Annotated in this window: 107 protein-coding genes and 1 pseudogene (2 of these 108 only partly in view); 56 read left to right on the top strand and 52 right to left on the bottom strand. The window is 48.5% G+C overall.

Annotated elements, in window-relative coordinates:
* Together XMG59_RS05185 and XMG59_RS05180 are read right to left on the bottom strand one after the other, a co-directional pair.
* Positions 1 to 340, bottom strand: the beginning of a protein-coding gene (locus tag XMG59_RS05185; RefSeq protein ID WP_173498317.1) for a DMT family transporter. The gene continues 539 nt to the left of window position 1, outside the view; the window shows 340 of its 879 coding nt (coding positions 1–340); the start codon lies at positions 338 to 340; the stop codon falls past the left edge of the window.
* Entirely contained in the window at positions 327 to 722 is a 396-nt protein-coding gene (locus tag XMG59_RS05180) for a nucleoside-diphosphate sugar epimerase/dehydratase (RefSeq protein WP_173495341.1), read from the bottom strand. The genes XMG59_RS05185 and XMG59_RS05180 overlap by 14 nt, the downstream gene beginning before the upstream one ends.
* A 102-nt stretch (positions 723 to 824) precedes the next feature.
* Here XMG59_RS05180 and XMG59_RS05175 point away from each other — a divergent pair, with 102 nt between their 5' ends.
* Positions 825 to 1,553, top strand: coding sequence for an AzlC family ABC transporter permease (locus XMG59_RS05175; protein ID WP_217363693.1), 729 nt, complete (start codon positions 825 to 827; stop codon positions 1,551 to 1,553).
* Positions 1,550 to 1,870, top strand: a complete 321-nt coding sequence (locus XMG59_RS05170; RefSeq protein ID WP_173482611.1) for an AzlD domain-containing protein — start codon at positions 1,550 to 1,552, stop codon at positions 1,868 to 1,870. Before XMG59_RS05175 ends, XMG59_RS05170 begins: the two co-directional genes overlap by 4 nt.
* Here XMG59_RS05170 and XMG59_RS05165 read toward each other — a convergent pair.
* Positions 1,839 to 3,575 carry a diguanylate cyclase gene (locus tag XMG59_RS05165; RefSeq protein ID WP_173495340.1) on the bottom strand — a complete coding sequence of 579 codons (1,737 nt, stop codon included), beginning with the start codon at positions 3,573 to 3,575 and terminating at the stop codon, positions 1,839 to 1,841. The two genes, XMG59_RS05170 and XMG59_RS05165, sit on opposite strands and share 32 nt — an antisense overlap.
* Positions 3,576 to 3,584: 9 nt before the next feature.
* Positions 3,585 to 4,844: a PotD/PotF family extracellular solute-binding protein gene (locus XMG59_RS05160; RefSeq protein ID WP_254443637.1), complete on the bottom strand. Its 1,260-nt coding sequence runs from the start codon at positions 4,842 to 4,844 to the stop codon at positions 3,585 to 3,587.
* Positions 4,845 to 5,021: 177 nt separating this feature from the next.
* Here XMG59_RS05160 and XMG59_RS12035 point away from each other — a divergent pair.
* The 4 genes and pseudogenes from XMG59_RS12035 to XMG59_RS05145 form a co-directional block, all read left to right on the top strand.
* Positions 5,022 to 5,438: pseudogene (locus XMG59_RS12035) on the top strand (ATP-dependent zinc protease); the annotation flags it as partial.
* A 75-nt stretch (positions 5,439 to 5,513) separates the two neighbouring features.
* Entirely contained in the window at positions 5,514 to 6,407 is an 894-nt protein-coding gene (gene rimK, locus XMG59_RS12030; protein WP_217362114.1) for a 30S ribosomal protein S6--L-glutamate ligase, read from the top strand.
* Between the two features lie 25 nt (positions 6,408 to 6,432).
* Positions 6,433 to 8,892, top strand: coding sequence for a glycoside hydrolase family 3 protein (locus tag XMG59_RS05150; protein WP_173495339.1), 2,460 nt, complete (start codon positions 6,433 to 6,435; stop codon positions 8,890 to 8,892).
* Between the two features lie 117 nt (positions 8,893 to 9,009).
* The gene (locus XMG59_RS05145) at positions 9,010 to 9,435 is read left to right on the top strand and encodes a rhodanese-like domain-containing protein (protein WP_173488778.1); all 426 of its coding nucleotides are present in this window, start codon (positions 9,010 to 9,012) and stop codon (positions 9,433 to 9,435) included.
* Between the two features lie 69 nt (positions 9,436 to 9,504).
* On the opposite strand, the gene XMG59_RS05140 is transcribed toward XMG59_RS05145, so the two are convergent.
* The 7 genes from XMG59_RS05140 to XMG59_RS05110 are packed head-to-tail and all read right to left on the bottom strand — an operon-like array spanning position 9,505 to position 15,532.
* The gene (locus XMG59_RS05140; protein WP_173481928.1) at positions 9,505 to 9,885 is read right to left on the bottom strand and encodes a rhodanese-like domain-containing protein; all 381 of its coding nucleotides are present in this window, start codon (positions 9,883 to 9,885) and stop codon (positions 9,505 to 9,507) included.
* 10 nt (positions 9,886 to 9,895) lie between these two features.
* Positions 9,896 to 10,588 (bottom strand): Crp/Fnr family transcriptional regulator, encoded by a 693-nt coding sequence (locus XMG59_RS05135; protein ID WP_173481929.1) that lies wholly within the window; start codon positions 10,586 to 10,588, stop codon positions 9,896 to 9,898.
* A gap of 17 nt (positions 10,589 to 10,605) precedes the next feature.
* A complete protein-coding gene (locus tag XMG59_RS05130; RefSeq protein WP_173481930.1) occupies positions 10,606 to 11,271 on the bottom strand; it encodes a cytochrome c in 666 nt (221 codons plus the stop codon).
* Positions 11,268 to 12,593, bottom strand: a complete 1,326-nt coding sequence (locus XMG59_RS05125) for an NAD(P)/FAD-dependent oxidoreductase (RefSeq protein WP_217363692.1) — start codon at positions 12,591 to 12,593, stop codon at positions 11,268 to 11,270. Before XMG59_RS05125 ends, XMG59_RS05130 begins: the two co-directional genes overlap by 4 nt.
* Positions 12,590 to 12,892: a cytochrome C gene (locus XMG59_RS05120; protein WP_173481931.1), complete on the bottom strand. Its 303-nt coding sequence runs from the start codon at positions 12,890 to 12,892 to the stop codon at positions 12,590 to 12,592. Before XMG59_RS05120 ends, XMG59_RS05125 begins: the two co-directional genes overlap by 4 nt.
* Positions 12,893 to 12,902: 10 nt before the next feature.
* Entirely contained in the window at positions 12,903 to 14,126 is a 1,224-nt protein-coding gene (locus XMG59_RS05115; protein WP_173481932.1) for a hypothetical protein, read from the bottom strand.
* Between the two features lie 11 nt (positions 14,127 to 14,137).
* Entirely contained in the window at positions 14,138 to 15,532 is a 1,395-nt protein-coding gene (locus tag XMG59_RS05110; RefSeq protein WP_173481933.1) for a cytochrome ubiquinol oxidase subunit I, read from the bottom strand.
* Between the two features lie 258 nt (positions 15,533 to 15,790).
* Here XMG59_RS05110 and XMG59_RS05105 point away from each other — a divergent pair, with 258 nt between their 5' ends.
* On the top strand, positions 15,791 to 17,002 hold the full coding sequence (locus XMG59_RS05105) for a hypothetical protein (RefSeq protein WP_173482606.1): 1,212 nt from the start codon (positions 15,791 to 15,793) through the stop codon (positions 17,000 to 17,002).
* A 78-nt stretch (positions 17,003 to 17,080) separates the two neighbouring features.
* Here the strand turns inward: XMG59_RS05105 and XMG59_RS05100 are convergent, their stop codons facing one another.
* The 10 genes from XMG59_RS05100 to pyrE form a co-directional block, all read right to left on the bottom strand.
* Positions 17,081 to 18,133, bottom strand: a complete 1,053-nt coding sequence (locus XMG59_RS05100; protein ID WP_173481935.1) for a GTP-binding protein — start codon at positions 18,131 to 18,133, stop codon at positions 17,081 to 17,083.
* A gap of 12 nt (positions 18,134 to 18,145) precedes the next feature.
* Complete coding sequence (locus XMG59_RS05095) at positions 18,146 to 19,756, bottom strand: amino acid ABC transporter ATP-binding/permease protein (protein WP_173494617.1); 1,611 nt, start codon at positions 19,754 to 19,756, stop codon at positions 18,146 to 18,148.
* Positions 19,753 to 21,438, bottom strand: coding sequence for a thiol reductant ABC exporter subunit CydD (gene cydD, locus XMG59_RS05090; RefSeq protein WP_173495337.1), 1,686 nt, complete (start codon positions 21,436 to 21,438; stop codon positions 19,753 to 19,755). The genes XMG59_RS05095 and cydD overlap by 4 nt, the downstream gene beginning before the upstream one ends.
* Before the next feature lie 73 nt (positions 21,439 to 21,511).
* The gene (gene cydX / locus XMG59_RS05085; RefSeq protein ID WP_173481938.1) at positions 21,512 to 21,616 is read right to left on the bottom strand and encodes a cytochrome bd-I oxidase subunit CydX; all 105 of its coding nucleotides are present in this window, start codon (positions 21,614 to 21,616) and stop codon (positions 21,512 to 21,514) included.
* Positions 21,617 to 21,628: 12 nt separating this feature from the next.
* Complete coding sequence (gene cydB / locus XMG59_RS05080) at positions 21,629 to 22,765, bottom strand: cytochrome d ubiquinol oxidase subunit II (protein WP_173481939.1); 1,137 nt, start codon at positions 22,763 to 22,765, stop codon at positions 21,629 to 21,631.
* 2 nt (positions 22,766 to 22,767) lie between these two features.
* The gene (locus XMG59_RS05075; RefSeq protein WP_173481940.1) at positions 22,768 to 24,336 is read right to left on the bottom strand and encodes a cytochrome ubiquinol oxidase subunit I; all 1,569 of its coding nucleotides are present in this window, start codon (positions 24,334 to 24,336) and stop codon (positions 22,768 to 22,770) included.
* A gap of 145 nt (positions 24,337 to 24,481) precedes the next feature.
* Positions 24,482 to 25,564 (bottom strand): molybdenum ABC transporter ATP-binding protein, encoded by a 1,083-nt coding sequence (gene modC / locus XMG59_RS05070; RefSeq protein ID WP_173481941.1) that lies wholly within the window; start codon positions 25,562 to 25,564, stop codon positions 24,482 to 24,484.
* Positions 25,561 to 26,253, bottom strand: coding sequence for a molybdate ABC transporter permease subunit (modB, locus tag XMG59_RS05065; RefSeq protein ID WP_173481942.1), 693 nt, complete (start codon positions 26,251 to 26,253; stop codon positions 25,561 to 25,563). Before modB ends, modC begins: the two co-directional genes overlap by 4 nt.
* Positions 26,246 to 27,025, bottom strand: coding sequence for a molybdate ABC transporter substrate-binding protein (gene modA, locus XMG59_RS05060; protein ID WP_173481943.1), 780 nt, complete (start codon positions 27,023 to 27,025; stop codon positions 26,246 to 26,248). The genes modB and modA overlap by 8 nt, the downstream gene beginning before the upstream one ends.
* Before the next feature lie 3 nt (positions 27,026 to 27,028).
* Positions 27,029 to 27,676, bottom strand: a complete 648-nt coding sequence (gene pyrE / locus XMG59_RS05055) for an orotate phosphoribosyltransferase (protein WP_173481944.1) — start codon at positions 27,674 to 27,676, stop codon at positions 27,029 to 27,031.
* A gap of 167 nt (positions 27,677 to 27,843) precedes the next feature.
* On the opposite strand from pyrE, the gene XMG59_RS05050 reads away from it, so the two are divergent.
* The gene (locus tag XMG59_RS05050; protein ID WP_173484124.1) at positions 27,844 to 28,617 is read left to right on the top strand and encodes an exodeoxyribonuclease III; all 774 of its coding nucleotides are present in this window, start codon (positions 27,844 to 27,846) and stop codon (positions 28,615 to 28,617) included.
* A 46-nt stretch (positions 28,618 to 28,663) separates the two neighbouring features.
* On the opposite strand, the gene XMG59_RS05045 is transcribed toward XMG59_RS05050, so the two are convergent.
* Genes XMG59_RS05045 through rph form a run of 3 tightly spaced genes read right to left on the bottom strand, consistent with a single transcriptional unit; the run spans position 28,664 to position 30,659 of the window.
* Positions 28,664 to 29,272, bottom strand: coding sequence for a hypothetical protein (locus XMG59_RS05045; RefSeq protein WP_173481946.1), 609 nt, complete (start codon positions 29,270 to 29,272; stop codon positions 28,664 to 28,666).
* Between the two features lie 3 nt (positions 29,273 to 29,275).
* Entirely contained in the window at positions 29,276 to 29,860 is a 585-nt protein-coding gene (locus tag XMG59_RS05040; protein ID WP_173481947.1) for a HupE/UreJ family protein, read from the bottom strand.
* A 31-nt stretch (positions 29,861 to 29,891) separates the two neighbouring features.
* Positions 29,892 to 30,659 carry a ribonuclease PH gene (gene rph / locus XMG59_RS05035; protein WP_305792080.1) on the bottom strand — a complete coding sequence of 256 codons (768 nt, stop codon included), beginning with the start codon at positions 30,657 to 30,659 and terminating at the stop codon, positions 29,892 to 29,894.
* Positions 30,660 to 30,744: 85 nt separating this feature from the next.
* Here rph and XMG59_RS05030 point away from each other — a divergent pair, with 85 nt between their 5' ends.
* Together XMG59_RS05030 and XMG59_RS05025 are read left to right on the top strand one after the other, a co-directional pair.
* Positions 30,745 to 31,596 carry a YicC/YloC family endoribonuclease gene (locus tag XMG59_RS05030; RefSeq protein WP_254443079.1) on the top strand — a complete coding sequence of 284 codons (852 nt, stop codon included), beginning with the start codon at positions 30,745 to 30,747 and terminating at the stop codon, positions 31,594 to 31,596.
* A gap of 54 nt (positions 31,597 to 31,650) precedes the next feature.
* The gene (locus XMG59_RS05025; RefSeq protein ID WP_173481664.1) at positions 31,651 to 32,046 is read left to right on the top strand and encodes a DUF3429 domain-containing protein; all 396 of its coding nucleotides are present in this window, start codon (positions 31,651 to 31,653) and stop codon (positions 32,044 to 32,046) included.
* A gap of 4 nt (positions 32,047 to 32,050) precedes the next feature.
* On the opposite strand, the gene XMG59_RS05020 is transcribed toward XMG59_RS05025, so the two are convergent.
* The 9 genes from XMG59_RS05020 to bktB all read right to left on the bottom strand — a co-directional run bounded on the left by XMG59_RS05020 (position 32,051) and on the right by bktB (position 42,629).
* The gene (locus tag XMG59_RS05020) at positions 32,051 to 32,518 is read right to left on the bottom strand and encodes a MaoC family dehydratase (RefSeq protein ID WP_173482597.1); all 468 of its coding nucleotides are present in this window, start codon (positions 32,516 to 32,518) and stop codon (positions 32,051 to 32,053) included.
* Between the two features lie 72 nt (positions 32,519 to 32,590).
* Complete coding sequence (locus tag XMG59_RS05015; RefSeq protein WP_173482596.1) at positions 32,591 to 33,517, bottom strand: branched-chain amino acid ABC transporter permease; 927 nt, start codon at positions 33,515 to 33,517, stop codon at positions 32,591 to 32,593.
* Between the two features lie 3 nt (positions 33,518 to 33,520).
* On the bottom strand, positions 33,521 to 34,399 hold the full coding sequence (locus tag XMG59_RS05010; protein ID WP_173482595.1) for a branched-chain amino acid ABC transporter permease: 879 nt from the start codon (positions 34,397 to 34,399) through the stop codon (positions 33,521 to 33,523).
* A 64-nt stretch (positions 34,400 to 34,463) separates the two neighbouring features.
* Positions 34,464 to 35,669 (bottom strand): ABC transporter substrate-binding protein, encoded by a 1,206-nt coding sequence (locus XMG59_RS05005; protein ID WP_217362099.1) that lies wholly within the window; start codon positions 35,667 to 35,669, stop codon positions 34,464 to 34,466.
* 51 nt (positions 35,670 to 35,720) lie between these two features.
* Positions 35,721 to 36,434 (bottom strand): ABC transporter ATP-binding protein, encoded by a 714-nt coding sequence (locus tag XMG59_RS05000; RefSeq protein ID WP_173482594.1) that lies wholly within the window; start codon positions 36,432 to 36,434, stop codon positions 35,721 to 35,723.
* Entirely contained in the window at positions 36,434 to 37,213 is a 780-nt protein-coding gene (locus XMG59_RS04995; RefSeq protein WP_173482593.1) for an ABC transporter ATP-binding protein, read from the bottom strand. Before XMG59_RS04995 ends, XMG59_RS05000 begins: the two co-directional genes overlap by 1 nt.
* Before the next feature lie 257 nt (positions 37,214 to 37,470).
* Complete coding sequence (locus tag XMG59_RS04990; RefSeq protein WP_173482592.1) at positions 37,471 to 39,228, bottom strand: acyl-CoA dehydrogenase; 1,758 nt, start codon at positions 39,226 to 39,228, stop codon at positions 37,471 to 37,473.
* A gap of 14 nt (positions 39,229 to 39,242) precedes the next feature.
* On the bottom strand, positions 39,243 to 41,366 hold the full coding sequence (gene fadB, locus XMG59_RS04985) for a fatty acid oxidation complex subunit alpha FadB (RefSeq protein WP_173482591.1): 2,124 nt from the start codon (positions 41,364 to 41,366) through the stop codon (positions 39,243 to 39,245).
* 84 nt (positions 41,367 to 41,450) lie between these two features.
* Positions 41,451 to 42,629 (bottom strand): beta-ketothiolase BktB, encoded by a 1,179-nt coding sequence (bktB, locus tag XMG59_RS04980; RefSeq protein ID WP_173482590.1) that lies wholly within the window; start codon positions 42,627 to 42,629, stop codon positions 41,451 to 41,453.
* 144 nt (positions 42,630 to 42,773) lie between these two features.
* On the opposite strand from bktB, the gene XMG59_RS04975 reads away from it, so the two are divergent.
* The gene (locus XMG59_RS04975) at positions 42,774 to 43,778 is read left to right on the top strand and encodes an AraC family transcriptional regulator (protein ID WP_173482589.1); all 1,005 of its coding nucleotides are present in this window, start codon (positions 42,774 to 42,776) and stop codon (positions 43,776 to 43,778) included.
* Here the strand turns inward: XMG59_RS04975 and XMG59_RS04970 are convergent.
* Positions 43,775 to 44,800, bottom strand: a complete 1,026-nt coding sequence (locus XMG59_RS04970; RefSeq protein WP_173482588.1) for an MBL fold metallo-hydrolase — start codon at positions 44,798 to 44,800, stop codon at positions 43,775 to 43,777. The genes XMG59_RS04975 and XMG59_RS04970 overlap by 4 nt on opposite strands.
* Positions 44,801 to 44,820: 20 nt before the next feature.
* Positions 44,821 to 46,461, bottom strand: a complete 1,641-nt coding sequence (locus tag XMG59_RS04965; protein ID WP_173498316.1) for a fatty acid--CoA ligase — start codon at positions 46,459 to 46,461, stop codon at positions 44,821 to 44,823.
* Positions 46,462 to 46,673: 212 nt separating this feature from the next.
* On the opposite strand from XMG59_RS04965, the gene XMG59_RS04960 reads away from it, so the two are divergent.
* From XMG59_RS04960 to XMG59_RS04950, 3 genes are read left to right on the top strand one after another with little or no spacing between them, the layout of a single operon-like run.
* Positions 46,674 to 49,424: a cache domain-containing protein gene (locus XMG59_RS04960; RefSeq protein ID WP_173498315.1), complete on the top strand. Its 2,751-nt coding sequence runs from the start codon at positions 46,674 to 46,676 to the stop codon at positions 49,422 to 49,424.
* Positions 49,425 to 49,430: 6 nt separating this feature from the next.
* Positions 49,431 to 50,129 (top strand): response regulator transcription factor, encoded by a 699-nt coding sequence (locus XMG59_RS04955; protein ID WP_173482585.1) that lies wholly within the window; start codon positions 49,431 to 49,433, stop codon positions 50,127 to 50,129.
* Positions 50,130 to 50,167: 38 nt separating this feature from the next.
* Positions 50,168 to 50,629: a DMT family transporter gene (locus XMG59_RS04950; RefSeq protein ID WP_173482584.1), complete on the top strand. Its 462-nt coding sequence runs from the start codon at positions 50,168 to 50,170 to the stop codon at positions 50,627 to 50,629.
* Positions 50,630 to 50,633: 4 nt separating this feature from the next.
* On the opposite strand, the gene XMG59_RS04945 is transcribed toward XMG59_RS04950, so the two are convergent.
* Positions 50,634 to 51,644, bottom strand: a complete 1,011-nt coding sequence (locus XMG59_RS04945) for an AraC family transcriptional regulator (RefSeq protein ID WP_173482583.1) — start codon at positions 51,642 to 51,644, stop codon at positions 50,634 to 50,636.
* 165 nt (positions 51,645 to 51,809) lie between these two features.
* On the opposite strand from XMG59_RS04945, the gene XMG59_RS04940 reads away from it, so the two are divergent.
* The 11 genes from XMG59_RS04940 (at position 51,810) to XMG59_RS04890 (ending at position 66,504) form a co-directional block, all read left to right on the top strand.
* Complete coding sequence (locus XMG59_RS04940; RefSeq protein WP_217362098.1) at positions 51,810 to 52,649, top strand: 3-hydroxyacyl-CoA dehydrogenase family protein; 840 nt, start codon at positions 51,810 to 51,812, stop codon at positions 52,647 to 52,649.
* A 107-nt stretch (positions 52,650 to 52,756) separates the two neighbouring features.
* Positions 52,757 to 54,385 carry an acyl-CoA synthetase gene (locus tag XMG59_RS04935; RefSeq protein WP_217362097.1) on the top strand — a complete coding sequence of 543 codons (1,629 nt, stop codon included), beginning with the start codon at positions 52,757 to 52,759 and terminating at the stop codon, positions 54,383 to 54,385.
* A gap of 48 nt (positions 54,386 to 54,433) precedes the next feature.
* Entirely contained in the window at positions 54,434 to 55,183 is a 750-nt protein-coding gene (locus tag XMG59_RS04930; protein ID WP_173494624.1) for an electron transfer flavoprotein subunit beta/FixA family protein, read from the top strand.
* Between the two features lie 13 nt (positions 55,184 to 55,196).
* Positions 55,197 to 56,123: an electron transfer flavoprotein subunit alpha/FixB family protein gene (locus XMG59_RS04925; RefSeq protein WP_173498314.1), complete on the top strand. Its 927-nt coding sequence runs from the start codon at positions 55,197 to 55,199 to the stop codon at positions 56,121 to 56,123.
* A 59-nt stretch (positions 56,124 to 56,182) separates the two neighbouring features.
* Positions 56,183 to 57,952, top strand: a complete 1,770-nt coding sequence (locus tag XMG59_RS04920; RefSeq protein ID WP_173498313.1) for an acyl-CoA dehydrogenase — start codon at positions 56,183 to 56,185, stop codon at positions 57,950 to 57,952.
* 38 nt (positions 57,953 to 57,990) lie between these two features.
* Positions 57,991 to 59,619 (top strand): electron transfer flavoprotein-ubiquinone oxidoreductase, encoded by a 1,629-nt coding sequence (locus XMG59_RS04915; protein WP_173498312.1) that lies wholly within the window; start codon positions 57,991 to 57,993, stop codon positions 59,617 to 59,619.
* Between the two features lie 250 nt (positions 59,620 to 59,869).
* A complete protein-coding gene (locus XMG59_RS04910) occupies positions 59,870 to 60,301 on the top strand; it encodes a rubrerythrin family protein (protein WP_173481720.1) in 432 nt (143 codons plus the stop codon).
* 59 nt (positions 60,302 to 60,360) lie between these two features.
* Positions 60,361 to 61,701: a heterodisulfide reductase-related iron-sulfur binding cluster gene (locus XMG59_RS04905; protein WP_173482578.1), complete on the top strand. Its 1,341-nt coding sequence runs from the start codon at positions 60,361 to 60,363 to the stop codon at positions 61,699 to 61,701.
* A gap of 10 nt (positions 61,702 to 61,711) precedes the next feature.
* Positions 61,712 to 62,296 carry a DUF3501 family protein gene (locus XMG59_RS04900; protein WP_173482577.1) on the top strand — a complete coding sequence of 195 codons (585 nt, stop codon included), beginning with the start codon at positions 61,712 to 61,714 and terminating at the stop codon, positions 62,294 to 62,296.
* A gap of 127 nt (positions 62,297 to 62,423) precedes the next feature.
* Entirely contained in the window at positions 62,424 to 63,422 is a 999-nt protein-coding gene (locus tag XMG59_RS04895; RefSeq protein WP_173481723.1) for an efflux RND transporter periplasmic adaptor subunit, read from the top strand.
* Between the two features lies 1 nt (position 63,423).
* Entirely contained in the window at positions 63,424 to 66,504 is a 3,081-nt protein-coding gene (locus XMG59_RS04890; protein ID WP_173482576.1) for an efflux RND transporter permease subunit, read from the top strand.
* An 80-nt stretch (positions 66,505 to 66,584) separates the two neighbouring features.
* Here XMG59_RS04890 and XMG59_RS04885 read toward each other — a convergent pair whose 3' ends face one another.
* The 3 genes from XMG59_RS04885 to xylB form a co-directional block, all read right to left on the bottom strand.
* Complete coding sequence (locus XMG59_RS04885; protein ID WP_173482575.1) at positions 66,585 to 67,313, bottom strand: SDR family oxidoreductase; 729 nt, start codon at positions 67,311 to 67,313, stop codon at positions 66,585 to 66,587.
* 42 nt (positions 67,314 to 67,355) lie between these two features.
* Entirely contained in the window at positions 67,356 to 68,408 is a 1,053-nt protein-coding gene (locus tag XMG59_RS04880) for an aldo/keto reductase (protein ID WP_173482574.1), read from the bottom strand.
* A 66-nt stretch (positions 68,409 to 68,474) separates the two neighbouring features.
* On the bottom strand, positions 68,475 to 69,929 hold the full coding sequence (xylB, locus tag XMG59_RS04875) for a xylulokinase (protein WP_173498311.1): 1,455 nt from the start codon (positions 69,927 to 69,929) through the stop codon (positions 68,475 to 68,477).
* Positions 69,930 to 70,201: 272 nt separating this feature from the next.
* Between xylB and XMG59_RS04870 the strand changes: the two genes are divergently transcribed.
* The 9 genes from XMG59_RS04870 to spoT all read left to right on the top strand — a co-directional run bounded on the left by XMG59_RS04870 (position 70,202) and on the right by spoT (position 79,875).
* Positions 70,202 to 71,518 (top strand): sugar ABC transporter substrate-binding protein, encoded by a 1,317-nt coding sequence (locus XMG59_RS04870; protein WP_173498310.1) that lies wholly within the window; start codon positions 70,202 to 70,204, stop codon positions 71,516 to 71,518.
* 101 nt (positions 71,519 to 71,619) lie between these two features.
* A complete protein-coding gene (locus XMG59_RS04865) occupies positions 71,620 to 72,498 on the top strand; it encodes a carbohydrate ABC transporter permease (RefSeq protein WP_173498309.1) in 879 nt (292 codons plus the stop codon).
* A 1-nt stretch (position 72,499) separates the two neighbouring features.
* A complete protein-coding gene (locus XMG59_RS04860) occupies positions 72,500 to 73,333 on the top strand; it encodes a carbohydrate ABC transporter permease (RefSeq protein ID WP_173482570.1) in 834 nt (277 codons plus the stop codon).
* A gap of 19 nt (positions 73,334 to 73,352) precedes the next feature.
* Positions 73,353 to 74,366: an ABC transporter ATP-binding protein gene (locus XMG59_RS04855; RefSeq protein ID WP_173482569.1), complete on the top strand. Its 1,014-nt coding sequence runs from the start codon at positions 73,353 to 73,355 to the stop codon at positions 74,364 to 74,366.
* Positions 74,367 to 74,375: 9 nt separating this feature from the next.
* A complete protein-coding gene (gene dalD / locus XMG59_RS04850; protein ID WP_173482568.1) occupies positions 74,376 to 75,767 on the top strand; it encodes a D-arabinitol 4-dehydrogenase in 1,392 nt (463 codons plus the stop codon).
* Between the two features lie 33 nt (positions 75,768 to 75,800).
* Positions 75,801 to 76,724, top strand: a complete 924-nt coding sequence (locus XMG59_RS04845) for an AraC family transcriptional regulator (protein ID WP_173482567.1) — start codon at positions 75,801 to 75,803, stop codon at positions 76,722 to 76,724.
* Positions 76,725 to 76,789: 65 nt separating this feature from the next.
* On the top strand, positions 76,790 to 77,407 hold the full coding sequence (gene gmk, locus XMG59_RS04840; protein WP_173498308.1) for a guanylate kinase: 618 nt from the start codon (positions 76,790 to 76,792) through the stop codon (positions 77,405 to 77,407).
* Between the two features lie 65 nt (positions 77,408 to 77,472).
* Positions 77,473 to 77,685 (top strand): DNA-directed RNA polymerase subunit omega, encoded by a 213-nt coding sequence (gene rpoZ, locus XMG59_RS04835; RefSeq protein ID WP_173481728.1) that lies wholly within the window; start codon positions 77,473 to 77,475, stop codon positions 77,683 to 77,685.
* Positions 77,686 to 77,748: 63 nt separating this feature from the next.
* On the top strand, positions 77,749 to 79,875 hold the full coding sequence (gene spoT / locus XMG59_RS04830) for a bifunctional GTP diphosphokinase/guanosine-3',5'-bis pyrophosphate 3'-pyrophosphohydrolase (protein ID WP_173481729.1): 2,127 nt from the start codon (positions 77,749 to 77,751) through the stop codon (positions 79,873 to 79,875).
* 1 nt (position 79,876) lies between these two features.
* Here spoT and XMG59_RS04825 read toward each other — a convergent pair whose 3' ends face one another.
* On the bottom strand, positions 79,877 to 81,784 hold the full coding sequence (locus XMG59_RS04825) for an ATP-binding cassette domain-containing protein (protein WP_173481730.1): 1,908 nt from the start codon (positions 81,782 to 81,784) through the stop codon (positions 79,877 to 79,879).
* A 67-nt stretch (positions 81,785 to 81,851) separates the two neighbouring features.
* On the opposite strand from XMG59_RS04825, the gene XMG59_RS04820 reads away from it, so the two are divergent.
* Both XMG59_RS04820 and XMG59_RS04815 read left to right on the top strand, forming a co-directional pair.
* Positions 81,852 to 82,319 carry a TIGR02444 family protein gene (locus XMG59_RS04820; RefSeq protein ID WP_173481731.1) on the top strand — a complete coding sequence of 156 codons (468 nt, stop codon included), beginning with the start codon at positions 81,852 to 81,854 and terminating at the stop codon, positions 82,317 to 82,319.
* A gap of 93 nt (positions 82,320 to 82,412) precedes the next feature.
* On the top strand, positions 82,413 to 83,105 hold the full coding sequence (locus XMG59_RS04815) for an FKBP-type peptidyl-prolyl cis-trans isomerase (RefSeq protein WP_173482565.1): 693 nt from the start codon (positions 82,413 to 82,415) through the stop codon (positions 83,103 to 83,105).
* 63 nt (positions 83,106 to 83,168) lie between these two features.
* Here XMG59_RS04815 and rsd read toward each other — a convergent pair whose 3' ends face one another.
* A complete protein-coding gene (gene rsd, locus XMG59_RS04810) occupies positions 83,169 to 83,636 on the bottom strand; it encodes a sigma D regulator (RefSeq protein WP_173481733.1) in 468 nt (155 codons plus the stop codon).
* Between the two features lie 72 nt (positions 83,637 to 83,708).
* Positions 83,709 to 85,274, bottom strand: a complete 1,566-nt coding sequence (gshA, locus tag XMG59_RS04805) for a glutamate--cysteine ligase (protein WP_173498307.1) — start codon at positions 85,272 to 85,274, stop codon at positions 83,709 to 83,711.
* A 165-nt stretch (positions 85,275 to 85,439) separates the two neighbouring features.
* Here gshA and XMG59_RS04800 point away from each other — a divergent pair, with 165 nt between their 5' ends.
* The 3 genes from XMG59_RS04800 (at position 85,440) to XMG59_RS04790 (ending at position 89,647) form a co-directional block, all read left to right on the top strand.
* On the top strand, positions 85,440 to 87,710 hold the full coding sequence (locus XMG59_RS04800) for an ATP-binding protein (RefSeq protein WP_173488787.1): 2,271 nt from the start codon (positions 85,440 to 85,442) through the stop codon (positions 87,708 to 87,710).
* Complete coding sequence (locus tag XMG59_RS04795) at positions 87,707 to 89,068, top strand: sigma-54 dependent transcriptional regulator (RefSeq protein ID WP_173488788.1); 1,362 nt, start codon at positions 87,707 to 87,709, stop codon at positions 89,066 to 89,068. The genes XMG59_RS04800 and XMG59_RS04795 overlap by 4 nt, the downstream gene beginning before the upstream one ends.
* Positions 89,069 to 89,137: 69 nt before the next feature.
* Positions 89,138 to 89,647 (top strand): hypothetical protein, encoded by a 510-nt coding sequence (locus XMG59_RS04790; protein ID WP_173481737.1) that lies wholly within the window; start codon positions 89,138 to 89,140, stop codon positions 89,645 to 89,647.
* A gap of 10 nt (positions 89,648 to 89,657) precedes the next feature.
* Here the strand turns inward: XMG59_RS04790 and ilvA are convergent, their stop codons facing one another.
* On the bottom strand, positions 89,658 to 91,172 hold the full coding sequence (gene ilvA, locus XMG59_RS04785; protein ID WP_173481738.1) for a threonine ammonia-lyase, biosynthetic: 1,515 nt from the start codon (positions 91,170 to 91,172) through the stop codon (positions 89,658 to 89,660).
* A 127-nt stretch (positions 91,173 to 91,299) separates the two neighbouring features.
* Here ilvA and rpiA point away from each other — a divergent pair, with 127 nt between their 5' ends.
* Complete coding sequence (gene rpiA, locus XMG59_RS04780) at positions 91,300 to 91,971, top strand: ribose-5-phosphate isomerase RpiA (RefSeq protein WP_173488789.1); 672 nt, start codon at positions 91,300 to 91,302, stop codon at positions 91,969 to 91,971.
* Between the two features lie 61 nt (positions 91,972 to 92,032).
* On the opposite strand, the gene XMG59_RS12170 is transcribed toward rpiA, so the two are convergent.
* The 3 genes from XMG59_RS12170 to XMG59_RS04770 form a co-directional block, all read right to left on the bottom strand.
* Positions 92,033 to 92,155, bottom strand: coding sequence for a hypothetical protein (locus tag XMG59_RS12170; RefSeq protein WP_256368476.1), 123 nt, complete (start codon positions 92,153 to 92,155; stop codon positions 92,033 to 92,035).
* Between the two features lie 104 nt (positions 92,156 to 92,259).
* A complete protein-coding gene (locus XMG59_RS04775; protein ID WP_173498306.1) occupies positions 92,260 to 94,737 on the bottom strand; it encodes an ABC transporter permease in 2,478 nt (825 codons plus the stop codon).
* Positions 94,734 to 95,417 (bottom strand): ABC transporter ATP-binding protein, encoded by a 684-nt coding sequence (locus XMG59_RS04770; protein ID WP_173482562.1) that lies wholly within the window; start codon positions 95,415 to 95,417, stop codon positions 94,734 to 94,736. The genes XMG59_RS04775 and XMG59_RS04770 overlap by 4 nt, the downstream gene beginning before the upstream one ends.
* A 94-nt stretch (positions 95,418 to 95,511) precedes the next feature.
* Here XMG59_RS04770 and XMG59_RS04765 point away from each other — a divergent pair, with 94 nt between their 5' ends.
* Complete coding sequence (locus XMG59_RS04765; RefSeq protein ID WP_254443080.1) at positions 95,512 to 96,120, top strand: arylesterase; 609 nt, start codon at positions 95,512 to 95,514, stop codon at positions 96,118 to 96,120.
* Positions 96,121 to 96,168: 48 nt separating this feature from the next.
* Here the strand turns inward: XMG59_RS04765 and XMG59_RS04760 are convergent, their stop codons facing one another.
* Positions 96,169 to 96,753: a superoxide dismutase gene (locus XMG59_RS04760; RefSeq protein ID WP_173481742.1), complete on the bottom strand. Its 585-nt coding sequence runs from the start codon at positions 96,751 to 96,753 to the stop codon at positions 96,169 to 96,171.
* A 214-nt stretch (positions 96,754 to 96,967) separates the two neighbouring features.
* Between XMG59_RS04760 and XMG59_RS04755 the strand changes: the two genes are divergently transcribed.
* Positions 96,968 to 97,252, top strand: coding sequence for a hypothetical protein (locus tag XMG59_RS04755; RefSeq protein WP_173481743.1), 285 nt, complete (start codon positions 96,968 to 96,970; stop codon positions 97,250 to 97,252).
* On the opposite strand, the gene nudE is transcribed toward XMG59_RS04755, so the two are convergent.
* Positions 97,253 to 97,798 carry an ADP compounds hydrolase NudE gene (gene nudE / locus XMG59_RS04750; RefSeq protein ID WP_173481744.1) on the bottom strand — a complete coding sequence of 182 codons (546 nt, stop codon included), beginning with the start codon at positions 97,796 to 97,798 and terminating at the stop codon, positions 97,253 to 97,255.
* Positions 97,799 to 97,838: 40 nt separating this feature from the next.
* On the opposite strand from nudE, the gene yrfG reads away from it, so the two are divergent.
* The 7 genes from yrfG to zapE all read left to right on the top strand — a co-directional run bounded on the left by yrfG (position 97,839) and on the right by zapE (position 104,130).
* Positions 97,839 to 98,501 carry a GMP/IMP nucleotidase gene (gene yrfG, locus XMG59_RS04745; protein ID WP_173481745.1) on the top strand — a complete coding sequence of 221 codons (663 nt, stop codon included), beginning with the start codon at positions 97,839 to 97,841 and terminating at the stop codon, positions 98,499 to 98,501.
* A complete protein-coding gene (hslR, locus tag XMG59_RS04740) occupies positions 98,498 to 98,878 on the top strand; it encodes a ribosome-associated heat shock protein Hsp15 (protein ID WP_173481746.1) in 381 nt (126 codons plus the stop codon). The genes yrfG and hslR overlap by 4 nt, the downstream gene beginning before the upstream one ends.
* A 67-nt stretch (positions 98,879 to 98,945) precedes the next feature.
* On the top strand, positions 98,946 to 99,824 hold the full coding sequence (gene hslO, locus XMG59_RS04735) for an Hsp33 family molecular chaperone HslO (RefSeq protein ID WP_173488793.1): 879 nt from the start codon (positions 98,946 to 98,948) through the stop codon (positions 99,822 to 99,824).
* Between the two features lie 186 nt (positions 99,825 to 100,010).
* Positions 100,011 to 101,558, top strand: coding sequence for a phosphoenolpyruvate carboxykinase (locus XMG59_RS04730; RefSeq protein ID WP_173481748.1), 1,548 nt, complete (start codon positions 100,011 to 100,013; stop codon positions 101,556 to 101,558).
* A 175-nt stretch (positions 101,559 to 101,733) separates the two neighbouring features.
* Positions 101,734 to 102,015, top strand: coding sequence for a hypothetical protein (locus tag XMG59_RS04725; RefSeq protein WP_173481749.1), 282 nt, complete (start codon positions 101,734 to 101,736; stop codon positions 102,013 to 102,015).
* Positions 102,016 to 102,049: 34 nt separating this feature from the next.
* Positions 102,050 to 102,532, top strand: a complete 483-nt coding sequence (locus XMG59_RS04720; RefSeq protein ID WP_173498305.1) for an Ivy family c-type lysozyme inhibitor — start codon at positions 102,050 to 102,052, stop codon at positions 102,530 to 102,532.
* Between the two features lie 200 nt (positions 102,533 to 102,732).
* Positions 102,733 to 104,130, top strand: a complete 1,398-nt coding sequence (gene zapE / locus XMG59_RS04715) for a cell division protein ZapE (protein WP_217363691.1) — start codon at positions 102,733 to 102,735, stop codon at positions 104,128 to 104,130.
* A 36-nt stretch (positions 104,131 to 104,166) separates the two neighbouring features.
* Here zapE and XMG59_RS04710 read toward each other — a convergent pair whose 3' ends face one another.
* The gene (locus tag XMG59_RS04710) at positions 104,167 to 105,123 is read right to left on the bottom strand and encodes a hypothetical protein (protein WP_254442854.1); all 957 of its coding nucleotides are present in this window, start codon (positions 105,121 to 105,123) and stop codon (positions 104,167 to 104,169) included.
* A 137-nt stretch (positions 105,124 to 105,260) separates the two neighbouring features.
* On the opposite strand from XMG59_RS04710, the gene trxA reads away from it, so the two are divergent.
* The 5 genes from trxA (at position 105,261) to ybaK (ending at position 109,896) form a co-directional block, all read left to right on the top strand.
* Positions 105,261 to 105,587 carry a thioredoxin TrxA gene (gene trxA, locus XMG59_RS04705; RefSeq protein WP_173481753.1) on the top strand — a complete coding sequence of 109 codons (327 nt, stop codon included), beginning with the start codon at positions 105,261 to 105,263 and terminating at the stop codon, positions 105,585 to 105,587.
* A 180-nt stretch (positions 105,588 to 105,767) separates the two neighbouring features.
* A complete protein-coding gene (rho, locus tag XMG59_RS04700; RefSeq protein WP_173481811.1) occupies positions 105,768 to 107,027 on the top strand; it encodes a transcription termination factor Rho in 1,260 nt (419 codons plus the stop codon).
* An 83-nt stretch (positions 107,028 to 107,110) separates the two neighbouring features.
* Positions 107,111 to 108,589, top strand: coding sequence for a 4-hydroxy-3-polyprenylbenzoate decarboxylase (gene ubiD, locus XMG59_RS04695; protein ID WP_173488796.1), 1,479 nt, complete (start codon positions 107,111 to 107,113; stop codon positions 108,587 to 108,589).
* A gap of 77 nt (positions 108,590 to 108,666) precedes the next feature.
* Positions 108,667 to 109,401 carry an NAD(P)H-flavin reductase gene (locus XMG59_RS04690; RefSeq protein ID WP_371739863.1) on the top strand — a complete coding sequence of 245 codons (735 nt, stop codon included), beginning with the start codon at positions 108,667 to 108,669 and terminating at the stop codon, positions 109,399 to 109,401.
* Between the two features lie 15 nt (positions 109,402 to 109,416).
* A complete protein-coding gene (gene ybaK, locus XMG59_RS04685; protein ID WP_173481756.1) occupies positions 109,417 to 109,896 on the top strand; it encodes a Cys-tRNA(Pro) deacylase in 480 nt (159 codons plus the stop codon).
* Between the two features lie 22 nt (positions 109,897 to 109,918).
* Here the strand turns inward: ybaK and XMG59_RS04680 are convergent, their stop codons facing one another.
* Together XMG59_RS04680 and XMG59_RS04675 are read right to left on the bottom strand one after the other, a co-directional pair.
* Positions 109,919 to 111,859, bottom strand: a complete 1,941-nt coding sequence (locus XMG59_RS04680; RefSeq protein WP_173482555.1) for an acetoacetate--CoA ligase — start codon at positions 111,857 to 111,859, stop codon at positions 109,919 to 109,921.
* A gap of 149 nt (positions 111,860 to 112,008) precedes the next feature.
* A complete protein-coding gene (locus XMG59_RS04675; RefSeq protein ID WP_173498303.1) occupies positions 112,009 to 113,928 on the bottom strand; it encodes an FAD-dependent monooxygenase in 1,920 nt (639 codons plus the stop codon).
* Between the two features lie 180 nt (positions 113,929 to 114,108).
* Here XMG59_RS04675 and XMG59_RS04670 point away from each other — a divergent pair, with 180 nt between their 5' ends.
* On the top strand, positions 114,109 to 114,525 hold the full coding sequence (locus XMG59_RS04670; RefSeq protein ID WP_217363689.1) for a MarR family winged helix-turn-helix transcriptional regulator: 417 nt from the start codon (positions 114,109 to 114,111) through the stop codon (positions 114,523 to 114,525).
* Positions 114,526 to 114,593: 68 nt separating this feature from the next.
* On the opposite strand, the gene XMG59_RS04665 is transcribed toward XMG59_RS04670, so the two are convergent.
* A complete protein-coding gene (locus XMG59_RS04665; RefSeq protein ID WP_173498302.1) occupies positions 114,594 to 115,178 on the bottom strand; it encodes a TetR/AcrR family transcriptional regulator in 585 nt (194 codons plus the stop codon).
* A gap of 89 nt (positions 115,179 to 115,267) precedes the next feature.
* On the opposite strand from XMG59_RS04665, the gene XMG59_RS04660 reads away from it, so the two are divergent.
* Positions 115,268 to 115,343 carry the 5' end (the start) of a cytochrome b gene (locus tag XMG59_RS04660; protein ID WP_173498301.1) on the top strand. The gene runs 407 nt beyond the window's last position, so the window shows 76 of its 483 coding nt (coding positions 1–76); its start codon is at positions 115,268 to 115,270; its stop codon lies beyond the right edge, outside the window.

Here is a 115,343-nt window from a genome sequence, read left to right as displayed (position 1 = left end):
GTAGGGTAGAGAATAGAACAATCAGTAGGGGCCAAAGGTAGGCTAATAGACTGACCTGCACAGCCGGTGCTTTCGACATCGCTAAAAAATAGCAGAAGTGGTAACCAAAATAGCCACTCACGCCTAGCAGCCAAACACGTTTTTTCTGCTTAGCATAGCGGACACCCCAGTGACCCTCTTTACGCCATTTGGTTAGCATCAGTAGAAATGCAATGGCGAAGGTCATCGACATTAATTGAAAGGGTGGGACCTGGTTGTCCGTTAATCGAGTTAACAGAGCCAAGGCACCCCAGAGCGCTATGGCTGAAAAACCAATCAGTGTCGCATTACTTTTGTTCATATGAGGCCAGCGTTGAAGAGATCGTATTAAGTTGTTCTTCCAAACTCAGGTTTGGGTCCATTTGGACAGTGGGTATGTTCATTGAACTAAGTTGCTGAATGCATTCATCAGGCAGCAGCTCAGCTCTTTGGTTGAATGTAACCACAGCTTGAACATCATGTCGTTGAGCCAGTGCTTCTATTTCGCTTGGGTATCGAAGAGGAGCTCCAAGCATCTCGGTTTTATGGCTCCATGGCTCATCATCGATAAAGGCTATTATTTTTCCACCTCTCTCAAGCAGTGCTTGGGCGAGTTGGTGTTCTACAAAATCGATACCCACGATAATGAAGCTTGAGCCTCGCCATTTTGAATTGCGAAATGCATTCAGGATTTTGTCGAGCACTTAGCTCCTCTTTTTACTTGTTGTCGCGTTGGCTAAAGATCACAATAGTGGACCTAACTGAAACGCTATTCTCACTTTTTCCGTCCCATAAGGAAACCTCTGTTGTTTGGTCGTAATAAGCTCTTTTGGCAAGGCGTTAGGCGTGGTTTTATCTCGTCGCTCCCTTTTTATATGGTCATGGTTCCATTTGGCACACTGTTTGGGCTTTTAGCCACAGAAGCAGGTTTAAATGTGCTTCAAGTGATGGGGTTTAGCTTTGCGGTATTAGCAGGCGCTGCGCAAATTACAGCCGTGACACTTATGGAGGAGAATGCCCCTACCGTCATTATTCTAGCCACCTCGCTTGCGGTGAACCTGAGGATGGGGATGTACTCAGCTGCCCTAGTGCCACTGATTGGGAAAGCGAAACTCTGGCAGAGAGTACTAGCAAGCTATTGGATTTTTGATCAGTCCTACGCCGTGACGGCTCTAGAGCACAATAAAAACCCCAAGCTTTCGTTGGATGAGCGGTTAGGTGTCTTTTTTGGGGTTGCGATTCCGGTCTCCTCTCTATGGTATCTCGGTACTTACCTTGGCGCGGTGGTGGGCAATCAAATTCCGTCCGAATTAGGGCTAGAATTTGCGGTCCCCGTCACATTTTTAGCCTTGGTTGCACCACTTTTAAGAAGTATTCCACACCTACTTGCAGCATTTACCTCAGTCCTGTTTACCTTGTTATTTGCAGATTTCCCATTCAGTTCGGGACTTTTGGTGGCCGGAGTCATGGCATTGGCGGTGGGCTATCTAACGGAAGTTTGGCTTGAAAAGCGCCGCTCTAAGGAGGCTGTATGATTCACTCTGATCTGTATGTTTGGATGATCATTGCGGGCTTAAGTCTAGGTAGCTTTGCGATTCGTTTCTCTTTCTTAGGGCTAATTGGTGATCGTCAACTTCCCAAACCGGTTGAGCGAGCTTTGGGTTATACATCGGTGGCTATTTTGCCGGGTATAGCTATGCCTATGGTGTTAAGTAGCAGCAGCGGGGAGTTAGAGCCGACTCGACTGATCGCAGCGTTTTTAACCCTGTTGGTTGGCGCTTGGACGCGAAGCCTGCTCTACTCATTGTTAGCAGGAATACTCAGCTACTCTCTTCTGATGGCGGTTTTGTAGAACAGATGCCTAATTGGTTTCGCCCGCTCTCTTTAGATCGATACAGCGCTTTGTCTGCCTGATTTAAGAGCTCTTCGCCACTCATTAATTCTGTATCAGGTGTCCAGGTGCAACAGCCCAAACTCACCGTGACACAGCCAATGGGTGATGCACGATGCGGAATGTTTTTCGATTCAATCTCTTTACGCAGCTTTTCAGCAAGCGCTTGCGCCGCTGGTGCAGGCGTGTCGAATAGAAGTGCAACAAACTCTTCGCCACCGTAACGAGCGACGGTATCAGTAGAGCGATGAAATACATGGCTCATGGCTTGGGTGACATGTTGAATACAGGTATCGCCCGCCTGATGGCCGTAGGTATCGTTGTACGCTTTGAAATAATCGATATCTAGGATAATAACCGATAGTGGAAGAGCGCTGCGTCGGGCACGATTAAAGTTTTCGACCAAGCTTGCATCGAGGAAGCGTCGGTTATAGATCTGTGTAAGCCCATCTTTTACCGATAGATCCTTTAATCGGTGATTCGCTTTCTCGAGCTCTTTGGTTCGTTGTTTGACCTTCTCATCGAGTTGCGAACTGAGCTCTTGGTATTTATCGAGCAGCTTCTGTGTGTTTTCGTTGGCTTCCCTAAATGCCTCTGCTGAAACAGCCAGGGCCGCTATCTCATCTTTAGAGTGGTAAGTTGGGATGGGTACTTTTCGCTCGCCATTGGATAGTCGATCAAAAATCTCCCTCAGTCTGGCAATGGGTCTCTCTATGCTTCTGCCGACGACCATGCCGATAATGATCGTCATCAAGATAAAGAGAATGCAGAGTGCAATTAGCTGCTGTGATAAAGAACTGACTATGCTTGAAGATTGTTCTTGTGTGCTGCTTAGGGCCTGCCTGAACTCTTGAGTTAATTTCTCAGAAAGATATTTAATTTCATAACTCTCGGCCGCCATGACAACATTAATTAAAAAGAGATAGTTTCGGGTGGTTTGAACACCCTCATTGAATGTTGAGTAACCGCGAGCCAATGAGTCACGGATGATATCTAAACGGGTGATTTGTGGGGGGTAGCTCTCTAGAATGTAGAGATCTTCAATCAACCCCATTACGTGTTGATAGTACTCATCCACCAGTTCCAGCTCGGCTGGGTTGAGTGACTCAAAATATTGCCCCATGTGTTTTTCGATGATTAATAGGTCTCGCCAAATATTGTTGCTAATCGCTAAAGAGCCGGCCGATATGGTCTGCTTTTGATAGGCTTCGATTAGAGCGCCCCAACTATTCGTGACACTGGGAAGTGTTGTCTTTACAAGCTGTTTTCGGCGCGATCGCTGAGTTTTAGCTGCCTTAAACGCCTTTTGAAAAGTATGAAGATGTGCATCCACTCGTTTTATGATCGGTTTGGCTGTTTCGCTCTCTAATGACGAGAGCGTTGATAGCTCGTACAGTGCAGATCGGTAGGCAATGTCGACAGAGTCGGCTGCTTGTGTCTGACCAACTCTTAAAAAGGTTTCAGCGCGGCTCTGCATCTCGGCTGCATGAAAACCTAATTGCGTTGCATGTTTTAAATTGCTCGATAGATCGTTTTGTTGATCAAACTGTTTGTTAAGGGTTGTGAGCCCGATAAAAGCAATAATCCCCAGCGCAAGGGTAATCAGCCCCATTAAAAAATAACCGGTGTAAATTCGAGTGGTAAAAGGAACTCTTTGAGCAGGCATTCAACTCCCCTAACTCAGCACAAATTCTTTCCATTTGGGCAGTGTATAGTCATAGGTGTCCATGACACTGTTCCAAACGGCAACATTGCTGAAGCGTTGTTCGTAGGATCCGCCCGTTCTTATGGAACCTTCCGCTACTGAAATCGAGCCATCTGTCCCTTTTAGCGATGTAGCGGCGGGTTTGCCCGCGTACCAATAGTCCCACTCCTCTGGGCTCATAAACTGTTTAGAGCGTTCTGGGTTGGAGATGTAATACCCCTGCCTTGCAATAAAGGCTCCTGGGTAACCCGATAACCACCAATTCATAAATTGGTAAGCTGCGTCCTCTTGCTCGCCCCGCGTTTGGCTGGAGAGACACATGACCCCATGCCATGCTCGATAGCCCTCTTTCGGCGCAGCGTAAATGCACGGGATCCCTTGCCCTTGGAGTGCAGAAGCACCGGGACTGAACATGCTCTCAATGATGACTTCGTTGTTCGCCATCAACTCAACGGAGTGGGGGACGGATGACCATACCCCCCTGAAATGGCCGCGTTTTTTGTAATCAATTGCGATCTCAAACAGCTGATCGATCTCACTGATACTCATGTTACCTATGTCATTAAAGGTCATAAGTCCTTTTGCTTGAGCGGCTAAGGCTAAATCAAATATGCCGATCGTGGGTTCGTTCACAATGGCGACCTTACCGGAATAGTTATCGTTTAAGAGCCAGCCCCAGCTCTCTGTGATGTAGGGTTCGCCAACATCAATGTAGCGTGAGTCATAGCCAAAGGAGTCGGTGTTGTGCACATAGGGTAGGAAACTAACGTTTTGGCTAGGCTCACGGCCTAAAGTTTTATCCTTCTGTACATAGAGAATACGGTGTGGTGCATCGCCGCGGCCGATCTTGGCGCCCTCCGAAATCTGACCGTTTTTCGAGAGGTTATTGATCTCATTCCAGTACTGAATTCGTTGTGTATCGATTGATTGAATCGCACCGGCATTCCATAGAACTCTTATGGAGTTTGACCACTGCTCATACAGATCAAATGAGGAGGGGTTGGTTGTTGCGCGCATGAGTACTTCAGCACTACCGCCTGGGTAGAACTGAATATTAATCCCGAGCTCTTTTTCGGCACGCAGACGTAGCTCTTCCTGCAGGGTAACGTGAGTTCCCATGACACGAATAGTCGGGCGAGCATTCTCTGCTTTTAAAATCGCAGGGAAGCCCCCAATTGCTGCAGGCAGTGCAATACCCGCAGCGTTTTTAATAAATTGCCTACGTCGCAATTTACAACTCCTGAATTCAGTAACTTAACTCTATCTCCTTCAATATAGACCTATTTTTTGAAAGTGGTATTAAATATGGCTAAAAAATATACAGATAAAGGCTGAGTATTTTTCACCAATCGTTGCTATAAAAAGCTACGTGATTGGGGATTTATGAGCTATGGTTCGCCCCATTAAATGGAGAACATTATGGACAAACTGATCGTTGGTTCTGAGGAGTGGTGTGGCCTTCCTCTATTGGGCCTGCCCGCTGTTAAAGCTCGTGTCGATTCGGGGGCAAAAACCTCATCACTGCATGCGTTTAACATTCGTAAATTCACTCGTAATCGAGACACTTGGGTCTCTTTCGAGATCCACCCTCTGCAAAAAAATGATGAGCTAGTTGTTCGTTGTGAAGCTCAGGTAGTTGATCGCCGTACTGTAAAGTCATCAAGCGGAACAGCCGAGAGACGTTACGTTGTAAAAACCAACATTACCTTGGCAGATCAAACGTTTGAGGCTGAGTTAACACTCACTAACCGTGATTCTATGGGTTATAGAATGTTGCTGGGTCGTGAAGCGATGTCAGGTCGCATGATCGTTGATCCTGAAGGTAGTTGTCTGCAGGGTGAGCGCACCATTACTGAGTGTAATCAGATGTACGGTGTGAACCCAACAGCTCGCACTGCTCTGAAAATTGGTGTGTTGGCTAGCAATCCGGATCTCTACTCAAACCGTCGTTTGATTGAGGCGGGTGAGGCGCGCGGACATGAGATGGTCTTCTTGAACATCAAACAGTGTTACATGAAGATGGATGCTGATAATCCAGAGGTTCACTACCGTGGTGGCGCTATCCTGAACGATTTTGATGCCATCATTCCTAGAATTAGACCTTCAATGACGTTTTATGGCTGTGCACTGGCTCGTCACTTTGAGAGTCTTGGCGTCTATGTTCAGAATACGGCAGAGGCGATCACAAGTTCGCGTGACAAACTCTTCTCGCTGCAACTGCTGCAGAAGTCGGGTTTGGATATTCCTACAACAGGCTTTGCCAATTCACCGATGGATACCAATGACCTCATTGAGATGGTCGGCGGTGCACCTTTGATCGTAAAGCTACTCGAAGGCTCGCAAGGTCGTGGAGTTGTGTTGGCCGAAACGGGTAAAGCAGCTGAGTCGGTAATCAACGCGTTTAAAGCGCTTCGAGCTAACTTGTTGGTACAAGAGTTTGTCAAAGAGGCGGATGGCAAAGATCTACGCTGTTTTGTCATTGACGGCAAAGTAGTCGCTTCGATTATGCGTACTGCGGCACCAGGCGAGTTCCGTGCAAACATACACCAAGGCGGTTCGGCCTCTTCGGTTCGCATTTCAGCAGAAGAGCGCAAGCTAGCGATTAAAGCGGCTAAAACCCTAGGTCTGAAGGTGGCGGGTGTTGATATCATCCGTTCTCGCAAAGGCCCTCTTCTATTGGAGGTTAACTCATCCCCAGGTTTAGAGGGTATTGAGGGGGCTTCCGGTAAGGATGTTGCGGGCGCTATGATCACCGCTATTGAGAAACGTTTTGCACGACGTTTAAAAGGGTAAAACCAATAAATAAAAGGGAGAGGTGATGGCTGACCGACAGACGGCTGAGGTACTGATTGATTCGATGAGTTTGAGAGAGCAAATCTCTCTACTGTCCGGTGAAGATGTTTGGTCAGTTAATGCTATCCCTAGACTAGGAATCCATAAGCTGCGTGTCACTGATGGACCTAATGGTGCACGTGGTGGTGGTTCTCTATTTGGCGGTGTGACGGCAGCCTGCTTCCCCGTTGGTATTGCCTTAGGCGCAACCTGGAACCGAGCCCTGCTTGCGAAGGTGGGTGGCGCTATTGCTGATGAAGTTAAATCTAAATCGGCACACGTGCTGCTTGGTCCGACCATCAATATTCAACGATCTGTGACTAATGGCCGTAACTTTGAGTGCTATTCAGAAGATCCTGAGCTAACCGCTGCACTGGCGGTCTCATACATCCGAGGGCTTCAAAGCGCAGGGGTTGCTGCCACACCCAAGCATTTCATCGGAAATGAATCTGAAATTGAGCGCACAACGGTCAGTTCCGATATTGATGAGCGCACACTGCGCGAGATCTACCTTCGCCCCTTTGAAGCTGCCATTAAAGAGGCGGGTACTTGGGCTATTATGGGCTCATACAACAAGATTAATGGTACCTATGCCGCCGAAAATCACTGGTTATTGACAGAAATTCTTCGCAACGAGTGGGGCTATGACGGCATTGTGATGTCCGATTGGTTTGGTTCTAGAACAACGGCACCAACCATTAATGCGGGTTTAGATTTAGAGATGCCAGGGCCAACCCGAGACCGCGGTGACACATTGCTCAACGCCGTGGATCGCGGTGAAGTGCCTGTTGAACAGGTTCGTCAGCTGGCCGTTAACATGGTTCAGTTGATGGAGCGTTGCGGTGCTATTAATGATGCTTCGCCGTTCAAAGAGATTGCCGATAATCGCCCTGAACACCAGCAGCTGATCAGACGTGCCGGTGTTGAGGCTAGTGTGCTGCTTAAGAACACTGGCTTGCTACCCCTGTCTACTGACCTAAAGAGCGTTGCGGTAATTGGGCCTAATGCCATCGAGGCTCAGATCATGGGCGGTGGCTCCTCGATGCTTAATCCCCACTATTCAGTTTCACCTATGCAGGGATTAACAAACCTTCTGGGTGGCGATGCTATTCATTATGCACAGGGGTGTACTAATCATCGCTGGGAGCCCCTGGTCAACCAAAAGATACGAGTCGATTACTTCGCTAATCGAGATCTTTCGGGTGAGGTGGTTTTCACTGAAGAGGTTGATGAGAGCCAGAGTTTCATTCTGCCCCCTGTTGCGAATGGACTGGTCGATCAACACGCATTTTCTCTGCGAGCGAGTGTTGATTATATAGCAACGGTGACGGGCGATTTTAATATTGGCCTTCACAGTGCAGGCCTTGCCAAGTTCTATGTGAATGGCGAGTTGGTGATCAATGTGTGGGATCACTGGCAGAAAGGTCGAACCTTCTTCGAGGAGGGATGTGATGAGGTCGTTGCCAGTTATCGATTCGAGGAAGGTAAAACCTATACCCTTGAGATGGAGTTTGCTACCAAGGATACGGACAATCTCGACCTTGCCGCTTGGCGCTTTGGTCTATCAAAACCCTTAGGGGATGAGGCAATACAAGCTGCGGTAGAACTAGCAAAAAGTGCCGAAGTAGCCATCCTGTTTGTTGGTCGATCCGGTCAATGGGATACGGAAGGAAGTGACCTTGAAGGCATTAAACTCCCTAGACGTCAGGATGAGTTGGTCGCAGCCGTGGCCAGTGCTAACCCTAACACCCTAGTGGTATTGCAAACGGGTGGACCGGTTGAAATGCCTTGGGTAGATCAAGTATCTGGCATATTGCAGGCTTGGTACCCAGGACAGGAGTGTGGCAATGCGATTGCCGATGTTTTATTCGGCAAACAAGATCCCTCCGGCCGTTTGCCTCAGACCTTCCCAGTCAAGTTGGAAGATAATCCTACCTACACCGATGACCCACTGGTCTACCCTGGACGAGACGGCCATGTGCTTTATCGTGAAGGCGTGTTTATCGGCTATCGTCACTATCAGGCCAACAAGATTGAGCCGCTATTCCCCTTCGGATTTGGCCTCAGTTACAGTGATTACCAACTCGAAAATCTAAGTTGTCGAAAGGTGGCTAATGATTATGTCGAACTGAAGGTGAGTGTTAACAATATTGGTCAGCGACAGGGTCAGACCGTTGTTCAGATTTACTGTGGTGAAGTTAACTCTGACATTGAACGTCCAGAACTCGAGTTGGCCGACTTTGAGAAGCTGGAACTGAAAGCTGGAGAGAGTGCTGATCTAACATTTCATCTACCTCTTCGTCGTTTTGCATACTTTGATATCAAAACAGGTATGTGGACGGTTGCGGAAGGTGACTATCGAGTGCGGGCTAGTTTCCATGCCAAGGACCCAGGTTGTGAAGCGGTGATTAATTTGTCAGCCAAGACGCTCTGTCCATCAGCCTGATGCACTAACGTTATAGAGAGACTTTTATTTGTGGCAAAAGAGTCTAAATGAATCACTGAGTTTTACAGGTTGTGTCGTTACAATGCAGCCAATTGATAATTTTAAGAGTAGGGTTTAATGATGCGTGCCTTAATGACCTCGTTGGTTACGATTTTATTCACATTTAATATGTCTGCTGCGGTTGCCAACGAAGAGGCGATTGAAGCGATGAACGACTACATGGCTTTTCAAGAGTATGAGTCGGGTATTATGGTCCCTCAGCAGATTGATCAAGTCGTATTTGAAGCATCAACCTTTATCGATACTCGTGATGCAGAGCAGTTCGCAGAAGCGACTATTCCGGGTGCGATCAACATTGAGTGGCGCCAGGTATTGGATCGCATCGACGAGATTCCAGAGACTGGCAAGGTGATTCTGTTCTGTAATACAGGTTCTCTCTCAGCACAGGCTACTTTTGCACTGCGTGTCGCGGGACGAGAAAATGTTGTGGTTCTGCAGTCTGGTTTTATTGGCTGGCAACAAAACGCCGCCTATAAACCCTAGTCAGTAAATCAAAAATAAAAACGGCGCTTTTGAACGCCGTTTTTGATTCTTAGGGTGTGGCTCTTGTGATTAACCGAACTCAGGCAAGTTCTGGGTCACAACCGGCTTACCTGCCTCTACCCATCCGTCGTAACCGCCGGCAATGGATGTGACATTCAGGTAGCCCATCTCGGCAAGAGATGCAGCGGCAAGAGCAGCACGACCACTGGTCTTACAGTAGATCACGATGTTGGTGTCACGCGACTCTAGAGCCGGCATGCCACCGATTTTAAACTCGAGAAGACCACGCGGAATATTGATAGCACCACTTAGATGGCCCTGTTCATATTCGGCCGGTTCACGCACATCAATAACGATCTCAGCGTCGTGAATGGCACCATCGGCATCTGCAACGCTGACCTCTTTAATGGTCGCCTTTGCGGCCATGACTAGATCTTGTGCTGTCTTCATTGGAACTCCTTTAGCTGTTCGCTATTTCCTGCAGAGCATCTCTGTCAGATATCGTTAACAAGTTCTTTGATTCGCTAATAATGCCTTGGCGTTTCCACTCCGCGGTATGGCGTGAAATGGTCTCGATGGTTAAGCCGAGATACTGAGCGAGATCTCTTCGACTGATCGGGAAGCTGACCGCTTCTGCAGTCTCACCCACCCATTGAAGCAGGAACCAAGCCAAACGAGGTTTGGATTTGAGTAGACCTACCTGGGTTAGGTGATCTTCTGTTTTCATCACCTGCTGCAGTGCACGTTCAATAATGGCTTGGTTGATGGCGCCACTCTGATCACGCAGGTGGTTCAACTTCTCAACCGAAAGCTGGCAGAGCTCGATCGGTTCCAGCGCCTCGGCTGTGTGCATATAGGTGCCACTGCTGATCAGCTTTTCATAGCCAAAGAGATCGCCAGGACGAACTAAGCGAACAATCTGAGCATTGCCCTCATTGTTGAATTTAGTCAGTTTGATATGGCCGGCTCGAAGAGTGTAGATCAGTCCGAGACTCTCGCCCTCATTGTAGATAATGTCGCCCGTCTCAAATTTAATGACACGCGTCTGAAAATCTTCAATCAGCGAAAGCTCGGACTCTTTTAGACATCCAAACAGACTCGACGGCCTAATCGGGCAGGTTAAACAGTGCCCTTGACCAACCAGTGTTCCCATACTCAACGCTCTTATAGTTAATTAGTTCCACTATAATAGTTGGCTAATGAGTCAATTTCACTACTTGTGAGTCTTTGACTTGCTTGTCGCATGACAGAATAGAGATCAGAGTCACGATCACCACTGCGATACATCTCTAACGCACGCTTCAAAGTCTCGGCAGTTTGGCCCGCAATAGCAGGGGTTCCCTTAATACCACCTTGGCCACTTAGACCATGACAAGAGGCACAGGCAGTAATCAGTCGATCTTTATCACCCTCGGTTACCAGTGCCGGTGCTGACTGTTGCGCTAGGGTCGGTGCTGGTAGCGATGCGTAGTAGGCTGCAACATCTGACATATCCTGTTCTGACATTAGGTCAGCGACGGCCGTCATGATGTTAGCTCGGTTATCCTCGCTTCGCGCGCCGGACTGATAGTCCAACAGCATCTTGTAAGTGTAGCTCTCCAGCTGTCCTGCAACGGCTGGCCAACGGTTAGTCGGTGGTAGCCCCTCTTTACCGTGACAGGAGCTGCACATCATAGAGTCATTCAGCGCCTTACCACGAGATATATCACCAGTAGGTCTTGAGCTTGTTGCCAAGCGAAGCGAATGAGAAGTCCACTCAGTTGCTTGTGTGACCTGATCTGATGCATAACTTGTTGTGGCTGCTAAAAGAAGGCCTGAAAGTATTAACTTTTTCATGCGAAAGAGTCCTCCGTGAAGGATTTCATCCATGCTTGCTGGTAAACAGCAGCAAGACGATGTTTTGTCTCACTGACATCCAGTGTTTGGAAACCAGGTCTCGGCAGGTTAGCTATCTTTCCATCACGCATTCCGTAGACGCCGATTACCATGAATCCATAATCTTTACCGGCTAGTGCGTAACAGGTGTTTTCCCAAGAGGGCTCCTCAACTGGACGCCCTGCAAATAGATTGATGATGGCATACGCTGCGACTTTGGCCTCATTGTTGGCTGCAAAGCCAGATTTAGGGAGAGGGCTAGCGGATGCTGAATCCCCTAGCACGTGGATATTGGCCACTAGCTTAGATTCAAAAGTATAAGGGTCTACGGGGCACCATCCTGATTGATCGGTTAGTCCGAAAGTTGTGGCAATCTTGCCCGCTTTCATCGGCGGCACAACATTGATGACATCAGCTTTAATGAAGCCTTGCTCTGTTTCAACTTGCATCTTTGCTGCGTCAATCGACAGTGGTCGACCACCGTCAACTTCACGAATCCAATCGATCATGCCAGCTTCACTGTGCTGTTTGAGTGTTGGCATACCCGCTTGAAGATCTTCAGGGACGTTGTAACCATACATTCGGTTCCAGCCCAGACGCATGTCAGGGCCCGTTACGAAATCATTTTTTGGATCGGTAATGATTACTTTTCCGGTTGGATTGTATTTCTGCATCCACTCTGCAACCAGCGCGCCTCGCTCATATGGCCCAGGTGGACAACGATAAGGGTTAGGCGGAGCTACGATCAGAAAGGTGCCACCCTGACGCATGTTTTTGATCTGGTCACGTAACAGAGCAGTCTGTGATCCCGGAATCCAGCCAGAAGGTGCTTTAGTCTCTGCTATCTCCCGAGAATAGCCGTCTAGGCGCTCGTACAGCAGCTCTATACCAGGTGAGACAACTAAACGATCATATGGGAAGTTTGCTCCCGAAGCGGTTGTGACAATGCGTTTATCGGCATCCAGTCCAACTGCTTTATCGATCACAACGTTGACGCCGTATTTGATTCTTAAAGCATCATAGCTGACCTCGAGATCAGACATATCAATGTGTCCATTGAGCACTTCAGAGGATCCGTACGGGCGAATGTAAATTGGATTTTGCTCAATTATGGTGACCTCAATTTGAGGTGCCTTCATCTTCATATATTTAGCGAAGGTTGCACCGCCGACACCGCCACCAATAACGACAACTTTACCGGTTGCAGCGTGCGCATTTAGTGGCAGCAGACCTGCTGCACCAGCAGTCAAAGCCATGCCAAGGAAGTCTCTACGTGAAATCATTGTTCACCTCCAACTTCAAGTGATTCAAAGTATTTACCCATTGCTGCGATCTCATCGTCACTGTATGCAAGAGCAAGACCTCTCATCAGAGTAGAGTCGCGTTCACCTGTCCGGAAATCCAACATGGTTTTAACAAAGGTCTCGGCACTCATTCCTGCTAACGGCATGAACGCTGAATTTTCAACCTGTCCATTGGTGCCGTGGCACACAGCGCAGGGGTTCGCCATAATTTCCGCTCGCTCATCGGCAAAAGCTGAAGTGGATAGGAGTAGGGCGCTTAAAATCATTACTTTTTTCATCGTCATCTCCTTACTGTGCCCATACCCAGAATCCGACGGCAAAGTAGTGCACGATCCAGATTAAGATGATGTAAATGGTCCAGTTACCCAGGCGAGAGATAGCCACAGATGGTGTGTAGGTGCCTTCTGTTTGTCCCGCCTGCCATGCAACCGTGATTAGGTAGGTGCAGGCCATGCCACCGACAACTGCGAAAGTCGCGAAGAACAGAATGGTGCTGTACCAATCCATGTTAATTGGGTAGTCCATTGGGTTGTAGCCAGACTCAACGACTAGGGCAACCCAGCGAATGATTTCACGATCAACCGCGACCAGTGCGATCACTACAAAGGCGACCGCTACTAACCAGTAGGCGGTGTAGCCGTTGTTAATTTTGCTGCCAAACAGAGTCGGCACCATCGCTAAAGCGATCAATGCTAGGGCTGTGATGTAGAGCATCGGGTTGGTTAAAAACTCAATTTGGTTCTCTGGCAGGCTAACCATCCAGATTGCACCAATAAGAATCGATACCACAGAGCCTTGAGCAAGCAGTTTACGCGCCAGATTATGAACAAACTCAAGGTAACCCGAGTCGCTACCAGGACGAACGCTGATGTAGTGGCGGTAGCCGTAAAGCCATGCGCCGGTTACCGGTGCTGCTAGAGCAATCATAAAGATGAAACGCGCCCAGTTGATTGAGTGAAGCTGAGTACCGCTGGCATCGATCTGCCCCTGCGGTGCATACCACTCCATCCACTGATCAGGGGAGAGCATCTGGTTGGTTAGGGTGTGCATAATCAGACCCACAACAATGAACAGTGCGAGCGATAGAATCATGCTGCCAGGACATTTCGTCTTATTCTGCGTCAGATCTTCATTTTTAAAGTAGAAGAGGTAGATCAACAGATAAGCGACTGACAGTATGATAATGAATCCAATAACCCACCAAGCGGACAGCACATTAGAGGTGTACCAGAAAGGATCATAGATCACCTGCACAAACAGTAGTGGCGCAACGCCGATAACCACAGCAACCGACACCGCAATTTTTGCGGTCGATAGCATGGCATTAGCAAGCTGACGCCAGTAACTGTCTTGGCTTAATGCACCACGAATAGTCAGCGCTGCACCGCCCAACATAACGTGAACCGCAAACATATGAAGTGCAAAGGTGACGACACCTAACACTAAAAATAGAATCGGATGTGAGGGAACCCCGGCCACATCACGAAGTGCGTATAAAGAGTCTACATTCATCGTGATACTCCTTAGTGAGACTGAGACACAGTGATCGGATTACCCTGATCAGCCGCGACAGCAATAGATTGATCTTTCAACTGACGAATAAAGCTAGCCAAGGCCACTGCTTCATCTTGTTGAAGTGGAATTTGTGGCATGTAGAGCGTTGTACCACTCGACAGTGCAGCTCTTAGGTAGGCCGCAATATCCGACTCGCTTGAGTCGTCACCAAAGTAATTTGCCAGTGGGCGAATCCCTGTATCGGTCAGTGAGTGACAGTTTGAACAGGTGTTCAACGCCAGAGCTTGACCAACCGCCTCTTTATTAGAATCAGTCACCGTGCGAAGCTCTTCGGGAAGGAAGATTAGAGCGTTAGTGAAGCCATGCTCTTCAATGGTCGGGATCTCACTGTGAATACCAAGCCCCGGAACATCACGACCAATAACCTGGTTAGAGTAGACGTATCCACCTGCAACATAAGGCTTACGAATCGACTCACGCGCAACCTCTTCTGGCCAAAGTCCGAACACCAAAATGACGACCGTCATGACGCCCGCAATGGCTGGTTTTAGCAGCTTTGGTGCGGCCAGAGTGGCTGCGAAGTAGGCCATGATGCCGCCCATTACAGAGATTAGAGCGGGTGTGAAGTACTCCGGTAGACGATTCTCCATCACCAATTCAGCGGTCGCTGGAATCGTTGATAGGTACCATTTGAATAGACCAAGACCGGCTGCAGTCGCAACCAAACCTAGAATCGCCAGACGACGAACCATCTCTTTGCGGAAATCGATATCTTTAATTGAAGAGGCAACAATGCCTCCGACTACCGCTGTCATGGTGAACATAAACGCCGTTCGCATAGCCAATTGCGCAAAGGTGTTGGCGCCATAGAAACCGTTCAAGTAACCGCCTTCGGTGTACCAGTTTTCATTACCAGGCATCAGCATGAACGACAGAATACCGATAATGATTAGCATGGTGGTGTAAGAGGCTAGGCCAAAGATGATACTGATGCGCAGGTGTGTTTTCTGATCCACCTTATTCACCAAGTAGACGATCATGTAGACACCGATGACCTCGATGACAAAGAAGACCCACTCGGTTGCCCACTTCCAGACAAAGCTATGAATCAGTGCAGAGATACCACGCGGACTGCCGACCGTAGTTGAGAACCAGATGCCTGGTCCGGTAATCGAACCTAAGACATAAGAGAAGACCAAAAGAAACAGGCCGTAACGACGAATGTAGTCGAGAAGCTCTGGGCGGTTCTTACGGTAAGCGACCACCGCAAGGTAAGAGAAGACCAGTGCTGCACCCACAGATGTGTGTGAAAACAGAACGTGTATGGTCGCAATGATACCGATGATCCAACCTGAACCGAGTGTCGGCTCAAACCAGACTGGATAGAGTCCTAGCATCTCCATTGAATAATTCCCCTTGAAGACGATACGTTTTGGGGAGTACCTCCCCGCTCAATGGTCGAGTCATCTCGACCAGCTTGGCGAGCAGTATCTATTCATGCAGTGATCGTCGCATTGAGAATCCGCAACCGGATTTATAGGCTTTTGCGATAAATCAAAAGGGGATAATTAATATTCATATTAGACGTTTCTAATATATTTGAATTCTATTATATTAGAAAAATCTAATACATTATGGTTTAACTAATTAGGAGATCTCCCATGTTTAGAAGAGACTCAACTCAGCCTTGGCATCCTAGCTTTTTCTTAGCTGCACTTGGCGCTGGCGGTATGTCAGTGGCATTTTTTATGTACCTAATGTGGATGGTTCCGCATAAGGGTTACCCTATGCCAACTTGGGACCACTGGACGAGTGCCTGGAGTGCTGACATTGCCAGTGGTATTCCAATGCCATTGATTATCGGTTTTGCTATTGCCGGTGTCGTTATTTTTGGCTTGTTGCACATTGCGCTGTTGGTTTGGAATATTCGCGAATACAACGCAGTTAAAGGCACTGACGCCCACGAGAGGATTTTGAACTCACCAGCTGAAGTTCAAATGATGGCCTTGCCTCTGACCTTCTCCATGACAGTGAACGTGATGTTTGTATCGGGTGCGCTATTTGTTCCGGGTCTATGGACGATTATTGAGTGGATGTTCCCCGGCGCGCTGATCGCCTTTTTGATCATCGGTTACTACGCGCTAAAAATGTACGGACGTTACTTGGGTCGCATGTTGACGCAGGGGGGTTACCGCAGTGAAGAGCACAACCACCTTTCACCTTTGATGGCGGCCTTTACCTTTTCGATGCTATCGGTCGGCTTTGCGGCGCCTGCAGCGATGTCACACATTCCCGCTGTTATTACAATTGCCGCGGTGTTCTCTTACCTGTTCTTAATCGCCGCAGTGTTGGTTGTTCTGGTCGTTTTGGTGTCGGGCGTCAATGCGATGATGCAGCATGGTCTACAAGAGCAAGCGACGCCAAGTCTTTGGATGTTGGTACCGATTGTGACACTGCTCGGTATTGAGTGGTTACGTATGGAACATGGCATTGCTCACCTAACCGGTGGTGCATTGGATGCTGGCGATAACTTCCAAATGATGACGTTGATGGTTGCCCTGCAAGCCGTGATCTTGATGGTTGGGTACCGTGTCATGAAGTTGAATGGTTACCTAGACAAGTATCTGCACGGAGGTGAGCACAGCCCAGTTGCCTTTGGTCTGGTCTGCCCAGGTGTTGCCTTCTTTGTGCTGAACCTTTTCTGGTGGCACGTTGCGATTGTCGGCAACGGCATTGTCGCTAAGTTTGGCTTAGTCTACTGGTTGGGTATCGGGGTTATGTTCTTGATTCAGGCCGCGACGATTTATGCGATTGTCCGCCTTACAAACAACATGCTTCGCCACCCAGAGTTAGTGGTAGAACCTGCAGTATAAACAGTAGGAGCGATCTCGAAGAGGTCGCGATTAACTGAAAAACCCCATGAAATGTCGTTATTTCATGGGGTTTTTACTTTACGGCTCCGCAATATCAATCAGCTCCTTAAACGTGTTCTCGATAAACTCTTTGCTGACGTTTTGCGTGATAAACACTAATCGTGTTCGCTGATCATCGTTTGGCCAGGCTGGTAGAGGAACGGGTGGGTGAAACAGTTGCTGTACCCCATGAATGACTAGGGGTTCTGCAACGCCTTCAATATTTAGTAGGCCTTTGATACGTAGGATGTTGCTGCCGACTAGACTCATTAATAACTGCATCCAATCTTGAAGCGCTTCTTTGCTAATCGGCTTTTCAACGGTCAGGCAGAAGGATTCGATGTTGTCACCATGACGTTTGGCATGATCATGATCGCAGCCATGCTGATGGCAATCATGGTCATGGTGGTGATCATGTTGTTCAGAATAAGCCTCCTCTTTTAACCAGGCCTCTACATCGGTTAGTTTGCCCTCAGTAGTGAACAATCCTAGGTTGAGCAGCTGATTAGGGTCTGCTTTACCGCTGGCCACCTCAAGCTTACGCGCACTGGGATTGATTTGGGTAAGTCGGCTGATTAACGCCTCTTTTGCCACTTTATCGGTCATATCCCCTTTGGTGAGTAGCAGCAGGTCTGCCAAAGCAGCCTGTTTTACGGACTCTTTATGCTGATCTAAGGTGTGTGACCCCGTAGCCAGATCGACCGTCGTGACAACACCATCTAATTGATAGGCTTCAGCAATCCAGCGATCGGTCATCAGAGTGTGAATGATGGGAGCAGGGTCTGCCAACCCAGTTGTCTCAATGATGATGCGCTTGAATTGTCGACCCTCAGGCTCTGAAATTTGTGCGGTTACTTCGTGAAGCGTGTTGACCAGATCACCCCGCACGGTGCAACACATGCACCCGCTGTCCATCTCCATCAAGACATTCTCGTTGCTCTCAGCCACCAACAGATGATCCAAGGCGATTTCACCAAACTCATTAATGATAACCAGAGTATCTGATAGTTCAGGCTGATTAATTAAGTAATTCAGTAGTGTGGTTTTTCCACTGCCTAAAAAGCCTGTGAGGAGTGTAATAGGGGTTTTCATAACAATGTCTCTCTACAGCTGGTGTAAGGCGTCCTGCGAAGCTCGTTGCTCAAGATCATGTGACACCAGAATAACCAGCTTATGTTGCCAAAGATCTCGTAGCGAATTGACGATGGTGGATTGAAGCTCAGCATCCATTCCAGCGAAGGGCTCATCTAACAGCAGGATGTCAGCCTGTTTCAGAAGCAGACGCGCCAAACCAATGCGTTTTAACTCACCGCCAGATGGCTCCCATTCACCAGGACCAATCCAAGTGTCGAGTTGCTTGGGTAGTGATTCGACCCATTCGCCTAGCTCTACTGTTTGCAGTGCACTGATAATCTCTTCGTCGCTTCGTTGGCCAGTGAAGTCTAGGTTGTGACGCAGTGTAGAGCGAACAATCTGTACTCGTTGAGGTAGATAAGCGATTTGAGATAAGGCGGTACCTTCAACGATCAGGCTGCCCTGCTGTAGCTCAAGTTCGCCAGCAATTAATCGAAGTAGTGTGGTTTTACCGCGGCCACTCTGTCCGGCAATCCAGTTTAAACCTAGCTGATTAAACTCAACAGATCGCGCTTCGAAGACGCTCTGTGCACTCCCCTCATAAGCGTATGAGAGCTCTTTGATTGAGATACCAAAATAGGGCTTTTCTATGCATATAGTGCGTTTTTCTTCGAAGTTTTGCTGATTTTTACTACTTTTGCCTAAGCGACTTAAAGCGCGTTGGCCTAACAGAAGGTGCGAGATGGCTCCATTTGCAGCGGCAAAGACCTCAATGGTTCCGAGAGATAACAGCAGCAACATAAAGATTAATGCGCCGGCCAGTTCACCCGTGAGATAGGCCTGCAGAGCCATGAGCAGTGTTAAGCCGACCAAAGATAAATTAATCAATTGCGATAGAAGGTTGATGAGTTGCTGGCGCTTTAGGGCTTGGAGTTCGAATAGATCCGACTGTCGGCTCTGCTGGCGCAACCTATTGCCCTCATGTTCAAGCTGCTGCGACAGGGTGAGCAGGCGCAAGCTTGAGAAGATACCGCTGGCGCGTGACCAGAGTGCATTTCGACTCAGATGCAGCTCAGACTCGGGCTCCAGAACCGCTTTAGCATAGAGCCAAGGAATTCCGATCAAAGCTAATAGGATTAATGGCAGGCTTGCTATCGCAAGATCGGGTAGAAACAGAGCCGTAACCAGAATAAACCCAAGCGCTGAAAAGAGAGCGGTAATGGCAGGCACGAGCGAATGCAGATGGATCCCCTCAATGTTTTGAATATCCTGCAGCATCTGACTCGCACTGTCGTGTCGATTCATCCGTGCACTGATGTTTTGGCTGTTGGCCAGTCGAGAGAAAATATCTCGTCTTAGTGTCGATATGAGCCTAAAGGTTGCTTCGTGGTTGGCCAATCGCTCTCCGTAGCGACCAGCCGTACGCGCAATGGAGAGGCCACGAACAATGGCACCGGGAGTAAAAAAGTTAAATGCATGAGCGGCGGCTGCCGTAACGCCCGCTATGGCTGCAGCACTGATAAACCAACCAGAGACTGCCAATAGAGCAATACCGGCAAAGGCTGTCACAATGGAAAGGGTTAAGCCGAGTAGAAAGACGCCTCGCTCTGCTAGCAGTAGAGACCAGTAGTGTCGTTTCATGCCTCTACCTCCGCCTTAGTTAAAGTAAGCTGTTGGGTGAAGGTAAACTGATTGGTACGATGGCTGGCCATGATGATCATGCCACCCTGTTCAACATACTGTTGTAACGCACTCATAAACAACTCGGCTGTATCGACATCTAAGTTCGCTATAGGTTCATCAAGAAGCAGTAGTTTAGGTCGATGCAGAAGCGCTCGCGCAATCGAAAGACGTTGTGTCTGACCTCCCGATAGAAAGTGTCCAGAGTCGGTTATGAAGTAGTCCAAACCCTGTGGAAGTTGCTTAACGACGGTTTCTAATTGAGCCGATCGTAGGGCAGCCCAAATGTCATCATCAGAGTAACTCTTACCTAAGCAGAGGTTCTCCCTTAACGAACCATAGATCAGTTCTGGGTGCTGGGTTATGTATCCAATGGTCTGCTGCCAGTGAGGGTTGTTGTAGGGTTCGATTGTTATTTCGTCAGCAGATACGGCCCCAGATAGTGGGGGACGAAGCCCTGCTAGGGTATCGAGTAAGCTCGTTTTTCCTGTGCCTGAAGGTGCTTCAATCAGAAGTGATTCACCGGCTTTAAGCTCCACAGAGACTGGTTTATGAATGGCTTGATCACTACCTGATACTAAGCCTTCGATTTTTATCGATGCTTTAAAAGAGCCTGCTTGTGAAGCTTCACTACCTACACTTGACGGTTCAGCGGCCTGTTTGAGTTGCTCAATTTGCTCGGCGACAGCCCGTGCGTTCGATTTTGCGTGGTATAGCGCGCCCATCTTACGCAGAGGTAAGTAGTATTCGGGCGCTAGCATCAATAGAAAGGCACCCTCAGCAAAACTGATGTCGGTTCCCCAAGCACCGAGAGAGTATTTATCTAAAAAGAAGAGTCCTAAATAGACTGCGACCAGTGCCACGCTGATTGCAGCAAAAAACTCCAACAGCGTACCGGACAGAAACGCCAAACGCAGAACTTTCATCGTGCTAATACGGAACTGATCCGACTGATGGTGCAACGCCTCGGTCTCTTTACCGACGGCTCTCTCTTGCTGAAGCAGATCAACGTTGCGAAGGCGATCTTCAAGTAGATGGCCCAACCGATTGAGCTGCTCTAAGTTGTTGCGTGACGCTTCCCCCGCTTTATTACCGACAATGATCATAAAGATCGGAATCAAAGGCGTGGTCAGCAACAAAATCAGCGGCACTAACCAGTTCACAAAGCTAGCGGCAATTAGAATCAAAACGGGAGTCCATACAGCCATCTGCTTTTGAATCTTAAACTCTGCGTAATACTCTTTGAGCTTGTCGACTTCACTGGTCAGCAGGTTGGCCAGTTGTGCCGGCTTGAAAGCAGGGAAGAGCGAAATCCCAGTTTTAAAACTGAGGCTAAGAATCTGCTCTCGCAAGCGATCGCGGATGGTGACTGAGTTGCGCAGATTGATAGTCGATTGCCAGAGTGATGCAGCCGCTTTAACGGCAAGAATGAGGAAGGCCGCAGCGACCAAAAGAAGCGGGCTGTGATCTAAGCTGCCCTGAGTTAATACCTGATCGATCAACAGAGCGACCCAGTAGGCGAATCCAATAGTACAAAGCGTTTGAATCACGCCCAATAGCAGCGACAGGCGCATGGAACCCTTCAGATCAAACTGGTGCTGATCGAGGATTGCGGTCGGGTTGGATTTTCGTTGTCTGGCCAACTTAACACTCACTAAGGTTTACAAAAAAAGGGGCTCGAAAGCCCCTTGATTACGTACAGCTAGAGCGTACAGATTAATCGTCTGCGCGCTGCTCCTCTTCAGCATCCAACCACATCGCGTTGATGATGCCGAAGCTGCAGGCTAGGAGTACGCCAAGGATCCAAGCAAAATACCACATCTTCTTAATCTCCTAGTAGTTTGAAACGCTGTTTTGTTCGATGAACTCAGGTTCAATTCGACGCCACATTTTGTAGTAGCCCCAGAAGGTGTAACCCAAAATGATCGGTACAAAGAACAGAGCCACCCAGAACATGATCTCAAGTGTCAGTTCACTCGACGTCGCATCCCACAGCGTTAGAGCGCTGGCTAGATCAGTCGATGAAGGCATCACGAATGGGAATAGGGTGAAACCGGTCATAAGAATGATCGCTGCGATCGCCAGTGAGCTCAACGTAAAGGCAAAACCACTTTTACCCGCTTTAGCCATTAAGCTTGTTAGCAGAGGGAGTGCCACAGATGCCGCTACCAATGTCCAAAGGATTGGGTAATCGGTGTAGTTACCGAACCAGTTGTCAGTGGTCGTTACGGTTTTGCTCAACGGGTTAGAAGGAGCATCACCCACGACAGTAGAGCTGATTTCGTAACCAGGAATACCGTAGTACAACCATGCACCCGCAACCGCTAAGAGTACCGTTAGAACCGGACCTAGCAGAGTTGCCATAGTTTGAGCGCGGCCTTGAACCTCACCGCCGGCACGCATCTGCAACCAAGTTGCACCCTGCAGAGCAAGCATTACCACGCTGGCTAGGCCACAGACAATGGCGAATGGGTTCAACAGAGCCCAGAAAGAACCGGTGTAGATTGGGCGGGTAAACTCGTCAAAGTAGAAGGGCACGCCTAAGAATAGGTTGCCGAATGCCACACCAAAGACCAGTGATGGAACAAACGAGCCCACTGCCAGTGCATAGTCCCAGTTGCGACGCCAAGCGACAGAGTCCTTCTTAGAGCGGTACTCAAATCCGACAGGACGGAAGAATAGTGCGAACAGTACCAGTAGCATGGCCCAGTAGAAGCCAGAGAATGCTGTTGCGTAAACCAGTGGCCAAGCGGCAAAGATGGCACCACCGGCAGTGATTAACCACACCTGGTTACCGTCCCAGTGAGGCCCGATGGTATTGATGATGACGCGGCGCTCAGTGTCCGTTTTACCCAATACAGGGATCATCATAGCAGTACCCAAATCCATGCCGTCTGCAATGGCAAAACCAATCAGCAGTACACCAACCAGCAGCCACCAAACAAGTCGAAGCGTTTCGTAATCAAACATCATTAAGCTCCTTGAGTCGCTGTGTTCTGTTCAAAGTGGTAACGGCCAGTCTGCAAGGCGCTTGGGCCTTTGCGGATGTATTTCACCATCAGGTAGATCTCGATGACCAAGAACAGAGTGTAGAGTCCAATAAAGCCCGCCAAGCTCATCCACAGATCCGTCTCAGTTAGGTGAGAGGTTGCGACATAGGTCGGAAGAATTTCACCGATCGCCCAAGGTTGACGGCCAAATTCAGCAACGAACCAACCCATCTCACTGGCAATCCAAGGAAGCGGTAGAGAGAGCAGTGCGAACCACTGCAACCAACGTGTCTGGTAAGCCTTACGCTTAGCGGTGTAGTAGAAGGCTAGGACAAATAGAAGCAGCATCGTAAAGCCTGCACCGACCATGACACGGAAGGTCCAGAACATCGGAGCCACCTGTGGAATGGTGTCCCGAGCCGCCAGTTTGATCTGCTCTTCGGTCGCGTCAACAACCGCCTGCGTGTAACGCTTCAACAGCAGACCGTAGCCCAGATCAACGCTGACTTTAGAGAACGCAGCACGATTTTCAGGAGTGTCTTCACCGTTACGCAGTTTCTCTAGAAGGCCATAAGCGACAATGCCGTTGCGAATGCGATCTTCAGCATGAGCCACTAGATCTTTAATACCGGTAACCTCCTCATCCAAGGAGCGGGTTGCAATTAGACCCAAGGCGCCCGGAATTTTCAGAGCGTAGTCAGTTGTCATGGTCTCTTCATTGGGAAGGCCGACAACGGTAAAGGCTGCAGGTGCTGGGTGTGTATCCCACTCCGCCTCGATCGCTGCCAATTTAACCTTCTGCACTTCGCCCACTTCGTAGCCAGATTCGTCACCTAACACGATGACAGAGATCGCAGAGGCTAAACCGAAGGCTGAAGCGATCGCGAATGAACGACGTGCAAATGGAATGTCACGGTTACGCAGCATGAAGTAGCTGCTGACGGCTAGAACGAAGATAGCGCCCGTTACATAACCTGCAGAGACAGTGTGAACAAACTTAACCTGCGCCACTGGGTTTAGCAGGACTTCCGCGAAGCTGTCCATCTCCATGCGCATGGTTTCAAAGTTGAAGTAGGCCCCAACAGGGTTCTGCATCCAACCGTTGGCGATCAAAATCCACAACGCAGAGAAGTTAGAGCCCAGTGCGACCAACCAGGTCACAGCAAGGTGCTGTACCTTGCTCAGGCGATCCCAACCGAAGAAGAACAGGCCGATCATAGTGGATTCAAGGAAGAAGGCTACCAGACCTTCAATCGCCAGCGGTGCACCAAAGACGTCGCCCACGTAGTGCGAGTAGTAGGCCCAGTTGGTTCCAAATTGGAACTCCATGGTCAAACCGGTGGTCACACCTAGCGCGAAGTTAATACCGAACAACTTACCCCAGAATTTGGTCATATCGCGGTAGATCTGCTTGCCGGTCATGACATAGACAGATTCCATGATGGCCAGCAGGAAGGATAGACCGAGGGTCAGTGGTACAAATAGAAAGTGATACATCGCGGTAATAGCAAACTGCCAACGCGATAGTTCCACAACCGATTCTGAAATCATCGGGGATGCCTCCAGTAGACAAATTAAGCACAAAAATTATGTGCACTGCACAAAGTTTCAGAATTGTAATCGGTTATATAGTCAAAAGTAATTGATATATATCTAAAGTCTTAACGATAAATGCTCACGACTAGTTGAGAAAATCTCAACCTTGGCAGCGGTTAGAGGGGCAGATGTTGACCGATTTTATGATCAGAACGCAGGGATCGCCGATCTTGAGGTTTAGATTGTTAAGGGAGCGTTTGGTGATGTGTGTTGAGACGATATCTGTTGCAATGCACACGTTAATAAGTACATCACTCGATGAAGTCGTTTCAATGGATTCAACCCTTCCGGAAACCTGATTCAAGGCAGAGATGCCTGCCACTTTTGCGGTCGATAGGATTAGATCGTTCGCGACCAGTTCAAGGCAGACCGCTGAACCTATGGGTGCATCAAGGGTCGGCACATAGAGTGTTTCGCTGGCCACTTGAAGCTCGGACAGTCCATCGGGGTGTTGTGCCACTAACTGGGTTGTCAGTGTCGACTTGATCGCACGATTGGCGGTTCGCGCGACCTTGCTGTTGGCCATCACCTCTCGCGCAGGCCCTTGAGTCACAATGCGGCCCTGCTCCAGTGCGATGACATGGTCAGCCAGCTCTAATACCTCTTCGGGTGAGTGGGTTACGTAGAGCATAGGAATACCCAATTCCCGGTTTAATTTTTTGAAGTAGGGGAGTAGCTCCGCTTTTCGGGCGCCATCGAGTGCTGCAAGGGGTTCATCGGCCAGAATAAGATCTGGTGCGCTTAATAACGCACGACCAATCGCAACACGCTGTTTTTCACCACCAGAGAGTGAATTTGGCGTTCGCCTAAGTAGGGGTTTTATACCTAAAAGTTCGACGATCTGGTAAAAATCGACGCTTTTGTCGACCTTATTGAAGCGTTTCGCGTAATTTAGATTCTGCTCTACTGTCAGATGTGGAAAGAGTCGGCTCTCTTGAAAAATGTAGCCAATGTTGCGTTGATAGGGCTTTAAGCTCGTGTTTGAAGCGCTATCAAATAACACCCGATCGGACAGAGTGACGCGGCCTTGGCTGTTGCTTTGCAAGCCGGCTATCGCATTGATTGTGGTGGTTTTCCCTGAACCTGACTCGCCAAATAGAACCGTGATGCCACTGGGGGCTTCAAAGGCTATATCAAGCGAGAAGTTTGGCATCGACTGCTGCAAAGTGACTGACAGTGTCATGACTGCAACCTCCGGCTCATACGACGTGACAGCCATTCAGAGGCAAGAAGTGCACTCATCGCAATGATAATAGAGATGATCACCAGTTTGGTCGCAGAGCTTTCACCACCGGGTACCTGAAGAAACGCATAGATAGCCGAAGGGAGTGTCTGAGTCTGACCTGGAATATTCGATACAAAGGTGATGGTGGCTCCAAACTCACCCATCGCTTTGGCAAAGCCCAGAACGGAGCCGGCGATCACACCAGGAAGCATTAAAGGTAGGGTGATGGTGATAAACACCCAGCGCCTTGAGGCACCCAGGGTTGCGGCCGCTTCCTCTAATTTAGGATCAATGGCTTCAATGGAGAGACGAATAGCGCGAACCAGTAATGGAAAAGCCATGATGGCTGCTGCTAATGCGGCACCGCTCCAGCGGAAAGCAAACTCAATTCCCCACTCAGCAAGGAATGATCCGACAGGCGTGCGTTTTCCGAAGGTCATTAACAGCAGATAACCCGTTACAACGGGCGGTAAGATCAAGGGTAGATGGACAATTCCGTTGAGAAGCTGTTTCCCTGCAAACTCCTTTTTCGCCAGAAGATAGGCAACGCCAATGGCCACAGGCAGGCTAAGCAGTGTTGCCCAAAAAGCTACCTTAATTGATAGGAGAACTGCCGCCCACTCGTTGGGGCCTAGCCAATCAGTCACGTTGTTGCGAATCCATTAAAAAGCCGTTGCGCTCTAGTATCGCCCTAGACTGCTCTGAGCGCAAAAACTCTAAAAATGCCGCGGTTGATTTATCACTCTCTGTAACAGCCGCAACCGGATATAGAATTCTGTCATGGGACTCTGTAGGGAAGGTGGCAGCTATTGAGACCTTGGGTTCAGCCACCGCATCCGAGTGATAGACGATCCCTAAAGGTGCTTCACCTGAAGCAACTAATGCAAGTGCAGACCGCACATTGTCTGATTGAGCGACTTGCTGCTTAAGGGGGTCCCAAAGATCAAAATAAGTAAGTGCTTGCTTACCGTAAATGCCAGCAGGTACAGATTCCACAAGACCCATGGCCAGGTATTCATTGTCCAGCCAATCGAGCAGTTCTTGCGACCTGGTGAGGGTGAGTTTTGCGTCTGGAGTATGACTTATCAGTACCAACTGATTACTGGCAAGGTTGAAGCGAGTCGGTTCATTAATTAGCGCCCTATCAGATAGGTAATCCATCCAGGCAGTGTTGGCAGAGATGAAAATATCGGCTGGTGCGCCCATCTCTATTTGACGTGCTAAGGTGGCAGACCCCGCATAAGAGACAACAATCGAGTCTGAATGGTCTGCCTCGTAATGTTCTGTGATCTCATCGATCGCATTTTTTAAGCTCGCTGCTGCAAACACAGTAAGTGTGTTTGCAACGGCTTGTGAGGATGCAAAAGCAGCCAGACTCAGCGTGAGTATTGATCTAAGTAGGACTGCTTTAAACTGCATAAGTTATGCGCTGATTCCGTATTCGTCACGGTAGGCTCGAATGGCCGTTAACTCAGCATCACGACCACCTTGCTCTTCAAGGTACTCAACGAGATCATCTAAGGAAATGATGCTAGCAACTTGCATGTTGTAGTCACGCTCAACTTCCTGAATGGCGGAAAGCTCACCTGTACCGCGTTCCATACGGTTCAGTGCGATCACCGTGGCGGCTGGTGTTGCACCATTTTCGTCGATCAGCGTCATCACCTCACGGATAGCGGTACCCGCGGTAATGACATCGTCGATGATCAGAACACGGCCAGCGAGTGGTGCGCCCACTAGGTTGCCACCTTCACCGTGATCCTTAACCTCTTTGCGGTTAAAAACATAAGGAACGTCTTTACCGAAATCATTTGCCAGTGCAACGACGGTCGTTGTTGCAAGGGGAATGCCTTTGTAAGCAGGCCCAAGCATGACGTCGTAATCGATCTTCGCGTCTTCAATTGCCGCTGCATAGAAACGACCCAGTTTTGCTATGGCATCACCGGTATTGAAAAGGCCTGCGTTAAAAAAGTAAGGGCTAGTTCTACCCGATTTTAGGGTGAACTCACCAAATTTAAGAACGCCTTTTTCGATTGCGAATTCGATGAACTCACGCTGGTAGCTTTGCATAATAGTGAAATCCTTAGAACTGGGTTTAATCCGCGTAGGATACCTGAACAGAGTTCAACTCCCAAACCAACTTCTTTCAGCTTTAAAAAATTCCGTTTTTATGAATCTATCGCTACAATTGCAATCTTTAGTCTAACAACAATAGTTATACGGAGCGCTTCGAACTCATGCGCGTAATTACTTTTAATACTCAAGGCATTGTTCAAGCCGCTGATCGGGGCTTTTTCGATTGGATGGTTAAGCAGGATGCGGATGTTGTCTGCTTGCAAAACATTCGTGCACGTGAGTATCAATTAGATGATTCTCGCTACCACCCTGAGGGTTACGAAGCCTACTTCTTTGAAGCCTTTGATGATGACTACAGCGGTGTAGCGATCTACACCCGCCATCTACCTAAAGCGATTATGACCGGCTTAGGTTTTGAACAGTGCGATTTCCAAGGCCGTTATATTCAGGCTGACTTCGAACGATTCAGCGTCGGTTCTTTTAATGTGCCATCGGGTCTCAAAGGACCAGACGCTCAAGCAGAGAAAGAGAAGTTCATTGAGCAATTTGAAAGTCACTTTGAGAAGACTCTTCGCAAGCGTCGTCAATTCATCTTCGCCGGTAGCATGAAAATTGCGCACAAACCGGTCGACTTGAGTAACTGGTATGCCAATCAGACCGTATCTGGATTCCTTCCAGAAGAGCGTGAGTTCATGGAGGAGCTATTCGGTGAAATGGGCTACGTCGACACAATGCGTGAGTGTACAAAAGCGGATCGCGAATACACTTGGTGGCCAGACTACAACCGTGCCCGTGAGCTAAATGAAGGTGCGCGCTTGGATTACCAGATTACGACTCAAGGTCTGCGTAAAACCATTCAGCACTGCAGTATCTACAAAGGTCAGCAGTTCTCTGAGCATGCACCCTACATCGTGGATTACGATCTCGATTTTTAATTGAGAATTGGATTTTAGAAACCCTCTTTACGAGGGTATTTTATTGTTAGTGCGAGAAGAAAGCTAACATCATGATCTGAATCGCTGCGAGCCAAGAGCAGGCTACCCTGACGGCAATTCGTGAAAAGGTTGCGGGCAGCTTTTCCAGTAGTAACTCACCGGTTGCGGCGCCAAGCATCACTGGCAATATCGCCCCAAGTGTCACACCGACATAGATGGAGACGCTTAACTCCATCCAGACATGCCCCTCCAAAGAGACCATCTGGACAAGCAGGCCAGTAAACAGTGCAAGGATCAGTGTTAGCGGTTTGAACTGCTGGTTCAAGCTAGCACCCAGGGTTGCAGTGATAGCGCCGACAACCGTAGCCCCCATCATCACCCAGGTGGTTACTGAAGGCGCCAGTAAAAAGCCCAAGACTAACCCCACAACAAAGAGGGGAAGGGCTTGAACCACACCGCGATTCTTCCACAGTGCAATCATTAGGCCTAAAGAGAGGGTGGCAAATAGAGTGACTTGATCAAAGATCACCACGCTGGCCCCTTCAACAAAACTAGCAAATTGATCGGTGCCAGCCCCAAAACTATGCGCTACTGCCAGGTTAGGCAGTAACACTGAGGTCAAAAGAAGCAGTATTGAGCGTGATGGATAGACCATAGGTTAAAGCACACCAAATAGGTAGCCAGCACCGACTAATGCAATGATCGCCCCACCTAGACGAACCAAACTCGCACCAAAATCGAGTTTGGTTAGGAAGCCGAACGCGATACCGATAAGGTGCAGTAGACCAGTCGCAATTACAAATCCAACGGCATAACCGTAAGCGTTAAACTCTGTTGGGAACTCTGTGCCGTGAGCGTGACCATGGAAGATCGCAAAGATGCCCACGATCACAGCGGCTATCCATAGCGGTGCCTTAACAGCAAAGACAATCAGCAGACCAAGAACCACACCCGAAAGCGCAATACCCGTCTCCACTGCAGGAAGCGGCATACCGGCAATGCCTAAAGCACCGCCAATTGCCATGACCAGTGGGAAAACGACCGGAAGTATCCAGATGGCGGGTGCGCCTAAAAAAGCACCCCAAAGGCCGACTGCAACCATTGCAACGACATGATCCCAACCCATGATGGGGTGCCAGAAGCCAGATGCAAAACCTGTGTTGATACCTTCACCAGTATGGGCAAACGCCATGCTGCTGAAAATCATCAAAGATAGAGCTGTAGCGAGTTGTTTGATAGTCATTCTTAGTTCCAGGAAATTAAATTTTAGTTGCTTACGCCAGTGAGGCTTTTTGGATTGCTGTGAGCTCTTCAATGCCTTTCTTAGCTAAGGTTAGCATCTGATTCAGTTCATCTTGAGTGTAAGGAGCACCTTCTGCTGTGCCTTGGACTTCAACAAAACCGCCGGTTTCAGTCATGACGACGTTCATATCAGTTTCGGCTGTTGAATCTTCTGCATAATCCAAATCCAATACCGCTTGGCCTTTATAGATGCCCACCGAAATAGCTGCGACTTGGTTTTTAATCGGGTTGCCTTTTAGTGCGCCGTTTTTGTCTTTTTTCAGTTCGTTGATCGCATCAATCAGCGCAATGTACGAACCGGTAATTGAGGCGGTACGAGTACCACCATCTGCTTGCAGAACATCACAGTCGATGGTGATGGTGTTCTCGCCTAGCTTATCTAGATCAATCGCAGCACGCAGTGAACGGCCGATCAGGCGCTGAATCTCAAGCGTGCGTCCTGACTGCTTACCGCGCGATGCCTCACGATCGGTGCGGCTATTGGTTGCACGAGGCAGCATGCCATACTCAGCGGTTACCCAACCTGAGCCTGATCCGCGCAACCAGCGAGGTACACCTCGAGTAACTGACGCATTACAAAGGACTTTTGTATTGCCAAACTCGATCAAAACCGAACCTTCTGCATGCATTGTAAAATTACGAGTGACTTTAACGTCGCGCATTTGGTCTGGTTGACGCCCACTTGGGCGCATTGCATCTAAACCTAGGTTTTTCAATTGATCAGAGAGTGGAGAGCTCATGTAGGTACCTTAAAAGTGCCGGCATCGGCTGTTATAGTGACAATCAATCTATGGTAATCGAGTTTGACAGTATATGACACAGAGTATGACTGCTTTTGCCCGTTCAGAAGCTGAATTTTCATGGGGTACCTTGGTTTGGGAAATTCGTTCGGTTAATCAGCGTTTCTTAGAGCCTCATTTCAAACTTCCAGACTTTATGCGTCAGCACGAGATAGCCATTCGCGACAAGCTGCGCAAACGCCTGGCCCGCGGCAAAGTTGAATGTTCGCTTCGGTTCCATGAATCGGTGGGTCAGCAGAGTGTTCAAGTGGATCAAGTGCGGTTGCAGCAGATTAATGAAGCGCTACAGCAGATTAAACTCAGTGGTGCTTCAGAGGGAAGGGTTGATCCTTTGGCTCTGCTTCAATTCCCGGGCGTGATGAACAGCACTTCAGCTGATCCTGGTGAGGTAGGTCAGGCCGCGCTAGCGCTATTTGATGACGCATTGGCTCAACTTATTGAGGGCCGTCATCGCGAAGGGATTGAGTTGGCGGGTTTGATAGAGGATAGGTTGCAGTCAATTGCGGCGATCGTCGGCAAAATAAGATCAAAAATGCCGCAAATTATCGAAAATCAAAAAGCGAATCTAGTCGAAAGAGTGTCGCAATTAGGAGTCGACCTTGATGCCGAACGTCTTGAGCAAGAGGTAGTGCTGTTGGCACAACGTGCCGACGTTGCAGAAGAGCTGGACCGTCTAGATACCCATGTGACTGAAGTAAGACGCATCTTAATAGAGAAGGGGCCAATTGGTCGTAAGCTGGATTTTCTAATGCAAGAGTTGAACCGTGAAGCTAACACACTGGGCTCCAAATCCGTTGTCGTCGCAACGACTCAAAGCGCGGTAGAGCTTAAGGTTTTGATTGAACAGATGCGCGAGCAGATACAGAATATCGAATAAGATCCTGAATACCGACAGCTGCGTAACTCATAGAAACAGTTAAGAGTATTTCGCGTGATTAAGTTAGCACACCGTCTGGGTTATGCCGGGTTGATCCCTTTCGTCGGATTGGCTTTTCAGTTTGAAGATGCAGCGTCTGTCTCGGCTTTTATGAGTTATTCCGCTGTGATCCTCTCGTTTTTAGGAGGGATTCACTGGGGAGTTGCTATGCGGGATAGCAACTTTGCTTCTGATGCTCGTTTGGCCATTTGCATGCTCCCTTCACTTTTAGCCTGGTTGGCACTTTTACTCCCCCTCTATTTAGGTTTGTGGGTTGGGTTAATTGCCTTTTTGGTTTGGTGGGCCTGGGATCATACTCAGATTGAAGATGGCGATTATCGGAGATTGAGAACTCATCTAACGGTGGTCGTTTCGCTATGCCACATCTGGTTGATTGCTCATTTAAATTAGTTGACTATTTTGGAGCGAAAATTCCGCCTTTCACTCCCGCGCTGGTGCGAAATACCAATAGCGAGCTATCAAATGTTTGGCGTGTTTCCCCATGCTGATTGATGGTTTTAGCATGAATCTTCACCACACCACGGTCGGGTTTCGACTTAGACGGTATCACCTCTAATATCTCGGTCTCTACGTGAAGCACATCGCCAGGACGAGTGGGTGTTAACCAGCGTAGGCTAACGCCGCCGCCAATAACGCCAGAGGCAATCGGAAGTGATTTTGCGATCAGGCGCATTGTAATTGAGCCTACCTGCCAACCACTCGCTGCAAGGCTTTCAAAGAAGGAGTCCTGGGCTGATTCATTAGATAAATGGAAAGGTTGAGGGTCGTAGTGTTCTGCAAAGGCTACGATATTCTCATTGGTTATCTCATAGCTTTCACTCTCAAATCGATCTCCAGCCTTCAGGTCTTCCAAGTAAAGCATCGGTACATCCTAGTCCTACTAGATAAAAAAGGCCGACACAACAGTCAGCCCTTGTGAGAGTAACTTAAATTATTAGAAGTTACGCTCTTTGAATTTTTTAAACTGCCCAACAATACCTGCGCGGAATGCCAGTACACAGATTACAAACACTGCACCCATGATGATATGAATGTAGTTACCTAGGTCGCCTGTAGAGAGGTAGTTCTGCATGGTCACGATTACACCAGCACCAACCACTGGTCCCATTAGGGTACCTACACCGCCTACTAGAGTCATCAGGATTACTTCACCTGACATGTGCCAATGAGCATCCGTTAGTGACGCAAGATTGAAGACGATTGTCTTGGTTGAACCAGCTAATGCAGCGAGTGCAGATGAGATGATAAATGCCAGCCACTTGTAGTTGTTAACGTTATATCCCAGAGAGATTGCACGAGGCTCGTTCTCACGGATCGCTTTTAGAACCTGGCCAAATGGCGAGTGGACAGTGCGTTGAATGATCGCAAACCCAATTAGGAAGATGACCGCGACCGTGTAGTACATCGCGACATTATCCGTAAGGTCGATCAGGCCAAACAGGTTCCCGCGAGGAATACCCTGCATGCCATTCTCACCACCTGTGAAATCTGATTGCAGGTATACGAAGAAAGTTAGCTGAGCGAGTGCAAGGGTAACCATTGCAAAGTAGATCCCTTCGCGTTTGATCGCCAATTTGCCATAAATTGCTCCAAGTAGAGCGCCAGCTACAGTGCCCATTAGAATACCAATCTCAGTTGATACTCCAAGATTCATCATCGCCCAACCAGTAATGTAGCCGCCGGTACTTAGGAAGGCTGCATGTCCAAAGGAGAGGATGCCAGCGTAACCAAGTAGTAGGTTGAATGCGGCTGCGAATAGCGCAAAGCAGAGTAGCTTAGCCAAAAAAACTGGGTAGAGTAAGTAAGGTGCAACAGCAAGAACAACTACGGCAATAATAAGATTTCGAATATTCGTATTCATCTGTTATGCCTCTTTTCCAAATAAGCCAGCAGGTTTAAACATCAGTACTAGCATCATCACCACGAAAATGACTGTTGTGGATGCTTCTGGGTAGAAGTATTTAGTTAGACCTTCAACAACGCCCATACCTAAACCGGTAGCTATGGCGCCGCCAATAGAGCCCATGCCGCCAATAACTACGATGGCAAAGACAACAATCAAAATGCTAGAGCCCATGTCTGGTGATACAGAGTAGACAGGTGCTGCAAGAACACCGGCTAAACCAGCTAGAGCCACTCCAAAACCAAAGGTTAGTGTGACCATCAACGGTACGTTTATGCCAAAGGCCTGAAGAAGTTTTGGGTTCTCAGTACCTGCGCGAAGGTAAGCACCAAGTTTGGTCTTTTCAATCATGAACCAGGTACCTAGGCAGACCACAACTGATGCAACAATGATCCAAGCGCGGTAAGTAGGTAGGTACATGAACGGTAATTTAATACCGCCTTTAAGTTCAGCAGGCACAGGGTAGCCCTGGCCAGATGAACCGAATATGTGGGTAAACGTACCCTGCAGCATAAGAGCGATACCGAAGGTTAAAAGTAGACTGTATAGATGGTCTAAATTAGCAATCGGACGGATTAAGAAACGTTCGATTAGGATGCCCAATACACCGACAGTTACTGGCACGACAACAAGTGCTGCCCAGTAATTCAAACCGGTCCATTTGTATGCTAATAGCGCCGCAAAAGCACCAAGCATATACATTGCGCCCTGGGCGAAGTTGATGATTCGCAACAGACCAAAAATGATGGCAAGACCTAAACTAAGAAGGGCGTAAAAAGAACCGTTTATCAGTCCTACCAGCAGTTGCCCGCTTAACGCCATAATATTGATATCGAACATGCTATTACCGATCTCAAACTGAAAGATGGGGAGTGCTAAGCACTCCCCCTTTATTTAACCGCATTTACTTAGCAGAGAAATCACACTCTGGGTTCATTGGGTTGTAAGCTTCGTTACCTGGGATAACTTTTACGATGTCGTAGATGTCATCTTCAGATTTACGATTTGCAGGATCTTTGATCTCTACAAGTAGCATGTCGTGAACCATACGACCGTCTCCACGTAGCGACGCGTTACGAGCGAAGAAGTCATTTGGGTTAGCAGACTTCATCTGAGCCATTACAGCATCTGCATCATCAGTACCTGCTGCTTCAACAGCTTTCAGGTAGTTCATAGTTGCTGAATAAGCACCTGCGTGGACCATTGTTGGGATTGAGCCGTGGATCGCTTTGAAGCGGTTGCTCCATTCACGAGTCTGCTCGTCCATGTCCCAGTAAAAACCAGTTGTAAGACGCATGCCTTTAGCAACATCACCGTCCATCGCTTGGGTATCTGTTGCGAATACAAGAAGACCTGCGATATCAGACTGTTCAGTTAGACCGAACTCGATAGCCGCTTTTAGAGCGTTAGTTGTGTCGTTACCTGCGTTAGCAAGTGCCACAACATCAGCACCTGAAGCCTGAGCCTGAAGAACGTAAGAAGAGAAGTCAGTTGTACCTAGTGGAGCACGAACTGCACCTACTACTTCACCGCCGTTAGCTTTGATTACGCCGCTTGAAACGCCTTCTAGCGCGTGGCCGAAAGAGTAGTCAGCAGTGATGAAGAACCACTTCTTCTTGCCTGAAGCAACCATGTTCTTGACGGTACCGTTTGCAAGAGCTGCTACGTTGTATGTCCAGTGCGCGATGTATGGAGAACAAACGCCTGGCTTAGCTGTGAAAGAGTGTGAAGCTGAACCAGTGATAAGTGCGATGTTTTTGTTCGCTGAAGTAACCTGAGTTACAGCACCTGTTACTGCAGAAGAAACAAGACCACCGATGGTGTCTACGCCTTCATTTTCTACCCATTTGCGAACGATAGAAGAGGCAACGTCTGGTTTAAGCTGTGAATCAGCTGAAACAAGTTCGATAGGCTGACCAAGTACTTTGCCGCCGAAATCATCGATAGCCATCTGAGTAGCTTCGGTCATGCCTTTGCCGCCAACGTCAGCGTATACGCCGCCCATGTCGCCTATTACACCGATTTTAACTTTGCCGTCTACAGTTGCTGCAGTCGCTGTTGCTGCCATACTAGCTGCGATCATTGAAGCGAGTAGTGTTTTACGCATCATCTTTTCTCCATATTGGATTTTTTTGTTATCTGACTATCTTTGGCTGTTTAATTAGACGCCTAGGTAGCTGTTTAGAAGCTCAGTTTTTGCTTCCAATTCATCTGCTTGAATCTCTTCAACAATGTGTCCGTGCTCCATCACGTAGTGACGGTCAGCTATCGGAGCTGCAAAGCGGAAGTTTTGTTCAACAAGCAAAATTGTTAAGCCGCGCTCTTTGAGCTGTACAAGAACATCAGCAAGTTTGTCGTTAATAACCGGTGCAAGCCCTTCTGTGATCTCATCCAACAGCAGGATGTTGGCACCTGTTCTTAGAATGCGAGCAAGCGCAAGCATCTGCTGCTCACCACCTGATAAGCGCGTGCCCTGACTCATGCGGCGCTCATATAGGTTAGGGAACATCTCAAAAATTTCATCGACGCTCATCCCGCCAGAGCGAACATTTGGAGGAAGCATCAAGTTTTCCTCTACGTTCAAGCTTGCGAAGATGCCACGCTCTTCTGGGCAGTAGCCAAGTCCCAAATGGGCAACACGGTGTGAAGCCATGTTGATGGTTTCATTGCCATTAATGACGATCTGACCGCTACGTTTGCCTACGAGGTTCATGATCGCTTTTAAGGTTGTAGAGCGGCCTGAACCATTTCGTCCTAACAGAGTGACAAGCTCTCCTTCCATGACGTGAAGATCGATGCCATGAAGGATGTGGCTTTCACCGTAGTAGGCGTGGAGGTTGCTAATACGAATCTTTTCGCGATGACTTTGGCTCATTAGTGTGCTCCCGCTGCATCCGCTTCGCGGCCCATGTAGGCTTCACGAACTTGTGGGTCTGCAGATACAGTTTCGTAATTACCCTCTGTAAGGATTTGACCGCGTTGCAGAACGGTAATTTGATCAGCGAGGGTCGAAACTACCTTTAGGTTATGTTCAACCATAAGGATTGTGCGATTCTTGCTGACTTGTTTGATAAGGTCTGTTGTACGGCCTACATCCTCATGTCCCATGCCCTGAGTTGGCTCATCAAGAAGCATCAGCTCAGGTTCCAGTGCGAGTGTAGTGGCAATTTCTAGTGCGCGTTTACGACCGTATGCCAGGTCAGTGGTGACTGTATTTGCAAACTCTTTTAGACCTACCGATTCGAGTAGTTCCATGCAGCGATCATTAAGGCCGTTAAGAATTTTTTCTGAGCGCCAGAAGTGCATGCTGTGCCCCTCTTTGCGCTGTAACGCAACACGGACATTCTCAAGAACCGTTAGGTGTGGGAAGACTGCAGAAATCTGGAATGAGCGGATGATACCCATACGGGCAATTTCAGCAGGCTCTTTTCGAGTAATGTCATGCCCATTAAAGGTAATGACGCCCGAAGTCGGCTGAAGAAACTTAGTCAGCAGGTTAAATACTGTGGTTTTACCTGCTCCGTTTGGACCAATAAGCGCGTGGATATTGCCGCGCTTAACATTCAAGTTAACATCAGAGACGGCCGAAAAACCTTTAAACTCTTTCGTCAAATTTTTGGTCTGGAGAATGAATTCTGACTGATTTGAAGCCATTACTTTTATTATCCCTTGGTTACCACATCATTCAGTGGTTCTAGCTTTTCATCCAAGGTTAAGTAGTAAGCTTGTCGTAACTATTAAGAGAATACGACGAATTGTGTTTTGTGGGGTCGTCTTTGTAATATTTGTGACACAATTGCAATTAATCGTTATTTTTCAATTGCTTATTGTTTATTATCCATTGGTATTAGAGGGCTTTTTAGACAAAAAAATGCCCTGCTGTGGCAGGGCAAAAGATCTAAGTCTGAAAATTAAAATTGACTGATTTCAAACTTAAATAGGGAACTAAGACCTTTTTGTGCAAGACCTAGGTGAGTTTGGGCACGAGGCAGTAGATATTCTGTGTAGAATTGAGTGGTTGCTAACTTAGCTGCAATAAAGTCGTCAGAGAAGTTTCCGTCTGAGCTAGTTTTTGCTGCTATAGCTGAACGCGCTAGCATCCAGCCTCCACACAGGTAACCCATGCCCATGAGGTAATCGAAGCTAACAGCCGCACCCTGATTTAGATCTGACGAGGTGATTGCGTGTACTGCTGCTTGGGCCTCTTTCACTGAGTTGGCAAGCGCTTCCCCGATTACAGATAAACCCTCAACTTGAGCAGTTTCTTTCGCAGTATTTAACACTTCTGCTAGGAAATTGTTTACCGCAGCGCCCTGATCTAGAAGTGTTTTGCGTCCCACTAAATCAAGTGCCTGGATTCCAGTTGTGCCTTCGTATATCGGAAGAATTCGAGCATCTCTAAAGTGTTGCGCGGCACCTGTCTCTTCAATGAAGCCCATGCCGCCATGAATTTGCACATTTAAAGAACAGACCTCTTGGGCAAGCTCTGTCATCCAGCCTTTAACAATGGGAGTGTATAGTTCAACACGCTTTTGCGCGTCACTGTTTGGTTCGGAGTGATGTGCGCGGTCTATCTCTGCAGCAGCTTCAAGGACAAATGCTCTCATCGCCTCGGTAGCTGCTCGCTGTGTGAGAAGCATGCGGCGTACATCTGGGAATTCGATGATGGCAAGTTTTTCGCCGCTTTTAGAGCGACCTTGGATGCGATCACGCGCATAGCTAACTGATTGTTGGCGGGCGCGCTCAGCGATTGAAAGGCCTTGTAATCCCACAGACTGGCGAGCGTGGTTCATCATTGTGAACATGTACGCCAAGCCTTTGTTTGCTTCGCCAATAAGGTAGCCAACTGCACCGCCCTGATCTCCAAAACTCATGACACAGGTTGGGCTAGAGTGGATGCCCAGTTTGTGCTCAAGTGCGATAGCATGTGCATCATTTCGTTGAGTGTAATTACCCGCTTCGTCTTTTAGGAATTTAGGTACTAAGAATAGTGAAATTCCTTTAACGCCCGCTGGTGCATCAGGTAGGCGAGCTAGTACCAGGTGGACGATGTTATCGGTCATCTGGTGATCGCCCCAGGTGATGAAGATTTTTTGACCTTTGACTAGGTAATGATCGCCCATTGGAGTTGCAGTTGATCGAATTGCGGCTAGATCTGAGCCTGCATCAGGTTCTGTAAGGTTCATGGTGCCTGTCCACTCACCTGATACCATTTTTTCTAGAAACTCTGCTTTCAGTTCATTAGAAGCGTGTTCTGTTACCGCTGCAACTGCACCCTGGTTTAGAAGGGGGCAAAGGGCAAACGCGAGGTTGGCGCTCTGCCAAATTTCATTCACTGCCGTACCTAATACATTAGGTAGGTTTTGACCCATGTACTCCTCTTGAGAGGTGAGGCCGTTCCAGCCACCCTCTACAAATTGTGCATACGCCTCTTTATAACCCGCAGTCTCTTGAACTCCATTAGAATCCAGTTTTGGTGGATTTTTATCTCCAATAGAGTTGAGGGGTGCTAATAGTTGGCTGCCAAGTTTCCCGGCTTCGTTTAAAACTATCTCCGCTAATTCGGAGTTGCATTCATCTGCGCCAATCGTATTGCAAAGTTGATCAAGTCCAATCACTTCGTTAAGTACGAAAAGTGCATCATCTTGAGGGTGTTGGTAGTCACTCATAGATAAAACTCCGATTAGTAAAATGTTCTGTTTTCATTCGCGCGAGCGATGAAGTTTTCGGTGGTTTGGTATAGCGCACCAAGAGAAGCATATTGTTCAACCTTGGCTTGGAACTCTTTAAGACCTATCAGGTCAATATAGCGTAGTGCTCCGCCTCGGAATTTCGGAAAGCCAAGTCCGAGTATTAAGCCCATATCCGCTTCGGCTGCCGAGGAGACGATGCCATCCTCTAAACAGCGCACAGTCTCCATGCATAGTGGAATCATTAGACGATCAATGATCTCCTGATCACTGAAACTGCGCTGATCCGCTGCATGCTCTGAAATGAGCGCAAGCGTGCTTTCTGCTGGGCGTTTAAAACGGTTGCCGTTTTCGTCTTTGCCGTAGGCATAGAAGCCCGAACCGCTCTTCTGGCCCAGCTCACCTTTTGCAAGCAATGACTCAGCAATTACAGTGCCGTCATGGCCCATGCGTTCAGGGAATCCTTGTTGTATAACCTGATCAGCGTGGACAAGGACATCAATCCCCACTACATCGGCAAGATAGGCCGGGCCCATTGGCCAGCCGAACGATTCCATGACGCGGTCGATCTGCTCGAAATCTGCGCCATCGAGTAGCAAACGGTTAAACGCATTGAAGTAAGGGAAGAGAATTCTGTTAACTAAAAAGCCTGGGCAATCATTCACAACAATCGGTTTTTTACCCATGGCAAGTGCGTAATTTACAGCACGAGCGACTGTTTCATCGCTGGTTTTTTCTCCGCGGATAACTTCAACTAACGGCATAGCATGGACAGGATTGAAAAAGTGCATGCCGCAGAATTGCTCTGGACGCTGCAGCGATTCTGCCAAGCTAGTAATTGAGATGGTTGATGTGTTCGAAGAGAGTACAGCGTCATCCCTTAACACACTCTCTACATCACTCAATACCATCGCTTTAACTTTTGGATTTTCGACCACAGCTTCAACAACCATATCGACATCACCAAAGCCTTCGTAATTAAGGGTTGGATTGATTTTAGTGAGTGTTTCAATCTTCTGCTCTTCGGATAACTTACCCTTCTTAATTTGGCGATCGAGTAGTACGGATGCAGTTGAAACCCCAAGGTCTAACGCTGGTTCGTTGATATCTTTCATCTCAACAGGAATGCCGCTGATTGCTGACTGGTAAGCAATACCACCGCCCATGACTCCGGCGCCAATAACTGCACCCTTGCTTACAGATCCACCTGCTTTTGCAAAACGTTTAGCTTGAGTTTTAATGAATTGATCACTCGCAAAGAGGCCGCTTAATGCCTTGCCGGCATCGGATTGCATCAAAGTTGCAAAGCATTGAGCCTCAGCATCGAGTGCTGAAGTGAAGTCTAATTGAGCTGTGTTACTGATTAGTTCGATGATCTCAGTTGCAGCGGGTGTATTTGCATTCAACTGCGATCCAAATTTATTTAGAGCTGCAGCTTTAATTGCTTCGCTACTCTGCTTTGATGCAAGCTGTTTACGTAAGCGTTGGCTCTCAGTTGCCTGTTTCTGACTGTTTAAGAGAAGGGAAACAGCACTTTCAACGCCTGTGTCATCAGCAATCGCATCTACTAATCCTATCTCACGGGCTTTATCTGCCTTTAATGGTCTGCCTGATAGGATCATCTCAAAAGCCTTGTCTGCTCCAGCTAATCGAGCAACTCGAATATTTCCACCCCAGCCTGGGCAGAGACCTAGAGTAATTTCGGGTAGGCCAATAAGTGCGTCCTGAGTAGCTACACGAAAATCTGTAGTTAAAGCGATCTCTAAACCACCGCCCAGCGCCATGCCGTTAATGATACTGACTGTTGGGAATGGCAGGTTTTCAATTGAATTAAAAAGGGCATGGGTTTCGTCAAGCATCTCGAGTATTGCAGCCTTATGCTGTTTCTGTAGCTCGATTAGCTCAAGTATATTTGCACCTACAACAAACGAAGATTTGCTGCTGCGAATAATTAAGCCTAGTGCACTGCTTTCAGATTTGATCGTTTGAACCGCAGTTTTCAGTTCAGATAAAACAGCGGCGCTTAATGTGTTTACACTTGCATTATTCGAGTTGATGACAAGCTCAATAATAGAGTCTTTGCGTTGAATAACTTGGATATGTTCGCCTGTATACATCGTTCTTTTACCTTATAAAAAATGGCGGGTGAAATTCACCCACCTAAAGACACTTCAAGGGTGATAGTGTCGAGCGAAAATTGATCAAGTTCGTTCTATTAGTGCAGCTATTCCTTGGCCGCCGCCGATACATAGGCTAATGATTGCAAAGCGGCCTTGGGTGCGCTCAAGTTCGTAAAGTGCTTTTGTCGTGATGATGGCGCCCGTCGCACCAATTGGGTGTCCTAGAGATATCCCGCTTCCGTTTGGATTTAGACGATCCATAGGTAGTTTTAGCTCTTTAGCAACAGCCAGAGCCTGTGCTGCAAAGGCTTCATTGACTTCATATAGATCGATGTCATCTACAGAAAGGTTTTGACGCGCAAGGATCTGTTGAATCGCAGGCACTGGACCAATTCCCATGTAGGCTGGGTCTACACCTGCGACGCTGTAATCGACCAACCTGGCCATGGGCTTTAGGTTGCGACGTTGAGCCTCTTCAGCAGACATCATGACTACAGCAGCTGCCGCATCATTCAGCCCCGATGCATTACCTGCAGTTACCGTACCCTCACGTTTAAATACAGGTTTTAGATTGCTCATGTCAGTTAATGCGCAGTTGTGACGAACATGCTCATCGGTATCGACAAGTTGTTCACCTTTACGTGTTTTCAATGTTACCGGTACGATCTGCTCTTTGAAGAAGCCATTTTCTATCGCCATCTGAGCTCGATTATGGCTGGTGACTGCCAGTTGATCCTGCTCTTCACGTGAAATGTTGTATTTTTCTGCAAGATTCTCTGCTGTTACACCCATGTGAACTTGGTTGATTGGGCAGGTTAGCGCTCCGACCATCGCATCAACCATTTTTCCATCGCCCATGCGCTGACCAAACCGAGCTGATGGAATGTGGTAAGGAACACGGCTCATCGATTCTGCGCCGCCCGCAACCACTGTTTTACAAATACCCAATTGAATTTGCTGGGCAGCAGTAAGAATTGCTTGTAAACCACTTCCGCAGAGGCGGTTTACTGTTAGGGCAGGCGTCCTTTCTGGGATGCCTGCCCCCAGGGCTGCCACACGTGAAATATAAATATCTGCAGCTTCGCTATGCGTCACATTACCGATAACGGCCTGTTCGATATCAGAGTTTTCTATCCCCGCGCGTCTGATAGCTTCGTTAATCACAAGTGCCCCAAGTTGTGTTGGTGCTTGATCCTTAAAAGAGCCGCCAAAGGTTCCGATGGCTGTGCGAGCGGCGCTTAAAAAAACTACTTCTTGCATGAAAAACTCCTGTTTTAAATTGTTATAGGGGCAATATTTTACGGATGAAATTAGGGGTTAGAATTGCAAAAACAGATCGATAATTAGCAAAAACGGACATGCTTAGATAGAATCACTCCTCGCTTACAACTTAATAGAAAGAACATGAAATCTGTCCAGCAAACTATCTCCATTCACTTCGTTCATGAATTGATAAGTGCTATAGATGATCAGAGTGTTGATGTTCAATTGATGCTTAGTAAAGCGGGTATAAATCCCCGTCTTCTAACCAGTCGTTTATCACGTGTTACGCCAACGCAATTTTCGCGTTTCATTTTGTCGATTTGGCGTTCTATGGATGATGAATTCATGGGGATGGCTAATAAAAACGCTAGGTTTGGCATGTTTATGTTGATGGCAAAGCATGCTGTCTGCTTGCCTGATCTTGGCTCTTTCTTCCGTTATTTAAGTGATTTTTATGCGCTTACGGGTAGTGCTATGAAATTGGGGCTAGAGGAGGATGAGGAGTGGGTGCGTTTAACACTTAAAACTGATGCGAATACACACTACTCAGGCTATACGCTGGATGAATTTTATCTGATGGTTTGGCATCGATTTGGTAGTTGGTTAGTCGGGAAAACAATAAACCTTAATTCTGTTGAATTTGCATTTTCGGAACCTATGCATTTTTCAGAATATCAACTCATGTACCCATCCCCTGTCATCTTTAATAAATCCGCAAATGCTTTGGTCTTTAAACGCAGTCAAATGTCACTTCCTATCGTTCAAGATGAAGGCAGTTTGGATCAATATATAAGGCGCTTACCTTACGCCTGGTTCACAAAACAGGCGTATCAGCAGACCTTCACTAAGAAAACCTATGACTATTTGGTTAGGGTGGGTTTTGCTAATGCCTCGATAGAGCATCTAGCGAATGAGCTCTACATAACTTCCCGCACATTAAGACGCAAACTTGCGGATGAAAAGGGCAGTTTTCAATCCATTAAAGATCGTGTCAGATTGGATCAGGCAATTACATTACTTGGTCAGAAAAAGCTCTCAATCCATAACATCTCTATTGAGTTAGGTTTTTCTGATGCTCCCTCTTTCTCTCGTGCATTCAAGAACTGGACTGGAGTTTCGCCGCATACGTTTAGAGCGAAAAGTTAAACAGCAATGTAGAGAGGAATGTCACTCTCATCACCAACTACTTCAATTTTCTGTTGTGCAATTTGATAGTTGATATAGGACCTCGTTTCCCCGAATGCAAGGTGGTGTTCGAACGGTGAAAGATCGCGAGGAAACAGTGCTCTTAATAGCTCTTCAGCTGTACTAGGTGTTTTGCAAAAACGAGTGATTTTGTGTGCGTTTTCAAGATAACCCTCAACTAACTCATCGATTCGAGCTGAAAGATTAGTCATCGATTTTTCATGTGAAGGTAACACCAGTGTCTCAGATGGCAGTGATTTAAGCTGAAGTAACCCATCGATCCAAGTTTTTAACGGATTGGCGTCAGCATCACCAAATCGAACGCTTACATTAGAGCTTATTCTTGCCAGTACTTGGTCGCCTGCGATCAGAATATTTCTATCTCGATTGAACAGTGATACGTGGGCTACAGTGTGGCCATCATTTACAAAAATGTCCCAGGTCTCGTTTTTAATAGTGAGTGTGCCTGGTTCAAGTGCGACGTATGTGCTTGGTAGTGGATAGAAGGCTCTTTGAAAGCCCAATAATCCTCTAATGATGAGCTCGTATTCAGACTCTGGAATACCCCCTTGATGGTAAAACTCATTCAGATTGCTTGAGAGTGCGGCATCTTCAGCGGGATTCATCGCTAAAAATTGCTTTATTCCATCGTATTCGGGTTTGCTTACCCAAAGGGGTACATTCCATTTATCACAGATCCATCCAGCAACGCCGATATGATCTACATGAGCATGAGTGGCTAGTACAGCCTTTAAAGGTCTCGATTCAGGCAGTTTTTCTAGGATGTTTTCTAGAATTTTTTGTGACTTTTCGCTTTTAATACCTGTATCAACAAGGATCCACCCATCGGAATCTTCGACTAGGTAAACGTTGATATGATCCAGTGCAAAGGGTAGCGGCAACCGAATTTGGTAGATGCCTTCTGCGACCTCTGTGGGTATACCCAGTAAGTTGTCTTCAGGTATTGGTTGCACTGAATTCATATCGATCTAGTTTTCCGTAGTTAGACGCTTGCACGAATGACTTTTTTATCGATTTTACCGACACTGGTTTTTGGAATCGACTCAACAATCTTAACCTGTTGAGGAATAGCCCATTTATTGATTCTGCCGCTTTCAACAAATTGCATTAGATGTTGTTGGATCTCCGTTGGTTCAAGGGTTGCATCAGAAGCAGTAACTATAAGCGCTAGCGGGCGTTCATCCCACTTTTCGTCTGGAATACCTACTACTGCAACTTCGTTGACAGCTGGGTGTTGGCTAATGAGATTTTCTAGCTCGAGTGACGAGATCCATTCACCACCAGTTTTGATGACATCCTTGATACGGTCTTTGATCTGTAAGAAGCCGCGGCCATCAATTGAGCCAACATCTCCCGTATGAAGCCAGCCGTTGCTCCACAGCTCTTCGCTTCGTTCAGGCTCTTTTACATACCCCTGTGTTAACCATGGTGCACGCACCACCACTTCGCCCATCGCTTCTCCATCGTGCGGAACATCGTTGCCATTAGGGTCTACGATTCGCAGGTCAACGAGACCCATTGGAACGCCTGTTTTGATTCGTGTGCTCATCTGGTTTTCGATAGACAACTCACGTGTATCGGTGTGCAGGTAGGTTATGGTCAGTAGAGGACAGGTTTCGGACATGCCGTATCCGGTATGGAATTTAATTCCTTTAGCAGCCATAGCATTTGCAAGGCCGAGTGTCGGTGCACTTCCTCCGGTCATTAATTTCCAACGCGATAGATCGGTTGTTTTGGCCTCTTCAGACTCAAGGATCATCTGGAGCACAGCCGGAACACCGTGCGAGAAAGTTACACCCTCTTCGCGATATAGGCGGACCAGTTTGTTTGGCTCATAACGACCCGGATATACCTGCTTAATACCTTTCATGGTTGCTACATATGGGATGCCCCATGCGTGAACGTGGAACATAGGCGTCATTGGCATGTAGACGTCATCAGAGCGAAGCAGTGGAAGTGCGTCGTATGCCCCCATAGTGACAGCAGCATTAAGTGTGTGAAGTACCAGTTGTCGGTGTGAGAAAAAGACCCCTTTAGGGTTTCCAGTTGTGCCGGTTGTGTAGAAGGTTGTCGCTACAGAATTTTCATCGAAATCAGGGAAATCATACTGTTCAGAGGATTCTGCAAGTAACGCTTCATATTCACCAAGTGTCGCAAGCTTTGTAGATTTTGCACTCTCTTTATCTGTCAATTGAACCACCGTTTTCACAGAGGGTACCTGGGAGGCAATATCTTCAAAGAGTTCTACAAAATCATCATGTACTAAGACCATGTCATCTTCTGCATGGTTCATCGTGTAAGCAATTTGATCCGGGCTTAAACGAATATTTACATGGTGCAAGATTGCACCAATCATTGGTACAGCAAAGTACGCTTCTAAGTAGCGGTGGCTATCCCAGTCCATTACAGCAACAGTATCGCCCGCACCTATGCCAGCTTTCGTAAGCAGGTTCGCGAGGCGAGCAATACGTTTATTAAGTTCAACGTAGTTGTATCTAACCTTATCGCCGTAAACGATCTCCTGGTTAGGCTCATATCTGACGCCTGAAAGAAGTAGACTCTTGATTAGAAGGGGGTATTGGTAAGCACTTTCCGTTGGCGCCAGTATTTTTGTTGTTTTCATCGGTGTTTGCTCTATCTTTAAAATTTGTTGCTGGGACAAGGTTTAATGGGATTTAGTGAGTCTCTATTAAATATCTTAAGGTTTGCGCAGTTCTGACTAAATTCCACCGAAATGTGACTGATGCAGAAATTAGCTCCCATAACGAATAGACTAGGGAACCATGGAATTGTTCGCAGGTTCCCTAGCTTTTTTGGTGATGAATATTTGATTTCATGAAAAAGAATAAGATTCGAAATCGCTCCATACTGCTCATCTTAGCGATGCTTGGAATGACCTTTATTGGTATCTACAGCTACTCTGTGCCTCTTATTCGTGCGGAGGTGTACAAGATTGAGCGTAACTCTGCTCGTTTGGCGCTGGATAATGTCTATCAGCTGGCGGACAAGATGTTCTCGAGTGTCGATACTTATAGGCTACAGGCACTTGAATCACGTAAGGCCTCTTTGCGTACCATCGTTGATCTGGTGGGTGCCCAGTTAAGTCGCTCTGTTGTAGCAGGAGGCGATCCAAGAGCGATTATTAAACTGTTCGAACAGCTTCGATATGACGAAGAGGGTTATATCTGGATAGCCGATCGCAATGGTGTGCTCCTATCACACCCAAACCCAGAGTTAATTGGTAAGCCAATTTCCGATAGTTCTGATGGGCAGCTCGCTATACTCGCGAAAATACACCGTGAAGTAACCGAGAAAGGGGAAGCATTTATTAGCTATCCCTGGCAGTCAGTAGGAAGTGATACCTCATCCGAAAAACTATCCTTCATCCGTTTTTTTCCAGATCTTGGTGTCAGCATTGGTACCGGTGTTTTTATGGTTGATATTGAGCGGCAAGTCGTTGAGCGACGTGAGCAGCTGGTCAATGAGCTACGTGCGGCTCTCATGGAGATCAAAATTGCCAGAACCGGCTACATGTTTATTTTTGATTCGTCGGGTTATTTGGTTGCGCACCCTAACTCAAATATCGATAAGACGAATGCCACTAACCTAAAAAACCCCACCACGGGGCGGTCGATTATATTCGACCTGAAGTCAGTTGCGGACACTGGAGAAGAGCTTTTATATGCCTGGGACTCGCCGGCTGACCCGGGTAATTATGTGCATGAAAAGATCTCGCTTGTTCGCAAATTAGAAGGCCTCGACTGGTATATCTGTTCTTCTGTTTATGTGGATGAATTGCAAAGTAGCGCTTTCACTCTAAGTCAGCGAATACTCATGATCGCGCTTATCAGTATTCTTATAGCCGTCATTGTTGGCTCTTTTGCTATTGACCGAATTCTTTCGCCCCTTCGTCGCCTCGCATCCGCTGCCCAGCGTGTCAAAGATGGTGATTTTAGAGTTCGATCAGGTATTCAGAGTGATGATGAACTCGGTATTCTTGCCTCTACTTTTGACAGTATGGTCGCACGTATCGGGCATAGTGTGGATGCTCTTGGCCAAGAGGTTGTGCGCAAATCCAACATGGTCGAACAATTAGAGGAGCGGCAAACACTTATTCTGGACGCGCTCCCTGCTCAGGTTGCTTACTTAACTAGCGATCTACGTTTCCTTTTTGTTAACCGAGAATATGCAGCGTTTTATGGTTTGAACAAAGAGGGCATCATTGGGCGCAAATTAAGCGATGTTATCCCTGGTTCCATGCAGGTCGAAATTGCCTCTCACATTAATCGATGCCTCTCTGGTGAGGATGTTGTTTTTGAGTATGTATCAGAGGGGCCAAAAGGTGAGTTGATAACACGTCGTCGATTCATTCCTGAGTTCGATACTGCTGGAAACGTCGTTGGTATTTTCAATCTTTCTCTGGATATTACAGACGAGAAAAACTCAGAGCGACGAATGCTTGAAGCCTCGCGTATGACAGCGGCTGGCCAGTTGGCGGGGGGGTTGACCCATGACTTCAATAACTTGCTGACAGTCATTATCGGGAACCTTTTAGCAGCTAAAGATCATAATGAGTCGCAGAGTATTGAGGGTAATTTATCGCCTGCACTGAGAGCGGCCTATCGTGGCGCAGACATTATTCGTCGCTTGATGACCTTTGCTCGCGCACAGTCTCAAGAACTTGTTCTTGTGGGGGCCGCATCTGCAATTAATGGAGTGTCAGAGCTTATAAAAAGCTCTCTACCAGCATCGATAAATTTCAATGTTACTGGCAAATCTGACGCTTTAATTGAAGTGGATTTGGCTCAGTTTGAAAACGCACTGATTAACCTAGCACTAAATGCGCGCGATAGTATGCCCGACGGTGGCCAAATTGAGATTCGCGTGGTTAATAGTGCCAGCGCTTCCCCCAGAGGTTTTGATGAGGCCGTTGTTCCAGGGGAATATGTTCTAATTGAAGTAAAAGATTCCGGTACTGGATTTAGTCGTGACGCGATTCAGAGAGCATTTGAACCATTTTTCACTACCAAAAAAGGGCGTGGGTCAGGACTTGGTCTAAGTATGGTCTATGGCTTTGCAAAGCAGTCAAATGGTTACATTAGAATCCTGAATAATTCAGATATTGGTTCCACGATTTCTATTCTTTTGCCTAAAGCGAAGCAAAAGGACTCGGCGGTACATCAACTCTCTGCCGATGCCGAAAAATTAGCTCCAACTCTGATGGATGGACTTTTGTTGTTGGTGGAGGATGATCTTGATGTGCGCCAGGTAGTACGTGATCAATTGACATCAATAGGCTTAAGCGTGGTGGAGGCTTCAGACACTGATGAAGCGCTGTTACTTGTAGATGCTATTCCAGATATACGCACACTAATCAGTGACATTGACCTTCCCGGGCGTTTCAATGGCATTGAGCTAGCTAATCATCTATGTGGTAATAGAGGTGTTGAACGTATTTTGTTGATGACGGGTAATGCTGAGTATGCAGTCGAACATTCAACAGCTGCCTGCTACGAAATTTTACTTAAGCCATTTACACGAGAACAGATTGTGACTGCCCTTAATCGGACGGTGGCAAGAGGATAACGAGATATGGAAAAGAATCTGATCTACGTGGTCGATGATGAGTCAGATATTTGTGATCTGATTCAAACAGAACTAGAGAGGTTCGGTTATCAGGTAGCGACCTTTAATACTGGAGCTGCAATTCTTAAAGGGCTAAAGCAGCAGCGGCCAGAGCTCTGTGTTGTCGATTTAGGTCTGCCAGATATGGACGGTCTGACACTTGTCGGAGAGATGGTGAATCAGTTCAATGTTGGGGTGCTAATTCTGTCGGGCAGAGGCAGTCTTCCCGATCGTGTACTTGGGCTAGAGCTGGGTGCAGATGATTATCTTACTAAGCCATTTGAGCCGCGTGAGTTGGTCGCAAGGGTCAAGAGTCTATTGCGTCGAATCCATCGTGACGATGTGGTTAATGCAGTGCGTATAGCTCGCTTTTCAGGCTGGAGTTTTGATTTAGATTCGTTAACCCTCACCTCGCAAACGGGTGAGGAGACGATTTTAAGCACAGCCGAGGCCAACATGCTCGTTTCGTTTTTGAAAGCGCCCAAAAAGATCTTAACGCGTGATCAGCTTCTAGGTGATCAGATTATTCCTTATGATCGAAGTATCGATTCGCGTATGTCCAGATTGCGCAAAAAAGTCGAAGAGAACGTTAAAGATCCTAAAATCATTAAGACGGTATACGGTGCAGGATACATGTTGACTGCTGATGTCGACTGGGAATCCTGACCCCTATTTGAACAAGCTGAGTTGTTGGAAACATATCTATGAACAATCCTCTTGTGTATGCGCTAGTAATGCTACTTGCCGGTATTGGAATTCCGACGATGGCTACCCTAAATGGTGGTCTTGGCGGACGTTTGATGAGCTCCTCCTTGGCAACTGCGATGGCTTTGGCGTTAGCTTTTACATCGGTGTCGGTCTACTTACTTGCAACCGAAGGTTTTCCTAAAAAATTCGTCGCTGAGGATCTCCCCATCTATTTTTATCTAGGGGGGTTCTGTGTCGCTTTTTACGTTATTAGTGTGACCTGGATCGTGCCGCGCTTTGGTGTATCTAATGCGATAGCGTTTGCTCTTTTGGGACAGTTAATTGCAATGAGTACTATCGACCATTTTGGTCTCTTCGGTGCGCAGCAATATGCCTTAACTCTGAAGCGAATAATTGGCTTACTTGTGATGGCTGTAGGTATCTATTTGGTACTTGATAAAACAGTGGTCCAAAAATAGTTTTTTAAAACTGCCCTGTTCGAAACGCTCTAGGAGTTTGACCAGTCCACTTTTTAAAAGAGCGCGTAAATGCGGCAGTTTCAGAAAAACCAAGCTGTTGCGATATCCGTTGAATTGAAAGAGAGGATTGGTTTAGCAGATGCAGAGCACTGTCTCGTCTGAGCTCGTCTTTAATATCTTGAAATCCAGTACCCTCATCATCAAGTTTTCTTCGTAGCGTTCTAACAGTCATATTGAGTTGATGGGCGACACTTTCCATATCTATCTCGACAAACTCCATGTGACCCATGATATCTCTTACGCGACGGGTGAATACCGGCAGATACTCTTGTCGAGTGAACCATTGCAGCGGTGCGCTGCGGAGATGATCACGAAGGGTCTCCAGATTTTGAACGATCGGTGCTTTTAACGCCTCTACCTCAAAGATGAGTCGGTTAGCGGATGATTCATATGAGACTGGGCAGGGGAAGATAAGCCGATACTCGTCTGCATGTGGCGGTTTAGGGCCTGTCATTTGCGCTTCAAATAGGTGAATCCTGCGGCCAATCAGCCAGCTCGGAAAGCGGTGCCAGAGTAGAAGTAGGAAGTCTCTAAGAAGGTAGTCTGGATCCAACTCAGGTTTGGAAAGTGACATCTCGAGCGTCGCTTTGGAGTTGTCGACACTAAGTGTAAGTGAGAGTGATTCATTCACTAAACGGTAGAAGCGACATAAGTGCTTATAAACCTCTAACAGGTTTTCTGCGCGCACCGCCTCCCTCGCGAAGAGACTAAACGTCCCATACCGAGCAGGACGTTCGGCACAGGCCATGAACTCATCGTCCCCTCGCTCCCATGAGAGTCGAGCTAATGAACCGAACTGCGCGGGCGTTAAGCGAAACTTTTGGTTGCCGAGGAGTCGTCCGTCCAGATTTGAGTCTTTAAGTAGTGAGCCAATATCGACTCCCATCCGTGCTGCGGATTTAAGTGTTCCCAGCGCAAAATGAGAGGAGATGCTATTGTTATCAAAATGCTGCATAGCGCTGACCGAAAATCTATCTATTGGCTTCTACTTAGGTATTAGTGTCACAATATAGCGCAATTTCACGTCCGAAAATATCAATAAATAGTCTCGCCTTATCATTTAGTCCTTGCCACTTATGCCCGATAATTTAAACCATGCAAAAAGTTAAAGGTTAGAGTGATGATTCAGCAGGTTGGTGTTGTCGGCGCAGGACAGATGGGGCAAGGAATTGCTCAGGTTTTGGCGTGTGCGGGTATCCAGGTTGTATTGGTTGATATCTCCGCGGATCAGTTAGAGTTAGCTCTCAGTCGCACCGAAATGAGTGTTGCTAAGCTTAAAGAGCGCAATAAGCTTCCAGTAGAGTGTAATCCACTACCTTTCATTGCTACATCTGTTTCAATGGATGCTTTAGCTAACTGCGACCTGGTGGTTGAGGCTGCTACTGAAGATGAGATGACCAAGCGTAAGATTTTCCAAGCGCTCAATGGAGTTTGTAAATCTTCAGCTATTCTGGCGAGTAATACCTCCTCAATTTCAATCGGTCGATTGGCAGCTTTAGTAGATAATCCAGAGCGTATGTTGGGTGTGCACTTTATGAATCCGGTGCCTTTGATGGCGTTGATTGAAGTGATAGTGACTAAGCACACCTCAGAAAATACTCGATCGACTGTGCTCGAACTCGCTGAGAAATTAGGTAAAACAGCGGTTGTTGTTAAAGACCGCCCTGCATTTGTGCTCAACCGAATTTTACTTCCGACCATTAATGAAGCGATTCGTGTTGTCGAAGAGGGTACTGCAACACCAGAACAGGTCGATCAAATCATGACACTTGGGGCAGGCTTCCCAATTGGGCCGCTAGCTCTCGCTGATATGATTGGTTTGGACACCTGTCTAAGTATTTTGGATTTGATGTTTGTTGAGCTTAAAGATGCTCGATATCTACCTGCGCCTCTTTTGCGAGAAAAAGTGGTTGAGGGAGAGCTAGGTAAGAAAAGCGGAAAAGGTTTTTATACCTACTAAATTTAGGGAATTAACGCTGTTTAAGCTGCTCAAAGCGGTTTAAGCTGTGACGATAAACAGAATAAACGAGTGATAAAACTCGCATAAAATAAATGAGGGATAATCAGATGCACAACTCACCCTTTGAGACCAACCTTGATCAATGCTCTGCAAACTATGCAGCATTAACACCTATCAGCTTCCTTGAGCGTTCTGCGTTCATCTACCCTGATCGAACTGCAACAGTGAATGGCGCTGTTCGTCGTACTTGGTTAGAGACTCTCACACGTTGTAAGCAGTTAGCGAGCGCCCTCAATAAAGCGGGTGTTAAAAAGGGTGAGGCCGTATCAATCATTGCATCTAACCTTCCAGAGCATTTTGAATCGCACTTCGGTGTGCCGATGGCTGGAGCTGTTCTTAACTCGATTAACACGCGTCTGGATGCGGCAGCTGTTGCGTTTATCCTTCAGCACGCTGAAGCAAAAGTATTCCTAGTCGATAAAGAGTTTGGTGAATTGGCTACGGCTGCACTAGGCATGCTAGACAACAAACCGCTTGTGATTGGTATTGATGATGCTAGCTATGATGGCGGTGTGATGATCGGTGAGATGGACTACGAAGCGTTTATCGCTGGTGGTGATCCGGAATACGATTTCCCGCGCGTTACTGATGAGTGGAATGCGATCTCATTAAACTACACTTCAGGAACTACAGGTGATCCGAAAGGGGTTGTTTACCACCACCGTGGTGCTTACCTGAATGCTGCAAGCAATGCGTTATCTTGGGGTATGGAAATTCACGCATCGTACCTTTGGACTCTACCAATGTTCCACTGTAACGGCTGGTGTTTCCCTTGGACCATTGCCGCACAAGCGGGCGTCAGTGTGAGCTTGCGTCATGTCCGTGCCGATAAGATTTTTGAACTAATCAAAGAAGAAGAGGTTGGCTACTTCTGTGGTGCGCCAATCGTTCTTAATATGCTGAACTCATCTCCTGCTGAGATGAAAGCGGGCATCAACCACAAAGTTAAAGTAATGACCGCGGGTGCTGCTCCTCCAGCTCCAGTTATCGCTGGTATGGAAGCAATTGGTTTTGAGGTAACTCATGTCTACGGTCTAACTGAGACCTATGGTCCATGTGCTGTTTGTGCATGGAAAGATGAGTGGAATGAAAAATCACCTGCAGAAAAATCTGTGCTTAAAGCTCGCCAAGGTGTGCGTTCGCCAATGATGGAAGGCATGGTGGTTATGGATCCAGAGACCATGGAACTTGTGCCTAAAGATGGTGAGACCATGGGTGAGATCTTCATGCGAGGTAACCTTGTCATGAAGGGCTATCTGAAGAACCCATCAACTACTGAGAAGTCATTCAAAGGCGGCTGGTTCGCATCGGGTGATTTGGCGGTATGGCATGCAGATGGCTACGTGCAGATTAAAGACCGTTCGAAAGATGTCATCATCTCGGGTGGTGAGAACATCTCTAGTATCGAAGTTGAAGGTGTTCTTTATTCTCACCCTCACATTCAAGAGGCTGCAGTTGTAGCGAAGAATGACGAGAAGTGGGGCGAAACACCGTGTGCATTCGTCACTCTAAAAGAGGGTGCGCCAGAGGTAAGTGAAGCGGATGTGATCGAGTTCTGTCGTGAGCACCTAGCACGTTTCAAAGTACCTAAGAATGTTGTTTTCGGTCCGCTACCAAAAACGTCGACCGGTAAGATTCAGAAGTTCGTACTGCGCGATCAAGCAAACGCGCTGTAATAGAGTTTATGTAGAGTGGCCTTAGTGGCCATGTTTTGAGGAGTTAACATGAAAGCATTAGTCGCAGTAAAACGCGTTATTGACTACAACGTTAAGGTTCGCGTTAAAGCGGATAACAGCGATGTAGATTTGGCAAATACTAAAATGTCGATCAACCCATTCTGTGAGATTGCAGTTGAAGAGGCTGTGCGTCTTAAAGAAGCGGGCGTTGTTTCTGAGATCGTTGTTGTATCGATCGGCGACAAGTCTTGCCAAGAGCAGATGCGTTACGCAATGGCGCTAGGTGCTGACCGTGGTATCCAGGTTGAAGCGGAAGGCAAGCTTAACTCGCTAGACGTTGCGCGTATCCTTGCAAAAGTGAACGAGTCTGAGAACGCTGAGATTCTTCTTCTAGGTAAACAGGCGATCGACTCTGACAACAACCAGACTGGTCAGATGCTTGCAGCACTTCTAGATGTGCCTCAGGCAACCTTCGCATCTGAAGTGAAAATCGCTGACGGTAAAGCACAGGTAACACGTGAAGTGGATGGTGGTCTTGTCACTGTTGAGATGGATCTCCCAGCGGTTATTACGACTGACCTACGTCTAAACGAGCCACGCTTCGCGGCACTGCCAAAAATCATGCAGGCAAAGCGTAAGCCTCTAGATGTTAAAACGCTTGCAGATCTTGGCGTTGAACTCACGAACAGCGTGCAGTTGATCTCGGTTGAGACACCAGCAGAGCGTAGTGGCGGTATCAAAGTGGATTCTGTTGATGCGCTGCTCGACAAACTACGTAACGAAGCACAGGTTATCTAAGGGAGAGTTGATGATGAAAACGTTGATTATTGCTGAACACGACGGTCAGTCACTTAAAGGTGCAACTCTTTCTGCAGTGACAGCTGCAACTAAACTAGGCGCTCCTGTTGATGTGCTAGTGGTTGGTTCTTCTGTATCGGCAGCGGTTACTCAGGCGGCTTCAGTTGCGGGTGTGGATCGCGTCCTTACCTTTGAAGATGCAGCGCTTGAGCACACGCTTGCTGAATTCGTAGCACCTATCGCTAAACAGCTAGCGGGTGATTACACACACATCATTTTAGGTGCGAGCACTTTTGGTAAAGATTTGGCACCACGCGTTGCGGCGCTTTGCGGTGTTAACCAGCTATCTGAAGTGATTGAAGTGATCGATGCAGAAACCTTCAAGCGTCCTATCTACGCAGGTAATGCGATCGCTACTGTTAAGAGCAGTGATGCACTAAAAGTGATGACGGTTCGTGGCACCGCTTTTGCTGCGGCTGAAACAGGCGGTTCGGCTGCGATTGAAGCGGCTTCAGCAACGGTTCCTGCGGCAAAAGTGCGTTTTGTTGGTGCAGAGGTCAGTGAATCAGATCGTCCAGAGCTAGAGTCAGCTGACATTGTCGTTTCAGGTGGCCGTGGCGTGGGCTCTAAAGAGGACTTCGCTAAGGTGTTTGAGCTTGCAGATAAGCTAGGTGCTGCCGTGGGTGCATCACGTGCAGCAGTCGATAGCGGCTTTGTTCCTAACGATATGCAGGTAGGTCAAACCGGTAAAATGGTAGCACCTAAACTCTACATCGCTGTTGGCATCTCGGGTGCGATTCAGCACCTTGCGGGTATGAAAGATTCAGCAACGATTGTTGCAATCAACAAAGATGAAGAGGCACCAATCTTCAACATCGCAGACTACGGTCTAGTGGGCGATCTTCACGATATCCTTCCAGAGCTTGTCTCTAAGGTATAACCAGCACACCTTGGGGCAGTTAGCCTGCCCCGTTTTATTCATTCCGGAGACTAACAATAATGAGTATCTATAACGCACCGGCTCAAGACACCGCTTTTGTATTGGATCAATTGGTTGAATTCGATCAACTTTGCCAGGCGATGGGCCTGGATGAAGTTAATCTTGAACTGGCCAATGTCGTCGTTGAAGAGGCGGGTAAGCTCGCATCTGAAGTACTGGCACCACTCAATGCAGTGGGTGACCAAAATGGCGCTCGTCTTGACGGTGATCAGGTTATAGAGACCTCGGGTTTCTCGGATGCCTACCAGCAGTACATGGAGAACGGTTGGGCAACCCTAACCGCGCCTGAAGCCTTTGGTGGGCAGGCCCTTCCGAATGTAGTGGGTACCGCCGTGAACGAGCTTTGGCACTCGGCCAATATGGCGTTTGCACTCTGCCCGATGTTGACTCAGGGTTCGATTGAAGCGCTGATCGCTCACGGCAGTGATGAGTTAAAAGATCAGTACCTATCGCGCTTAGTCAGCGGCGAGTGGACTGGTACCATGAACCTGACTGAACCCAATGCGGGTTCAGATTTGGCAGCCGTTTCAACCAAAGCGGTTCCCAATGGCGATCACTACCTGATTTCGGGTCAGAAGATCTACATCACTTGGGGCGATCATCAGATGACCCCGAACATTGTGCACTTAGTGTTGGCGCGACTTCCAGATGCACCGGCCGGTGTAAAAGGGATTTCGCTATTTATCGTGCCTAAGTTCTTGCTGGATGAGAACGGAGAGCCTGCAGAGTTAAACGATGCAAAATGCATCTCCCTAGAGCACAAATTGGGTATTCATGGTTCGCCAACCTGTACGATGAGTTTTGGCGATAATGGCGGTGCAGTAGGCTACCTGGTCGGTGAAGAGAATAAAGGCTTGGCCTACATGTTTACCATGATGAACCATGCACGTCAGTCGGTGGGTCTGCAGGGGTTGTCGATCTCTGAACGTGCTTATCAGCAAGCGGTTGCCTACGCGAAAGAGCGCACTCAGGGCAGTCGTAAGGATGGTTCGAAAATACCTATTATTGAACATCCCGATGTGCGCCGAATGTTGATGGCGATGCGCTCGGGCTGTGAATCGATGCGCGCATTAGCCCTGGTTGCAGCGGCTGAGATTGATCGTTCGCACATCGAGGGTGATCAATCCGCAGCTAAAGCACGTGTTGAACTGCTGACGCCGATCGTGAAGGGCTGGATGACCGAGATGGCCAATGAACTGACCTCTCTTAATATTCAGGTTCATGGTGGCATGGGCTTTATCGAAGAGGCTGGCGCGGCTCAGCACTACCGTGACGCGCGTATCTTAGCCATTTACGAAGGTACCAACGGTATTCAGGCACTGGATCTGATTGGTCGTAAAACCTTGAGCGATAATGGTGCAGCCTTAGCGGATCTGCTTGATGAGATGGCGGCTATTGAAGCCGATCTTCGAGCGTGCGGACTTGATAAAATGGCCAATCGTTTTGTGGCATCCGTGGCCCGCGCACGAGAGATTCGTGAGTTTATTCTTGATCGTGCTGCTGCCGATCGCAGTTTAATGGGCGCGGTAGCGTTCGATTTCTTAATGCAGATGGGCTACCTCACCGGTGCCTACCTAATGGCAAAAGAGGCCATTCGTGCTAAAGCCTTAACCGGAACCGGTTCTGCTTACTCGGATGAGTTCTTGGCCGCTAAAGTTGCCACCGTGCGTTTTTATGCAGAGCACTACTTGCCACGAGCAGAGGCTCATGCACAGACAATTATGACGGGCCTTGATGCCGCATTTGTGCTGAGTGACGAACAGTTTTAATTTACATTTCAGTGATTGAGTCGTTTTAGGAGAGATCAATGGATTATGAAGTAATGGACTTTGATGTCCTGATTGTAGGTGCAGGCCCTGCGGGACTTGCAGCTGCTTGTAAGATCAAACAACTCAATGCTGATCTGATGGTCTGTGTTGTTGAGAAAGCGGCTGAGGTGGGTGGTCATATCCTGTCAGGTGCGGTGGTCGATCCTAAAGCGTTAACTGAACTCTTCCCTGATTGGAAAGAGCAGGGTGCACCCCTGGTCACTGAAGCGAAAACAGACGAGATCGTCCTTCTAAAAAACGAGACAAAATCGATTACTGTGCCTAACTTTGCGGCACCTAAAACGATGCACAACCACGGTTGTTACATCGCCTCTGTGGGCAACCTTTCACGTTGGTTGTCAGAACAGGCTGAAGCCTTGGGTGTAGAGGTGTTCCCTGGCTTCCCAGCGGCTGAAGTTCTTTATAACGAAGACGGCAGTGTTAAAGGTGTTCTCACCGGTGCGATGGGCATTGGCGAAAATGGTGAAGAGAAAGATAGCTACGTGCCAAGCATGGCGCTGCAGGCTAAGTTCACACTCTTTGCCGAAGGTTGTCGCGGTCATCTAGGTAAAGAGCTGATCAGTCAGTTCAACTTGGATGAGGGCAAAGATCCTCAGCACTACGGTCTTGGCATTAAAGAGCTCTGGGATATCGATCCTGCGCAACATAAAGAGGGCTTGGTTATTCATGGCTCTGGTTGGCCATTGAGTGACGGTACAAGCGGTGGCTTCTTCCTTTACCACGCTGAGAATAATCAGGTCGTTGTGGGCCTAATCGTCGATTTGAACTACTCAAACCCTTGGGTCAGTCCTTTTGATGAATTCCAACGTATGAAGCACCACCCGAAAATCGCGCAGTACTTAGAGGGCGGTACTCGTGTCTCTTACGGTGCACGTGCCATTGCTAAGGGTGGTTACAACTGTCTTCCAGAGATGACCTTCCCTGGTGGTCTATTGATCGGTTGTGATGCCGGTACCTTGAACTTCTCGCGCATCAAAGGTGTTCACACGGCAATGAAGTCGGGCATGTTGGCGGCCGAAGCGGTAGTCTCTGCTATTGCTGAAGAGTCAAACACGGCAACCACATTTAATGATCTCTACAAAAACTCTTGGTTGTACCAAGAGTTGTACAGCTCACGTAACTTTGGCCCAGCTCTACATAAGTTTGGTCCAATTCTTGGTGGCGCTTTCAATACGCTGGATCAGAACATCTTTGGTGGTCGTATCCCAGTGACACTGCACGATACTCACGTCGACCATGAGATGCTGCGTCCAGCAAGCGAGTGTACGAAGATCGATTACCCTAAACCAGACGGAAAGCTATCATTCGATAAGCTTTCGTCAGTGTTTATTTCGAACACCGTGCATGAGGAGGATCAGCCTTGTCACCTACAGCTGAAGGATAGCAGTGTTCCTATCACCGTTAACTTTGCTCTGTATGCCGAGCCAGCACAGCGTTACTGCCCAGCCGGTGTATATGAAGTGCTTGAAGATGAAGCCGAACCACGCCTTCAGATTAACGCAGCCAACTGCCTGCACTGTAAGACCTGTGACATCAAAGACCCCACGCAGAATATTCGTTGGGTGGCACCAGAGGGTGGCGGTGGCCCTAACTACCCGAACATGTAAATCAGGCATTGGTTTAGCGGCCTGGTGAATTACTAATTAAAGAGAGCTTTTTAGCTCTCTTTTTCGTTTCTTAAAGAGACCGCTTTATGTTGCCAGCTTTAGGGTTGAAAGGTGAATAGGAAAGATCTATCAGCACCATAGAAAATTAAAATTAAGCCAATTTTGAGATCCTGGCGTATTTTTAAGTGAGACAAGAAATTTTCTTGTCCAAGCTCTGTTTAGTTAGCTAACAAAAATAGGAGAGAACATCATGGATCTCAAAGGTACTAAAACAGAAGAGAATCTAAAGGCAGCATTCGCTGGCGAATCAAAAGCAAACCGTCGTTACCTATATTTTGCCAACATGGCAGACATCGAGGGTGCTCCAGAAGTAGCCAACGTATTCCGTAATACGGCTGAAGGTGAAACTGGTCACGCGCACGGCCACATGGAATACCTAATCGATGGTGGTTCAGGTGACCCTGAAACTGGTCTAGCTGCAGGTAATGTGGCGGAAGCACTGGAATCTGCGATTGCAGGTGAAACTCACGAGTACACTGACATGTACCCAGGCATGGCGAAAGCAGCTCGTGAAGAGGGCTTTGACGAGATTGCTGATTGGTTCGAGACGCTTGCAAAAGCAGAACGTAGTCACGCTAACAAGTTCCAGAAAACACTGGAAGCTTACAAAGCGGAAGCGTAATCAGCCCACGATAGGTCGGGCAACCTGTTCGACCTATCGATCTTTGCCTGGAGAGTGTTATGAGTACAAAAAAAGAGGGCAATCTAGAAGCCCCAACACGCCATCCTCTGGATTGGAAAAATCCAACTTTTTACGACAAAGATGACCTTCACCAAGAGATGGAGCGCGTCTTTGATATCTGTCACGGTTGCCGTCGTTGCCTGAGTTTATGTGACGCCTTCCCAACGCTGTTTGATCTGATTGATGAAAGCGAAACTATGGAAGTCGATGGTGTTGCTAAAGAGGACTACAAGAAGGTTGTTGATCAGTGCTACCTCTGTGACATGTGTTACATGGCGAAGTGCCCTTACGTACCTCCACACCCGTTTGATTTAGATTTTCCGCATCTTATGCTGCGCGCTAAAGCGGTTGAGACCAAAGAGAAGGGTCTCCCCATGCGCGACAAGATTTTATCCAGCACTGACACCACCGGTAAGCTAGCCGGTATCCCCATTGTCAGTGAGACGATTAATACGGTTAACCATTGGAAGCCGACACGCAAAGCACTCTCTGCGACCTTAGGCGTTGACGAAGAGGCATGGTTACCGCCATTTGCAAGCAAGAAGTTACGCAGCAAAGCCAAGCCGAATGAGACTTTTGACGTTGTAGCGGGTGAACGCACACCCGGAAAAGTGGCACTGTTTGCTACCTGCTACATCAATTACAACGAGCCGGGTATTGGTGAAGATTTTATTGCCGTACTAGAGCACAACTACATTCCCTGGACCTTTGCTCAGAAAGAGGTCTGCTGTGGCATGCCGAAGCTAGAGCAGGGCGATCTTGAAGGGGTGGACTCGCTAAAACGTATCAATATCCCGCAACTGGCTAAGTTAGCCAAAGAGGGTTATGCGCTGACGTCCGCCGTGCCCAGTTGTACCTTGATGTTTAAACAAGAGCTGCCATTAATGTACCCAGATGACGAAGAGGTTAAGCTGGTCCAGGAAGCATTTTGGGATCCGTTTGAATACCTGATCGCACGTCAAAAAGATGGTCTATTGAAAGCGGAGTTTGAACAGGGATTAGGTAAAGTCTCTTACCATGTTCCCTGTCACGGTCGCGTGCAAAACGTCGGTAAGAAAACCGAAGAGATGCTGAAGCAGATTCCTGATACCGAACTAAAAACAGTAGAGCGATGCAGTGGTCACGCGGGTACTTACGGTGTTAAGAAAGAGTTTCATGAAAAAGCGATGAAGATAGGTAAGCCGGTATTCCGTCAGATGGCTGATTTTGATCCGGATTACATTTCGAGTGACTGCCCATTGGGAGGAGCTCACATCGCACAAGGTATCGATAAAAATCACGATAAGCAGCCAGAAAAGTCACACCCAATATCACTATTGCGCAAGGCTTATGGCATTTAAGGAGTAGAGTATGACCCAATTAGTACGCGACTCGTTAATGTCGCTGGAAACCTACCACAAAGAACGTCCTGAATTTCGTAAAAAGGCACTGGAGCACCGCCGTCGAAGAACGGTCTTTATTGGTCCCAACGTCACGCTTCAGTTTGAAGACGAGTTGACCATCCGCTACCAGATCCAAGAGATGCTTCGCATCGAGAAAACCTTCGATGAAGAGGGTATTCAAGATGAGTTGGATGCCTACAACCCACTGATTCCAGATGGGACCAACCTGAAGTGTACACAGCTCATTGAATTTGCCGATCCAGATGAGCGCAAAGTGGCACTGGGTAAGTTGGTCGGGCTTGAACACAAAACCTATGTTCAGGTATTCGGCCATGAAAAGGTGTTTGCAATAGCCGATGAAGATCTAGAGCGCAGTACTGAAGAGAAGACCAGTGCCGTCCACTTCATGCGTTTTGAATTGACCGATGAGATGATCGCGACACTCAAAGCGGGTGCGGCTCTTGCTGTCGGTGTGGACCACCCCAACTATCAGCACCATGTTTATGAAGTGGACCCAGAAACTCAGGTTACTTTAACCGCTGATCTTAAATAGTTCTGATCCCTGAAGAGAGGGTGCAGTCGGCCACCCTCTCACTCTTTCATTTTGCAATGCACCATTCCTTGCTAGACTGCGTAGATATCGGTCTAGATCTTTAGACCATCCGTCACAATCGAGGTTAATGATGCGCTCCCTTCTTTTTGTTCTAGTGTTTGGCATAGCTAATAGTGTTCAGGCAGCACCTGTGGTGTCGACTCAGTCTTTTGCTGACTTAGTCTATTACCCAACATTCTCAGCACCTGCAGAAGTGATCAGTGCCAATGATGCTGCGCTGAGTGCAGAGCTCTCTGCACGTATTGTGAAGATCAATGTTGAGGTGGGTGATCGAGTGAAGCAGGGCGACGCTCTGGTGAATTTAGATTGCCGTACCTACGAGAGTCAGTTGGCGACGCAAAAAGCGGTTTTGAGTGAGTTGCGCTCACAACGCCCACTTTTGAGTGATCAATACGAACGTGCCAAGACCTTGAACAAACGAGGCAATCTAGGTGACGATGCTCTGCAACAGCGTGAAACGGCGCTTACCTCATTGGATGCCCGCATCGATGTGCAAAACCGTCAGATTGAACTGGCTGGTATTGCGACTGAAAATTGTTCGCTGGTTGCTCCATTCGATGGAGTCATTGCAGCACGAATGGCTCAGCTAGGTGCCTTAGCCGCTCCCGGTATGCCTCTGCTTCAGTTGGTTCAAACGGATGGGGCAGAACTAGAAGCCAAAGTCGCCCCTGGAAAAGGGGTTGCTGAGAGCAAGGTGTGGTTTGAAAGCAACGGCCAATCTTTCGCGGTTGAGTTAAGAGCTAAATTGCCCATTATTGATCGTCGCGAACGCACGCAGACCTACCGTTTTATTTTTACTGAAGCGACGCCCGAGATTGGTGCAACGGGTCGTTTAACCTGGACCGCCAATCAACCGCACGTCTCCTCTGAACTGTTGGTTCGTCGTAAAGTCGATGGCGAATGGAAGCTTGGTCTGTTGCTTGAAGAGCAGGGTGTCGCACAATTTGTCGTCGTCGACGGTGCCATAGAGGGTCAGCCTGCGGCGGTTGATCTTCCCAAGGGGTCACAGGTCATTACCGAGGGTCGATTGCTCGCAGTCGAGGGCGAAGCGGTAGAGGTGCGCTGATATGTGGCAACGCTTCATTACTAACCATGTGCTAGCTAACCTGACCTTCTTGCTAGTACTGGCGGTCGGTCTGTTGAGTTATCAAGGACTACCCCGCCAACAAGATCCAACCATCAACTTCAACTGGATCATCGTCACCACACCGCTGCCGGGTGCTACAGCGCTTGATGTTGAGAGTAAGGTGACGGATCCGCTTGAAGATGCGTTACGTTCACTGGCCGATGTAAAGTTTGTCTCGAGTAATTCACGTGAAGGGATCTCTAGTATCCTAGTGCGCTTTGAGGACATCGATGATCGTACCTTCGATAAACGCTTAGCCGATCTGCGTCGTGAAATACAAAACACTGAATCTGAACTGCCGGATGCTGCGTTAGATTCACTGATTCTGGAGATCACCAGCTCCAATGCCTTCCCTGCCGCGACGGTGGCGGTGACCAGCTTGGCGGATGACGAGAACCTGCGTCTGCAAGCGACTCGTATCGACAAAGATCTGTCCCAGCTTAAAGGCGTTTCTCGCATCGACCCTGTGGCACTGCCTGACCCAGAACTGCAGGTCAATCTGGATGTCTCTGAACTGGAAGCCCTAGGCATTACCCCACAACAGGTTGCCAACACCGTTACTGCCTTCTTCCAAGATGAGGCGGCTGGTAACTTGGTACAAGGCGATCGTAACTGGTTGGTGCGTGTTGTCGGTACGGCCGCTGACCCAAGCTATCTGGCCAATCGACCGGTATTGGGTGCCTCGGGTGAGGTGCCATTGTCACGTGTCGCCAGTGTCGAGCGCGCTCGTGAAGATTCTAGTTTCTTAGTACGTGTCGATGATAAACCGGCTGTGCTGTTGGCGGTAATGAAGAAAGAGGGTGCCAACACCCTGGAATTGGTTGAGCGTGTTCAGACCTACATGGATGAGCGAAATGCTCTATCGGTTGAGACCGGTGTCGAGATGGTCTTGATCGATGATCAGACCATTGCGACGCGCAAGTCGATTCAAATCATGGAGAACAATGCCCTGATCGGTCTGATCCTGGTGTTGGTTGTGGCTTGGCTCTTCTTAGGTACACGCATCGCACTGCTCACAGCGATCGGCATCCCCTTTATTTTGGCAGCCACCTTCTGGGTACTGGCGGGACTGGGCGAAACGTTGAACGTCACCGTGCTGTTGGGTGTGGTGATTGTATTGGGTATGTTGGTTGATGACGCCGTCGTTGTGGTTGAGTCGATCTATTATCGGCTACAGCGCGGATTTTCGGGGATAGCCGCCGTTCAGGGTTCGTTGAAAGAGGTAGCGGGCCCCGTCACGGCGGCGGTACTGACGACCATCGCTGCTTTTTTACCGCTGATGCTACTGCCCGGTATTTTGGGCAAGTTCATGAAGGTTATTCCTATGGTGGTGTCGATCGCCCTAGCGATCAGTCTGATTGAAGCCTTTTGGATGCTGCCTGCCCACATTTTGGCGGCTAAGGTTGGGTTTGATAAACCGAGTCGAATTCAGCGTCTGCGTGAAACCATGACCCACCGCGTGCAGATCACCTATGTTCGTCTGTTGATCAAAGCGCTGCGCCGTCCGGTTCTCTCACTGATTGTCGCCGTATTGCCACTGATAGGCGCGGTCGGTGCCCTAGGCAACGGCTACATTAAGATGGATTTCTTTGCGGCCGATCCTGTCCGCCTATTCTATGTGAACGTTGAAATGCCGGCAGCGACGCCTGTCGCGAAAACGATGGAGGTGGTCTCACGTGTGGAAGAGCGTGTCCGTCAAAATGTGCGTGACGGGGAAGTGCGCGCCATCGCAAGCTATGCCGGTCAGATGTTTACCGAGACAGAGCCGCGTATTGGCGAGCAGTACGGCCAGATTCTTGTCGGTCTAAACCCTAAAACACCTGAACTGCGCACAGTTGAAGAGATGACCGATGCGGTGCGTGAAGATTTGGGTGACATTGCCGGTCCGATTCGCATCTCATTCTTGCGCCTATCGGGTGGTCCGCCTGCCTCTAAACCGATCTCGGTCAAGGTACGTGGTGATGATTACCAAGAGATTCGCGACGCTACCAACATTCTGATTGAAATTCTGAACAGTCACGAAGATTTCGTGGATGTTGAAGACGATGCGGCTCGTGGTCGTTATGAGTTGAGTCTGGAGTTAGACAGTGATGCGATCAATCGTACAGGTTTGAACCCTGCGGATGTTCGTCGCACCCTGCGCCTATTGGTCGACGGTGAAGTTGTCGCGAGTATGCGAGATGCCGGTGAACGCCTGGATGTTCGTGTTCGTGCTAATCCTGAGTCGCTACCCTCTCTTGAGCGTCTGCTTAGCTACCGTATTCCTGTTCCCGCGGGCGGTGCTATTCCTCTGTCGGAGTTGGTAATAGAGGAGCGTAAACAGTCGTTGGGTAACATTCGTCACTACAACTTCCGTCGTGCAATCACCTTAGAGGCTGACCTTCGCTCTGGCGGTATGGATACCGTACAAGCCAACGCCTTCTTGCTAGAGCGCTGGAAGGAGTACGAAGCGCAATATCCTGCCATCGATCTCGACTTCTCGGGTGAGTTGGATGATATCCAAGAGAGTATGGATTCGATTGCGATTCTCTTCTTGGTCGGCGTCGGCTTGATGTACCTAATATTGGGCACGCAGTTCCGCAGTTACTGGCAGCCATTAATGATCTTGGCGACAGTGCCACTGGCGTTTACCGGTGTTGTATTGGGCTTGATCGTGACGCAAAACCCGCTCAGTCTCTTCACTATGTACGGTGTCGTGGCCTTAGCCGGTATTGCCGTGAATGCCGCGATCGTACTGATATCGGCCGCCAATGACCGAATTGGCAATGGCATGAGCCTGATGCATGCGACGCTTTATGCTTCGCGTCGACGGGTCATTCCGGTATTGATTACTACCCTGACCACCATGGCGGGTCTATTTTCGCTTGCAGCGGGTCTGGGTGGTAAGTCACTGATCTGGGGCCCAGTCGCCACCTCGATCGTATGGGGCTTGGGCTTCTCGTCTGTGCTAACGCTGTTTGTGATTCCGCTTCTTTATCGTCTGTCGATGCGAAGAGCGGTTAAGCGAATTTCTGAAAGCTGAAGTAGTTTTAACGCTAGCTCCAAGGTATGAAACCTGCCTTAGGAGCTAGCACTCGGTGCGAAGCGAAAATTACTCGCCCATCAGAGATCAAAATTCGTTGGAATGATGACCATGTCACGCACAGTCATATGACGTGGCCTAGTCAACATAAACAGCAACGCCTCTGCGATCTCTTCTGGCTCGATTAGGCTGCCATCGGCACGAGCCTCTTTTAATTTATCTTCCGGCCAGTCCGAGAGTAATCCCGTTGCCACAGGCCCAGGTGATACCGATCCAATACGAATGCCGTGCTTAAACATCTGACGTCGAGTCGTCTGAACAAAACAGTCGATCGCCCATTTTGATGAGGCATAAATAGGTTCCCATGGCGTCGGGTAGTGGGCTGCTAGCGAGCTGGTCACCAAAATGTCACCGGTCTCTCGCTCAATCATATGCGCTAACACAGCTTGTACGTTTTTCATCACCACATTGATATTTAAATTCAGCATTCGATCAATCTGGTCAGCGTCAGACTCCATGAGATCTCCGCCGACATAGAGCCCAGCGTTGGCGTGAAAGATATCCAGATGCCCAGTCATCTCCAGAATGCGTGGCACCATCTCTTTGCACTGTTCCGGATCGAGCAGGTCAATGACCAGTGGTAGAGCCTTATCCCCAAGACGACTGCAGATATCAGACAGCGCAGACTCGTTTCGATCGATAAAGATAACTGTGGCACCTTCATCCAGCATCGCTTTGGCACTGGCGAAACCAATGCCTGACGCAGAGCCTGTAACCGCGGCAATTTTGCCTTTTAATTGTTCGCTCATATCAATCTCTTATTTTGCATCGGCTATCAGGATAGCCGCCTCTTAAAAGGGTTGAGGGTAGCGCTTAAAGACAGCCGCTAACTCAGTTTGTAGCTCTTCAGACAGTAGCATATCAAAAGCGGCGATGTCCTCTTTTAGTTGATCCATTGAGGTCGCCCCAATAATGGTAGAGGTTACGCCATCAACCTGATCACACCATGCGAGTGCAAGCTGTGACGGGGTGTAACCAAACTGTTTGGCTAACTTGACGTACTCTGCAACAGCTTCATGAGCCTGGGGTGTATTCCGATGCAGGGCAGCGGGGTTTGAGATGCTCCAGCGGCTTCCTTTCGGCATTGCTCCATCAGCGTATTTGCCAGAGAGTAATCCTGATGCCAACGGTGACCAAGGAAGATAGGCGATCTCTTCGTGAACGCAGTTCTCGATCAAGTAGGGCCAATCTTTCGCATGCAACAGACTAAACTCATTCTGAATCGAGACCGGTTTGGGTAGGTCATGCTGTCGGCTCAGTTTTAGATAGGTGTTGATGCCCCAGGTAGTATCATCTGAGAGGCCGAAATGACGGATTTTTCCGTCACTTATGCATTGCGCTAAACCTTTAAGGATATCCAACATTTGAGCTTCATGTTCAGCCGCTTTAATGTCGCTAAACTTGAAGAAGTTCGGAGTATGCTTGCCAAAGTGAGGTGAAGTTCTGTTTGGCCAGTGTAGTTGATAGAGATCGATGTAGTCAGTCTGCAGGCGCTTCAATGAATTATCGACCGCCTCAATCACTGCCTTGCCTGTAATTGGGCCGCCGCTTCTTACCCAAGGTAACCCGATACCTGCGATTTTGGTGGCAATGATCATCTCGCTGCGACGGGATGGGTTTCGAGCAAGCCAGTTACCAATGATCTCTTCTGTTTTACCGTAGGTCTCTGCTGTTGGCGGCACTGCGTACATTTCGGCTGTATCAAAAAAGTTAATACCAACTGATAAGGCGTGTTCGATCTGTTCGTCGGCCTCCGCTTGGGTGTTCTGCTTACCCCAGGTCATTGTGCCCAAACAGATTCTTGAAACGCTTAATCCACTGGTTCCTAAACGGCTGAACTGCATGCTAACCCCTTCTAAGTTTTCGTTAATTCTAGATTGGTAAAGCCAAGCTTTACGCTAACATACTCTTTATAGATTCAGTGACTTAATTGCTGGGTAAAGAGAGCGGTAACGTTGATAGGCTGCTTCATATTGATTCAACAGAGTTGCATCTGGCTCAATGCGAGCTTCAATCTTAGGTTGAGTCAGTAGTGATTCAGGGCTAGCTTTCCGGTGAGCCAGCATTGCTAGACGTGCCGCACCGTAGGCGGCACCAAAATCCCCATCGGATGGAAGCAGCAGAGTTCTGTTCAGAATATTAGCCAGCGTCTGTAACCAAAACGTTGACCCTGAGCCGCCTCCTACCGCAATGATCTCGTTGACGCATGAGCCTGCAGCAATAAGAGCTTCAAGATTATCGCGAGTAGCAAAAGCGACCCCTTCCATAACGGCTTGAGTCAGTAGCTTCTGGTCAGAACTGTGATCTAAGCCGATGAACATCCCCCTTACCTGCGCATCGTTATGGGGCGTTCGTTCACCCGAAAGATAGGGCAGAAAAGTGACGCTAGCAGGCCCCTTAGGCTCGGCCTCCAGTGCGGCATCAAGTTCTATTGCTGACTTGCCCGTTAGCCTGGCATACCAATTCAGTGCGTCGGTAGCAGAGAGTATGACCCCCATCTGGTGCCAAGTATTTGGGATGGCATGACAGAAGGCATGAACAGCGCTCTCTGGAAGTGGTTTAAAACCATTGGTCGCTGCAAATAGGACGCCGGAAGTGCCTAATGAGAGGAAGGCTTGGCCCTCATCAATAACGCCCATGCCGATAGCCGAAGCTGCGTTGTCACCTGCACCGCCGCCAATGATTACGTCGTTGCTCAAACCCCATCTGCTGGCTAACTCAGTACGTAACCTTCCTGCCGCTTCAGATCCCTCAACAAGACGAGGCATCTGATCAAGCGTCATTCCACTCAATGATAAAAGTTCTTCTGACCAGCAGCGATTCTTAACATCTACCCAGCTTGTTCCGGCCGCATCGGACATCTCAGAAATGTATTCGCCACTTAACCAATAGGCAATGTAGTCTTTGGGTAAAAGGACCTTGGCTACCTTGTTAAAAATTTCGGGTTCATTTTTTGCTACCCATACGAGTTTGGGTGCCGTAAAACCTGGGAATACGATGTTGCCCGATACTTGTCTAAATTCTGGCATAGCATCCAATTCAGCGGCCTCTTTGTAGCTGCGAGTGTCGTTCCAAAGAATAGATGGACGAAGTACTTCGCCCTCAGCATCCAGCAGTGTGGCACCGTGCATCTGGCCTGAAAATGATATAGCACGCGTTGCAGCAAGCTCTTCTGGGTGATGACTTTTCAGTTTAGTAATCGCTTCTTCACAGGCCGCAATCCAGTCGGCAGGGTCCTGTTCTGACCAACCCGGGTGAGGTCTTGAGACAGTGATCGAAGCAGTTTCGCTGCCCACAACCTGCTGTGAGTCATCCATTAACAGGGCTTTAACCCCAGAGGTTCCTAGGTCGAGTCCTAAATACATTTCAACTACCTACTATTTTTATTCCAAAAAATGCATTGGCTATATTCAACGTCGAAACTTTGCATTATTTGACGTATTTATAAACTATATTGCACTGGTTAACGCATATGCGAAATAGAATTGCAATAAAATACAATCATTGAGTTTTTTTGTATAAGTGTTTGAAAAAATCTAATGCTACTGTGTTGCTCAGATGCTAAGGGTTATATTCGAATTTGCGAATAAAAGTACATTTAGTGTCAAAACAAGAAAAAAATCGACAGGAGTACGTCATGAAAGTAAAAATGCTCTCGGCTGCCGTTGCAGGTGCCGTAATGCTATCAACTCAAGCGTTCGCTGGATCACACGGCGGCACTGAGCTAGTAATCGCTACTGTAAACAACGGTCACATGATCGAGATGCAGAAGCTAACGCCTAAGTTCGAAGAAGAGACTGGTATCAAAGTTAGGTGGGTAACTCTTGAAGAGGGTGTTCTTCGTCAACGTGTTACGACTGACATCGCAACTAAAGGTGGTCAGTTCGATATCATGACTATTGGTATGTATGAAGCGCCTATCTGGGGTGAGAAAGGGTGGCTAGAGCCTCTAAATTTCTCTGCTGAGTACAACGTAGACGATATCCTACCAGCGATGCGCGGTGGTCTATCTCACGAAGGTAACCTATACGCTGCTCCGTTCTACGGTGAGTCGTCTATGGTTATGTACCGTAAAGACCTACTAGATAAAGCAGGTATCACTCTTCCATACAACCCAACTTGGGCAGATATGGAGCAGGCAATCGCTGCAATGCATGACCCAGAAAATGGTGTGTACGGTACTTGTATTCGTGGTAAGCCAGGTTGGGGTGACAATGCTGCATTCATCACAACGATTGCTAACACTTTCGGTGCGCGTTGGTTTGATGAGAACTGGAAGCCACAGCTAGACTCTGCTGAGTGGAATGCTGCTATTAACTTCTATGTCGACCTAATGACTAAGTACGGCCCTCCAGGTTCAACAGCTAACAGCTTCAACGAAATCCTTGCTCTAATGAACGAAGGTAAGTGTGGCTCTTGGGTTGACGCAACAATCGCTGCATCTTTCGTATCTGATCCAGCCCAGTCAAAAGTAGCTGACTCAATTGCTTATGCACAGGCTCCAGTTCAGAAAACTAAACGTGGTGCAAACTGGCTATGGGCTTGGGCTCTAGGTATCCCAGCCTCTTCTGAGAAGAAAGATGCTGCAATGAAGTTCCTAGAGTGGTCTACATCTGCTGACTACATCAACCTAGTTGGTGAGACTAACGGTTGGGGCCGTGTTCCAACTGGTACTCGTGCATCGACTTACGCTAACGAGAAATTCCAGGCAGCTGCTAACTTCGCAAGCGCTGAGATGGATGCTATCAACAGCGCAAATCCATACGACTCTACCTTCGAGAAAACACCATACACAGGTGTTCAATTTGCTGCGATTCCTGAGTTCCAGGCTATCGGTACAGCGGCTGGTCAGCAGTTCGCTGCTGCTCTTGCAGGTGAGAAAAGTGTAGAAGAGGCGTTGGCTGCAGCACAGGCTTACGCTGACCGCGAAATGCGTAAAGCTCGCTACTACTAAGCAAGCTGTAATTTAGGGTTTCAGTATTCTTTTACCCTAAAAAGCCCCCAGCTAATCTTTAGCTGGGGGCACTTTTTCTGATCTATTTACGGTAATTTATTATGTCTTCGCAATCTCGAAGCAGTCGCTTAATGCCTCGGTTACTACTAAGTCCAGCTGTGATCACACTGTTGATCTGGATGGTCGTGCCACTGGCTTTGACGATCTATTTTTCGTCGATTTTCTATAACTTGATGCAACCAGATAGCACCGGTTTTGCTGGGTGGATGAACTACGAGTTCATGATCACCAACCCTGCATTCAGTGATGCCATTATCAATACCTTGGTTCTGCTTGCTTCGACAGTTGCTATTACTGTGATTGGTGGATTAGCGATAGCGCTTCTCATCAATGAAACATTCCCCGGGCGAGGTATTGTTCGTCTGCTACTTATTTCTCCGTTCTTTGTCATGCCAACCGTCAATGCACTTTTGTGGAAACACATGATGATGAACCCTATTTATGGTGTGTTGGCTCAAGTTTGGACATTTTTTGGGCTAACCCCGATCAACTGGCTTCAAGATCTGCCACTTTTTTCAGTCATCATAATGATCAGCTGGCAGTGGCTCCCTTTTGCCTGTTTGATTCTTATGACCTCACTGCAATCGATGGATCGCGAGCAGCTTGAAGCAGCTGAAATGGACGGTGCCAATTACTGGCAGAAATTCCGTTACATGTATCTACCTCACTTAGCTCGTCCGATCTCTGTTGTCATCATGATTGAAGTGATCTTCTTACTGTCTGTCTTTGCAGAGATCTTCACAACCACGAACGGTGGTCCAGGTACACAGAGTACCAACCTTGCTTACTTGATTTTCAATGAGGCTTTGCAGGCATTCGATATTGGTGTTGCATCAGCTGGCGCGGTCTTTGCCATCATCCTAGCGAATATCGTTGCGATCTTTTTGATCCGTATCATCGGCAAAAATCTGGAGAAGTAAGATGAGTACTAAAAAATCTAAATGGACTCCAGCCCTTATTGCTAGAACGGCAGCAGCTTGGGGTATTGCGTTGCTGCTCTTCTTTCCACTTATATTTATGGGCTTTACAGCGTTCAAAACAGAGCTGCAGGCTATCGCTGTTCCTAGTCTTTGGGCCTTTGAGCCGACACTGGAGAACTTCCATGTCGTTAACGAGCGCTCTGACTACGTCCAGTTTGCCTGGAACTCTGTGGTCACTTCGGTTGTTTCAACTGTCTTAGGTCTACTGATTGCTGCACCTGCTGCTTACAGTATGGCGTTTTCGCCTACCAAGGGCACTAATGGTCTGTTGTTGTGGATGCTATCAACTAAGTTTATGCCTGCAGTCGGTGCGTTGCTTCCGATCTATGTCATCTTCCAACAACTCGGTCTGTTAGATACCAAGACGGCTTTGGTCATCATCTTCACCATGATGAACCTGCCTATTATGGTTTGGATGCTCTACACCTACTTTAAAGATATTCCACACGAAATCTTAGAAGCTGCGCGTATGGACGGTGCTTCGGTTTGGCAGGAGTTTCGCCATGTGTTGCTTCCACTGGGTATTGGTGGTCTAGCCTCTACTGGCCTCTTATGTCTGGTACTGGCGTGGAATGAAGCATTTTGGGCGCTAAACCTCGGGGCAGCAGATGCTGGTACGTTGGCAACCATGATGGTCAGTTACTCAAGCCCTGAAGGCCTGTTTTGGGCGAAGCTCTCTGCAGCGTCCCTAATGGCTATTGCACCAATCGTTGTGATCGGTTGGTTCTCACAGAAACAGTTGGTTCAAGGCCTGACTTTCGGCGCCGTGAAGTAAGTATTTGGAGTTTTTACACATGTCATATTTAGAATTAAAAAACGTCGATAAGTACTACGGCGATGTACACGCGATCAAAGGGGTTAACCTTACCATCAACAAAGGCGAATTCATTGTATTCGTAGGTCCATCCGGTTGTGGTAAATCCACGCTGCTTCGCATGATTGCCGGTCTAGAAGAGATCAACGATGGCGATCTAGTGTTAGATGGCAATGAGATCACTCACCAGGCTCCATCTAAGCGTGATTTGGCGATGGTTTTCCAGTCATACGCTCTCTACCCACACATGACGGTTGAAGAGAATATGTCGTTCGCTCTGCGTATCAAAGGTGAAGAACAGTCGATTATTGATCAAAAGGTCGCTAAGGCTGCAGAGACGCTGAACCTAACGCCCTACTTGAAGCGCACTCCTAAGGAACTTTCAGGTGGTCAGCGTCAGCGTGTCGCGATCGGTCGTGCGATTGTTCGTTCGCCAAAAGTATTCCTGTTCGATGAGCCGCTATCAAACCTTGATGCTGCTCTTCGTGGTCAAACACGTGTAGAGATTGCAGAGCTACACCGTGATTTGAACGCGACTAGCATCTACGTAACACACGATCAGGTCGAAGCAATGACACTGGCTGATCGAGTGGTTGTCCTCCAAGGTGGTGTAATTGAACAGGTCGGTACGCCGATGGAACTATACGAAGCACCTGCAAACAAGTTTGTTGCTCAATTTATTGGTCAGCCTCAGATGAACCTACTCTCTGCGAGTTACTTCAGCGGTATCTCTGCCGATGCGGTCGATGTGGGTGTGCGCCCAGAGCATTTCTCTATTGTGGATGCGGGACAAGGTGCTATTTCCGGTCAGGTTGAATTGATCGAAGCCCTGGGTAACGAAACGCTGATTCACGTCTGCCTTGAAGGTAGTGGCGAGAAATTGATTGTTCGCCAGTATGAGCAGCCAAGCATCAAAGTTCGTGACTCTGTCTCAATCAATTACGACGCTTCTCACCTGCATCAATTTGATGCGAAGGGTGAGGCGATTCGCTGAGGTCTCGGTATGAGTAATACACAACCTAATATTAACCTGCATTTAGGCTTGGGCTCTTTTCATCGAGCCCACCAAGCGCTCTATTTGCAGTGGTTACATGATCTGGGTGATCAATCTTGGGTTCTAGCCGGGGGTAATATTCGTCCTGACATGGCCGATACGATTGCAGCCCTTCAAGCCTCGTCAGGTGCTTACACGCTTGAGACAGTGACGCCTCAGGGTGAGCGTGACTATAAGCGTATTGAGGCGATTAAACAGATCATTCCATTCGATGCTGAGCTCAATGGTCTGACAGAGGTCGCTGTGGATGAGAAGACAAAGATCATCTCATTTACCGTTACTGAAGCGGGATACTACCTAGACTCACAAGATCAGCTGGATCAAAGCTATGCAGACCTGGTCACTGACCTTAAAGGTGAGACAGTTGTTACGCTTTACGGCGCTTTGGCGCGTTTGTTAAAGGCTCGTTTAGCGGCGGGTGCAGGTCCTGTTACTCTAATGAACTGCGACAACCTTCGTTCGAATGGTGATCGCTTCATGAAAGGTTTCCTACAGTTTTTAGATCTGCGTAACGAGACAGAGCTAAAAGCTTGGGTCGAAAACAATACCTCAGCGCCCAATGCGATGGTGGATCGAATTACACCGCGCCCAACCGCTGATGTGGTAGAGCGTGTCAAAGCTGCGACGGGTATAGATGACAAATCCGCTCTGATGGGTGAGTCATTTATTCAATGGGTTATTGAAGATCACTTTATTGCAGGGCGTCCCGCTTGGGAGAAAGTCGGCGTAGAGATGGTTGAGGACGTAGGCCCCTACGAAGAGGCTAAAATACGCTGTCTAAACGCGACGCATAGCTGTATCGCTTGGGCGGGTACATTAGCCGGTATGGACTATATCCATGAAGGTACGCAGGATAAAGAGATCTGTCAGTTGGGTTATAATTATGTAACCGACAATGTCATTCCAGCGTTGCCAGACTGCCCGTTGGATTTGGCAAAATATCGTGATGTGGTGTTGGATAGATTCTCTAATCCGAACATTCAAGATACCAACGCACGAGTTGCCATGGACGGTTTTTCGAAGATCCCCGGTTTCATTCTGCCAACCATTCGAGATGGTTTAGAGCGTGGATTAGATCTAAAATCGGTCTCTATTCTTCCGGCTCTATTTTTAGCTTTCTTGATTCGTGAGCGTCGAGGGGATATCCCTTACACTTACGAAGATCAGCTAATGGATGCTGCAGTGGCTGACGCGATTGTTGGTGCAGAAGATCCGGTAAATGCTTTTGTTGCTGAGCGCCTGCTATTCAATGAGTTGGCAGGCAATGAGATTTTGTTGGCCGCAATGAGAAGCGCTTACCAACAGGTGAATGAATTTATTGAACGTCGGGAGGGGCGTTGATAATAAGCTGACTGAGTCAGCATCGAGGTGCATATGCAAACAAATGATTTGAAGGTCATTAGACCGCCAGAAAAAGAGAGTGATTTTCACCGTCATCCTGACCTCGGTTATGAGGAGCAGATTGATGAGGGCTTTATTCGCTTTTTGGAGCATGGTGCACCTCACCAGCTGATTCGTTGGCACTTTCACGAAGAGTATGAACTTCATTTGATCACTGAAACCAAAGGCAAAGTCTTTGTCGGTGATTACATTGGTCACTTCCAACCGGGTCAGCTTGTCCTGACCGGGCCTCATCTACCTCATAACTGGATCTCCACGGAATACCCTAACGGCCAAGATCATGTTGAAGTGCGTGACAAGGTGTTGCAGTTCCGTCGCGAACCGCTTGTGCGCAGTGCTGAATTGATTCCGGAAATGCGTTCTTTAATGAATTTCCTGGATCGTGCGGCTAACGGGGTTGAATTCTACGGTATCAGCGCTCAAGTTGAGGCGATGATGGACCGCATAAAAGTCAGCTCAGGTATGGATCGCCTGGCCAATTTCATTGAGTTAATGGCTGTTTTGGCCAAGCATGAAAACTACCGACTGCTCTCGTCTGTGCAGTTGCAGAGTCGAGATGATCAACACCATCTTGATGAGATCAGTGAAATTGTTGGCTACGTCTCAGAACACTACTCAACCAACTTCAACATGGCGGAAGTCGCTGAAAAGTTTGGTATGAGTGAGAGCCGATTCTCTCGCTATTTCCGGAAAGCGACAGGCAATACCTTTACTGACTTTGTCACGCGCATGCGGATCAACAAGGCCAGTCAACTGCTACTCGATACGGATCAGTACATCTCTACTATCTGTTACAGCGTCGGCTTTAACAACGTCGCAAACTTTAACCGTAGGTTTATGGAAGTGCGCGGCATGACGCCGAGTGAATTCCGTAAAAACGGTAAGCTGCGTTACTGATCTATCCCTAAACAGACGCGCTGAGTTGTTATATTATTCGCGACTCAGTAATCAGGGTTTTTGTTATGCAAGCAGCTCAGGGCTTCCTCTACATCATTTCTGCACCCTCCGGTGCCGGTAAAACCAGTCTCGTTAAAGCACTGTTGGAGCGTGACGAGTGCATTCGTGTGTCGGTATCTCACACTACCCGTGCTGCTCGTCCTGGCGAGGAAGATGGTGTTGCCTACAACTTCGTTGATCTAACGGAATTTGATCGTCTGATCGAAGCGGGACAGTTTCTCGAGTACGCTGAAGTCTTCACCAATAAATACGGTACATCCAAAGGCTGGGTGGAGTCGCAACTGGCTCAGGGTATCGATGTGATTCTCGAGATCGACTGGCAGGGTGCTGAAATCGTTCGTCAAAAGATGCCCGAAGCGCGCTCTATATTCATTTTGCCCCCGAGTCGTGAGGAGCTTCTGCGTCGTTTGACCGGTCGCGGCACCGACAGCGACGAGGTGATTGCCGGTCGTATGGCGCAAGCTGAATCTGAGATGAGCCACTACGGCGACTTTGACTACTTGGTGATTAACGACCAATTCGACACCGCACTGGATCAATTGGCCGCAATATTTACCGCAAATCGTTTAGAAATGGTGGTTCAACAGCAGGCGCAGCAAAGTTTACTCGCTGAACTCTTGTAGAGAGCTGCCTAAACTCTGTACAATCGCCGGTTCGAATTTGTTACTACTCTTTAAAGAGGTTACTCATGGCACGTGTTACTGTAGAAGATTGCCTAGACAATCTTGATAACCGTTTTGAACTTGTAATGGTTGCGTCTAAACGTGCGCGTCAGATCGCTACTGGTGGTCAAGATCCTAAAGTTGAATGGGAAAATGACAAACCAACGGTTGTTGCTCTTCGTGAAATCGCTGAAGGTCATACAACTCGCGCTGTCCTTGACGAGCCAGTTCTAGACTAACTCTTCCAACTCTCTTCAAAGTGGGGCATCATCCTTATCATATTGTTTGTTAAGCGATAACTGATGCCCACTATAGACGCTCTATCTGAACGCCTTACCGAATATTTGGACTCCGATGAGATCCGAAAGGTAAGGCGTGCTTATTTTTACGCGGAACAGGCCCATGATGGTCAGCGTCGTAAAAGTGGTGAGCCCTACGTTACCCATCCCCTAGCCGTTGCCAGTGTTCTTGCTGAGATGCACATGGATCGCGACTGTCTAATAGCAGCCATGTTGCACGATGTCATCGAAGATACTGAGATCGATTTTGACGGTATCTCTGGCCAGTTTGGTGAAACCGTTGCACGAGTTGTTGATGGTGTATCTAAACTGACGCATCTTGAGTTCGAGAGCAAAGCGGAAGCGCAGGCAGAAAACTTCCAGAAGATGGTCTTAGCGATGGCAGAAGATATTCGCGTCATCATCGTTAAGCTAGCGGATCGTCTTCACAATATGCGTACGTTGGGTGCTATGCGCCCAGATAAACAGCGTCGTATCGCTAAAGAGACTCTGGATATCTACGCACCGATTGCAGCCCGTTTGGGTATGCGTGATGTTCAGGTAGAGCTAGAGGATTTAGCGTTTAAATCTTTCCACCCGATGCGTGCTAAGTACATTCGCCGTGCGGTGGTGCAAGCGCGGGGGCAGCGTAAAGATATTATCTCTGAGATTCAGGAGGCCATTAATCGCCGCTTGAAACAGGAGGAGTTAGTCGGTGAAGTGACCGGCCGTGAGAAACACCTCTACTCAATCTATCGCAAAATGAAGAGCGAAAATCGCAGTTTTGCCAGCATCATGGATGTGTTCGCTTTTCGTATTGTTACGACATCTGTTGATAACTGTTACCGAATTTTAGGCGCAGTACATAACCTGTTTAAACCCGTACCGGGGCGCTTCAAAGATTACATTGCTATCCCAAAAGCAAATGGCTACCAATCGCTGCATACCGATCTGTTTGGTGCACGCGATATTACTATTGAGGTACAGATCAGAACCCATGAGATGGATGCCGTCGCTGCGCAGGGTATTGCCGAACACAGCCACTACAAACAGAGTGGCGATGGCAGCAGTGCCGAAGGCTCTTACAACCGTGCGCGCAAATGGCTACAAGGCCTGCTTGAAATGCAGCAGGCTGCCGGTGACTCGATGGAGTTCATCGACAGCGTTAAGAAAGAGCTGTTCCCAGATGAGGTCTATGTCTTCACTCCGAAGGGACGCATTCTTGAGCTACCGAAAGGGGCAACCCCGGTCGACTTTGCTTATGCGGTTCATACCGACGTGGGTAACTCCTGTATCTCCTGTCGTGTTGATCGACATCTATCGCCGCTGTCAGAGCCGCTGAAAACCGGTCAGACCGTTGAGATCATCACAACCCCACGTGCCCAACCCAATATGGCTTGGCTCAACTTTGTTGTGACCGGTAAAGCAAGGACAGCGATTCGCCACTTCTTGAAGAACCAAAAACAGCATGAGTCGATCGAGTTGGGTCGTCGCCTGTTGAACCAGTACTTGGCTCAATATGAGATCAGTGATCAACAGCTTGATCAGAATAAGCTGGACAAGCTGTTACAAGATTTGAACTTCGAGACTCTCGATGATCTGTTAGAAGATATCGGATTGGGTAATCGAATGGCTTACGTCATCGCTCAGCGTCTACAACCGACGGATGGTGAATCTGACGAACCAGAATCACTTATTGGTACAGACGGTAAACCGATCTCGATTCGGGGTGCAGAAGGCATGGTCATGCACTTTGCTCGCTGTTGTTACCCCATTCCTGGCGACAATATTGTCGGTAATATCTCGGCAGGACGTGGCTTGGTGGTGCACCGCTCTGACTGTCGCAACCTCAACGGTAAGCGTGACGAGACCACCAATCGCAACATCTACATCGAGTGGGGCGAAACAGGTGAGGATGAGTACACCACCGTTTTAGAAGTTCAGGTTGAATCACAACGAGGCATCATCGCACAGCTGGCGATGGCGGTCTCTTCAGTAGGCGGGAACGTCAATCAGCTACTGTCAGGCGAGAAAGATGGTCAGATGAATGCCGTTACCATTGAACTGACAGTGACCAACCGTGTTCATCTGGCGCGGGTTATGAAAAAGCTGCGTGCTATTAAGCAAGTGACCCGAGTGAGTCGAATTTAGCCTAGGCGTGCTCTTGTTCAAGCTCTTCGAGCTGCTCTTGAGTTTCAAACCACTCCAGCTCAACACCCTCTAATTCGCTTTTAGCTTCGGCCTGCTGGCTTAGTAGGGCCTTTAACTCATCTTTGCGTTGATCCGTATACAGATCCGTGTCGGCAAGCTGTGACTCTAGGGCTTCCAACGATTGATTGAGCTTCTCCATTTTCGCATCAAGCTTCTCAAGCGCTTTTCGCAAAGGGCGTAATTTAGAGCGTTTTTCAGCCTCGATGCGTTTCTGCTCTTTCCGATCGGCGGCGCTTTGTGAGCGGCCTTCCGATGCGATGACCGGTGAAGAGTCCTCTTGCCGTTGGGTCGCTAGCCATTTGTGGTAATCATCGAGGTCACCGTCAAACTCGGTCACTTTGCCCTCGGCGACCAGAAGAAACTGATCGACGGTGTTCGCCAGTAGATGGCGATCGTGGGACACCAAGATAATCGAGCCTTCAAAGTCCTGAAGGGCTAGAGTCAGTGCGTGACGAACTTCCAGATCCAGGTGGTTGGTGGGCTCATCGAGCAGCAGCAGATTGGGTTTGTGCCAAGCGATCAATGCTAATGCAAGGCGAGCCTTTTCACCGCCAGAGAAACGTCCAATCGGATCCAGTGCATCATCGCCACTGAAACCAAAAGAACCGGCAAACGAACGCAGTTGAGCTTCGGTTGCCTTAGGAGCAATACGCTGCAGATGCAACAGAACCGAGGCGTTCATATCCAGTGCTTCGAGCTGATGCTGTGCGAAGTAGCCAATCTTTAGATGCTCACCACAGGAGCGCTCGCCACTGATTAGAGGTAGATCTCCGACCAAGCTTTTGACTAGGGTCGATTTACCAGCGCCGTTTCTACCCAGTAGGCCAATTCGCTGACCGGGTACAAGACTAAGTGATACACCGTTAAGAATTTTACTCTGTTCGCTGTAACCCAGTTCCGTGTTGTAGAGATTCAGCAGGGGCGATGAGAGTTTGTCGGAACAGTCGAATCGAAAACTAAACGGTGAATCGATGTGTGCCGCGGAGATCATCTCCATGCGCTCTAGCTCTTTAATGCGGCTCTGCGCCTGTTTGGCTTTGCTCGCCTTGGCTTTAAATCGACGCACAAAGCTTTCGATGTGTGCTATTTGTGCCTGCTGCTTGTCGTAAGCGGCTTGTTGTTGCGCGAGTCGTTCAGCGCGCATGCGTTCAAAAGCGGAGTAGTTGCCTTTATACAGGGTGAGCTGTTGCTGATAGAGGTGTACGACTTGGTTAGCGGTTGCATCGACAAAGGCGCGGTCGTGCGAAATCAGAATCAGGGTGCCTGGGTATTGATTCAACCACTGCTCTAGCCAGATGGTGGCATCCAAATCTAAGTGGTTGGTCGGTTCATCCAGTAGTAGCAGTTCAGATCGGCACATCAATGCCTGAGCAAGGTTAAGACGAATGCGCCAACCACCCGAAAAACTCTGAACGGGTTTGCTAGCGTCATTAGGTGCAAAGCCTAAACCATTGAGTAGAGTGTGGGCGCGGGATTCGGCACGGTAGCCATCAATGGCATCCAGTTGTGCGTAAAGCTCACCTAACTCTGGGCTATGTTCCTGCTCGGCAATGGCCAGTTTGCTCTGCAGCTGGCGCAGCTCCTTGTCACCATCGAGTACATAATCCAACGCGCAACGATCACTGCTGGAGACCTCTTGGGCCATATGCGCAATCTTGCCAGGAGCGGGTTTGTGTAGCTCCCCGGTGTCCTGTGATAGCTCACCTAGAATCAGCTTAAATAGACTCGATTTACCGACGCCATTGGCACCAATAAGGGCGACCTTCCAACCAAAATGGATGTTTAGGTCGGCGTGGTCAATTAGGCGCTGGGCGCCACGTTGTAAACTGAGCTGTTCAAGTCGTATCATGGGCGGCAAGTCTATCACAGCAAGGGCCGTAATCCTCTCTGTTAGATTCCTTATATTTGGAGATATCGTGGTTCCTTCAGGATTAAAACTCGACAACCCTTTGTGGTCTTTCGCCCTAGAGATCTACCCGTCAGTCGCTAAGCCGATGCTATCGATTCAGTCGAAAGGTGGGCGAGTCAATTTAATGTTGGCCGCGCTCTGGTCGGCTTCTGAGCAGATCGAATGGCCTGATTCGGTTCCCGACGCTATTGAGGCGTGGCATCAAAAAATTTTGCCGATTCGGTCGCAGCGTATGTCGTTAAAACCTCAGCTTAATGACTACCCCGAACTTGAAGCCCTGTATCAGCATTTAAAAGGGGTGGAGCTGAACATGGAGCGCGTCGAGATAGCGATGCTTCATCAGTGGCTTGCGCCCAAGCCTAAAGCGATGAACCTGATAACAGCGCAATCTAATTTGGACAGAGTCTCAGCCGGCGTCAGTGATATTGATCAGGATAAGGATGCCGTTCTTCAACGCCTGAAACCGCAAACCTAATGGGTTTTAATCCTGCGGTGTATAGGTTTTAATGTTTCTTTCATCTCATTCAGAGACACTGGTCTCATTGATAACACGAATAAGGATTTTCCAATGAAAAAAGCGGTATTAGCGCTTGCTCTATCTTCTGCAATGCTAGCGACACCTTCTCAGGCGACTGAACTTACGACCGATGATCAAAAGTTGAGTTACGGCATGGGCTTGGTACTTGGTGAGCGTCTAATGGCTGATTTCGACTCTCTTGACTACGATCTACTGAGTCAGGGTGTTAAGGACATGTTCGAAGGCAACAAGCCGTTGATGACCATGCAGGAGCTGTCTGATGTGATGATGGCATTCCAAGCGAAAAAGCTAGAAGCTGAACAGGCGAAAGAGCAAGCACTAGCGGATGCTAACCTGAAAAATGGCCAAGACTTCATGGCAGAGAATGCTAAGCGTGAAGGTGTTGTCACTACTGATACGGGTCTTCAGGTAGAGATTTTGGAAGAGGGCGCAGGCCCTACACCAACAGCAGAAGATAACGTCAAAGTGCACTACAAAGGTATGCTGATCAATGGCCAAGAGTTCGATAGCTCTTACGGTCGTGGCGAACCAGTGACCTTCCCGCTGTCTGGCGTTATCAAAGGGTGGACTGAAGGTCTGCAGATGATTAAAGAGGGTGGTAAAGGACGTCTAGTGATCCCATCTGATCTGGCTTACGGCCCTGGCGGTGCTGGCGGTATGATCGGACCAAACGCGACGCTAGTGTTCGAAGTTGAACTGCTTGCGATCAATCCGGCTGAGTAAATTGCTCATATATAAAAGAGGCTGCCATTTGGGCAGCCTTTTTTGTTTCAGTGTCCCGCAAATTTAGCTAACGGCTTCGCGATGTGTCTCATGCAGCATGGCGATCATCTGATCCTCTAACTCAAATCGATCAGCCAAGGCTTCGCCCAGTTTAGAGACCTGTTCGCTGAAGTAGCGGATATCTTCAACGGTCGCTGCAGGCAGATCAGAGAAACGGTCGTTAAAATCGAGCGCAAGATCGGTTGAAATCTGAATCTTGGGAAGGAGTGCTTGAGCCTCTGCTAGTTGTGAATCGCTGAAGGCTTCTCCCTCTGCTACCAGCTGTTGGTAAACTTCAAAGTGTCCTGATGAGAGGTAGTCTACCAAGAGTTGGCAAAATTCACCCAGTCGCGCATCCAACTCTTCGCCCACTTGAGTATGGGGAATTTCCATTAGAATTCGAATTAACGCGGCACGTTCATCCAGCCAATGGTCAATAATGGTGCTGACACCGCCCCAGCGTTCACGAGCATCTTTGCAGTTCTCTAACATAACAAAACCTCCAACTGAGATTTCAGTCTATGCCGATCGATAGAGTGCTGGCAAGTGATAACTAAGTTCCACTTAGGAGGCTAGGTAGTGCTGAAGGAATTCATCAAAGGGTGCTTCATCTTGTGATTCAGCATCGCGCTGTTTGGCCAGTGACTGTTCAGCCTCTTCAGTTAGTCGATGTTTAACAGCTGGATCAAGCGGTTCGCGTGACAGGGTCTCGTGGTGCACCTGTCCCATTTTGAGCGTCCACTGTTGGAAGGTGAGTGAGCTCGATTTCAGCTCGCTAATAATTTTAGCTGAAGGAGTCAGCTGCGGATCAGCTACCAGTTCATACTGTTTCTGAACCGCTTGTTGATAGGCATTTCCGCCGTGGATCTGATCGAGTAATTCAGCGACCAGAGTCACCTGATCGAGGATGTCGCGAGCAAACTGCTCACGTGACACTTCGCCCTCAAGAGTCTCAAGCATCAGACCTGGGCGACGCCCTTCAGAGACAATCTTGTCTTTGTTGTGAGCTACCATAGCGCATTCAGTGCTAGTAAGTAGTTGCTCACCTGCAAATAAACAGGTTAACAGGAAGGCGTCCATAAAGAGGCTCTGCTGCAGATCGATACCAATCGGCAGCAGTGGGTTGATATCGGTGTTACGTACTTCGATGTACTGAACCCCTCGTTCCATCAGTGCGTGGACAGGTTTTTCACCGCTGAAGGCAACGCGTTTCGGACGAATGTCACTGTAGTACTCATTCTCAATCTGCAACACATTGGAGTTGAGCTGGCGATACTGGCCATCGACTTTAATACCAATCGCTTCATAGGGTTGGTGCGGTTGGTGTATCGCAGCCTGAAGAGAGTCTGAGTAGGTATCAAGATGGTTGAAGCAGACGTTCAGCCCCTCTTGGGCTCTGTTTGAATAGCCCAGATCACTCATACGCAGTGACGTTGCGTAGGGGAGGTAATAGGTATCATCGTCGAGAGGCTCTAGGTGGTGCTCTACAGAGTGCAAGAAATCTTTGCTGACAGCCGGTGATGCACCGAACAGGTAGAGCAGCAACCAGCTGTAACGACGGAAGTTACGAATCAGTGCAAAGTAACGATCGGAGGCGAAATCTTGGTCGCTAAGTTCCGAGTCGCACACCTGTTTCCACGCTGGCCAGAAGGCTTCCGAAATCGAGAAGTTGTAGTGAATGCCTGCGATGGTCTGCATCATCTTTCCGTAACGATGCTCAAGGCCCACACGATAGATGTACTTCAGTTGTCCAATGTTGGAGCTGCCGTATTCGGCAATGCGTATGTCATCTACCGATTTGATCGCACAGGGCATGCTGGCACACCAGAGCGATTCATGACCTAGTAAAGAGTAGGTGAATTGATGCAGTTCGGTCAGCTCTTTGAGTGAGTCGCGCACATCGGTGCTGACTCCGGTAATGAACTCCATCAGAGCTTCAGAGTAGTCGGTCGTGATCTGTCCATGGGTCAGCGTAGAACCCAGCGCGGCGGGGTGGTCTGTCTTGGCAATATGACCGGCACTGTCGATTCGAAGTGCCTCTTTCTCGATGCCGTGACCTAGCTCACGCAACAGATGTTGATGACCGCTTGCAACGAGGCGATCCAGATTCTCTTTAACTGCTTGTAACACCTTGAAGCTTCCTTACTCTTGGTTGGCGAAGTATATCAGAGAGCCTTCAGAAACCACGAGGATTGCAGACGATTTAATTTCATATTCAACATCGGGGTTGTGGGATGCCCTGCAAGGTGGAAAAATCGATATCTGTTTATTTAAAACGCCTATACAGGATAGTCGATGCCCGAGCGTTATACGCCCAAACAGTTCTTACCTTTCCGACCCGAAGTGATTCTAGGTGTGCTTACGCTGTTTGTCGTCTCTTTGATCTACTTGACCCTGTTTACCCGTCAACAGGCATTAGAGGAGCTGCATCAGCAGGCCTCCAGTGAGCTTGATCGTTACCGAGTGTCAGTGGAGCAGAGACTGGATCGTTTTCGTAGCTTGCCCGAACTGTTAGCCGATCATGAATTACTGGCTGATGCGGTCACTGGCGCCGAAGAGGAGCGTGTTGGGCAGGCGAATCTCTATCTGCAACGAGCCGTTGATCTGGTCAATGCATTGGATATCTATGTGATGGACAGTGCGGGCTACACCAGAGCCTCCAGCAACTGGTTTAAAGAGACCAGTTTTATTGGGCGGAACTTCTCATTTAGGCCCTATTTCACCGATGCCATGAAAGGGCAGTCGGGGCGCTATTTTGCTTTGGGCAGTACGACGAATAAACGGGGCTACTACTTCAGTCACCCGATGCACCGCAATGGTGAAATCATTGGGGTTGTCGTCGTTAAGATCGACTTGGATCAGATCGAAGAGCGCTGGAACAACCCGGCCACCGAAGTGATGGTGTCAGATGAGGATGGCGTTATCGTTATCAGTACCGAGCCAGATTGGATGTTTAAGACACTCAGCCCGCTGTCAGATGAGCAGATGAAGCGGATAGCCGAAAGTCTTCGATACGGTGATCAGCCGCTTAATTCTTTGAATATTGCTAAACGCAGTGTGGAGGATGAGCAGTTTGAGATCATTACTGTGCTGCACAATGAGAGTGACAACCCTGCAGCATCGGCCGAGCTCGACACACGACAGTATCTGCTGTTGGCGGACCAGATCTCTAACACTGGTCTGACCGTTCGCCATCTCGCCAATCTGCAAACGGTTGAAGATCGCGTATTGGTGGTGCAGTTGATTACCACGATACTGGGTGTGTTGATCGTTCTGGCCAGTCTTGTGGCCTTTCAGCGACGCCGCATTCGCATTGAGCGTCAGCGCTATACTGAGCGTGAAAGCCGAGTTCGAAAAGAGCAGGAAGCGCGCATTGAAGGCGTGATTAATAATACTCAGGTTGGCCTCTCTCTGATCGATACAGAAGGTAAGATTGAGTACTTTAATCCGGTGCTGGAGAGACTGCTGGGGTATCGCTTGGATCAGATCATCGGCAAGCCGTTTCATGAGCTACTGTCGCCGCAGGATCAGTTACTACTGAAGCGCTATATTGAGTTAGAGGTCGCAACCCGTGAACAGCATCTGAAGCTGGAGGTGGATTGCCTCAACGCTAATGGTAGCGTTATCCCGGTTGAACTGACCCTCAGTAACATGGAGCAGAGTGGCCGTTATCACCTGATTGTCACCTTGGTTGATATCACCGAACGTCGCGAGCATTTACAGGCCTTACAGCGTGCACAAAATGAGCTTGAACGTCGTGTTGCAGAGCGTACTCAGGACCTTCAGGCCGCCAACAAAAAGCTATTGTCCGAGATCGAAAATCACCAGTTAACTCAGAACGAGTTGGTACAGGCGGCTAAGTTGGCGACCATTGGTCAGATGTCAGCCGGTATAAACCACGAGTTGAATCAACCACTGACGGCAATTCGCAATTACGCCGATAACGCCTTGAAGTTTCAGACACTGAATAATGCAGAACGAGTCACGAGCAATCTGCAGCAGATTGCCAATCTGACGCAGCGAATGGCCAACATACTGCACCCCCTGAAAGAGTTCTCGCGTAAGCAAGATCCGCAACAGAGTAGTGTGTCGCTGCGTGATCTGCGCGATGGGGCTATGTCTATCCTTTACGGGCAGTTAGAGCGTCAAAATGTTGAGATCACCTGGCCCGATAACTCGGATCAAATTTGGTTGAAAGCGGATCTTCTGCGTATGGAGCAGGTGATGGTGAATCTGATCAACAACGCTGCTCAAGCGATGGAGCAGAGTGAAGATAAGCAGATTCAGGTTCGTACAGAGTTTCTCGGGGAGCAGATCGCCATCTCTGTATGCGATACCGGACCCGGTTTAAGTGATGAGGCGTTAGAGCAGATCTTTACACCATTTTTTACCACAAAAGAGCATGGGCTTGGTTTGGGGCTTGGTCTCTCTATTTCGCAGCGGATTGTCGAGTCGCTTGGTGGTATGCTTAGCGCCCACAACTTACCCGAGGGTGGCGCCGAGTTTCGTATTCTTCTAAATAGGGCTCAACCACCCAGTGCACAAGCAACTAAGGAGTCCGAGTGACAGAGTCTAGAGCTGACGAGATTCAAGTATTACTGGTAGATGATGACGCCTACATCTTGGATTCGGCTGGGCAAACGCTGGAGCTTGAAGGTTACTCTGTGGTGACCTGTGATCGTGCTGAAAAGGCGTTGGGTATCATCAGTTCAGGTTGGTCGGGGATTGTCGTCACCGATATCAACATGCCGGGTATGACCGGTTTAGAGCTACAGGCTAAGATCAAAGCCATCGATTCTGATATTCCGGTCATCATTATTACCGGTCATGGCGACATCTCTATGGCGGTAACGGCGATCCGTGATGGCGCCTACGATTTCATTGAAAAACCCTTTGCCTCTGAGCTGCTGATTGATGTCGTACGTCGTGCGATCGAAAAGCGCTCGTTAACTCTCGAAAACCGAGCGCTTAAAGAGGAACTAGCCACTCACAACGCGGCAGGCCCTCGTTTAATTGGCGCCAGTCCGCGCATTCAACAGCTGCGTAATATTGTTCGAGCGGTTGCTGATACCCCTGCGGATATTTTGATTCACGGTGAGACCGGAGCGGGTAAAGATCTGCTAGCTCGCTATATCCATGAAAACAGCAGCCGTCGCGGGGCCAACTTTGTCGCCATTAACTGTGGGGCGGTTCCTGAAAACCTAATTGAGAGTGAACTCTTTGGCCATGAGGCGGGCGCCTTTACCGACGCCAAAAATCGTCGAATTGGTAAGTTAGAGCATGCTCAAGGTGGAACACTGTTCTTAGACGAGATCGAAAGCATGTCGATCTCTTTGCAGATTAAACTGCTGCGTGTGTTGGAGGAGCGTGTCATTGAGCGTTTAGGTTCGAACGACCCTATTTCACTGGACTTAAGAGTCATCGCCGCCTCTAAAGTGGACCTGCGTGAGGCTGCCGACCAGGGCGATTTCCGAGAGGATCTCTACTATCGACTCAATGTCGTTCGAGTCGATCTACCCGCCTTACGGGAACGGCGTGAGGATATTCCACTGCTGTTTAAACACTTTGCTCTGGTCGCCTCAGGTCAGTTTGGCCGTGAAGTCGAACCGCTAACACCGGAGCAGATTCAGCAACTTGTCGCCTATGATTGGCCAGGTAACGTGCGCGAACTGCGCAATGTGGCGGAGCGTTTTGTGCTACTCGGTGAGCTCAATTGCGGGGAAGCGGGCGAGTTGGAGAGTAATCAGAACACCGTAATGAGCTTGCCTGATCGCGTTGAGTACTTTGAGAAAACGTTGATTCAAACCGAATTGGCGCGTCATGCTGGCTCAATCAAAGAGACGCTGGCGGCCTTAGGTCTACCCAGAAAAACCCTCTCTGACAAAATGCGTAAGTACGGTCTTGATAAAGCGGACTACAAATAACGCACCCGGTTGTCAGGACCAGACTATTCGTTATACTTGCCCGCTTGTTTGAATATAAGGCGACTCTCTATGTTGGGTTCAATTGCAGCTGTTTGGGGTATTGTTGGCGTTGTTGCTCTGTTGAGCAGTGCAATCTATCGCTTAGCACCTATGGCTTTGGAACTTCCGTTTGCTGAATTGAGTTTTGGCCATTGGGTGGCACTGGCTTTCTCGTTGGTCTTTATGGGCTTTGCCGAGGGATATCGCGGCTTCCAGCAAAACTTTTCACCTCGTGCCGCTGCTCGAGCGCGATACCTTCGTCACCATGTGACGCCTGCGCGTTTGGTACTCGCACCGCTCTTTTGCATGGGGTTCTTCCATACCACTAAGAAGCGCAAAATCGTCAGCTATTCACTGACCACATTTATCATTGTGTTGATCATTGTGGTGCACTCTATCCCGCAACCTTGGCGCGGCATTGTCGATGCTGGTGTCGTACTGGGTCTGACCTGGGGAACTATTTCGTTGCTGGTATACGGAATGAAAGCGCTAACTAAAGAGGTGTTCGACGTCTCACCCGAGACCCCAGAACACCACTGATGTTTTTCGGTTAACCTAGGAAGAGCTGGTAGGCTGGGTTGGTGGTCTCTTCAAACCAGGTGTAGCCCAACTCGTCTAAATACTTACGCACTTCAGAACGCTCTTTCTTAGGCACTTCCATACCCACTAAAACGCGTCCATAGGCAGCGCCGTGGTTGCGGTAGTGGAACATTGAGATATTCCAACGCCCACCCAGAGTATTTAGGAACTTCATCAACGCGCCTGGACGCTCTGGAAATTCAAAGCGGAAAAGCGCTTCGTCACCACAGGCATCAGGCTTGTGACCGCCAACCATATAGCGAATATGACTTTTTGCCACCTCGTTATCGGTAAGATCTGTCACTTCATCTAATGCGTCGTTGAGTTCGGCCAGTAACTCTTCGCGACCATCATTGTTTTTACGGATTTGCACACCGGCAAAAACCACGGCCGCATCGCTGTCGCTATAGCGGTAGTTGAACTCAGTGATGTTGCGATTCCCCAGCGTTTTACAGAACTGCTTAAAGGCACCTGGTCGCTCTGGGATTTTGGCCGCTATTAATAACTCACGTTTTTCACCGATCTCTGAACGCTCAGCAACATGACGCAGACGATCAAAGTTTACGTTGGCCCCTGAGTTGATGGCGATTAGATTTTTGCCGGTGCACTGCTCGCGCTCGACATAGCGTTTGAGGCCGGCAACCGCTAGGGCACCTGCGGGTTCTGACACCGCACGGGTATCGTCAAAGATATCTTTAATGGCCGCACAGATCTCATCCACGCTGACGGTGATCACTTCATCGACATGATCTTTACAGATTTCCCAAGTGTGCTTACCGATCTGAGCTACGGCGACACCGTCCGCAAAGATGCCAACTTGTGGCAGTGTGGCACGACGACCCTTCTCCATAGCCAGTGCAAGACACGCGGACTCATCCGATTCAACGCCAATGATCTTGGTCTCGGGACGAAGGTATTTAACGTAAGCAGCAACACCGGCAATCAAGCCGCCACCGCCGACCGGTACAAAGATCGCCTCGATGGGGCCAGTATGCTGGCGCAACATCTCCATCGCAACGGTACCCTGTCCTGCAATGACATCGGGATCATCGTAGGGCGGGATGTACGTTAAGCCTTTCTCTTGCTCCAGTTTTGCAGCATGCTGGCGCGCATCGTCAAAGGCATCACCGTGCAGAACCGCTTTTCCGCCCAAGCGACGCACGTTGGTGACTTTCACGTCTGGCGTGGTTTTGGGCATGACAATGGTCGCTTTGATACCAAGGTACTTAGCCGCATTTGCAACGCCTTGAGCATGGTTGCCGGCGGATGCAGTAATAACACCGCGCGCCTTCTCTTCATCGGTCAGCTGAGCCATACGGTTGTAGGCACCACGAATTTTGAACGAGTAGACAGGTTGTTCATCCTCACGTTTTAGTAGGACTTTGTTACCTGTGCGCTCGGACAAACCGGGTGCGTCATCCAGTGCGGTTTCGACGGCTACGTCATAAACACGCGCTTCAAGAATTTTTCGTATGTATCGCTGCATAGTGATCAAGAGCTGTTTTGCTTAAGAAATATGGATGCAAATGGTATAGACTCACTGCTATTGCGTCTAGATAGCCAGGCAAATGGCTGCTAAAACACCCAAAAATTGACTGTTTAGAGATGGATTGATGACTCAAGACGAAATGAAACAGGCTGTCGCACAAGCGGCACTGGATTATGTACTGCCAAAATTAAAAGCGGATTCGGTGATTGGTATCGGAACCGGCTCTACGGCTAACTGCTTTATTGATGCATTGGCAGCACACAAAGGTGCATTTGAATCGGCCGTGGCGAGCTCGGAAGCTTCTGCCGAGCGTCTGCGCGCACATGGCATTGAAGTGGTTGATTTGAACTCAGTCTCAGGCATTGAGGTCTACGTCGATGGCGCCGATGAGTTCGATCCACACCTAAACCTAGTCAAAGGTGGTGGTGGTGCGTTGACTCGCGAGAAGATTGTCGCAGCAGCATCCAAAGAGTTTGTCTGCATTGTCGACCAGACTAAACAGGTGGATGTATTGGGTGCTTTCCCTCTGCCGGTAGAGGTAATTCCGATGGCTCGTTCTTACGTAGCTCGCGAGTTAGCGAAGCTGGGTGTTCAGCCTGAATACCGCCAGGGCTTTGTAACCGATAATGGCAACATCATCTTGGATGTCCACGATATGGAGATCCTCAATCCAAAAGGGCTAGAGCGAGAGTTGAACGACTTGGTGGGTGTTGTCACCAATGGTCTGTTTGCGCTTCGTCCTGCAGATATTGTTCTGATGGCAACGCCAGAGGGTGTTGAGACACTGACTGTCTAAGTCGGAAAAGTACAGCCAAAAAAAAGGAGCCATTAGGCTCCTTTTTTGTTGGTTGAGTGGCTTACCACTGAACAACCTGAGTCAATGCGATGCTGACTGGCATAGTGATCCAAGCAAGAGCAACTAGGTTGATTGCGATCCAGCCCCAGCCAGAATTGTCACGGAAGTTTTCGTCGTGTGCCATGGTTTTAAACCCTCAAATTTGTTGATTTAGATCAAAATTTGAGCGAATTCTACACATCTTTGATCAAAAATAACACTACTCCAATAGTGGAATTAGCCGTAGTTTTACCCATGGGATTTAAGAATGGCATAGCACTGCTCTATCTTAAGTGGAGCACGCAGCAGACTGGCTATCGCAATAAACGCGAAACTGGCCAGTATTGGCAGAGTGAACCACAGCTCCCAGTGAGCAGAGAGCGGTATCTTCAACAAAAACTGATTCATGGCTGCCAAGGTGATCTCTGCACTGAACACAGCGAGTGAGCCACACACTAGACCCAAAAGACCAAACTCCAAGAGATCAAGCTGTTTGGTCTCAGTCGCTCTTGCCCCTAATGTCTGCAGCAGTGCCACCTCAGTTTTACGCTGTTCTAAAGCTTGGAGCAGGGTGATAGTGACCAGAATAAGGCCAGTCGCCAGTGTCATGATCAACACAAAAGCCGAGCTTTCAGCGAGTCGTTCTAACCAGCCAGCGAGCTGTTTCATCAGTTGATCGATGTCGATCAAGGTTAACGACGGGAATTCGCGAAGCAGTTCGTTCGCCTGTGCTTTGCGCTCCTCGGCCAGTTTAAAGCTAGTGATCCATGTGCCCGGATAAGATTGCAGTGCTGCTGGCGAAAAAATGACGTAGAAGTTGGGCTGGAAAGATTCCCACTTCACTTCACGCACACTGGTGATGACACCACTGACGGGTTGGCCACCGACGTCAAAGCCGAGCTTGTCACCCAGTTTAAGCCCTAGATCCTCCAGCATGTCCCGCTCGATTGAGATCTGGTGCTCGCTAGAGTCTGAATCCCACCACTCACCTTGGATGATCTGGTTATGCACCGGTGGTTGCTGGCGCCAGGTCAGGTTTAACTCACGGCGTAGAGAGTTATCCTTTAACTGCTCTTCGTTTAGCTGAGGTCTGATCGGTGCATCGTTAAGGTCCACTAATCGCCCGCGTATCATGGGATAGAGTTCGGTATCAATGTCGCGATCTGCCAAAAACTGATCGACCCCTGGCTTTTGCCACTCCTGGATATTGATTAAGAAGTAGTTCGGCACGTCTTCAGGGAATTGCGCTTGCCACTCTTTGACTAAGTCCTGACGAGCCACCCAGATAACGCTCAACAACATCAGTAACAGAACCATGACACCCGCTTGTAATCGGTGCCATTTACGTTGCTGGCGCAAACGCATGATGAGCAAACGCCCAAGGGCAAGACGGTTAGCTAAAAAACGCCCGAGGCTATGCAGAATCAGTTGGGCCAACCAACCGAACAGCAGGCCACTGATACCCAGCATGATCAGTAAAACCGCAGCAGCGGCAGGCGCCGCCAAAAATAGCAGTAATACAGCGCTTAGCAGTACCAGACTGATGAGGTAGAGTCCCCAGCTTGCTTTTTGAGTCGTGTTTGTCTGGTCGCTTCGTAGTAGTTGTGCAACGGGCACCTTGGCCTGCTCCAGGGCTGGAGGCATGCCGAGTAGAAGTAGCATCGCATACCCCAACGCAGGGCCTATTAAGTAACTAGTCCACCGCGCGTTAGGGAGCGCTTGTGGAAGCAGACCGGATAGCCAGATATCGGCTAGGCCAGCGAGAAGAGCGCCAGCCATCCCGCCAATCACTGCGATAAGGGTTGCGGCTATGCCGAGCTGCCAAAAATAGAGCCTTACTAAGGCGTTGGGTGTTAACCCCATGCTTAAGAAGAGCGCGCTGCGACTCTGCTGGGCATGACCGAAGCGACGCAGTGCCAAAAGAATGGTCAGTGATGCGAGCAGTAGGGTCGTCAGTGAACTCAAACGAACATAGGAGAGGCCGTTAGCGAGAGCGTTACCGGTGACCGGTTGATCATTGATCAGTGACAGTATCCGCTCGTGGTTCTCCAGCGTCGGTTTTAGTCGTGCTTCGAAGGTTTTAAGCAGATCATTGTCACCACTGATCAGTAGACGGAACTCGGCTCTAGAGCCTGGGCCCAGTACCGCGCTCTTCTCAAGATCTTGCTGATTGACCAGAAGATGAGGGTTGAGTGTGTTGAAACCGCTACCTCTGTCGGGGGACTGTTTTAACCTGGCGGTAAGCACTAGATCGGCATAACCGAACTGCAGGGTATCTCCAATCAACAGACCCAGTTGATCAATAATGCGCTCTTCAGCCCATGCGGTTCCAGGCTCAGGTACCGCTACTTGCATAGGTGGATCAGTAATCACCTCTCCCCTGAGCGGGTAGGGATCAGAGATTACTTTGGCTGAGCTTAGGATGAGGTTGTCACCAGCACCGACCATGGTGGGGAATTGAATCACTCGGGTGGTGGTTAGCCCCAGCTCTTCAGCTAGGTCCGTGCGTTGTTCATTAATGGGTCGACTGGATCGAACGACCAGATCGGCCCCTAGCACTGAGGCACTCTCCCTGAGGAGGCCACTCTCTAAACGATCACTGACGATCGATAGAAAGCTGGTCAGTGTCACAGCGAGTAGAGCCGCAAGGATTAATACTCGCCACTCAATGGTGCGCAGTTGCACCCACAGCTGTCGCCTTGCGATGCGGGGAATGGCAGAACTCATGACAGCTCCTCGATAGCCCCATTACTCAGTTGAATTCGACGCTGACAGCGTTTTGCTAGCTCAAGGTCGTGAGTGATCAATATCAGCGTTGTGCCCTGTTGCTCGTTTAATGAGAAGAGCTGTTCAACGATTTGCTGCCCCGTCGCTTCATCGAGGTTGCCGGTAGGCTCATCGGCAAAGAGCAGGGCAGGGTTACCTGCAAAAGCACGCGCTATCGCCACGCGTTGCTGCTCGCCACCGGACAGTTGTGAAGGATAGTGATCAGTTCGATCACCCAGCCCGACGTTTTGTAGCCATTCCGACGCTGTTGCCTCCGCGTTTTGCTGCTGGCGAATCTCAAGGGGTAGTGCGACGTTGTCCTGTGCTGTTAGCTCGGGCAGTAGGTGAAAGGATTGGAAAATAAAGGCAATTTTATCGGCTCTGAGTTTTGCTCGTTCTGCATCCGACAGTGACTCTAAAGGCTTACCTTCAAATTCGACTGTCCCAGAGGTGGCCGTATCCAACCCCGCAAGCAGACTGAGTAGCGTCGATTTACCGGCGCCAGATTTACCGATGATCGCTATCGTCTCCCCGGCATTAATGGTTAGGTTGAGATTGACGAACAGATCCAGTGTTCCGCTTCCGGTCTTAAACTGTTTTCCCAGCTGTTTTGCTTCAAGTAGAACGGAGCGGCTAGTCATGGTGTCCTCTTAATGATCCAATAGTCTTCTAATACCCTTACGACTATTATTAATTTTGGGTTTGTTACGTCGCTTTTAAAGGTTCGAGGTCGTTTTGTTAAAGAATTTCATACTGCACTTATTCATCGCTTTTTGGTTAGCGCTGCCGGTTAAGGCAGCGGATATTATGGTGTTGGGAGATAGCCTCTCGGCCGGTTATGGATTAACCCCGGGTGAAGGTTGGGTAGAGTTGATGGAACAGCGTTTGGAAAGTTCCGGTCTGACGTTATTAAATGCCAGTGTCAGTGGTGAAACCACAGCCGGGGGGCTGGCGCGACTTCCCGATCTGTTAGAGCTACACGAACCTAAATGGGTCCTGCTTGAGTTAGGAGCCAATGACGGTTTACGCGGTACTCCTCTGAATATTATTCAAACCAATCTTGAAGCTTTGGCCAGTAAGATTACTGAGTCAGGTGCAAAGCTGATTGTGATTGGTATTCAGCTACCGCCCAACTATGGTCCACGATACACCCGCGCTTTTTTTAATCTATTCCCCCAGCTGGCTGAAACATTTGATGCACCACTCGTGCCATTCCTGTTAGAGGGCGTGGCGACCGATTGGGATCTGATGCAGTCAGATGGCCTACACCCTAAAGCGGTCGCTCAGCCGATCATTCTTGAGACCGTGATGAGTGTTGTGGGACCGGAAATAGGCGTGCAGTAGACAATAAAAAAGAGAGCCGAAGCTCTCTTTTCAATGACGGGCTACTGATTAAGCCGCTAGGTTTGCGTTTGCAAAGTCCCAGTTCACAAGTGACCAGTAACCGTTTAGGTAGTCTGGACGTACGTTGCGGTAATCGATGTAGTAAGCGTGTTCCCAAAGGTCTACAGTCAGGATCGCTGTTTGACCGTTAGTCATTGGCGTGCCTGCGTTGCTAGTGTTTACGATCTCTAAAGAACCGTCAGCGTTTTTAACCAACCAAGTCCATGAAGAACCGAAGTTGTTAACCGCTTTGTCGTTTAGCTCTTCTTTGAACTTGTCGAAAGAGCCCCACTGAGCGTTGATCGCGTCAGCAATAGCGCCTGTTGGCTCACCGCCACCGTTTGGTGATAGGCAGTTCCAGTAGAAGGTGTGGTTCCATACCTGTGCTGCGTTGTTGAATACGCCGCCAGCTGGTGCCGTTTTGATGATCTCTTCTAGAGATTTACCTTCAAACTCAGTACCTGGTACTAGGCCGTTTAGCTTAACCACGTAAGTGTTGTGGTGTTTGCCGTGGTGGAATTCTAGAGTTTCAGCAGAGATGTGTGGTTCTAGTGCATCTTTTGCGTATGGCAGTGCTGGAAGTTCAAAGCTCATTTTATGCTCCAATCATTTCAGTTAGTCAGGGCATAAAAACCCTGGCGGTAAGTTAGTGGATGCGATCATATCACCTTTCGCCCGACTATTAATGGCACAAAAAGTAATGTCTTTAGATCACTCGGTTGTTTCGTATCTGCAACTAAAGATAGCTGAAATTATGTTCACCTCTGATTACAATGCGGCCATCTTGATCATTTACAAGGCTTAAAGCATGTCAAAGGTTCTGTTGTGGATCGCCGTTGTTATGGGCGCCATCTACATTGTTCGTGTTAACTACTTTGGATCCAAAACCTACGAACCGTTTATGAACGGTTGTCTGGTGTCAGGTGCCTCTGAAGCGCGCTGCAGCTGTCTAACCGATTATGTCCACGAGCGCTTTGACGACTTGGAAGTCGGTCGCATTCTGCGTAGTGATCGGTCTGATGCTGGTTTTTCTGAGCGCGTGGATCGCGTTATTGCAGCTGGTACGTTGGCCTGTAAGTCTGCGGATCAGTAACTACTGCTCGGCAAGCCATTGCTTGACCAGAAACAGTGCGGCAATGGCTCGGCCTTCATGAAAATCACTCTGCATCGCCAGTGTCTCGATATCCGCCAGTGGGTATTTCACAACTTCCAGAGGCTCTGGTTCATCACCTTCTAAACGACTCTCATAAAGATCCTGCGCCACAACCAGTGTCAATGAATTCCCCATGTAGTTGGGAACCGCGCTCATATTTCGGATAACCTGAAGTTGATTGGCAGCAAAACCAGCCTCCTCTTGAAGCTCTCGATTGGCTGCTTGTAGGGCATCTTCGCCGGGATCGATCACGCCTTTGGGTAGTGTTAAGACATAATCATCAAAGCCGGTCGCATACTCTCGAATCAGAACGATGTTCTGTTGGGCATCGATGGCAAGCACCATGACGGCGCCTCGGCCCTTGGATGCCAGACGTTCAAATCGACGCTCCTCACCATTGCTGAAGCGAAGGTCGACCTGCTCGACATGAAACAGTGCACTCTTCTCTGGCTTAGTGACCTTCAAAATTTCCGGTTTGATCGGCATACTGGTATCCAAATAACGTTTCCTAGAGTGTTCCCCGATTATGCTTCAATGGCAAGAGATAGACACCGTCTTCTTAGATATGGACGGCACCCTGTTGGATCTTCACTTCGATTCACACTTCTGGCTTGAGTTTCTGCCTGCTCGTTACGCAGAGATTCACCAAATCGATGTTGAAGAGGCTAAGAAATATATCCTGTCGAACATTATGGAGGAGCAGGGGACATTAAACTGGTACTGCTTTGACTACTGGAGCGAACGCTTTCAGCTTCCGATTGCTGAGTTAAAACATGAGGTGGCCGATAAGATTGGCTATCGCCACTCTGTGCCCGAGTTTCTTGCTTGGCTCAAACAGAGTGGCCGACGTGTGCTGATTGTCACCAATTCGCACCGTGCAGGGGTTGATTTAAAGTTCTCTCGTACCAATTTAGCGGATGAGGTACAGGGTGTGATCAGTTCACACGACTATGGCTATCCGAAAGAGTCGCAAGCCTTTTGGGAGACTCTTATGAAGCATGAGCCCTTCGACCCTGAGCGTACATTGATGGTGGATGACAGTCTACCGGTTCTGCAGTCCGCACATGATTTCGGCATCAAGCATCTGCTAACGATTGATCAGCCTGATCTGCAGATGCCCCCACGCGACATGAGTGATTGTGATTTTATGTCGATCAATGATTTTAATGAGGTAATGGTAAACGAATGAGTAGCGGTATCCGTCTAGATAAGTGGCTTTGGGCTGCCCGGTTCTACAAGACCCGAGGCATTGCCAAAGAGATGATTGAAGGCGGTAAGGTGCACTACAACGGGCAAAGAGCAAAGTGCAGTAAAGCGGTTGAGATTGGTGCCAAGCTTAAGATTCGTCAGGGCTACGACGAGAAAGAGATCGAGATCGTTGCACTCTCTGATCAACGTCGTGGCGCGCCAGAAGCTCAAAAACTCTACGTTGAGACTCAAGCCAGTATCAATAAGCGCGAAGAGAACGCTGCGATGCGTAAGCAGTTGGGCTCAGGGCCTGATGCACGACCGGATAAAAAGAGCCGTCGTGAGTTGTTGCGGGTTAAAGGTTATTTACGAGATTGATAGCTGAAACCTGCACCAATTCCGCGTAAAATCGCGCCCCAATTGTTAAATTATTATAGGTCTTCTGATGAGCACACCTGATCAAATTCAACGCGTCCTGTTTGATAATGCCGACGTGCGAGGCGTTGTTGTCGGTCTTGAAGAGAGTTTCCAGCAAGCGATTGCTTATGGTGACTACCCGGATGAGATTCGCCACCTGTTGGGCGAGATGTTGGCGGCGGTTGTGCTACTCAGTTCAAACTTGAAGATCGAAGGTCGTTTGTCACTTCAAGCACAGGGCGACAGTGGACTGCGTCTGCTTCTTGCTGAGTGCAACGATAAAGGCCAGGTCCGTGCGATTGCTCGTTTTGACGAAGAGACCCTGAAGCACGGCGAGCGTTTCGATCACTCCTTTGTTAATGGTCGCATGGCGTTGACCATGGAGCCTGAACAGGGTCAGCGTTACCAAGGCATTGTACCGCTTGAAGGGGCGAGCGTTGCCGAGTGTATCGAAGGCTATTTCCGCCAATCAGAGCAGCTACCCACGCAACTTATTCTGACCACCAATGGTCAGCGTGCCGCTGGCATGATGCTGCAAGTGTTACCGGCTGCTGGCAATGGCGATGAGGATTGGAATCACATCTCTACTCTGGCGCAAACCCTGCAAAACGATGAGCTACTCGAGTTGGATAACGAGACACTGTTGTATCGTCTTTTCCACCAAGAGAGCGCACGTATCACAGATCCCGAGCCGTTAAGCTTCTCGTGTGACTGTTCACGTCAACGCAGTGCGGCCGCACTGCAAACGATGACCGAAGAGGAACTTTTAAGCCTTGCTGAAGAGCACAAGGGTGTCGTATCAACAACTTGTCATTTCTGTAATCGCAGCTATGATTTTGATGCGCAAGACATTAAAGCACTGTTCCACAACGATGGGGCATTGAACGAGAGTGACTCGTTACACTAAAGGTTATCGATCTGGGGGTTTGTTAGAGCCCCCGGCTATGAGATAATCGCGCACCTACAAAAAGAGTTGGCCACGACCTTTCAAACCAACCACCAAAAATATTATTTAAATTATTTTCCGCGTTCCGCCCTCTTTGAGGACGGTAACTTTTAGGTACAAATGGGTTAAAGCCCAAGGGATCAGTTGATGACTAAAGAGTCAATCGCAGAGAATCACCTTAACCTGACGCCTGCCGCGTTGGTTGAGGCTGCTATCGCACGCAATGAAGGCGTACTAGCAAACACAGGTGCACTTGTCGTTACTACAGGTAAGCGTACAGGTCGTTCACCAATGGATCGTTTCATCGTCCAAGAGCCAAGCACATCCGATGCCATCTCTTGGGGTCCAATCAACCGTCCATTCGACGCAGACAAGTTTGATGCATTATGGGCGCGTGTTGAAGCGTACATTTCTGAGCAAGAGTCTTTCACTTCTGAAGTGCATGTCGGTTCTGATCCAAGTCACTACCTTGCAGTGCGTATGACCACTGAAACTGCATGGCAAAACCTTTTTGGTCAAAATCTCTTCATCCGTCCAAGCGACTACAACCCTAAGGGTAAAGAAGAGTGGCAAATTCTTAACGCTGCTGGTTTCGAGTGTGAGCCAGAGCGTGATGGCACCAACTCTGATGGCTGTGTCATTCTGAACTTCGCACAACGTAAAGTGTTGATCGCCGGCATGCGTTACGCGGGAGAAATGAAGAAAGCGATGTTCTCTGTACAGAACTTCCTTCTACCTGAAAAAGACGTGCTACCAATGCACTGTTCAGCGAACATTGGTGAAGATGGCTCAACGACGCTCTTCTTCGGTCTGTCTGGCACAGGTAAAACAACCCTTTCTGCAGACCCAAGCCGTTACCTAATCGGTGATGATGAACACGGTTGGGCGAAAGGCGGTGTCTTCAACCTAGAAGGCGGTTGTTACGCTAAGACAATCAACCTTAGCCAGAAAAACGAGCCAATCATCTGGGATGCAATCCGCTTTGGAGCGATCGTCGAGAACGTTGTTCTAGACGAGTGTCGTGAAGCGGATTACAACGATGTTAGCCTGACTGAGAATGGTCGTTGTGCCTACCCGTTAAGCCATGTTGAGAAGCGTTCGGCGACTAATATGGGTGATGAGCCAGACAACATCGTATTCCTAACCTGTGACCTAACCGGCGTACTGCCTCCTGTCTCTATCCTGAGCAAAGAGGCAGCGGCGTACCACTTCCTATCTGGCTACACAGCGTTGGTTGGCTCTACAGAGATGGGTTCAGGCGGCGGCATCAAGTCGACCTTCTCAACCTGTTTTGGTGCACCATTCTTCCCGCGTCCACCAAGCGAGTACGCAGAACTACTGATCAAGCGCATCGAAGAGTACGGCTCTAAAGTTTACCTAGTGAATACCGGTTGGACCGGCGGTAGCTACGGTACAGGTGAGCGTTTCAGCATCCCAACGACTCGCGGCATTATCTCAGCGATCCAACACGGACACCTTAAAGATGTGGAAACTAAGCACATCCCTGGTCTAAACCTAGAAGTGCCTGTGACCGTTCAGGGTGTTGATGACAACCTACTTGTGCCACGTGATACTTGGGCAAACGGCGCCGATTATGATGCTGCTTGTGCCGATCTGACCGCACAGTTCGTTAACAACTTCGAAAAATTTGAAGGTGTTGATGAGAAGATCATTGCTGCAGGCCCTCAAATTTAAGAGGCTGCATGCAGTATAGAGAGGCGACCTAAGGTCGCCTTTTTTATTGCTGTGAAAACTAATTTCGAACTTAAACCTTGGGTACTCCATGTAAGAAACACCTGGCTTTGGCGGTGTAAGTTAATCTGTGATTCAATAGAAAAAAATATCAAGGGTTTAAAGGAGGGTCTGAACGATGTTAGATGAAGACTTAATCGCAGACTGGCTCGGACCTGTATACCAAATACTTCGTTGGCTTGGTTTTTCTGAAGCTTGGCACTTTGGTGGGTTGTTCATCTTCTTCGCTGTAGGCTTCATTGTTTCCATAAAATTCACGTCCAAAAAACCAGCCATAACTTTGAACCAATCTGAAATCGATGCGGTTCGCGAGGCAAAAAATAAGAAGGGGTTGTCAGGAATACTTGCAGCTTTCAAAGCAGGTGAACAAGTGGGCAGCAGAAACAAAAAAAATAAATGAGACTGATATCCACTCAGGACAGAGGGGCTCTTCTATGAACAATCAAATAGCAGCTGTGTTGAGCGTGTTAATGCTAGCGGTTCCAGTTCAAGCCGAAGAAAACCCAACGCGTGACGATTTCTCCGATGTATTAAAACAACCAATGCCTGACTATCTCACAGACGTGATCGACAAACCGGACTATCGGATGAAATGGAACGGTCTGTTTGAAGGCGAGGTTGGTGTAGATCAGTGGTTGGCTGAATACCCGGACAACGGTGCCGTGGAGCATCCAGTTGAGTACGTAGAGGAGGGCGGTTTCGTTTTTGAAATTTATAGTCTGTGTGAGCCTCACAACTGTTGGGGTAGCAAATTTACGTTTGTCGTCTCCAAAACATGCCCTCTAGTTCATGGGGTGATGACTAGTTTCGACGAAGTGACTCGCCAATTCGGCGTAAAGCTGAAGTTCTATGATGGGGACAAGCCAATTTATGTTCTGCCTCAGTTTGCAGACCTTTGCAGAGCTGAGCTCAAATAACTCTCGTTATCAACTATAGCCAAAAGGTTATCAGACCGATAAACAGATCTAATTTCATATTACTGAGGCTTGGGGGTAAGTTTTAACTGTCTAACAAATAGGAGAAACGCGATGAGTGGTTTCAATGAAAGACTTGATCATATATTGCCTACCATACCGTATTACTGATCAGATTCATGATGAGTACGGTTAGGAAGAATATGGCAGCACAACATTGCGTCACCCGGCGACCCCTATCGATAGGCCCCGTGACTGAGGCTTATGAACGCATGGTGGATGCGGGGGAGGTGCAACGAGATGAGGCACAACTCACACTAGCCGCAAAACTCGATGCTCTGCATGAGTCGCTTGCCTTGCTCCCGCCTGTCCCTGTGGGTTCCGATAAATCGATAGCGAGCAGTACTACTAGCAACAGCCCGATTTCACTTGGGCGATCCTTAGCGTCCGCTCAGTTCTCTCTTCGAAAGAAACTCAATTTATGGTCTTTTAGTCCACCACCGCGCGGTATCTATATCCATGGTCCGGTCGGGGTCGGCAAGAGCTTTTTAATGGATCTCTTTTATGCGTCGGTTAAGGCTTCTATTACCAAGCGCCGCGTCCACTTTCATGAATTCATGCTAGACGTGCACCATCGCCTATTTGTCTTCAAACAGAAGCACCCACTAGATGATGTGATGCCTGTTGTTGCACAGCAATTGGCACAGGAAGCTCAACTCCTCTGTTTCGATGAATTTCAAGTCACAGATGTTGCCGATGCCATGATTTTGAAACGACTGTTTTCATTATTATTGGATAGGAATGTCGTGGTGATCGCCACCTCAAACCGCTCCCCGGATACATTGTATGAGGGAGGCATTAACCGATCCCTCTTTTTGCCATTCATAGACATGTTAAAAGACAGGTTCGACATTATCTCTATGGAGGATTCCGCCAGAGATTATCGACTCGAAACTCGAGCGGATGGTCATTCCTATTTTTGGTCAAACAAGGATGTACATGGCAATAACAACATTCAGTCGCAGCTTAAAGCCATATTTGGCGGCACTGCATCGGGAACTGAGGACGAGGTCATTGACGTACTCTTCAGTCGTTCTGTCCAGGTCAAACGACATAACGACCGTTGCGCCTGGTTTGATTTTGCCGAGTTATGCTACCAACCACTTGGCGCGGCCGATTATATTTCCCTATGCAATCGATTTCCTGTCCTCATTATAGAGCGCGTGCCGCAATTAGATGCCGATTATCTCGACGAAGCGCGACGATTCGTGACTCTCATTGACGTGTGTTATGAATCTCGCACTCGTTTGGTGCTGTCGGCCAATGTCCCAATCAATGAACTGTTTGTCGATTTCTCAGCGCAACTTGAGAGCAGCGATGGAAATGAAGAGCTGTTTGTTAGTGAGAAGGGTGGAAACTCGAGTTCGTTTGCAACGACCATGATTCGCTCCAAAGAGGGCGAGGATATGGAGTGGTCGGCAACGGGGCTAAATGGCGCGTCACTGGCAAAATTATCGGCCGCCAATGATCTCGCCTTCTCTTTTCGACGAGCCGCGTCTCGGTTGGTCGAAATGAGTGGTAAGGAGTGGGGGCGGCAATAACTTTAACGACTCAAGGCCGCCTCTCAGTTTTGAATATTACTCCTGATTTCTCATGAAGAATCGATAGAAGGTTTGATCTGATATCAGAGGTAGTAGTCTTGTAAGTAGGGCAATGATAATTAACGCAAAAGCCAATCTAGCCCAGAGTATGCCGTGCAGTTCTGCACCGGTTAGTGCGATCAGTAGGGTGTCTTCAATCAGGCTGTGGCACAGCCCTAGAAGGGCAAAAGAGGCAAAAATATCGCGTCCACTGATGGTGCCTCGCTCTGCTTCACGGATCAGCAATCCGCCACCGTAGGCTAATCCCAGGGTCATCCCTATTAAGCTCATCGGTAAGGCTTCACGTTTGATGCCAATCAGTTTGAGAATCGGTCTAAGCAGATATTCGATGGCGCGCTCTACACCCGTCACTTTGGCAATTCGTAGAACGGCCACTAAGCCAAATATGACGACAACGGTCCAAAACAGCATCTCTAGCTGTGCCTTAATCCAAGACGACCAACTGATATCGCCAATTTCAGGTGCAAAATCGAAACTAACTGGTTGCTGCATGCTGGGCATATCTTGGTAGACCCAATGCATACAGATCGCAAGCCCAAGTGCGCCGCCAATGCGAATCAGAATCATCGGCATTAAGCGGCAACCCCCTCGATAGGTGATGGCGATCTCAACAATCAAGTTGTGAGCGCCCAACATGAGGATGCCCATTAATGTGATCTGCTCAAGTGTCCAGGCTTGTGAGTAGGTGAATAGGACAATTAAGCCTGCGTAGATGTTGGTGAGCAGCGTGGTGGCCCAGACAATGCCGGCAATGGCTGGTAGACCTAGCCACTCAATAGGTGCACTGAGTGTGTCGGCTAAGAAGTCGGCTGCACCGATTAGCTCCAATAGGCGTACAATGACGATGGCTGGGATGAGTATTTTGAACAGGGTCAGGGTAACGCGAACACTGTCCTCTGTGACTTCACGCAGGTGTTTCATTAGTGGATTCATCACAGTTCTCGACATCATTCCCATTATTGGTGAGCAGATGCTATTATTGGGCAAGTTATTTTGCAATTTAAGGTTGATGTCTTGTTAAGACAAGTCTTGCAACCGCTTCGCGTAAAACGCATTGGAGATAAGAACAGATGAGCGAAAACATCCTAAACGTAACTGACGCAAGTTTCGAAGAGGACGTCCTAAAGGCTGAAGGTCCAGTACTGGTTGATTACTGGGCAGAGTGGTGTGGCCCTTGTAAGATGATTGCACCGGTCCTAGAAGAAGTTGCGACTGAGTACGCGGGTCGTTTGAAAGTGTGTAAGTTGAACATCGACGAAAACGCTGAAACCGCTCCTAAGTTTGGTATTCGTGGTATTCCAACACTGATGATCTTCAAAGGCGGCAACGTTGAAGCAACCAAAGTTGGCGCACTGTCTAAGTCGCAGCTAACGGCGTTTGTTGACGCAAACATCTAAATATTAGGTAAAAGGCGGGATATCCCGCCTTTTCTTTGTCTATTGGCTAGACAGCACCACCAACTGGTTATATATTAACTCCGTTGGTTGATTTCTGACCAACCCAAATAATCTTCTTCTAATTTCAATCATTCCTGTCTCGCGGCTCTCGTCGTGCACGACACTATTCATAACGAAAAAATGAACCTTACCGAACTCAAACTAAAAAGCATGCCTGAACTGCTCGATATCGCAGCAGAAATGGGCCTAGATAACCTTGCTCGTTCTCGTAAACAAGATGTCATCTTCTCGATCCTTAAGAAGCACGCCCGCAGTGGTGAAGATATTTACGGTGACGGTGTTCTTGAAATCCTACAGGATGGCTTCGGCTTCCTTCGTTCAGCGGACTCCTCTTACCTAGCTGGACCTGATGATATTTATGTATCGCCAAGCCAGATTCGTCGTTTCAATCTGCGCACGGGTGACACCATTGCCGGAAAGATCCGCCCACCGAAAGACAGTGAGCGTTACTTCGCACTGCTTAAAGTGGCTGAGATCAACTACGACAAGCCTGAAAATGCCAAGAACAAAATTCTGTTTGAGAACCTTACGCCACTCTTCGCTCAAAAGCGTCTGCGTATGGAGATCGGTAACGGTAGTACAGAAGATATTACCGCTCGTGTCTTAGACCTAGTGACTCCGGTTGGTAAAGGTCAGCGTGCATTGGTGGTTTCTCCACCTAAAGCCGGTAAGACACTGATGCTACAGAACATTGCTAATAGCATCACACGTAACAACCCAGAGTGTTACCTGATTGTTCTTCTGATTGATGAACGTCCGGAAGAGGTAACCGACATGCAGCGTACGGTGCGTGGTGAAGTGGTAGCTTCAACGTTTGATGAGCCGCCATCACGCCACGTACAAGTGGCTGAAATGGTGCTAGAGAAAGCGAAGCGTCTAACCGAGCACAAGAAAGACGTTGTCATTCTACTTGATTCGATTACCCGTCTAGCCCGTGCCTACAACACGGTTGTGCCTTCTTCGGGTAAAGTACTGACCGGTGGTGTCGATGCGCATGCACTTGAGCGTCCTAAGCGTTTCTTTGGTGCGGCACGTAACATCGAAGAGGGTGGTAGCTTGACGATCATTGCTACGGCTCTGGTTGATACGGGCTCTAAGATGGATGAAGTCATCTTTGAGGAGTTCAAAGGTACTGGTAACGCCGAAGTTCACCTGGATCGTCGCGTTGCTGAGAAGCGTGTCTTCCCTGCGATCAACATTCGTCGTTCAGGTACGCGTCGTGAAGATCTTCTTACAACAGAAGAAGAGCTCCAACGTATGTGGATTCTGCGTAAGCTGTTGGATCCAATGGAAGATGCGGCCGCAACTGAATTTGTCATCGATAAACTGAAGGACTTCAAGACCAACGAAGAGTTCTTCCTTTCGATGAAGCGTAAGTAATCAATCTGAGCGTTTATTTGGCTTAGTATTGAAACAGGGCGAGCATTTACCACTCGCCCTTTTTTGTTTTTGCCGAGGATTGTATGGCGACACCTAAGTACAGAGATCTGCGTGATTTTATTAGCCAGCTGGAAGCTCGTGGTGAGCTTAAGCGAATAACGCATCCTGTCGACCCCAATTTAGAGATGACAGAAATCTGTGACCGCACGTTAAAAGCCGGTGGTCCAGCACTGCTGTTTGAAAACCCGGTTGGTTATGACATGCCGGTATTAGGCAACCTGTTTGGTACACCTGATCGCGTTGCACTGGGCATGGGGGAAGAGTCCGTTTCGGCACTGCGCGGTGTCGGTAAATTGCTGGCGCAACTTAAAGAGCCTGAACCACCTAAGGGCTTTAAAGATGCACTGGACAAAATTCCGCTCTACAAACAAGTGCTGAACATGGGGCCCAAGGTGGTTAAAAAGGCACCCTGTCAGGAAGTTGTGCTTGAGGGTGATGACGTCGATCTGGATCTGATTCCGATTCAAACCTGCTGGCCAGGTGATGCTGGTCCTTTGGTGACCTGGCCATTGGTCATTACTCGCGGCCCAAACAAAAAGCGTCAAAACCTAGGTATCTACCGTCAGCAGAAAATTGCTAAGAACAAACTGATCATGCGCTGGCTGTCGCATCGCGGTGGTGCGTTGGATTTTCTTGAGTGGAAGCAACAGCATCCAGGCGAGCCGTTCCCGGTTGCGGTGGCTTTGGGTGCGGATCCGGCGACCATTCTGGGCGCTGTGACACCGGTTCCCGATACTCTGTCCGAGTACGCTTTTGCTGGACTGTTACGGGGTGGGAAAACGGAAGTGACGTCCTGTATTGGTAGCGACCTGCAAGTGCCTGCTAGTGCAGAAATCGTATTAGAGGGTTACATCTACCCTGACGAAATGGCGGACGAAGGTCCGTTTGGTGACCACACCGGCTACTACAACGAGGTCGACAGTTTTCCCGTCTTTACGGTGGAACGCATCACGAAACGTGCTGATGCGATCTATCACAGTACTTACACGGGCCGTCCACCGGATGAGCCTGCCGTTCTGGGCGTTGCATTGAACGAGGTGTTTGTACCGATTCTGCAGAAGCAGTTCCCAGAAATTGTCGATTTTTACTTGCCACCAGAAGGATGCTCTTACCGCATGGCGGTCGTCAGTATGAAGAAGCAGTACCCGGGTCATGCTAAGCGTGTGATGCTGGGTGTATGGTCCTTCTTGCGTCAATTCATGTACACCAAATTTGTTGTCGTTGTGGATGAAGACGTGAACACTCGTGACTGGCAGGATGTCATCTGGGCCATTACTACGCGTATGGATCCGGCTCGGGATACGGTGATGATTGAGAATACCCCGATCGACTATTTGGACTTTGCATCCCCTGTGTCTGGGTTGGGTTCCAAAATGGGATTGGATGCGACCAATAAGTGGCAGGGCGAAACGGATCGTGAATGGGGAGAGCCCATTACCATGGATGAGTCGGTGAAACGTCGAGTAGATGATATCTGGGCTGATCTTGGAATCGACGACTAAGTCCCCACTATTTAGTTACCTGACTAGAGTAAATTGTTAATTCACGCATCGCGTGGACTGTTATTTGGAGAGTGAACGTGGCAAGGAAAGTTACGACGATTTTATCGGCTGATCTGTTAAATAGGGATGTTTACCGTATCCGCCTTTTGCTTCCTGAGTCTGAGCAAGCGGGCGCTGAATTTAAAGCGGGACAGTATCTAGATATCTGCCTGCCAGACGGGAAAAAAGCTTCATTCTCTATTGCCTCGGCACCCGAGGCAGGTCGTGAATTAGAACTTCACATTCGCCACATGCCTGACAGTGAGTTCAACGACTCGATTGTCCAACACCTGCTGCATCAACCGAGCGTTGAAGTGGAGTTGGCGATGGGCGACTGCACCATCAATCTAGATGAGCTCAATGACGATCAGCCCATCATCTTTGCTGCCGCCAGTACCGGTTTTTCACAGGTGAAAAGTATTGTTGAGCACCTGATCGCCAGTGCGCGCAAAAATCCGATCCATGTCTATTGGGGCGCGCGGGTTGAAGAGGATATGTATCTCGAAGCGTTGCCGAAGAGCTGGGCAGAGCACCACGCCAACATTCACTTTATTCCTGTCGTTAGTGAACCAGATAAGAGCCCGGGTTGGAGTGGACGTACGGGCTTACTACCAGCGGCCATTGTGGAAGATGTTGACGACCTGACAAAAGCAGAGGTGTTCGCATGCGGATCGCCGGCAATGGTGTATGCACTGTTGGATGCTTTAGAAGAGCAGGGCTTTACTCAGAGTCAGATGAAATCTGACGTGTTTGCCTACGCTCCGCGTCCTTAATCATTAAATTCACCTATGACCCCTGCTATTGATGCTGCCAAAAAGGCAAAAATATCCTTCAATACGCATCAGTATGAACATGCACCCGGGGCCGCTTACGGCCTCGAAGCTGCAGATAAGTTAGCCCTCGACCCAGGTCAGGTTTTTAAAACTTTGATGCTTGAGACTGACCGAGGCCCAAATGCGCTAGCGGTCGCAGTCATACCAGTAGCAGCAACGTTGGATCTCAAAGCCGCAGCCAAAGCGCTAAAACAGAAAAAAGTATCGATGGCGGATCCTCAGGTTGCTCAGCGCTTAACCGGCTACTTGGTTGGAGGGATCAGTCCACTGGGGCAGAAGCGAGTTTTTGCTACCTTAATTGATCAGAGTGCCGAGTCTTTGAAGACTTTGTATGTCAGCGCTGGCAGACGTGGACTTGAGATTGAGTTGGCACCAACTGACCTGTTGAGAGTCACACAAGGTCAGTTTGCAGCGATTGCTAAGTTTAAAAATTAATTAGTTTGGGTCGTTTTAATTCCTAAACTCCTAACCCTTCAAACAGCTCTAACGCCTCTGGATTAGCCAGTGACTCTCTATTTTTAACCGGCTCGCCAACCAGCACGTTGCGTACTGCTAGCTCAACGATTTTTCCGCTTTTGGTTCTCGGGATGTCCGTAACCGCTTTGATGATACCGGGTACATGTCTCGGCGTGGTGTTGTTGCGGATGGTGCGTTTTATCTCGGCCACTAGGTCGTCGGTGAGTTCCAGGCCGTCTGCGAGCACGACATAGAGCGCTACCACGACATCATCCTCTTTGGGTAACCCGACGCAGATGCTATCGGTGATTCCCGCGACCTTTTCGACTTGACGGTAGATCTCGGCTGTACCGATTCGGACACCGCCTGGATTCAATACCGCGTCAGAGCGACCGTGGATGATCACGCCCTTTCGTTTTGTCAGTTCAGCGTAATCACCGTGCGCCCAGATGTTATCGAAGCGTTCAAAGTAGGCTGCTTTGTAACGTTCACCCTGCGGATCATTCCAAAAACCGATGGGGCGGCTAGGGAAGGGGGCTGTACACACCAATTCACCCTTCTCCTCGAGCAAAGAGTTGCCTTCATCGTCATAAATATCAACGGCCATACCTAAGCCTCTGGCCTGTAACTCGCCTGAGTAGACGGGGAGGGTCGGCACACCCAACGCAAAGCATGAGACGATGTCGGTTCCGCCTGAGATAGAGGCCAGATGAAGGTCTTGTTTAACTGAGTCATAGATAAACTCGAAACTTTCCGGTGAGAGTGGCGATCCGGTCGAGAGTATCGATCTAAGCTGAGCAAAGCTGTGGTGCTGATTGGGTAAGTAACCGGCATTCTGAATCGCGGCTATGTACTTGGCGCTGGTGCCGAAGGCAGTGATCTCCTCTTGCTCCACGATGTCCCACAGTGCCGAGGCAGTCGGGTGGAAAGGGGAGCCATCAAACAGAACGAGTGAAGCACCAACTGCTAAACCAGATGCCATCCAGTTCCACATCATCCAACCGCAGGTTGTGAAGTACATTAACCGGCTGTCAGGGCCTAAGTCTGTATGTAGGGCTAGCTCTTTCATGTGCTGGAGCAGTGTTCCGCCAGCGCCATGCACGATGCATTTAGGAACTCCTGTCGTGCCCGATGAGTAGAGGATGTAGAGCGGGTGATCAAAAGGGAGTTCAACAAAATCGATGTCGCCGGCTTGGTCGTCCAGTGCCTCTGACCAAGGCTGTGCTCCCTTGATCCCCGTTAGATCGGGTGAATCATTCAGAAACGGGTAGACCACGACCCCTTCTACACTGGGAATGCGATCAACGATCTCCGGTAGTTTGTCGAGGTTGTTAATCTGTTTGCCTGCGTAGTGGTAGCCATCTATCGTAAAGATCAGTTTCGGTTCAACTTGCCCAAACCGGTCGACGACGCCATTGACACCAAAGTCAGGTGAGCAGGATGTCCAAACCGCTCCCAGTGCTGTGGTGGCCAACATCGCAATGATCGCCTCTGGCGCATTGGGTAGGTAACCTGCAACACGATCGCCGGCGCCGATATTCATCTTTTTCAGGTAGCCCTGTACCGATGCAACCTGCTGAAAGAGCTCTGCATAGGTCAGCGTTCTGCGTTTGCCATTCTCACCCCGAAAAATGATCGCAATGCTGTCATCGCGACGTTTTAATAGATGCTTGGCAAAGTTGAGCTTGGCCCCTTCAAACCAACGGGCGTCACGAATTCCAATCCCGGTTTGTAGAACCTCTTGTGCTGGCTGACTGAACTCAATATCGAGAAACTGGCACACCGAACCCCAAAACTGATCGGGCTGATCGATACTCCACTGCCACAGATCATCATAAGTCGACAGTGCCAGTGAGCACTGGTCGTTCACGCGGTTTTGGAATTCGGTTAAGCGTGCAGCTGCAATGCGTTGATTACTTGGCTGCCATAGCAGTTTAGACATGAGGTTACCTAGGGTTAAGACACTATAAGAACCTTAAGTTAAGGCGTTCATTCACTCAAGCGGAAAAACAGCGGAATTCACTTCGCGAAACCGTTGATGTGCGCAATAAAAAAGGCACCCTGAGGTGCCTTTGATCCTTGGATCTGAACTTAGTTCTGCTCAACAAAGATGTTGGAGAAGAAGTCGGCCAATTCGTCGGTTGCCGATAGTGGCAGTACGTGTGCGATGTACTGGTCTGGACGAACGACGATCATACAGCCTTGCTCACGATCGATACCGCGCATATCGAAGATGTCGCCATTACCTTTATGATCAACACAGAAGACTTTCTCATGATCCTGGATACCCAGCTTGCCCTTCTTAGGAATCAGTAGAGAAGGCATTTTATCGTAATCCAAGTCGTAGAATGTCTGCTGGAATACAGCGCGAACATCAATGACTGAATCGATGTCAGCACCTGACTTGGTGTACTTAACAACCGGTGAGTTGCTGTCGTTCTCTAACCAGTCCGCTAGCGTATGAATGGCAGAGCTTGAGCTGGTGTCGTTTTTGCCTGCAAATGCGTAGATTCTCCAACGAGCATCGGCCTGAGCTGCGTGACCAAGTTGCATGTGCTTAGCATCTGATAGGCGTAGAACCGGCGCTGAGTGGAAACGACGTCCAATCTCTTCTCCTGTTGCTAGTGCTTGGTAAGTTTGTGCACCGGTTAGAATTGATTCATCATATTTAACGGCCAGACCGCCGGTGAACTCCAGATTCTCTTTGAAGGCACGAACGAAACGAGGCTCATCGCCTTTATCCAGTTCAGACGTACCAGGAGGTGCCGACATGATGCGCGCCCACTCGTGGTCGGTCTCAACAAGACGTTTCGCTTCTGTCCAACGCTCTTTAGAGTAAGTGTGTAGTAGAGATGCGTCTGATTGACCAGTCAGTACGTGGACTAACTTCCAGCCTAGGTTGAAGGTATCTTGCATTGATACGTTCATACCCTGACCCGCTTTCGGGCTGTGCGTGTGACAGGCATCGCCCGCAGTGAATACGCGAGGGTTGCGAGTTGCACGCTCTTCATCAGTCACATCATCGAAACGGTCCGTCATGCGGTGACCAATCTCGTAAACAGACCACCAAACAACCTCTTTCACATCGATGCTGTATGGGTGCATGATGCGGTTAGCCGCTGCGATCGTGTCATCCGATGTGAACTTGCGGTTGGCAACGCGCTCATCTTCTTTTAGTTTTTCCAGCTCCACGTACATACGGAACATGTAACCACCTTCACGAGGAAGGATCAGTACGTTGCCCTCAGTGGCAGAGGTGATCAAACATTTCTGGCGAACATCAGGGAAATCTGTGTTAGCTAGGATGTCCATTACACCCCAAGCCTGGTGAGCAGCATCGCCGTGCAGCTCGCCACCAATGGCGGTACGAACGTTAGATCGTGCACCGTCACAGCCGACCACGTAGTTAGCGCGAACAATCTTCTTCTGGCCTTTGTTTACACCGGTGTTCACCAGAGTCACTGTCACTGGGTATTCATCAAGAGATGGGTTTACTTCCAACGTCTCTACCGACCAGTTGTAATCTGGTTGCATACGCGTCGGTGAGTTATCCATCACCTCAAGGAACCACTGGTGGATGCGTGACTGGTTAACAATGATGTGAGGCATTTCAGATGAGTCATCAGCAACATCCTGTACACGGCCAATGCGTTGGATATTCTTTGGATTTTCTGGGTCTGGCATCCAGAAGTTGGTCTGGTTTACCCAGTAAGCTTCACGCTTAACGGCATCGGCAAAACCAAAGGCTTGGAACATCTCCATGGTACGCGTGTTGATACCATCGGCTTTACCTTTTTGGATATTCATTGGGCTTGGTTCAACGATCATCGTGCTGATCTCGGGGAACTGAGAGAGCTGAGCCGCCAGACAGAGGCCTGCAGGGCCTGTACCTGCAATCAGTACATCGACTTTTTCAGGAAGAATGGCATTAGGCGCGAATTCGCGACGGTTAGGTGCAGCATTTTTGCGATCTGGGTTACCACCACGGAAACCATCTTCGTAATATTGCATCACTAGACTCCTTATTATCTTCTGTCTCTTAGTGCGGCTCAGAGAACCTTGTTAGTAAGTATGCTTACTATTTGTGCTCATAGTGTAACCAAAGTTTTATGTGGTTGTAAACTAGTAAGTATACAAACTAGTTCTTTTCAAATAGGATGGAACAAACAGTAAAAAGTGTTGGAGAACGAGTTGTCCTACTACGAGATGCCTGGTCACCTGATACGTCGCTTAAGTCAGCAGTCGAATCAGGTGTTTCAAGATGAGATGAAGCGTATCGGTGCCGATGTCACGTCGGTGCAATTTGCCTCAATGCAGGCAATAGAGTTGCATGGCGAGATGGAGCAGTCACAGATCGCGCAGTCGATTCACTACGACAAAGCGACGATTGGAGGCGTGATTGATCGACTCGAAAAACGTGGTTGGGTAGAGCGTAAATCAAACCCCAAAGATCGACGCGCTAAATTGGTGACGCTAACCAAAGAAGGGCGCAACGCTCTGGAGGAGATCACCCCAGTGGTTAAGGCGTTGCAGGATCAAGTGGTAGCCAATTTAAGCGACGATGAACGGGAGCTTTTTATTAAGTTGGCGCAAAAGGTTGTCTCTTAGTATTGACGGTTCGAGCCTATTAATGAGGGTCCGATAACGGCACATAGCCGCCGCTCACAGTTGATGGGCTAGCTAATTAAGATATCAATCAATTTGAGGGATAATTGATTGCCACTAGCTACTAAATCGAAGCTCTTATCACTCAATCCCCATCGTACAGCCTGCCCCTGTATTAATGATGTTAAATATTTGGCTACATCAGGCACTGTAATTCCCGATTGGTCACGACCAATGAGCGCCTCTTCAATCAGAGAGGAGAGATGGCTATCAAACACAAACAGTGTTTCTCTGATAATCGTTCGCAGCTCTTCATTCTCCGTGTTTAACTCACGTGAAAAGAGAATCAAGGGCAAAGCTGGTGTATTTTGAATAAGTTCAAGCTGGCAATGGACTAATCGAGCAACTCGCTGTTTGGCATCCACCTCCTTGGATAGGAGTAAATTTTCAGCCCATGCGCTCTTCAGTCCATCAGTGACTTTGCGTATTGCTGCTACCCACAACTCATCTTTATTTTTGAAATGGCGGAAAACCGTTCCCTGAGTGACTCCAATTCGCGCTGCGATATCACTGGTAGTAAGGCGGTCTGGTCCTATTTCATAAGCCAACTCTAGAAGTGCATTGATAAGTTCATCTTTGCGCTTTGATGCGGACATTCTTTTTAGCAAAACGTTTTCTCTTGTAAGTAATTAAATACTAACATAACATTAGAACTATCTAATTAATAGTTTAAGGACCCAAAACCATGTCCGATCAATTACGCTGGTATAGCAAAACTCAAATCGTACTCCATTGGAGTACAGTAGCCCTTGTTATAGCTC

The organism is Marinobacterium sp. xm-g-59 (genome assembly GCF_013283315.1).
GTDB lineage: Bacteria > Pseudomonadota > Gammaproteobacteria > Pseudomonadales > Balneatricaceae > Marinobacterium_E.
This window is presented reverse-complemented; position numbering and strand designations above follow the sequence as displayed.

Excerpts from the sequence above, each read along its gene's own strand:
- XMG59_RS04825 (WP_173481730.1), bottom strand. The coding sequence starts at position 81,784 with ATGATACGACTTGAACAGCTCAGTTTACAACGTGGCGCCCAGCGCCTA.
- XMG59_RS05045 (WP_173481946.1), bottom strand. The coding sequence starts at position 29,272 with ATGGTCTATCCATCACGCTCAATACTGCTTCTTTTGACCTCAGTGTTA.
- hslR (WP_173481746.1), top strand. The coding sequence starts at position 98,498 with ATGAGTAGCGGTATCCGTCTAGATAAGTGGCTTTGGGCTGCCCGGTTC.
- gmk (WP_173498308.1), top strand. The coding sequence starts at position 76,790 with ATGCAAGCAGCTCAGGGCTTCCTCTACATCATTTCTGCACCCTCCGGT.
- hslO (WP_173488793.1), top strand. The coding sequence starts at position 98,946 with ATGAGCACACCTGATCAAATTCAACGCGTCCTGTTTGATAATGCCGAC.
- XMG59_RS05010 (WP_173482595.1), bottom strand. The coding sequence starts at position 34,399 with ATGTTCGATATCAATATTATGGCGTTAAGCGGGCAACTGCTGGTAGGA.
- XMG59_RS04725 (WP_173481749.1), top strand. The coding sequence starts at position 101,734 with ATGTTAGATGAAGACTTAATCGCAGACTGGCTCGGACCTGTATACCAA.
- XMG59_RS04955 (WP_173482585.1), top strand. The coding sequence starts at position 49,431 with ATGGAAAAGAATCTGATCTACGTGGTCGATGATGAGTCAGATATTTGT.
- rho (WP_173481811.1), top strand. The coding sequence starts at position 105,768 with ATGAACCTTACCGAACTCAAACTAAAAAGCATGCCTGAACTGCTCGAT.
- XMG59_RS05170 (WP_173482611.1), top strand. The coding sequence starts at position 1,550 with ATGATTCACTCTGATCTGTATGTTTGGATGATCATTGCGGGCTTAAGT.
- XMG59_RS05015 (WP_173482596.1), bottom strand. The coding sequence starts at position 33,517 with ATGAATACGAATATTCGAAATCTTATTATTGCCGTAGTTGTTCTTGCT.
- XMG59_RS04815 (WP_173482565.1), top strand. The coding sequence starts at position 82,413 with ATGAAAAAAGCGGTATTAGCGCTTGCTCTATCTTCTGCAATGCTAGCG.
- XMG59_RS05120 (WP_173481931.1), bottom strand. The coding sequence starts at position 12,892 with ATGAAAAAAGTAATGATTTTAAGCGCCCTACTCCTATCCACTTCAGCT.
- XMG59_RS04710 (WP_254442854.1), bottom strand. The coding sequence starts at position 105,123 with ATGAATCCACTAATGAAACACCTGCGTGAAGTCACAGAGGACAGTGTT.
- XMG59_RS04945 (WP_173482583.1), bottom strand. The coding sequence starts at position 51,644 with ATGCAGCATTTTGATAACAATAGCATCTCCTCTCATTTTGCGCTGGGA.
- rsd (WP_173481733.1), bottom strand. The coding sequence starts at position 83,636 with ATGTTAGAGAACTGCAAAGATGCTCGTGAACGCTGGGGCGGTGTCAGC.
- XMG59_RS05110 (WP_173481933.1), bottom strand. The coding sequence starts at position 15,532 with ATGGAGATGCTAGGACTCTATCCAGTCTGGTTTGAGCCGACACTCGGT.
- XMG59_RS05050 (WP_173484124.1), top strand. The coding sequence starts at position 27,844 with ATGCGCGTAATTACTTTTAATACTCAAGGCATTGTTCAAGCCGCTGAT.
- XMG59_RS05135 (WP_173481929.1), bottom strand. The coding sequence starts at position 10,588 with ATGGGAACACTGGTTGGTCAAGGGCACTGTTTAACCTGCCCGATTAGG.
- XMG59_RS04965 (WP_173498316.1), bottom strand. The coding sequence starts at position 46,461 with ATGAAAACAACAAAAATACTGGCGCCAACGGAAAGTGCTTACCAATAC.
- XMG59_RS05105 (WP_173482606.1), top strand. The coding sequence starts at position 15,791 with ATGTTTAGAAGAGACTCAACTCAGCCTTGGCATCCTAGCTTTTTCTTA.
- XMG59_RS05165 (WP_173495340.1), bottom strand. The coding sequence starts at position 3,575 with ATGCCTGCTCAAAGAGTTCCTTTTACCACTCGAATTTACACCGGTTAT.
- XMG59_RS04905 (WP_173482578.1), top strand. The coding sequence starts at position 60,361 with ATGAGTACAAAAAAAGAGGGCAATCTAGAAGCCCCAACACGCCATCCT.
- cydX (WP_173481938.1), bottom strand. The coding sequence starts at position 21,616 with ATGTGGTATTTTGCTTGGATCCTTGGCGTACTCCTAGCCTGCAGCTTC.
- rpiA (WP_173488789.1), top strand. The coding sequence starts at position 91,300 with ATGACTCAAGACGAAATGAAACAGGCTGTCGCACAAGCGGCACTGGAT.
- nudE (WP_173481744.1), bottom strand. The coding sequence starts at position 97,798 with ATGCCGATCAAACCGGAAATTTTGAAGGTCACTAAGCCAGAGAAGAGT.
- yrfG (WP_173481745.1), top strand. The coding sequence starts at position 97,839 with ATGCTTCAATGGCAAGAGATAGACACCGTCTTCTTAGATATGGACGGC.
- XMG59_RS05130 (WP_173481930.1), bottom strand. The coding sequence starts at position 11,271 with ATGAAAAAGTTAATACTTTCAGGCCTTCTTTTAGCAGCCACAACAAGT.
- XMG59_RS04680 (WP_173482555.1), bottom strand. The coding sequence starts at position 111,859 with ATGTCTAAACTGCTATGGCAGCCAAGTAATCAACGCATTGCAGCTGCA.
- XMG59_RS04930 (WP_173494624.1), top strand. The coding sequence starts at position 54,434 with ATGAAAGCATTAGTCGCAGTAAAACGCGTTATTGACTACAACGTTAAG.
- fadB (WP_173482591.1), bottom strand. The coding sequence starts at position 41,366 with ATGTATACAGGCGAACATATCCAAGTTATTCAACGCAAAGACTCTATT.
- XMG59_RS04975 (WP_173482589.1), top strand. The coding sequence starts at position 42,774 with ATGAAATCTGTCCAGCAAACTATCTCCATTCACTTCGTTCATGAATTG.
- trxA (WP_173481753.1), top strand. The coding sequence starts at position 105,261 with ATGAGCGAAAACATCCTAAACGTAACTGACGCAAGTTTCGAAGAGGAC.
- XMG59_RS04755 (WP_173481743.1), top strand. The coding sequence starts at position 96,968 with ATGTCAAAGGTTCTGTTGTGGATCGCCGTTGTTATGGGCGCCATCTAC.
- rpoZ (WP_173481728.1), top strand. The coding sequence starts at position 77,473 with ATGGCACGTGTTACTGTAGAAGATTGCCTAGACAATCTTGATAACCGT.
- XMG59_RS04960 (WP_173498315.1), top strand. The coding sequence starts at position 46,674 with ATGAAAAAGAATAAGATTCGAAATCGCTCCATACTGCTCATCTTAGCG.
- XMG59_RS04995 (WP_173482593.1), bottom strand. The coding sequence starts at position 37,213 with ATGGCTTCAAATCAGTCAGAATTCATTCTCCAGACCAAAAATTTGACG.
- modA (WP_173481943.1), bottom strand. The coding sequence starts at position 27,025 with ATGCAGTTTAAAGCAGTCCTACTTAGATCAATACTCACGCTGAGTCTG.
- XMG59_RS05000 (WP_173482594.1), bottom strand. The coding sequence starts at position 36,434 with ATGAGCCAAAGTCATCGCGAAAAGATTCGTATTAGCAACCTCCACGCC.
- XMG59_RS04950 (WP_173482584.1), top strand. The coding sequence starts at position 50,168 with ATGAACAATCCTCTTGTGTATGCGCTAGTAATGCTACTTGCCGGTATT.
- XMG59_RS04885 (WP_173482575.1), bottom strand. The coding sequence starts at position 67,313 with ATGAGCGAACAATTAAAAGGCAAAATTGCCGCGGTTACAGGCTCTGCG.
- XMG59_RS04855 (WP_173482569.1), top strand. The coding sequence starts at position 73,353 with ATGTCATATTTAGAATTAAAAAACGTCGATAAGTACTACGGCGATGTA.
- XMG59_RS04665 (WP_173498302.1), bottom strand. The coding sequence starts at position 115,178 with ATGTCCGCATCAAAGCGCAAAGATGAACTTATCAATGCACTTCTAGAG.
- XMG59_RS04915 (WP_173498312.1), top strand. The coding sequence starts at position 57,991 with ATGGATTATGAAGTAATGGACTTTGATGTCCTGATTGTAGGTGCAGGC.
- XMG59_RS05075 (WP_173481940.1), bottom strand. The coding sequence starts at position 24,336 with ATGATTTCAGAATCGGTTGTGGAACTATCGCGTTGGCAGTTTGCTATT.
- XMG59_RS04970 (WP_173482588.1), bottom strand. The coding sequence starts at position 44,800 with ATGAATTCAGTGCAACCAATACCTGAAGACAACTTACTGGGTATACCC.
- XMG59_RS04925 (WP_173498314.1), top strand. The coding sequence starts at position 55,197 with ATGAAAACGTTGATTATTGCTGAACACGACGGTCAGTCACTTAAAGGT.
- modC (WP_173481941.1), bottom strand. The coding sequence starts at position 25,564 with ATGACACTGTCAGTCACTTTGCAGCAGTCGATGCCAAACTTCTCGCTT.
- XMG59_RS04910 (WP_173481720.1), top strand. The coding sequence starts at position 59,870 with ATGGATCTCAAAGGTACTAAAACAGAAGAGAATCTAAAGGCAGCATTC.
- XMG59_RS04790 (WP_173481737.1), top strand. The coding sequence starts at position 89,138 with ATGTTGGGTTCAATTGCAGCTGTTTGGGGTATTGTTGGCGTTGTTGCT.
- zapE (WP_217363691.1), top strand. The coding sequence starts at position 102,733 with ATGGCAGCACAACATTGCGTCACCCGGCGACCCCTATCGATAGGCCCC.
- XMG59_RS04800 (WP_173488787.1), top strand. The coding sequence starts at position 85,440 with ATGCCCGAGCGTTATACGCCCAAACAGTTCTTACCTTTCCGACCCGAA.
- ubiD (WP_173488796.1), top strand. The coding sequence starts at position 107,111 with ATGGCGACACCTAAGTACAGAGATCTGCGTGATTTTATTAGCCAGCTG.
- cydB (WP_173481939.1), bottom strand. The coding sequence starts at position 22,765 with ATGTTTGATTACGAAACGCTTCGACTTGTTTGGTGGCTGCTGGTTGGT.
- rph (WP_305792080.1), bottom strand. The coding sequence starts at position 30,659 with ATGAGCTCTCCACTCTCTGATCAATTGAAAAACCTAGGTTTAGATGCA.
- XMG59_RS04720 (WP_173498305.1), top strand. The coding sequence starts at position 102,050 with ATGAACAATCAAATAGCAGCTGTGTTGAGCGTGTTAATGCTAGCGGTT.
- dalD (WP_173482568.1), top strand. The coding sequence starts at position 74,376 with ATGAGTAATACACAACCTAATATTAACCTGCATTTAGGCTTGGGCTCT.
- XMG59_RS04940 (WP_217362098.1), top strand. The coding sequence starts at position 51,810 with ATGATTCAGCAGGTTGGTGTTGTCGGCGCAGGACAGATGGGGCAAGGA.
- XMG59_RS05115 (WP_173481932.1), bottom strand. The coding sequence starts at position 14,126 with ATGAATGTAGACTCTTTATACGCACTTCGTGATGTGGCCGGGGTTCCC.
- ybaK (WP_173481756.1), top strand. The coding sequence starts at position 109,417 with ATGACCCCTGCTATTGATGCTGCCAAAAAGGCAAAAATATCCTTCAAT.
- XMG59_RS04935 (WP_217362097.1), top strand. The coding sequence starts at position 52,757 with ATGCACAACTCACCCTTTGAGACCAACCTTGATCAATGCTCTGCAAAC.
- XMG59_RS05095 (WP_173494617.1), bottom strand. The coding sequence starts at position 19,756 with ATGAAACGACACTACTGGTCTCTACTGCTAGCAGAGCGAGGCGTCTTT.
- bktB (WP_173482590.1), bottom strand. The coding sequence starts at position 42,629 with ATGCAAGAAGTAGTTTTTTTAAGCGCCGCTCGCACAGCCATCGGAACC.
- pyrE (WP_173481944.1), bottom strand. The coding sequence starts at position 27,676 with ATGCAAAGCTACCAGCGTGAGTTCATCGAATTCGCAATCGAAAAAGGC.
- XMG59_RS04860 (WP_173482570.1), top strand. The coding sequence starts at position 72,500 with ATGAGTACTAAAAAATCTAAATGGACTCCAGCCCTTATTGCTAGAACG.
- XMG59_RS05040 (WP_173481947.1), bottom strand. The coding sequence starts at position 29,860 with ATGACTATCAAACAACTCGCTACAGCTCTATCTTTGATGATTTTCAGC.
- XMG59_RS05005 (WP_217362099.1), bottom strand. The coding sequence starts at position 35,669 with ATGATGCGTAAAACACTACTCGCTTCAATGATCGCAGCTAGTATGGCA.
- XMG59_RS12170 (WP_256368476.1), bottom strand. The coding sequence starts at position 92,155 with ATGGCACACGACGAAAACTTCCGTGACAATTCTGGCTGGGGCTGGATC.
- XMG59_RS04845 (WP_173482567.1), top strand. The coding sequence starts at position 75,801 with ATGCAAACAAATGATTTGAAGGTCATTAGACCGCCAGAAAAAGAGAGT.
- spoT (WP_173481729.1), top strand. The coding sequence starts at position 77,749 with ATGCCCACTATAGACGCTCTATCTGAACGCCTTACCGAATATTTGGAC.
- XMG59_RS04920 (WP_173498313.1), top strand. The coding sequence starts at position 56,183 with ATGAGTATCTATAACGCACCGGCTCAAGACACCGCTTTTGTATTGGAT.
- XMG59_RS04870 (WP_173498310.1), top strand. The coding sequence starts at position 70,202 with ATGAAAGTAAAAATGCTCTCGGCTGCCGTTGCAGGTGCCGTAATGCTA.
- XMG59_RS05140 (WP_173481928.1), bottom strand. The coding sequence starts at position 9,885 with ATGAAGACAGCACAAGATCTAGTCATGGCCGCAAAGGCGACCATTAAA.
- XMG59_RS04895 (WP_173481723.1), top strand. The coding sequence starts at position 62,424 with ATGATGCGCTCCCTTCTTTTTGTTCTAGTGTTTGGCATAGCTAATAGT.
- XMG59_RS04890 (WP_173482576.1), top strand. The coding sequence starts at position 63,424 with ATGTGGCAACGCTTCATTACTAACCATGTGCTAGCTAACCTGACCTTC.
- XMG59_RS05020 (WP_173482597.1), bottom strand. The coding sequence starts at position 32,518 with ATGCTTTACTTGGAAGACCTGAAGGCTGGAGATCGATTTGAGAGTGAA.
- XMG59_RS05100 (WP_173481935.1), bottom strand. The coding sequence starts at position 18,133 with ATGAAAACCCCTATTACACTCCTCACAGGCTTTTTAGGCAGTGGAAAA.
- XMG59_RS04675 (WP_173498303.1), bottom strand. The coding sequence starts at position 113,928 with ATGCAATATTACGAAGATGGTTTCCGTGGTGGTAACCCAGATCGCAAA.
- XMG59_RS04900 (WP_173482577.1), top strand. The coding sequence starts at position 61,712 with ATGACCCAATTAGTACGCGACTCGTTAATGTCGCTGGAAACCTACCAC.
- XMG59_RS04880 (WP_173482574.1), bottom strand. The coding sequence starts at position 68,408 with ATGCAGTTCAGCCGTTTAGGAACCAGTGGATTAAGCGTTTCAAGAATC.
- XMG59_RS04760 (WP_173481742.1), bottom strand. The coding sequence starts at position 96,753 with ATGAGCTTTGAACTTCCAGCACTGCCATACGCAAAAGATGCACTAGAA.
- xylB (WP_173498311.1), bottom strand. The coding sequence starts at position 69,929 with ATGTATTTAGGACTCGACCTAGGAACCTCTGGGGTTAAAGCCCTGTTA.
- ilvA (WP_173481738.1), bottom strand. The coding sequence starts at position 91,172 with ATGCAGCGATACATACGAAAAATTCTTGAAGCGCGTGTTTATGACGTA.
- XMG59_RS04865 (WP_173498309.1), top strand. The coding sequence starts at position 71,620 with ATGTCTTCGCAATCTCGAAGCAGTCGCTTAATGCCTCGGTTACTACTA.
- XMG59_RS04775 (WP_173498306.1), bottom strand. The coding sequence starts at position 94,737 with ATGAGTTCTGCCATTCCCCGCATCGCAAGGCGACAGCTGTGGGTGCAA.
- XMG59_RS05150 (WP_173495339.1), top strand. The coding sequence starts at position 6,433 with ATGGCTGACCGACAGACGGCTGAGGTACTGATTGATTCGATGAGTTTG.
- XMG59_RS05145 (WP_173488778.1), top strand. The coding sequence starts at position 9,010 with ATGATGCGTGCCTTAATGACCTCGTTGGTTACGATTTTATTCACATTT.
- XMG59_RS04730 (WP_173481748.1), top strand. The coding sequence starts at position 100,011 with ATGACTAAAGAGTCAATCGCAGAGAATCACCTTAACCTGACGCCTGCC.
- XMG59_RS05125 (WP_217363692.1), bottom strand. The coding sequence starts at position 12,593 with ATGATTTCACGTAGAGACTTCCTTGGCATGGCTTTGACTGCTGGTGCA.
- XMG59_RS04990 (WP_173482592.1), bottom strand. The coding sequence starts at position 39,228 with ATGAGTGACTACCAACACCCTCAAGATGATGCACTTTTCGTACTTAAC.
- XMG59_RS04770 (WP_173482562.1), bottom strand. The coding sequence starts at position 95,417 with ATGACTAGCCGCTCCGTTCTACTTGAAGCAAAACAGCTGGGAAAACAG.
- XMG59_RS05030 (WP_254443079.1), top strand. The coding sequence starts at position 30,745 with ATGACTGCTTTTGCCCGTTCAGAAGCTGAATTTTCATGGGGTACCTTG.